At 61.8% G+C, this 108,369-nt stretch carries 125 protein-coding genes and 1 tRNA gene (1 of these 126 cut by a window edge); 77 read left to right on the forward strand and 49 right to left on the reverse strand.

All coding sequences use genetic code 11. From position 1 onward, the window contains the following. Window positions 1–170: 170 nt before the first annotated feature. From JOH52_RS09290 to JOH52_RS09360, 15 genes are all read right to left on the reverse strand, one after another. A complete protein-coding gene (locus tag JOH52_RS09290) occupies window positions 171–1,253 on the reverse strand; it encodes a coiled-coil domain-containing protein (protein ID WP_010970154.1) in 1,083 nt (360 codons plus the stop codon). Window positions 1,254–1,401: 148 nt separating this feature from the next. Further along, on the reverse strand, window positions 1,402–2,004 hold the full coding sequence (locus JOH52_RS09295) for a DUF1134 domain-containing protein (RefSeq protein WP_010970153.1): 603 nt from the start codon (window positions 2,002–2,004) through the stop codon (window positions 1,402–1,404). A 301-nt stretch (window positions 2,005–2,305) separates the two neighbouring features. Beyond that, complete coding sequence (locus tag JOH52_RS09300) at window positions 2,306–3,478, reverse strand: tyrosine-type recombinase/integrase (RefSeq protein ID WP_017265554.1); 1,173 nt, start codon at window positions 3,476–3,478, stop codon at window positions 2,306–2,308. Next, on the reverse strand, window positions 3,471–3,689 hold the full coding sequence (locus JOH52_RS09305) for a hypothetical protein (protein WP_017265553.1): 219 nt from the start codon (window positions 3,687–3,689) through the stop codon (window positions 3,471–3,473). Before JOH52_RS09305 ends, JOH52_RS09300 begins: the two co-directional genes overlap by 8 nt. 81 nt (window positions 3,690–3,770) lie before the next feature. Next, window positions 3,771–4,010, reverse strand: coding sequence for a helix-turn-helix transcriptional regulator (locus JOH52_RS09310; RefSeq protein WP_017265552.1), 240 nt, complete (start codon window positions 4,008–4,010; stop codon window positions 3,771–3,773). Further along, on the reverse strand, window positions 4,007–4,204 hold the full coding sequence (locus JOH52_RS09315) for a hypothetical protein (protein WP_017265551.1): 198 nt from the start codon (window positions 4,202–4,204) through the stop codon (window positions 4,007–4,009). The genes JOH52_RS09310 and JOH52_RS09315 overlap by 4 nt, the downstream gene beginning before the upstream one ends. Further along, on the reverse strand, window positions 4,201–4,473 hold the full coding sequence (locus tag JOH52_RS09320) for a hypothetical protein (RefSeq protein WP_017273599.1): 273 nt from the start codon (window positions 4,471–4,473) through the stop codon (window positions 4,201–4,203). Before JOH52_RS09320 ends, JOH52_RS09315 begins: the two co-directional genes overlap by 4 nt. Continuing rightward, window positions 4,415–5,239, reverse strand: a complete 825-nt coding sequence (locus tag JOH52_RS09325) for a hypothetical protein (protein ID WP_141333356.1) — start codon at window positions 5,237–5,239, stop codon at window positions 4,415–4,417. The genes JOH52_RS09320 and JOH52_RS09325 overlap by 59 nt, the downstream gene beginning before the upstream one ends. Beyond that, window positions 5,236–5,406, reverse strand: a complete 171-nt coding sequence (locus JOH52_RS09330) for a hypothetical protein (RefSeq protein WP_017266570.1) — start codon at window positions 5,404–5,406, stop codon at window positions 5,236–5,238. Before JOH52_RS09330 ends, JOH52_RS09325 begins: the two co-directional genes overlap by 4 nt. Then, a complete protein-coding gene (locus tag JOH52_RS09335; protein ID WP_017266849.1) occupies window positions 5,403–6,053 on the reverse strand; it encodes a hypothetical protein in 651 nt (216 codons plus the stop codon). The genes JOH52_RS09330 and JOH52_RS09335 overlap by 4 nt, the downstream gene beginning before the upstream one ends. Next, window positions 6,050–6,328: a hypothetical protein gene (locus tag JOH52_RS09340; RefSeq protein ID WP_017266848.1), complete on the reverse strand. Its 279-nt coding sequence runs from the start codon at window positions 6,326–6,328 to the stop codon at window positions 6,050–6,052. The genes JOH52_RS09335 and JOH52_RS09340 overlap by 4 nt, the downstream gene beginning before the upstream one ends. Further along, a complete protein-coding gene (locus JOH52_RS09345) occupies window positions 6,325–7,275 on the reverse strand; it encodes a RecT family recombinase (protein ID WP_017273020.1) in 951 nt (316 codons plus the stop codon). Before JOH52_RS09345 ends, JOH52_RS09340 begins: the two co-directional genes overlap by 4 nt. Further along, on the reverse strand, window positions 7,272–8,273 hold the full coding sequence (locus JOH52_RS09350) for a hypothetical protein (protein ID WP_127650826.1): 1,002 nt from the start codon (window positions 8,271–8,273) through the stop codon (window positions 7,272–7,274). The genes JOH52_RS09345 and JOH52_RS09350 overlap by 4 nt, the downstream gene beginning before the upstream one ends. Window positions 8,274–8,461: 188 nt before the next feature. Continuing rightward, complete coding sequence (locus JOH52_RS09355; protein WP_017275134.1) at window positions 8,462–8,776, reverse strand: hypothetical protein; 315 nt, start codon at window positions 8,774–8,776, stop codon at window positions 8,462–8,464. Window positions 8,777–8,921: 145 nt separating this feature from the next. Next, the gene (locus JOH52_RS09360; RefSeq protein WP_017275135.1) at window positions 8,922–9,419 is read right to left on the reverse strand and encodes a helix-turn-helix domain-containing protein; all 498 of its coding nucleotides are present in this window, start codon (window positions 9,417–9,419) and stop codon (window positions 8,922–8,924) included. Between the two features lie 112 nt (window positions 9,420–9,531). Between JOH52_RS09360 and JOH52_RS09365 the strand changes: the two genes are divergently transcribed. The 10 genes from JOH52_RS09365 (at window position 9,532) to JOH52_RS09410 (ending at window position 15,958) form a co-directional block, all read left to right on the forward strand. Then, window positions 9,532–9,780 carry a transcriptional regulator gene (locus JOH52_RS09365; RefSeq protein WP_127650824.1) on the forward strand — a complete coding sequence of 83 codons (249 nt, stop codon included), beginning with the start codon at window positions 9,532–9,534 and terminating at the stop codon, window positions 9,778–9,780. 139 nt (window positions 9,781–9,919) lie between these two features. Further along, the gene (locus JOH52_RS09370; RefSeq protein ID WP_127650822.1) at window positions 9,920–10,504 is read left to right on the forward strand and encodes a ribosome modulation factor; all 585 of its coding nucleotides are present in this window, start codon (window positions 9,920–9,922) and stop codon (window positions 10,502–10,504) included. 13 nt (window positions 10,505–10,517) lie between these two features. Continuing rightward, window positions 10,518–10,964, forward strand: coding sequence for a GcrA family cell cycle regulator (locus JOH52_RS09375; protein ID WP_024310777.1), 447 nt, complete (start codon window positions 10,518–10,520; stop codon window positions 10,962–10,964). A 94-nt stretch (window positions 10,965–11,058) separates the two neighbouring features. Continuing rightward, window positions 11,059–11,511 (forward strand): hypothetical protein, encoded by a 453-nt coding sequence (locus tag JOH52_RS09380; protein ID WP_231234198.1) that lies wholly within the window; start codon window positions 11,059–11,061, stop codon window positions 11,509–11,511. Next, on the forward strand, window positions 11,508–12,173 hold the full coding sequence (locus tag JOH52_RS09385; RefSeq protein ID WP_017266237.1) for a hypothetical protein: 666 nt from the start codon (window positions 11,508–11,510) through the stop codon (window positions 12,171–12,173). The genes JOH52_RS09380 and JOH52_RS09385 overlap by 4 nt, the downstream gene beginning before the upstream one ends. Further along, window positions 12,112–12,546, forward strand: a complete 435-nt coding sequence (locus JOH52_RS09390; protein WP_234834451.1) for a hypothetical protein — start codon at window positions 12,112–12,114, stop codon at window positions 12,544–12,546. The genes JOH52_RS09385 and JOH52_RS09390 overlap by 62 nt, the downstream gene beginning before the upstream one ends. Window positions 12,547–12,548: 2 nt before the next feature. Next, window positions 12,549–13,133, forward strand: coding sequence for a RuvC family protein (locus JOH52_RS09395; protein ID WP_014529274.1), 585 nt, complete (start codon window positions 12,549–12,551; stop codon window positions 13,131–13,133). Further along, the gene (locus tag JOH52_RS09400; protein ID WP_141333550.1) at window positions 13,130–13,690 is read left to right on the forward strand and encodes a hypothetical protein; all 561 of its coding nucleotides are present in this window, start codon (window positions 13,130–13,132) and stop codon (window positions 13,688–13,690) included. The genes JOH52_RS09395 and JOH52_RS09400 overlap by 4 nt, the downstream gene beginning before the upstream one ends. A gap of 1,291 nt (window positions 13,691–14,981) precedes the next feature. Continuing rightward, window positions 14,982–15,566 carry a hypothetical protein gene (locus JOH52_RS09405; protein WP_014529276.1) on the forward strand — a complete coding sequence of 195 codons (585 nt, stop codon included), beginning with the start codon at window positions 14,982–14,984 and terminating at the stop codon, window positions 15,564–15,566. A 161-nt stretch (window positions 15,567–15,727) separates the two neighbouring features. After that, window positions 15,728–15,958, forward strand: a complete 231-nt coding sequence (locus JOH52_RS09410; protein WP_017266954.1) for a hypothetical protein — start codon at window positions 15,728–15,730, stop codon at window positions 15,956–15,958. Between the two features lie 255 nt (window positions 15,959–16,213). On the opposite strand, the gene JOH52_RS09415 is transcribed toward JOH52_RS09410, so the two are convergent. Continuing rightward, window positions 16,214–16,381 (reverse strand): hypothetical protein, encoded by a 168-nt coding sequence (locus JOH52_RS09415; protein ID WP_017266952.1) that lies wholly within the window; start codon window positions 16,379–16,381, stop codon window positions 16,214–16,216. A gap of 129 nt (window positions 16,382–16,510) precedes the next feature. On the opposite strand from JOH52_RS09415, the gene JOH52_RS09420 reads away from it, so the two are divergent. Continuing rightward, on the forward strand, window positions 16,511–18,331 hold the full coding sequence (locus JOH52_RS09420; protein WP_014529278.1) for a COG3904 family protein: 1,821 nt from the start codon (window positions 16,511–16,513) through the stop codon (window positions 18,329–18,331). Window positions 18,332–18,715: 384 nt separating this feature from the next. On the opposite strand, the gene JOH52_RS09425 is transcribed toward JOH52_RS09420, so the two are convergent. From JOH52_RS09425 to istA, 4 genes are all read right to left on the reverse strand, one after another. Then, window positions 18,716–19,693: a hypothetical protein gene (locus JOH52_RS09425; protein ID WP_017274727.1), complete on the reverse strand. Its 978-nt coding sequence runs from the start codon at window positions 19,691–19,693 to the stop codon at window positions 18,716–18,718. Window positions 19,694–19,769: 76 nt separating this feature from the next. Next, window positions 19,770–20,669 (reverse strand): hypothetical protein, encoded by a 900-nt coding sequence (locus JOH52_RS09430; RefSeq protein ID WP_234836122.1) that lies wholly within the window; start codon window positions 20,667–20,669, stop codon window positions 19,770–19,772. Window positions 20,670–21,036: 367 nt separating this feature from the next. Continuing rightward, the gene (gene istB / locus JOH52_RS09435) at window positions 21,037–21,774 is read right to left on the reverse strand and encodes an IS21-like element helper ATPase IstB (protein ID WP_012477343.1); all 738 of its coding nucleotides are present in this window, start codon (window positions 21,772–21,774) and stop codon (window positions 21,037–21,039) included. 12 nt (window positions 21,775–21,786) lie between these two features. Next, window positions 21,787–23,316 (reverse strand): IS21 family transposase, encoded by a 1,530-nt coding sequence (istA, locus tag JOH52_RS09440; protein ID WP_014531024.1) that lies wholly within the window; start codon window positions 23,314–23,316, stop codon window positions 21,787–21,789. Window positions 23,317–25,094: 1,778 nt separating this feature from the next. Between istA and JOH52_RS09445 the strand changes: the two genes are divergently transcribed. The 7 genes from JOH52_RS09445 to JOH52_RS35890 all read left to right on the forward strand — a co-directional run bounded on the left by JOH52_RS09445 (window position 25,095) and on the right by JOH52_RS35890 (window position 30,350). Then, the gene (locus tag JOH52_RS09445) at window positions 25,095–25,280 is read left to right on the forward strand and encodes a helix-turn-helix domain-containing protein (protein ID WP_234836113.1); all 186 of its coding nucleotides are present in this window, start codon (window positions 25,095–25,097) and stop codon (window positions 25,278–25,280) included. 3 nt (window positions 25,281–25,283) lie between these two features. Further along, a complete protein-coding gene (locus tag JOH52_RS09450; protein WP_017274087.1) occupies window positions 25,284–25,499 on the forward strand; it encodes a hypothetical protein in 216 nt (71 codons plus the stop codon). A gap of 36 nt (window positions 25,500–25,535) precedes the next feature. Continuing rightward, the gene (locus JOH52_RS09455) at window positions 25,536–26,051 is read left to right on the forward strand and encodes a hypothetical protein (protein ID WP_127650820.1); all 516 of its coding nucleotides are present in this window, start codon (window positions 25,536–25,538) and stop codon (window positions 26,049–26,051) included. Window positions 26,052–26,304: 253 nt separating this feature from the next. Continuing rightward, a complete protein-coding gene (locus JOH52_RS09460; protein WP_017265732.1) occupies window positions 26,305–27,741 on the forward strand; it encodes an SMODS domain-containing nucleotidyltransferase in 1,437 nt (478 codons plus the stop codon). Window positions 27,742–27,791: 50 nt separating this feature from the next. Further along, window positions 27,792–28,655, forward strand: coding sequence for an SMODS domain-containing nucleotidyltransferase (locus JOH52_RS09465; RefSeq protein WP_017265733.1), 864 nt, complete (start codon window positions 27,792–27,794; stop codon window positions 28,653–28,655). Window positions 28,656–28,659: 4 nt separating this feature from the next. Next, on the forward strand, window positions 28,660–29,595 hold the full coding sequence (locus JOH52_RS09470; protein WP_017274405.1) for an S-4TM family putative pore-forming effector: 936 nt from the start codon (window positions 28,660–28,662) through the stop codon (window positions 29,593–29,595). 629 nt (window positions 29,596–30,224) lie between these two features. Then, complete coding sequence (locus tag JOH52_RS35890) at window positions 30,225–30,350, forward strand: hypothetical protein (protein WP_267899154.1); 126 nt, start codon at window positions 30,225–30,227, stop codon at window positions 30,348–30,350. Between the two features lie 751 nt (window positions 30,351–31,101). On the opposite strand, the gene JOH52_RS09475 is transcribed toward JOH52_RS35890, so the two are convergent. The 3 genes from JOH52_RS09475 to JOH52_RS09485 form a co-directional block, all read right to left on the reverse strand. Then, window positions 31,102–31,638 carry a hypothetical protein gene (locus JOH52_RS09475; RefSeq protein WP_017266177.1) on the reverse strand — a complete coding sequence of 179 codons (537 nt, stop codon included), beginning with the start codon at window positions 31,636–31,638 and terminating at the stop codon, window positions 31,102–31,104. 392 nt (window positions 31,639–32,030) lie between these two features. Then, window positions 32,031–32,414, reverse strand: coding sequence for a DUF3085 domain-containing protein (locus tag JOH52_RS09480; RefSeq protein WP_014529287.1), 384 nt, complete (start codon window positions 32,412–32,414; stop codon window positions 32,031–32,033). A 178-nt stretch (window positions 32,415–32,592) separates the two neighbouring features. After that, window positions 32,593–32,835 carry a hypothetical protein gene (locus JOH52_RS09485; protein WP_014529288.1) on the reverse strand — a complete coding sequence of 81 codons (243 nt, stop codon included), beginning with the start codon at window positions 32,833–32,835 and terminating at the stop codon, window positions 32,593–32,595. A 139-nt stretch (window positions 32,836–32,974) separates the two neighbouring features. Here JOH52_RS09485 and JOH52_RS09490 point away from each other — a divergent pair, with 139 nt between their 5' ends. The 27 genes from JOH52_RS09490 to JOH52_RS09620 all read left to right on the forward strand — a co-directional run bounded on the left by JOH52_RS09490 (window position 32,975) and on the right by JOH52_RS09620 (window position 54,298). Continuing rightward, a complete protein-coding gene (locus JOH52_RS09490; RefSeq protein ID WP_017266179.1) occupies window positions 32,975–33,316 on the forward strand; it encodes a hypothetical protein in 342 nt (113 codons plus the stop codon). Next, complete coding sequence (locus JOH52_RS09495; RefSeq protein WP_127661869.1) at window positions 33,313–35,001, forward strand: terminase large subunit; 1,689 nt, start codon at window positions 33,313–33,315, stop codon at window positions 34,999–35,001. The genes JOH52_RS09490 and JOH52_RS09495 overlap by 4 nt, the downstream gene beginning before the upstream one ends. Further along, entirely contained in the window at window positions 34,998–36,245 is a 1,248-nt protein-coding gene (locus JOH52_RS09500; RefSeq protein ID WP_127657909.1) for a phage portal protein, read from the forward strand. Before JOH52_RS09495 ends, JOH52_RS09500 begins: the two co-directional genes overlap by 4 nt. Next, window positions 36,242–36,937, forward strand: coding sequence for an HK97 family phage prohead protease (locus JOH52_RS09505; protein WP_014529292.1), 696 nt, complete (start codon window positions 36,242–36,244; stop codon window positions 36,935–36,937). Before JOH52_RS09500 ends, JOH52_RS09505 begins: the two co-directional genes overlap by 4 nt. 30 nt (window positions 36,938–36,967) lie before the next feature. Next, window positions 36,968–38,173: a phage major capsid protein gene (locus JOH52_RS09510; protein ID WP_014529293.1), complete on the forward strand. Its 1,206-nt coding sequence runs from the start codon at window positions 36,968–36,970 to the stop codon at window positions 38,171–38,173. A gap of 61 nt (window positions 38,174–38,234) precedes the next feature. After that, window positions 38,235–38,447 carry a hypothetical protein gene (locus JOH52_RS09515; protein ID WP_013844694.1) on the forward strand — a complete coding sequence of 71 codons (213 nt, stop codon included), beginning with the start codon at window positions 38,235–38,237 and terminating at the stop codon, window positions 38,445–38,447. 2 nt (window positions 38,448–38,449) lie between these two features. After that, window positions 38,450–39,031: a head-tail connector protein gene (locus JOH52_RS09520; protein ID WP_026030467.1), complete on the forward strand. Its 582-nt coding sequence runs from the start codon at window positions 38,450–38,452 to the stop codon at window positions 39,029–39,031. Next, window positions 39,031–39,366, forward strand: coding sequence for a head-tail adaptor protein (locus JOH52_RS09525; RefSeq protein ID WP_017267125.1), 336 nt, complete (start codon window positions 39,031–39,033; stop codon window positions 39,364–39,366). Before JOH52_RS09520 ends, JOH52_RS09525 begins: the two co-directional genes overlap by 1 nt. Beyond that, window positions 39,366–39,842, forward strand: coding sequence for an HK97-gp10 family putative phage morphogenesis protein (locus JOH52_RS09530; RefSeq protein ID WP_017267124.1), 477 nt, complete (start codon window positions 39,366–39,368; stop codon window positions 39,840–39,842). Before JOH52_RS09525 ends, JOH52_RS09530 begins: the two co-directional genes overlap by 1 nt. A 7-nt stretch (window positions 39,843–39,849) precedes the next feature. Further along, a complete protein-coding gene (gene gp17 / locus JOH52_RS09535; protein WP_017267123.1) occupies window positions 39,850–40,233 on the forward strand; it encodes a tail completion protein gp17 in 384 nt (127 codons plus the stop codon). A gap of 22 nt (window positions 40,234–40,255) precedes the next feature. Next, on the forward strand, window positions 40,256–40,687 hold the full coding sequence (locus JOH52_RS09540) for a phage tail tube protein (protein ID WP_013844689.1): 432 nt from the start codon (window positions 40,256–40,258) through the stop codon (window positions 40,685–40,687). 2 nt (window positions 40,688–40,689) lie between these two features. Beyond that, window positions 40,690–41,055, forward strand: a complete 366-nt coding sequence (locus JOH52_RS09545) for a GTA-gp10 family protein (protein WP_013844688.1) — start codon at window positions 40,690–40,692, stop codon at window positions 41,053–41,055. 14 nt (window positions 41,056–41,069) lie between these two features. Further along, complete coding sequence (locus JOH52_RS09550; RefSeq protein ID WP_017274271.1) at window positions 41,070–41,384, forward strand: hypothetical protein; 315 nt, start codon at window positions 41,070–41,072, stop codon at window positions 41,382–41,384. Continuing rightward, the gene (locus JOH52_RS09555) at window positions 41,350–43,284 is read left to right on the forward strand and encodes a phage tail tape measure protein (protein WP_153530112.1); all 1,935 of its coding nucleotides are present in this window, start codon (window positions 41,350–41,352) and stop codon (window positions 43,282–43,284) included. Before JOH52_RS09550 ends, JOH52_RS09555 begins: the two co-directional genes overlap by 35 nt. A 2-nt stretch (window positions 43,285–43,286) precedes the next feature. Further along, a complete protein-coding gene (locus JOH52_RS09560) occupies window positions 43,287–43,967 on the forward strand; it encodes a hypothetical protein (protein ID WP_014529300.1) in 681 nt (226 codons plus the stop codon). Then, window positions 43,967–44,560, forward strand: a complete 594-nt coding sequence (locus JOH52_RS09565; RefSeq protein WP_014529301.1) for a hypothetical protein — start codon at window positions 43,967–43,969, stop codon at window positions 44,558–44,560. Before JOH52_RS09560 ends, JOH52_RS09565 begins: the two co-directional genes overlap by 1 nt. Beyond that, window positions 44,560–44,958 (forward strand): DUF6950 family protein, encoded by a 399-nt coding sequence (locus JOH52_RS09570; protein ID WP_014529302.1) that lies wholly within the window; start codon window positions 44,560–44,562, stop codon window positions 44,956–44,958. Before JOH52_RS09565 ends, JOH52_RS09570 begins: the two co-directional genes overlap by 1 nt. Then, window positions 44,943–47,366, forward strand: coding sequence for a phage tail protein (locus tag JOH52_RS09575; protein WP_153530230.1), 2,424 nt, complete (start codon window positions 44,943–44,945; stop codon window positions 47,364–47,366). The genes JOH52_RS09570 and JOH52_RS09575 overlap by 16 nt, the downstream gene beginning before the upstream one ends. A 15-nt stretch (window positions 47,367–47,381) precedes the next feature. Continuing rightward, window positions 47,382–47,591: a phage upper tail fiber protein gene (locus tag JOH52_RS09580; RefSeq protein ID WP_013844682.1), complete on the forward strand. Its 210-nt coding sequence runs from the start codon at window positions 47,382–47,384 to the stop codon at window positions 47,589–47,591. 9 nt (window positions 47,592–47,600) lie between these two features. Then, a complete protein-coding gene (locus JOH52_RS09585; RefSeq protein ID WP_127632538.1) occupies window positions 47,601–48,407 on the forward strand; it encodes a hypothetical protein in 807 nt (268 codons plus the stop codon). Then, window positions 48,404–50,623 carry a right-handed parallel beta-helix repeat-containing protein gene (locus JOH52_RS09590; RefSeq protein WP_127650703.1) on the forward strand — a complete coding sequence of 740 codons (2,220 nt, stop codon included), beginning with the start codon at window positions 48,404–48,406 and terminating at the stop codon, window positions 50,621–50,623. Before JOH52_RS09585 ends, JOH52_RS09590 begins: the two co-directional genes overlap by 4 nt. Before the next feature lie 21 nt (window positions 50,624–50,644). Next, on the forward strand, window positions 50,645–51,496 hold the full coding sequence (locus tag JOH52_RS09595) for a glycoside hydrolase family 108 protein (RefSeq protein WP_127650701.1): 852 nt from the start codon (window positions 50,645–50,647) through the stop codon (window positions 51,494–51,496). Beyond that, on the forward strand, window positions 51,493–51,777 hold the full coding sequence (locus JOH52_RS09600) for a TrbC/VirB2 family protein (protein WP_088196873.1): 285 nt from the start codon (window positions 51,493–51,495) through the stop codon (window positions 51,775–51,777). The genes JOH52_RS09595 and JOH52_RS09600 overlap by 4 nt, the downstream gene beginning before the upstream one ends. Window positions 51,778–51,874: 97 nt before the next feature. Continuing rightward, the gene (locus tag JOH52_RS09605) at window positions 51,875–52,069 is read left to right on the forward strand and encodes a hypothetical protein (RefSeq protein ID WP_127650699.1); all 195 of its coding nucleotides are present in this window, start codon (window positions 51,875–51,877) and stop codon (window positions 52,067–52,069) included. After that, complete coding sequence (locus JOH52_RS09610) at window positions 52,069–52,509, forward strand: hypothetical protein (RefSeq protein WP_017265657.1); 441 nt, start codon at window positions 52,069–52,071, stop codon at window positions 52,507–52,509. The genes JOH52_RS09605 and JOH52_RS09610 overlap by 1 nt, the downstream gene beginning before the upstream one ends. A 515-nt stretch (window positions 52,510–53,024) precedes the next feature. Then, a complete protein-coding gene (gene chpT, locus JOH52_RS09615) occupies window positions 53,025–53,687 on the forward strand; it encodes a histidine phosphotransferase ChpT (protein ID WP_003527560.1) in 663 nt (220 codons plus the stop codon). Window positions 53,688–53,929: 242 nt separating this feature from the next. Further along, window positions 53,930–54,298 (forward strand): response regulator, encoded by a 369-nt coding sequence (locus JOH52_RS09620; protein ID WP_010970151.1) that lies wholly within the window; start codon window positions 53,930–53,932, stop codon window positions 54,296–54,298. Window positions 54,299–54,672: 374 nt separating this feature from the next. Here the strand turns inward: JOH52_RS09620 and ctrA are convergent, their stop codons facing one another. After that, complete coding sequence (gene ctrA, locus JOH52_RS09625) at window positions 54,673–55,374, reverse strand: response regulator transcription factor CtrA (protein ID WP_003527557.1); 702 nt, start codon at window positions 55,372–55,374, stop codon at window positions 54,673–54,675. A gap of 550 nt (window positions 55,375–55,924) precedes the next feature. Here ctrA and JOH52_RS09630 point away from each other — a divergent pair. Further along, window positions 55,925–56,275, forward strand: coding sequence for a hypothetical protein (locus JOH52_RS09630; RefSeq protein ID WP_003527555.1), 351 nt, complete (start codon window positions 55,925–55,927; stop codon window positions 56,273–56,275). 172 nt (window positions 56,276–56,447) lie between these two features. Here JOH52_RS09630 and JOH52_RS09635 read toward each other — a convergent pair whose 3' ends face one another. Both JOH52_RS09635 and sciP read right to left on the reverse strand, forming a co-directional pair. After that, window positions 56,448–56,729 (reverse strand): GNAT family N-acetyltransferase, encoded by a 282-nt coding sequence (locus JOH52_RS09635; RefSeq protein ID WP_003527553.1) that lies wholly within the window; start codon window positions 56,727–56,729, stop codon window positions 56,448–56,450. 150 nt (window positions 56,730–56,879) lie between these two features. After that, complete coding sequence (sciP, locus tag JOH52_RS09640; RefSeq protein ID WP_003527546.1) at window positions 56,880–57,155, reverse strand: CtrA inhibitor SciP; 276 nt, start codon at window positions 57,153–57,155, stop codon at window positions 56,880–56,882. 186 nt (window positions 57,156–57,341) lie between these two features. On the opposite strand from sciP, the gene JOH52_RS09645 reads away from it, so the two are divergent. The 7 genes from JOH52_RS09645 (at window position 57,342) to JOH52_RS09675 (ending at window position 62,346) form a co-directional block, all read left to right on the forward strand. Further along, window positions 57,342–58,307: a helix-turn-helix transcriptional regulator gene (locus JOH52_RS09645; protein ID WP_013844833.1), complete on the forward strand. Its 966-nt coding sequence runs from the start codon at window positions 57,342–57,344 to the stop codon at window positions 58,305–58,307. 263 nt (window positions 58,308–58,570) lie between these two features. Beyond that, window positions 58,571–59,767, forward strand: a complete 1,197-nt coding sequence (mnmA, locus tag JOH52_RS09650) for a tRNA 2-thiouridine(34) synthase MnmA (protein ID WP_013844832.1) — start codon at window positions 58,571–58,573, stop codon at window positions 59,765–59,767. Window positions 59,768–59,901: 134 nt separating this feature from the next. Further along, window positions 59,902–59,978 (forward strand) — tRNA-Met (locus tag JOH52_RS09655). Window positions 59,979–60,524: 546 nt separating this feature from the next. Beyond that, a complete protein-coding gene (locus JOH52_RS09660) occupies window positions 60,525–60,785 on the forward strand; it encodes a hypothetical protein (protein ID WP_003527539.1) in 261 nt (86 codons plus the stop codon). A gap of 214 nt (window positions 60,786–60,999) precedes the next feature. After that, on the forward strand, window positions 61,000–61,335 hold the full coding sequence (locus tag JOH52_RS09665; protein WP_010970149.1) for a hypothetical protein: 336 nt from the start codon (window positions 61,000–61,002) through the stop codon (window positions 61,333–61,335). 595 nt (window positions 61,336–61,930) lie between these two features. After that, complete coding sequence (locus tag JOH52_RS09670) at window positions 61,931–62,164, forward strand: hypothetical protein (protein WP_014526973.1); 234 nt, start codon at window positions 61,931–61,933, stop codon at window positions 62,162–62,164. Further along, entirely contained in the window at window positions 62,146–62,346 is a 201-nt protein-coding gene (locus JOH52_RS09675; RefSeq protein WP_003527531.1) for a hypothetical protein, read from the forward strand. Before JOH52_RS09670 ends, JOH52_RS09675 begins: the two co-directional genes overlap by 19 nt. Window positions 62,347–62,439: 93 nt before the next feature. Here JOH52_RS09675 and JOH52_RS09680 read toward each other — a convergent pair whose 3' ends face one another. Continuing rightward, on the reverse strand, window positions 62,440–62,640 hold the full coding sequence (locus JOH52_RS09680; protein WP_003527528.1) for a hypothetical protein: 201 nt from the start codon (window positions 62,638–62,640) through the stop codon (window positions 62,440–62,442). Between the two features lie 144 nt (window positions 62,641–62,784). On the opposite strand from JOH52_RS09680, the gene JOH52_RS09685 reads away from it, so the two are divergent. Both JOH52_RS09685 and JOH52_RS09690 read left to right on the forward strand, forming a co-directional pair. Beyond that, window positions 62,785–62,973, forward strand: coding sequence for a hypothetical protein (locus tag JOH52_RS09685; RefSeq protein WP_003527526.1), 189 nt, complete (start codon window positions 62,785–62,787; stop codon window positions 62,971–62,973). 53 nt (window positions 62,974–63,026) lie between these two features. After that, window positions 63,027–63,281 (forward strand): hypothetical protein, encoded by a 255-nt coding sequence (locus JOH52_RS09690; protein WP_003527524.1) that lies wholly within the window; start codon window positions 63,027–63,029, stop codon window positions 63,279–63,281. A 54-nt stretch (window positions 63,282–63,335) separates the two neighbouring features. Here JOH52_RS09690 and JOH52_RS09695 read toward each other — a convergent pair whose 3' ends face one another. The 7 genes from JOH52_RS09695 to hutF all read right to left on the reverse strand — a co-directional run bounded on the left by JOH52_RS09695 (window position 63,336) and on the right by hutF (window position 71,037). Beyond that, on the reverse strand, window positions 63,336–63,929 hold the full coding sequence (locus tag JOH52_RS09695) for a HutD/Ves family protein (protein WP_003527522.1): 594 nt from the start codon (window positions 63,927–63,929) through the stop codon (window positions 63,336–63,338). Further along, window positions 63,917–65,242 (reverse strand): YjiH family protein, encoded by a 1,326-nt coding sequence (locus tag JOH52_RS09700; RefSeq protein ID WP_010970145.1) that lies wholly within the window; start codon window positions 65,240–65,242, stop codon window positions 63,917–63,919. The genes JOH52_RS09695 and JOH52_RS09700 overlap by 13 nt, the downstream gene beginning before the upstream one ends. A gap of 31 nt (window positions 65,243–65,273) precedes the next feature. After that, window positions 65,274–66,773 (reverse strand): HAL/PAL/TAL family ammonia-lyase, encoded by a 1,500-nt coding sequence (locus JOH52_RS09705; protein WP_010970144.1) that lies wholly within the window; start codon window positions 66,771–66,773, stop codon window positions 65,274–65,276. Then, entirely contained in the window at window positions 66,766–67,593 is an 828-nt protein-coding gene (locus JOH52_RS09710) for a quaternary amine ABC transporter ATP-binding protein (RefSeq protein WP_014529883.1), read from the reverse strand. Before JOH52_RS09710 ends, JOH52_RS09705 begins: the two co-directional genes overlap by 8 nt. Further along, complete coding sequence (locus JOH52_RS09715; RefSeq protein WP_010970142.1) at window positions 67,586–68,443, reverse strand: ABC transporter permease; 858 nt, start codon at window positions 68,441–68,443, stop codon at window positions 67,586–67,588. Before JOH52_RS09715 ends, JOH52_RS09710 begins: the two co-directional genes overlap by 8 nt. Window positions 68,444–68,579: 136 nt before the next feature. Then, a complete protein-coding gene (locus tag JOH52_RS09720; RefSeq protein ID WP_010970141.1) occupies window positions 68,580–69,614 on the reverse strand; it encodes an ABC transporter substrate-binding protein in 1,035 nt (344 codons plus the stop codon). Between the two features lie 37 nt (window positions 69,615–69,651). Further along, window positions 69,652–71,037: a formimidoylglutamate deiminase gene (gene hutF, locus JOH52_RS09725; protein WP_010970140.1), complete on the reverse strand. Its 1,386-nt coding sequence runs from the start codon at window positions 71,035–71,037 to the stop codon at window positions 69,652–69,654. 128 nt (window positions 71,038–71,165) lie between these two features. On the opposite strand from hutF, the gene hutC reads away from it, so the two are divergent. Together hutC and JOH52_RS09735 are read left to right on the forward strand one after the other, a co-directional pair. After that, complete coding sequence (gene hutC, locus JOH52_RS09730; protein ID WP_003527510.1) at window positions 71,166–71,909, forward strand: histidine utilization repressor; 744 nt, start codon at window positions 71,166–71,168, stop codon at window positions 71,907–71,909. A 30-nt stretch (window positions 71,910–71,939) separates the two neighbouring features. Next, on the forward strand, window positions 71,940–74,870 hold the full coding sequence (locus tag JOH52_RS09735) for an aminotransferase (protein WP_014529882.1): 2,931 nt from the start codon (window positions 71,940–71,942) through the stop codon (window positions 74,868–74,870). 87 nt (window positions 74,871–74,957) lie between these two features. Here the strand turns inward: JOH52_RS09735 and JOH52_RS09740 are convergent, their stop codons facing one another. Beyond that, entirely contained in the window at window positions 74,958–75,968 is a 1,011-nt protein-coding gene (locus JOH52_RS09740; protein WP_013844830.1) for an amino acid ABC transporter substrate-binding protein, read from the reverse strand. Window positions 75,969–76,067: 99 nt separating this feature from the next. Further along, window positions 76,068–79,121 (reverse strand): aminotransferase class III-fold pyridoxal phosphate-dependent enzyme, encoded by a 3,054-nt coding sequence (locus tag JOH52_RS09745; protein ID WP_010970137.1) that lies wholly within the window; start codon window positions 79,119–79,121, stop codon window positions 76,068–76,070. Window positions 79,122–79,166: 45 nt separating this feature from the next. Between JOH52_RS09745 and JOH52_RS09750 the strand changes: the two genes are divergently transcribed. Then, window positions 79,167–79,709: an Lrp/AsnC family transcriptional regulator gene (locus JOH52_RS09750; RefSeq protein WP_003527502.1), complete on the forward strand. Its 543-nt coding sequence runs from the start codon at window positions 79,167–79,169 to the stop codon at window positions 79,707–79,709. Window positions 79,710–80,079: 370 nt separating this feature from the next. Here JOH52_RS09750 and JOH52_RS09755 read toward each other — a convergent pair whose 3' ends face one another. Next, window positions 80,080–81,021, reverse strand: coding sequence for an AraC family transcriptional regulator (locus tag JOH52_RS09755; RefSeq protein WP_010970135.1), 942 nt, complete (start codon window positions 81,019–81,021; stop codon window positions 80,080–80,082). A 221-nt stretch (window positions 81,022–81,242) separates the two neighbouring features. Here JOH52_RS09755 and JOH52_RS09760 point away from each other — a divergent pair, with 221 nt between their 5' ends. Beyond that, window positions 81,243–82,286: an NAD(P)-dependent alcohol dehydrogenase gene (locus JOH52_RS09760; RefSeq protein WP_013844829.1), complete on the forward strand. Its 1,044-nt coding sequence runs from the start codon at window positions 81,243–81,245 to the stop codon at window positions 82,284–82,286. Window positions 82,287–82,310: 24 nt separating this feature from the next. Here JOH52_RS09760 and JOH52_RS09765 read toward each other — a convergent pair whose 3' ends face one another. Together JOH52_RS09765 and JOH52_RS09770 are read right to left on the reverse strand one after the other, a co-directional pair. Continuing rightward, a complete protein-coding gene (locus tag JOH52_RS09765) occupies window positions 82,311–82,775 on the reverse strand; it encodes an Lrp/AsnC ligand binding domain-containing protein (RefSeq protein WP_010970133.1) in 465 nt (154 codons plus the stop codon). Window positions 82,776–82,797: 22 nt separating this feature from the next. After that, on the reverse strand, window positions 82,798–83,961 hold the full coding sequence (locus tag JOH52_RS09770) for a M20 aminoacylase family protein (protein ID WP_010970132.1): 1,164 nt from the start codon (window positions 83,959–83,961) through the stop codon (window positions 82,798–82,800). A gap of 251 nt (window positions 83,962–84,212) precedes the next feature. On the opposite strand from JOH52_RS09770, the gene JOH52_RS09775 reads away from it, so the two are divergent. From JOH52_RS09775 to vapC, 4 genes are all read left to right on the forward strand, one after another. Continuing rightward, complete coding sequence (locus JOH52_RS09775) at window positions 84,213–85,295, forward strand: D-alanyl-D-alanine carboxypeptidase family protein (RefSeq protein ID WP_017267062.1); 1,083 nt, start codon at window positions 84,213–84,215, stop codon at window positions 85,293–85,295. Window positions 85,296–85,308: 13 nt separating this feature from the next. Continuing rightward, window positions 85,309–86,454, forward strand: coding sequence for a CobW family GTP-binding protein (locus JOH52_RS09780; protein WP_010970130.1), 1,146 nt, complete (start codon window positions 85,309–85,311; stop codon window positions 86,452–86,454). Between the two features lie 108 nt (window positions 86,455–86,562). Beyond that, window positions 86,563–86,796 carry a type II toxin-antitoxin system antitoxin VapB gene (gene vapB, locus JOH52_RS09785; protein ID WP_010970129.1) on the forward strand — a complete coding sequence of 78 codons (234 nt, stop codon included), beginning with the start codon at window positions 86,563–86,565 and terminating at the stop codon, window positions 86,794–86,796. Beyond that, window positions 86,796–87,194 (forward strand): type II toxin-antitoxin system toxin VapC, encoded by a 399-nt coding sequence (vapC, locus tag JOH52_RS09790; RefSeq protein WP_013844828.1) that lies wholly within the window; start codon window positions 86,796–86,798, stop codon window positions 87,192–87,194. The genes vapB and vapC overlap by 1 nt, the downstream gene beginning before the upstream one ends. A 33-nt stretch (window positions 87,195–87,227) precedes the next feature. On the opposite strand, the gene JOH52_RS09795 is transcribed toward vapC, so the two are convergent. The 5 genes from JOH52_RS09795 to JOH52_RS09815 form a co-directional block, all read right to left on the reverse strand. Next, entirely contained in the window at window positions 87,228–87,467 is a 240-nt protein-coding gene (locus JOH52_RS09795; protein WP_010970127.1) for a sulfurtransferase TusA family protein, read from the reverse strand. Then, on the reverse strand, window positions 87,467–88,909 hold the full coding sequence (locus JOH52_RS09800) for a L,D-transpeptidase family protein (RefSeq protein ID WP_014529878.1): 1,443 nt from the start codon (window positions 88,907–88,909) through the stop codon (window positions 87,467–87,469). Before JOH52_RS09800 ends, JOH52_RS09795 begins: the two co-directional genes overlap by 1 nt. A gap of 244 nt (window positions 88,910–89,153) precedes the next feature. Beyond that, window positions 89,154–90,107, reverse strand: coding sequence for an acetyl-CoA carboxylase carboxyltransferase subunit alpha (locus tag JOH52_RS09805; RefSeq protein ID WP_003527479.1), 954 nt, complete (start codon window positions 90,105–90,107; stop codon window positions 89,154–89,156). A 63-nt stretch (window positions 90,108–90,170) separates the two neighbouring features. Further along, a complete protein-coding gene (xerD, locus tag JOH52_RS09810; RefSeq protein ID WP_010970125.1) occupies window positions 90,171–91,106 on the reverse strand; it encodes a site-specific tyrosine recombinase XerD in 936 nt (311 codons plus the stop codon). After that, on the reverse strand, window positions 91,103–91,252 hold the full coding sequence (locus JOH52_RS09815; protein ID WP_010970124.1) for a hypothetical protein: 150 nt from the start codon (window positions 91,250–91,252) through the stop codon (window positions 91,103–91,105). The genes xerD and JOH52_RS09815 overlap by 4 nt, the downstream gene beginning before the upstream one ends. A 285-nt stretch (window positions 91,253–91,537) precedes the next feature. Here JOH52_RS09815 and JOH52_RS09820 point away from each other — a divergent pair, with 285 nt between their 5' ends. The 5 genes from JOH52_RS09820 to JOH52_RS09840 all read left to right on the forward strand — a co-directional run bounded on the left by JOH52_RS09820 (window position 91,538) and on the right by JOH52_RS09840 (window position 95,214). Continuing rightward, window positions 91,538–91,813, forward strand: coding sequence for a type II toxin-antitoxin system ParD family antitoxin (locus JOH52_RS09820; protein WP_010970123.1), 276 nt, complete (start codon window positions 91,538–91,540; stop codon window positions 91,811–91,813). Further along, window positions 91,810–92,112 (forward strand): type II toxin-antitoxin system RelE/ParE family toxin, encoded by a 303-nt coding sequence (locus tag JOH52_RS09825; RefSeq protein ID WP_010970122.1) that lies wholly within the window; start codon window positions 91,810–91,812, stop codon window positions 92,110–92,112. Before JOH52_RS09820 ends, JOH52_RS09825 begins: the two co-directional genes overlap by 4 nt. 84 nt (window positions 92,113–92,196) lie before the next feature. Then, window positions 92,197–92,775, forward strand: a complete 579-nt coding sequence (locus JOH52_RS09830; protein WP_003527461.1) for a shikimate kinase — start codon at window positions 92,197–92,199, stop codon at window positions 92,773–92,775. 4 nt (window positions 92,776–92,779) lie between these two features. Next, window positions 92,780–93,913, forward strand: a complete 1,134-nt coding sequence (gene aroB, locus JOH52_RS09835; protein WP_010970120.1) for a 3-dehydroquinate synthase — start codon at window positions 92,780–92,782, stop codon at window positions 93,911–93,913. Next, window positions 93,910–95,214: an HlyC/CorC family transporter gene (locus tag JOH52_RS09840; protein WP_010970119.1), complete on the forward strand. Its 1,305-nt coding sequence runs from the start codon at window positions 93,910–93,912 to the stop codon at window positions 95,212–95,214. The genes aroB and JOH52_RS09840 overlap by 4 nt, the downstream gene beginning before the upstream one ends. 276 nt (window positions 95,215–95,490) lie before the next feature. Here JOH52_RS09840 and JOH52_RS09845 read toward each other — a convergent pair whose 3' ends face one another. After that, complete coding sequence (locus JOH52_RS09845) at window positions 95,491–95,772, reverse strand: BolA family protein (protein ID WP_010970118.1); 282 nt, start codon at window positions 95,770–95,772, stop codon at window positions 95,491–95,493. Between the two features lie 139 nt (window positions 95,773–95,911). Between JOH52_RS09845 and JOH52_RS09850 the strand changes: the two genes are divergently transcribed. The 4 genes from JOH52_RS09850 (at window position 95,912) to JOH52_RS09865 (ending at window position 100,866) form a co-directional block, all read left to right on the forward strand. Continuing rightward, window positions 95,912–96,547, forward strand: coding sequence for a J domain-containing protein (locus tag JOH52_RS09850; protein WP_013844827.1), 636 nt, complete (start codon window positions 95,912–95,914; stop codon window positions 96,545–96,547). Window positions 96,548–96,622: 75 nt separating this feature from the next. Then, window positions 96,623–97,618 carry a cobaltochelatase subunit CobS gene (gene cobS, locus JOH52_RS09855; RefSeq protein ID WP_003527456.1) on the forward strand — a complete coding sequence of 332 codons (996 nt, stop codon included), beginning with the start codon at window positions 96,623–96,625 and terminating at the stop codon, window positions 97,616–97,618. 49 nt (window positions 97,619–97,667) lie between these two features. Next, a complete protein-coding gene (cobT, locus tag JOH52_RS09860) occupies window positions 97,668–99,563 on the forward strand; it encodes a cobaltochelatase subunit CobT (RefSeq protein ID WP_003527455.1) in 1,896 nt (631 codons plus the stop codon). A 310-nt stretch (window positions 99,564–99,873) separates the two neighbouring features. Further along, window positions 99,874–100,866: an esterase-like activity of phytase family protein gene (locus JOH52_RS09865; RefSeq protein WP_010970115.1), complete on the forward strand. Its 993-nt coding sequence runs from the start codon at window positions 99,874–99,876 to the stop codon at window positions 100,864–100,866. A gap of 82 nt (window positions 100,867–100,948) precedes the next feature. Here the strand turns inward: JOH52_RS09865 and JOH52_RS09870 are convergent, their stop codons facing one another. Together JOH52_RS09870 and rpmB are read right to left on the reverse strand one after the other, a co-directional pair. Then, window positions 100,949–101,587 (reverse strand): VUT family protein, encoded by a 639-nt coding sequence (locus JOH52_RS09870; protein ID WP_003527453.1) that lies wholly within the window; start codon window positions 101,585–101,587, stop codon window positions 100,949–100,951. 135 nt (window positions 101,588–101,722) lie between these two features. Beyond that, on the reverse strand, window positions 101,723–102,013 hold the full coding sequence (rpmB, locus tag JOH52_RS09875) for a 50S ribosomal protein L28 (RefSeq protein WP_003527451.1): 291 nt from the start codon (window positions 102,011–102,013) through the stop codon (window positions 101,723–101,725). 416 nt (window positions 102,014–102,429) lie between these two features. Between rpmB and JOH52_RS09880 the strand changes: the two genes are divergently transcribed. Together JOH52_RS09880 and yddG are read left to right on the forward strand one after the other, a co-directional pair. Next, entirely contained in the window at window positions 102,430–103,221 is a 792-nt protein-coding gene (locus tag JOH52_RS09880; protein ID WP_013844825.1) for a DUF3108 domain-containing protein, read from the forward strand. A 136-nt stretch (window positions 103,222–103,357) separates the two neighbouring features. Beyond that, window positions 103,358–104,245: an aromatic amino acid exporter YddG gene (gene yddG / locus JOH52_RS09885; RefSeq protein WP_010970113.1), complete on the forward strand. Its 888-nt coding sequence runs from the start codon at window positions 103,358–103,360 to the stop codon at window positions 104,243–104,245. A 3-nt stretch (window positions 104,246–104,248) separates the two neighbouring features. Here the strand turns inward: yddG and JOH52_RS09890 are convergent, their stop codons facing one another. Both JOH52_RS09890 and gloB read right to left on the reverse strand, forming a co-directional pair. After that, window positions 104,249–104,689, reverse strand: a complete 441-nt coding sequence (locus JOH52_RS09890) for a cupin domain-containing protein (protein ID WP_010970112.1) — start codon at window positions 104,687–104,689, stop codon at window positions 104,249–104,251. A gap of 1 nt (window position 104,690) precedes the next feature. Then, on the reverse strand, window positions 104,691–105,461 hold the full coding sequence (gloB, locus tag JOH52_RS09895; protein WP_003527442.1) for a hydroxyacylglutathione hydrolase: 771 nt from the start codon (window positions 105,459–105,461) through the stop codon (window positions 104,691–104,693). A gap of 101 nt (window positions 105,462–105,562) precedes the next feature. Here gloB and JOH52_RS09900 point away from each other — a divergent pair, with 101 nt between their 5' ends. The 3 genes from JOH52_RS09900 to JOH52_RS09910 form a co-directional block, all read left to right on the forward strand. Further along, complete coding sequence (locus tag JOH52_RS09900) at window positions 105,563–106,327, forward strand: class I SAM-dependent methyltransferase (protein WP_010970111.1); 765 nt, start codon at window positions 105,563–105,565, stop codon at window positions 106,325–106,327. Window positions 106,328–106,451: 124 nt separating this feature from the next. Continuing rightward, on the forward strand, window positions 106,452–107,558 hold the full coding sequence (gene hisC, locus JOH52_RS09905; protein WP_010970110.1) for a histidinol-phosphate transaminase: 1,107 nt from the start codon (window positions 106,452–106,454) through the stop codon (window positions 107,556–107,558). Then, window positions 107,555–108,369 carry the 5' portion of a prephenate/arogenate dehydrogenase family protein gene (locus JOH52_RS09910; RefSeq protein WP_013844824.1) on the forward strand. The gene runs 112 nt beyond the window's last position, so only the first 815 of its 927 coding nucleotides appear in the window; it begins with the start codon at window positions 107,555–107,557; the stop codon falls past the right edge of the window. The genes hisC and JOH52_RS09910 overlap by 4 nt, the downstream gene beginning before the upstream one ends.

Genomic DNA, 108,369 nt, shown 5'->3' on the forward strand with positions numbered 1-108,369 from the left:
GACCTTCTCCCCGCCATGCGGGGAGAAGGGGCCAGCCGCAGGCTTGAAAGCTGATCTCCAGGGAGGACAATCCAGGCGAGACATCGCCGCTTGTGCCTTCGCCCCGCTTGCGGGGAGGAGGTGCCGGCAGGCGGATGAGGGGCATGCCGCCTTCGCCAGGCGCCCTGATCTCATTCGGGCTCCAGCATCTCCTTCACCCGCCGCGCCAGGCTCCTTCGGCCTGCCTGCCCTTCGGCATCCTCGCCGGCAAGAAGGCCGTGGATGGGCGAGGTGTCGCCCTCGCGCGTCGCCGTCAGGGTGACCATGCCAGCCGCGATCTCGGCCATCTCCTCGCGGAGCGCCTCGTCGTGAGCAGCCGATTTGGAGCCGACAAGGCGTTCGGAGAGCGCTGTCGCCCGGTTTCTGAGATCGTCGGAAAGCGCGGTCGTGTCGAGGCCTTCCGTCGCGGCGTCGTGCCCGTCCGCATGCTTCGAACGCTTCGCACCGCGCGTTTTGACCTGCGACCTCAAATGGGCGATCTCTGCCGCGCGCTGTTCGAGGGCACTTTCGCGGTCGGCATTGGCCGCCGTTTCGCGGGCGAGCCGGTTTTCGAGTTGATGCATGCGTGCCTCGTCTCCGGTGAGGCGCAGCTCCATTTCCCCGGCGCGGGCGGTTTCTGCCTTCAGGTTGGCGCGCAAAGTCTCGCGCTCGTCATGCATCGCTCTCATCCGGCTCTTCAAGTGCTCGATTTCGGTGTCGCGCGCCGCAAGGTCTATCTTGAGGCCGTCGAGGTCCGCGCTCTGCTTGTCGATCCGGCTCTGCAGCGAGCGCACGGTCTCGGAATTCGCACCGTTCTCTCGTGCCGAGCTCTTGGCAGCCGCCTCCATGCTTTCCAGGCGTTGCTCCAGTTGACGGATGGCAGAGCGCATGGTGGCCGCCTCGACGTTCATATCCGCCAGCTGCGCCTGAAGTTCGGTGTTTTCGCTCACCAGATGGCGCGTGTCCCTCAGGGTTCTTTCATGCTGAACCATCAGCGCGACAGCCTTGTCGCGCTCGCGGCGCAGCGCCTGAAGCGTCTTGGCGTTTTCGACGGCATAAGTCGCGCGCGCCGCATCCCTTTGCGCGCGCACTTCCTGCGGGCTCAGAGGCATCGTTGCCTTCAGCCTGTCCTCCGCAAAGCGCACGATGCGCCTTTGGATGGCGGGTGCGACGAGAAGGCCGATGACGACCGCCGTCAGGAAGCCCAGGGCAAAGAGGAGCGCATATTCAATCACGTGCGGGCCGTTTCAGTGTGGACCGGGTCTGCAGCAGGCAGTCATTCGCGTTCATGCAGTAAGCATGATGCAGGAAATGCTGCAACAATTACCGCAAGCTTGCACGTCTTTTCGAAGGGCAGTTCATCGGCGCCGTGCCGCGGGCGCCTCAGAAGGGGTTCCAGGTCGGCTGCTGCGTCAGCTTGAGATAGCCGACATTGATACCGAGCCTCGCGCCGATGCCGGTGCGGATCGGCACCACCACGACATGTTCGTCCGTCAGCACCGTCATGCCGACGCCGGCGACCACGTAAGCCGAACCGGAGACGCCGCCGAAGCGCTTGTAAAGAGCCGGGACGCTCGGCAGATTGTAGACGAGCATCATGGCGCGGCTGCCCTGGCCGCCCCAGTCGAGCCCGAGTGACGGGCCCTGCCAGAAGACGCTGTGCTGCCCCACATTCTTGGTATGGAGCTCGCCCTCGCCATAGGTGACGCCGGCGATGAAGGCACCGGATCCTTCCTGGCCGAGGATATAGCCGTTCGGCAGGCCGTAGCGCTCGAAGGCGCGCTCGACGACCTTGGCAAGGCCCCCGGACGTTTCGCCGAAGAAACCATGACCGGCGTCGACGATCTCCTGCATCGTGTACTGGCTTGAGTTTTGCGATTGCGCCTGTGCGCCAGAGGTGCCGGCGATCAGGGTGCCGGCCACCAGGGCCATCATGGTCACAATAGCGCGGACAGCCATCAGGGTGGTCTTCATCATCGGCTGCATCGTTTCCTCCGTCGGGGCGCGAAAGCGGCTCGCGCGCCGGCCGTCATGACCGGCTCTTCCATCGGCTGCGCCGTCGGTGCCGGCACGGGCCATTTTCACAAGCATGCGCGCGGGACGCACTAGCATTTGGAACGAGTGCACCTTATCGGCTTCCAGGAACCCACCTGAAATCGGGGTGCTCCGACAATTTGAACGGATCATCTTAACAATCGGTTTACCAAATGTTTTTCGAAGTCGTTTAGTTAACAAAGGGTTAAGGGCGGGTTATCCAAGGGTTATCCAAATGGGGTTATCCAAGCGCCTACTTTACAATCTTCAAGCCGGGCGCCTTTCTCCTTTTTGCCTCGCCAGCGGCGACCTTGTCCATGGCATTGATTGCTAGATGCACTTGCCGCGCCTTGCGCGAATATAGCTCTGCCTGCGATGGGCTGTTATGGCCGAGAACGTCCATCATTTCGCGCGTTGATGCTCCAGTTTCCGCCATTCTCATGCCGAGGGCTTTTCTCAGGCCATGGCACGAAAGGGCGAGGTCGCCAGCAAGCCGTCCGGCGGGCAAGCCAGCAGCGCGCACCCATTGAATCATCCGGCCCGATAGAGTGCGAGGGCTGTAACCCCGCTTCCAAGATGAAAGCAATACAAAGTCAGTGTCGCGCGAAAGCGGCGCAAGTTCGTGCGCTAGTTCGGGTGTGATTGGCAGGAAAACCGTCTGCCCTTTTTTCTTTTTCCGGCCCTTGAAAGGCAGGATTTCGAAGCCCTCGACGGTGCGCTCTTCCCCGTTGATTATCATGCGTTTTGTCGTCAGATGATCCCATCGCAGGCGAGCGATATCGGAGGCGCGCAGGCCAAGCCAGACCCCCAATGCGAAGGCAACGCGAGGCGTGCTGCCGAGGGGATAGAACTGTTCAAACTGATCACATTGCTCGGGCGTCCAAGTCGCGTGGCCGTCTGTATCGTGCCGATAGTCCTTCATCATCTTGTAGGTGGGGTCAGCTGTTATCCACTCGTTTTCGATGCCGATCATGATCAGTTTCGAAATGCAGATCAGCATGATTTTCTGCATGGTCGGCGTGTCTTTGTGGAACTGCAGCCATTGTTTAACGTGCGTGCGCTTGACCTCTGCAAGGGGGCCGTCGCCGATGATTTCACTGCCCGCCTTGCGCGTCAGCAGCGTCTCGATCAGGCGCCCGTAGCGGTCGCGCGTCGAGAAATCGAGTTTCAGCCATGCGCCCGACTCTTTCAGCAGTTTGTAAGCATGCTTGATACTTCGCGGGCGGACGCCGCCGGCCAGCAAAATCACGTTGGTCTTTGCGGGGCGCCCGCCGACAATCGCCTCATAGGCGGCGTCGAATTCGGCTGAGTGGGGCTCGCCGGGAATAACGGTGTCCTTGTGACCGGCCTTTCGGAACCGCCAGCGAGTTTTGCCGTGGCGATCTGTGAAGGATGAAACATGGGGATAATCGGGATGCTTAGGCATCGTCGCGTCCTCCAAGCGGCCACGGCCTCGATATCGCTTGCATGGCAAGCAAAAGCGTTTTCGGATAGCGGAAGCCGCGCCCCTGCTCGATCCCCTGTAGAGTGCGGGTGGGGAGCCCGAGCAGGCGGGCGGCGGTGTCGGCGGAAAGCCTCTTTCCGCGCCATTCCTTGACGGCGCTGGCTAGGGCTTCTGGAGTCATCTGGTCTTGCATCTTGCGGTTCCTTTCCCCTTGATTGGGGACCGCACTCTGCGCATAGTGCGCAAAACGTTGCAACGCAGGGTGCGCACTCTCCTATGAAAAAGCGCGATCAAAATAATTGCCGCGCTCTTGATGAGGCAATTCGCTGAAAGCGATGTCCAATTCCACGCGATCCCATACCCGCCGGCCATCGATCGCGCGGGCTTTCGGCATCCGGCGGTCCCTTACCATCTCGTCAAACTTTGTCAGGCCGACGCCGATATAGCGCGCGGCCTCTTCCCGGCTTAGGCCGCGCGGCGGGTAATAGATCGTGTCGGATTTCGGGGCGGTCATAGCGGCAACCTCGTCTGCAATTCCTCCTCATCGGCCCACCGCGAATAGTCGTCCGCGATTGCCTGCATAACCTCGATTTCATGCTCGGCGGATTGCTGCCGCATGCGGCCCTCGGCGACGAGCCGGGAATAGACCCACCGCCGCTGCTTGACCTCGCGGGCGGCGCAATTTGCTTTTTCGCGGTAGCTGATCATTGGCGTGTCATCTCCCTATCCGGGTGCCCCTCTGGGCCGAAAAGGATCATCTCGTTGACGTGGATCAGATCGCCGACGTTCTTGATAAGGGCGTCGAGCATCTTCTTGCGCATGCCCGGCGACCATCCGGCAATGAAGGTGGCGACCAGATCGGCAAGCACGACGCTCTGGACCTCCGGCGGGTGGCCGGCCAAGTGCGGCTTAATCGCGTCAACGATCAGATTGACCTGATCGCAGATTTCCTTTGCCTCTTCCTTCGTGACGACCATTGCCGTTCTCCTTTGGCTTGGCGGCCAGCGCATGGAGATAGCGGGTCGCCTCCGGGCCTTTGATATCGCCCCGAATTAGCTGTTCCGCCGTTCGGCAGCACGCCTCAACAAAGGGGATATCGTCGGGCAACTGTTGCACCCACGCCGCCTTGACGGTCGGGGCGAGGTTTTCGAGCTTCCACTGCGCCGAGGTTTCCTCATCGGTCGCGAATTGCAGAAACTTCGCGATGCATTCGTCCCGATGCGGGGTGGCAGTGGCGGCGGGGTTGCCTTCGGGATTGGGGGATTCGCCACCGCCGCTGCCTGCGTCGGCCTCGCTTGAGGATGAGGCCGGCGGTTCATCGTCGCCGGGATCGGGCGACTCATTGGAAAGCGTCTCGGGATCGATGCCAGTCACGCGCTGCAAATACAGCATGGCGTCTTCGTAGAATTCCTCAAATTCGGGCTCGGTCAGATCATTCAGGCTGCGCGGGTACATGATCCGCACGTTGCCGGCCTTGCCGCCGTCGTCCATCAGCCCGAACGTCCGCTTTATCGCGTTCGCGGCGTCTTTAACGGTGCGCCAGGGCGTGTTGCAATTCCTGATAACGAGTCCGAGGATCGCCCAAAATTTGCGGCGCTTCTTGCTTTGCGGATCGGTGATCGGCTGGACGAACATCGTCGTGCCATGCCGGTACGACTCGAGCCTTTCGGCGGAAAAGGCATCGGCCGGCGTAAGCTTGCCGGGGCCGACTGTCAGTCGGAGCGGGGGGATATCGTTCTTCATTGCTCTATTCCCATCAATCGCCGTGAGAACCGCGAATAGGTCGCGCCCATCCTCTGGTAGATCAGGCGGTCGGCATCGCGGTCGCTTTCCAGCGCCTTTTCGTAATTGAGGGCGGCGAGGCGCTGGTATTGCTCGGCACGCCACAATTGCTCCTCGTCCTTCGTCATGCTGGCACCCGATCGGCCAGCAGGGCGTCAAAGCGTTTCCGCATGCGCTTGAGTTCCGACATCGCCCCGCGCCCGTCGCGCTTGGCGACCTCCTCCAGATGGGGAATGCCCGAGGCGATGGACGCCTCGATTTCGGCGCGGGTCGCGGCGCGTCCGCCTGCATAGAATTCGAGCCCTTCCGGCTCGCCGACGAAGAACAGGACGCCGTTTGAAACCTGCATCAGGCTATAGAAGCGCGTGACCCAAATCGCGGTCACGCCGGGATTGCGCTCGATCATGATCCCGGCGACCTCGCGGGCCTCGGGCAGATCGCGCTCGCGGCGCTTGGCGTTGGGATTGGAAAGAAAGGGGCATGCCTTGGCGGCAAAGACCGCGCAGTCGTAATGCGATGGTGGCTCGGAAGATACCCGGTTTATGCAGCACATCGGGCCGAGGGCGAACGCCTTGCGGGTGCCCATGACATCGCCGCAAATCCAGCAAAGGTTCCGCCTGACGCTTGCGGCCATGTGGTCGTGGCTGACGAGGCGAAAATCCGGTTCGCCTTTCTTGTCCACGACGCCGACAAACTTCGGGATGGGGAAGCCTCGCTTGTCGCGAGGCAACCGGGCGATGCGGGAGGGCATATGCTTGAATTCGCGCCGGCTCATTTTTTCAGCACCTCCCTTGCGCGGACGAGGGCGGCGCCGAACGTCCATGGCTTGGGCTGCGCTACTCGGTTCCAGCCGGGCGGCAAATCGCGCGCGTCCAGCCCATAGCGGCGCAGATGCGCCCGTTCGGAGTCGACGAACGCATGGGGGAAGCCACGGCAGCGGAGATATTGCGCCAGCAAGCACTCGCGGCAGCTGATGTAATCATAATATTGCTCCGGGTCCTGCGCGGCCAACCAATCGATCAGGGCGGCATTGTCGAACGTCGGTCTCATTTCGGATCCTCCTTTTCCATCTCGCGCAGGCGGCGCGCTTTGATCTTCTGGCAAATCTCTTGATCAAGGTCGGAGCCTTCGAACCGCGCCATGGGGTCAAGCTCGGTCCAGACTTCCTCCACGCTCGCGGCGTCTTTCGCCTCGGCCAGCCGGTCGCGCAGTTCGTCAAAGAATTCCGCGTCGGGGATTGCGTCGGCATCGACGCCGCCCATTTCCTCGCGATCGGGGTCGGGCTCGTCATCAAGGGGGGAGGCCGAGTCTACCGGCGGCTGCCCGGTCCCTGACTCGACCTCCGTCGCGTCACCCTGCGCCGTCTGGATTTTTTCACCAGCAGGGCTCTGCTGACCTATGCGCGGCGCGCGCGGCGCTGGCGGCAATAGGGCAATGTTCTGGTCTTCGGCGATCCGCCGGCCCTCGTCCTCGTCGTAGATGCCGGCAAAGCCGAAGGCATAGCGGGCGCATTGCATCAGCGCCTTGTGGCGCAACATGCGGTTCTTCATTTTCCATGGATCGGTGTCGCGCCAGCACTCGGCGAGGTATTCGGTGACGGCGGTCGGGTGGCTTCGGTCCTTGCGATGCATGATGCACGTACAAGAAATCGGATCGCCGTTGGCATCGCGCTCCCACGTGAATTCAAAGCCATCGCAAGCCGGATGCGAATTGACGAGGTTGATCCACCCGTCAATCGAGACGATCGGCACGACGCCGCCGCCGCGCTTCGGATAGGCGAAAATCTCGCGCGTCAGCGGGTTAAGGTCGTATTTCTTGGCGACCAGTAGGAACGCGGCAAATTCCTCGCGGGTCAGCGGCCGGAATTGCTCGCCCTTTTTTGGCGTCGGCGAGCATTGCGCCCGCACCGTCATTTCGAAGGCATCGGCCTCCATGCCGAATTGCCCGGCCATATCGATCAGCACCGACCGGCGTGGCGCTTTTGCAAGCTGGTTCATACGACTGTCCTTTCCTCGACAATCTCCATTCCAGGCACCGCGACGTTGGCTTTCGCCAAGCGCGCGCAGGCCTTATCGGCGGCGTCCTTGATTTCTTGGCTGTCCTTGATCGAGGCGAGGAAGGTGTCGTTATCCACGATCCGGCCGACGCGGCGGGTGCGCAGCGATGTCTTCGCGCCAGTCCGCCCGGCTTGCGGGCGCCTGTATTCCGCCTCGCGTTCGGCCTCTTTCGCGGCGGCCAGCTTTTCGCCGGCCTCGCGCTCGGCCTCGGGCGTCTTTGCCTTGCTCAACGTTTCCTCGGCCTCGCGGCGCAAGCGCTCGGCTTCGGCGGCGGCGGCCCGCACGCGCTCCTTTTCAATCCGGTCCTGCTCTTGGAGCCACGCAAGCTGATGGCGTTTCAGGAGCTTCTGCAGCCCCTCGGGCTCCTCGCGCAATTCGCGCCATTTGGAGTCGATCTTCCGGGCCTTGACGAGAACCGGCGCCTTTTCATCGGCGTGCAGCTTGTCGGCCCGATTGGCGATATCTTTGAGCCGCCGCGCCCATATGGCCGCCTTGTCGGCTTCCTCCTTGCTGGCAATCGGTTTTTTCAGGAAGGCGAGGGCCTGTTCCCTTTCGCCGACCCATTCGATCCGCAGAGCCTCGTATTCATCAGCCCCGGCGCCGCTGTTGTGGCCAAAGCCGGCCGCTGGCCGCTCGGGCTCGTCGGCCCATCCGTTGCCGGCCTTGGCGCGGTCAAACGCTTCCTCGCTGATAGGCTGCTTGACCGCCCACAGAAACAAATCCTCGATCTGCTCGCGATCGACGGGGCGGCCGGATCGCGTCGCGTACCAATCGCCGTCAGCGCCCCGCCAAAACTGCACCGGCTCCCAATCGCCGTCCTTGCGGCGGACTCGGAAATAGCCGGTCCAAGGCTCGCCTGGATGAATGGTGAGTTTTCCGGTGCCAATCTTGCTCGGATCGGCGAGCGCGGCCTGCCATTTATCCCAATCGTTTTGCACGAAGTCCTCCCTTTGATGGAGATCTTTATGAAAACAATAATTGCACATACCCGCAAGAGGCGTGTAAATGATATTTGCAAAATGGGAGGAATCTCTTCGCTGGCTAAGGTCGAACGAGACCTGCGCGGAGAATCGCCCCCGAAGCGCTTCTGGCGGCATCGGGCGGCGTCAAGATATCCAAAGGTGTATTATCGATCGGCTCGCGCGATGGACCGGGCGGCCTGCTGCTTGGCGCGCATAATGTCGATATCGGCGTCGGTCAGCGTCATCGAGATCGGCGCGCGCCGTGGGAAATGAAGGTGGTAATTGAATTGCTCGGCGGCCGGGTTGAACCGGACATGGCTCCTCTGCACGTCCGGGCGCGCGGCGCGCCGGATCACCTCGGCGAATTGCCGGGCCGGGTAGGGGGCATTTCGAACGCTGGAGATCATCGCTGCGAGGGCTTGGCTGGCCTCATGCTGGAGCCAAGCGGCGTCGTCAAACGATCGGATCAAAACGGCCATTCGCCGGCCGTCCTCCGTTTGCAGGTGGGCGACGAAATGATCGCCCACAGCAACGACGTGAAAATTTGTCAGGGCCGGGGGAAGTCCATCCTCTGAATCAATTGCTGACGATACCAAGAGTCTACCCATAACCGCATGAATCCTCTCATAAAGTTGGTTTCCGCCGCTTTGAATATTCCCCCGCTTTAGTCACCTCGGGCAAGTCAAGACCCGAGTCCTTGTCGCCCCCTGGCTCCTTCCGTCCTAATGCTCGCAGCCGGTTGTCAATCATGGTCTGAAAGTGCTCATAGAGCGTTTCGTATTCCTCCGGCGGCAGCAGTTCCAGCTTCGCATCGATGCTCGGCTTTGCGATCGGGGTGCCTTTCCCCTCGGCAAGCCAGACCCACGAAATGTTGAATTCCTTGGCGATCATCATCAGGTGATCGCGCTTCATCCCGACGCCGATCTCCCAATTTCCTACGGCGCCTCGGGTCACCCCAAGGCGTTCAGCGAAATCAGATTGTCGGTGATATCCGAGAATTTCTTTCCTGAGAAATCTGATGCGTTTGCCAAGCTGGATAAGCTCTGCATGCTTCTCAGCCTCCCTTTTTTTTCCCGCCGCTAGTTCAGCGCGGCTCCCTACTTTCCTTTTCGCACTCGTCACAGGTGCATTTCCCCCACCTAGGTTCAACCATGCCACACGCCAGCTTAACTTGTCACCGTGAAATTCTCAAAATGTCTTGATCCCTCGTGAAAATGTTGTTTACATTTGTAGCATGAACGTGAGCAAAGAAAATTTATCCACTGATCCTCGCGCCATTGCATGTGAGGCCGCCAAAACGCGCGCAGGCGGGGCGAAGTTCCTTGCCCAACGGCTCGGCGTTTCGCGCCAGCTGGTCCATGCCTGGAAAATCATCCCGGCAAAGCACGTGCTGCGCGTCGAAAGGGAAACCGGCATTTCCTGCCACATTCTGCGCCCCGACGTATTCGGCCCGGCGCCAGCGAATAAGGAGGCGGCGGAATAGCCGCCTGATGTGTCCGCCGACCATGCCCCGGCCGGCGGGAAAGGCCACCGCGCCCCCACTCTCCCGCCGTGGGGCTTTCCTTCCCTCCACGGCGCCCTCGCGACGCGGTGGCCGCCCCTAACCCAAGAGGAGGCCCCCAATGCCCGCCACCATCGGCGATAATTCCAAGGACCTTACGCCAGCCGAGCAAAAGGCCCTCTACATGCACCACTTCGGCGCCATCCTGAAACAAACCGAGATATGCAAAGCCGAGAACGCCGAGCGCCTAAAGCTTCGCAAGCAGGCCAAGGCGGACGGCATCGTCCTCGCCGACATCGATTTCGGCCTCCGCTGCGCCCAGATCGAGGACCCTTCCGTCATCGTCAATGAGCAGAAGCGGCGCGCCGAGATCGGCGGCTACTTCGCACTTCCGATCGGCGCTCAATCAGAATTCGACTTCGACCGCGAGCGGGCCGTCGATCGCGCATGGCGGGAGGGCGAAAGGGCTGGATATGAAGCCGTCAACGCCGACACCAACCCCTATGACGAGAATTCGGCACAGGGCCGGGCATGGGCGAAGGGCTGGAAAGAGGCGCAGGCGGAAATGGCCGCTAACCTACAGTCCGCCATGGAAAAGAAGCAGGCCGATCGCGTGCAGAAGGCCGCCGATCTGGCCGCCGCTGATGATGGCGAGAACGATCCCGAGGACGACCACGAGGCCGATCCGGCCGAAGCCGCCGAATAGGGGGGCCGCCGCCATGCAACCCGAGAAAGTAATCTGGAAAGAGGCCGACCGGGACAAGGTGGCCGAGATGCTCAAAAAGGGCTGGTCGGCCGCAAAGATCGGCCAAGCGATGGGGATTTCCCGAGGCGCGGCCATCGGCCGGATTTTCCGCAATGACCGATTAAGGACGCTGATGAAGCGCCCGCCCAAAGCCGCAAGCCCGAGGAGGTGGCCGGTGAAGAAAGGCGCGCGCTCGACCGGGAAAGAGAACCCGGCGCCGGTCCTCCAGCTGCCGCCGCCACCCATGCGGCTTGTGCCGCTAGCCGAGTTGAAGCGCGGCGATTGCCATTGGCCGGCGAGCCCCCATGGGGCCGCCCCGGATCAGCATCTATTTTGCGGCGCCGGCACCCGCAAGGGCGAGAAATGGTGCCCCTATCATCAGCTGATCGGCTATCAGCCTCGGGCGCCGCGCCATGGGTAAGCGTTCCGACTTCCCCCGGCGCAAGGCGGACGATTACGCCACGCCCTTGAAGGGGGTCACGCCAGTGCTCCCGCATCTTCGCGCCGAGGGGATCGTGACCTTTGTCGAACCGTGCGCGGGCGCCGGCAATCTGGTTGCGCATCTATGCCGCTTTGGCTTCCTTTGCGCTTTTGCCCGCGATCTGCGCGACGGCTTCGACGCCCTGACCTGCGATCCAAACACTTTCCAAGGCGCCGACGCCGTCGTGACGAACCCGCCGTGGACGCGGGCGGCGCTCCATCCGATGATTGAGCGCTTTTCCGATATCCTGCCGACATGGCTCCTGTTTGATGCCGATTGGGCGCACACCAAGCAAGCGGCGCCCTACCTCGATTATTGCTCCCACATCGTCTCTGTCGGCCGGCTCAAGTGGATACCTGACACGAAGCACCAAGCCAAGGATTCCTGTGCGTGGCACCGCTTCGACCGCCGGCATTCTGGCGGCCCGCACTTCATCGGCCGCCCCTCAAATGAAATCGCAAAAAGTTACGTGGAGGCGGCGCAATGACTGCGGAACTCGCCCGATACGATGCCATGTGCCGGGCCATCGATGAGGCCTACCAAATCGATGAGGTCAAGGATATCCGGGACAAGGCGCTGGCGTTGGAGGTCTATTCCCGGCAAGCGAAAAACATCGAAGCGGAACGCCGCGCGTGTGAAATCCGGCTCCGGGCCGAGCGCAAGGCCGGCGAGCTGCGGCGCCAAGAGGAAAAAAGCAGGGGCGGGCGACCTGCAAAAAACCCTCCCGACCAAGCCGGGAAGGTTTCGACCAATGCGGAGCGCCGCGCCGAACTCGGGATTTCAAAAGATCAGGACGAGCGCTGGCAAAAGCTCGCTGCGGTTCCCAAAGAGGAATTCGAGGCGGCACTCGCCGAGCCGGGCGTGCCGACCGCGAACAGCATCATCGCGAAGATTGCTGAAAAGCGATCGAAGCCCATGGACAGCGCCGCCCTATGGCTTTGGGGCCGCATGAAGGACTTCGAACGGAACGGAATTCTGGCCGACGATCCCGACCGCGTTTGGGCGGAAATGGCGGATCACATGCGGGCAGATATGCGCCGGCTGGTACCGCGCGTCTGTGAATGGCTCAACCAATTGGAGGCGTCAAATGCCGAACAAGGGAACATCGGAGGCCGCGAGGCTGCGCGAAATTCTGTCCGCCGTGTATGAGCGGCGGAAAGATGAAGCCCGCGTGAGCCCGTCGTGGCTGGCGACCGAGGCAATGACCGAGCTTGACCCGGATCGGGAGGCGCCGCCTCTGGTCTATCTCGGTTGCCACTTGGAGCTACGCCAGATCGCGCGGGAATTCTGCCGAAAGCGCTTCGAGCCGGAAGATGATGGGGAGGCGCATGATCTTTTCCCCGATCTACAGGCCCGCTATCCAACGGCGCGCTCATCCAAGGATGACCCCGAATATGTGAAACTCGAATGTCTGAATCGCGACGACATTGCCTTTAACGTCAACCGGCTTCGGTCTGAGGCCGCGCGCAAGCTGGCACACGCCGACGCTTTGGAAGAATACGGCGAGTTGCGGGCGGCCTGATAATGCTGATCCTCGGCCTCGACCAGTCCATAACACGCACCGGGTTCGCGCTCTACGAATACCCCGGTGACGAGCGAGACATGCGCTGCGGCTCGTTTTCGTGCAAGGACGCGGGCGATCCCGAGGAAAAATGCGAACTGTTCGCGCGCCAGTTCAAGCGGTTGGTCGGGCCGAAAGATCGCCGCCCCGATTTCATCGTGTGGGAGCGCGCCCGGCGGCGCATCTCGGCCTATCCCAAGAAGCCTAACCCCGATCTGCTCGGGCTCGGCGGCGACGATCCCGCCATCTGGACCGTCAACGCCGATCAGCTGCTCTTGCCGGAAATCCAAGGCATCATCCGGGGCGAGGCAATCAGCTACCGCATTCCGCATGAGTCGGTCCCGCCGGCCACATGGCGCGCCGCGATCTATGGCAAGGGCGGCGGCAAGCTGTCGCGCGCCGACGCCAAGGCGCAAGCGAGGGCCTATTGCAAGGCGCTTCGGATCGCGGCCGGCAACGAGGACGAGGCCGAGGCCGCATGCATCGCCAGATGGGCCGCGACCTGCTCGCAAAAACTCCGCCTCCTATTTGCCGAGGCGGCAGCATGACGGCGGAACGGTGGATGCGCTTCTATCCGTCCGACTGGCTCGGAGACCCCGCCTTGCGCACATGCAGCTATGCCGCGCGCGGCCTCTGGGTGGACATGCTTTGCCTCATGGATGCCGCTAAGCCTCGCGGTCATCTCAAGCTAGGTCGCCAGAAGGTCGATGCACAGACGCTCGCCACGCTGACAAACGGCACGCCGAGGCGGGTCGAAAAGCTGCTGGCCGAACTGCAAAAAGCGGGCGTTTTTAGCGTCAATTCGAGGGGCACGATCTACTCCCGGAAAATGGTACGTGAAGAAAAGTGGAGCAAAAAGGGAAAAAAGATGTCGGCGGCTCGGTGGTCGAAAACTGCTGAAAATAAAGCGGAATTCGGCACAAGCAATGCTCGCAGCATGACTCCAGAATCCAGAGTCCATAATAAGCAAGAATCTTGTAGCTCTAGACTCGGAGCCGCGCGCGCGAAGCGCCACCATCAGCCCGACCACGATCCCCCCGATTTCAGCAACGATCCAGTGAACCCAAGCGAGGCGCTTTTGCGCACTCGCATCGTCAAGCATTGAACCGAACGGAGGAAGCTATGGAGCTAAGTGAGTCGCGGCAGCGTTCAGGTTGCTGTCAACGGGGATTGCTAGAAGGTTTGTTATCCGGACAGCAGACGGGAGCGATTGAAGTGGCAAACGTCATGAAATTCCAATGTGCCCGATCACGGCGTCGCGAGCGACGCAGACCATACGCAAACACCTCACGAAACAGGGAAACTCCAATGAAAAGATCATCAGACAAGACCCACGCAGGTCTCGCGGCATCGCCGCAATTTCGGTCTTGCTGGCTGCGCACAATACTTGCTGGGACCGCGCTGGTCCTGGCGACGACTGCTCAGGGTCCGACCGCAAGCGCCGGCGCCGTCTACGGTTTCACGCAAGTCGTGTGCGCGCCTGAGGACAAAGTCTGTGAGTTGGGCCGTGAGGCAGAACACCAGAACTTCGTGGAAGGGTGCAGAGAGGCCGGTGGTACTTCGGAGGGTAATACGTGCGTAATTTAGGAGTTAGGCGACGCGGGTGCGCGGCGTTAAGATTGACCGGGCCATGCGCTTCAATGCGCATGGCCCCGAAGGGCTGATCAATGGCAAGGCTCCCGGTCTGCCATCACGTTTGAACGATCACCAGCACGGAACTGGCTCTCAAACCGCATCGCAAAATCTACCAGGACATCGTCGCTCATTGCTGCGACGCCCGCCGCAAGCTCCAAAGTCAGCCTCGGCGCATCATGTCCATCGGGCAGAGAATGGGCAAATAGGTCTTGATCAATGAGAGGCCGTATTGACCACAGAAATACAGAAATTGAGGAAGAACCCATTTATCTGCCAAGCGACAAGATGAACTCTTGCTCGCAGCCAGCGCGCAGAACCTCAGAAGGTTGGCAAAGCTCAGGCCTGGGCGTGAATGCCCACGCGAGTGCAGCAATAAATTTGCGAACCCCTAAAACACCGCCCAGAGGCTCCGACCGCGCTCAAACTCGAAGTGTTTTCAAAGATATCCGCCCAGGAGCCGTGATTAAAAATCTAACGGCCGTGCGAGTGCCGCGCGAAACCCCAAAAAACTCATAGTTGTATAGGAGCGACGAAAGGTTGTAGTTTGCCCATGCTTATTCGACCAATGCTTACCTAATGCTCTGAGTGGTGGACCTAGGTCGAAAAGGTCGAACTTTTGACGATAGCAGAAGGCCCGAGCCGTCGCCTAACGGCAGCAGGCTTCCATACTCACTTCTCGGTTCAGGCAATTTGGGATTGGCTTATTAAATCTCTGATGGTGCGATCGCTTCGATCGTCACATCGCTAACTGGAGCGTAAAAATGGCAGATAGTTATCTAAGGTACGGCGATACGTTGAGGATAGCCAACTCATACGGAGGACAGTTGAAGGGCGGCTATCTCGGTACTGGCGGGCCGTCGAACGTACCTGGTGCTGTGAGCACTGTTGGCGCCTATACGGACCCCAACAAGTTCACGCTATGGAAAATATTGCCGGGCGGCGATCAGAAACTTAGACAAGTCGTTAACAGTGGTGATCGGATTCGCCTTAAAAATACCAGCGTTGAAGATACCAGCGATGAAAATACAAATTTGCTGGCATTATTCAGCTCCAAACCGGCGGCTACTAACGGTTATCCCGTGGGTACCACCAATATTCTTGATGATGAAAGGATTACCCCCGCCTGGTACATCCTTGTTAGTACCCGAAGTGAAACCAATGATCCAGGTTTGGTCGACCGGAATGACATATTTTTGGTCGCTAGTTTTGGTCCACGGGCAAGCGTTTTGGACACCAACGGCGTAGGCAGTGGCGGTTTCAGATACGACGTCACGGGTGCCCGTCTCGTCAATCGTGACGGCGGAAGCGGCTCTTGGGTAGTGCAGACGTCATTGACGCCGGATTGAACGCGGGTAGCTTGTCGGATACTGTATACGGGCCTCAGCTCAAGGTAGAGCGCGAGGCCCGTTTGCCTGCTGAGGGACATGCGCCACCAAGGCGTAATATAAGGCGAACCTTTCGCACTAAGCAGTCAGTGCGACTGATGCAAAAGGGAGGACATCATGAAGTGGACAAATGGCGACTGCCCCGTCTCAACGAGCCGGCGCAAGAGGCGTTGCCGAGATTGGGGGACTTCGCCGAGATCACCTGCCCTACCTGCGGTAGATTCAGGATCACCCGCACTGCTTTAGAGATGATCCGTGGTCGGGATCTTGATGGCAGGCAGTTCGCGCTTACTCAGGCGAAGCGCAAAGCGCTGGAAGGCAAAATACCGGTGATCGACAGTTACATGCTGTGATGCGAACGGTGCGGAAGCTATCGTTCATTTTGCTTGGAGCCGTGCTGGCAGGCTGCAACAGTTCATCATCAAGCGAGTGGCGCGAGGTCAAGACCAGCTCTTACGAGTCGCGTTTCGAACGTGCGAAGGCCATCTGCAACGGGCGAGCCGCTCAAACGCAGGTCATCGCCGGAAGGCTCTGGATTGCCGGTGCAATCGCAGCAAACAGCTCGTTTAACGCCTGTATGGCGGAACAAGGGTTCGCGCCCAAGTGAGCTAGCAGCCCGCCGAATTGCGCCTGAAGATCAACACCCACTGACACGGGCTGCGCTCGATTACCTGGTGGAGCGCATACCCCGCGGCCGCCTTTTCATTGATGAAGGCTCGCATGCTCTTGAGGTTGTCTGGGCCGGTATCGAAGTGCTCGGCTAGGTATTCGGGCATCCGCATCTCCTCAAGGCTACGGCCTCGCGATTGAGCTACTGCGCTCTCAGTGGGTCCCCTTTGCCCTCGCGTTCGACCGACGAGACTGCGGCGGCTGTATCGTCGTCCGACACTTCAGGTCGAAGCAGCATGCCGTTCGCATCGTTGCTCCGTTTGTTGATGATCGTTCAGATTGCACTTGCGCTGCGACTTGATAACATGTTCGTCTGGCGTATGGGGGCGAAAGTGACTGTGTTGCGTATCGTTTTGCTGGCATTGGTCGCATGCGTGTGGCTCACCTTGTCTGCGCGGGCGGAGATTATCCTTCAGCGCATCGATACCGATCGCGGTGTCGTCATTCTCCTCAAGGGGGCGTTCGCCCTCGCGGACGATCCACAGGCGCTAGCCCGAGAGGTTTCCGCCACAGGAGCAAAGGTTATCACCTTCGACAGCGATGGCGGAAATGTCGTCTCCGCTATCGCCTATGGTCGGGTTATTCGGTCGCTGGGTCTCTCCAGTTTTCAGCCGCGTGCCACGCAGTGCGTTTCCGCCTGTGCGTTAGCGTTCGTGGGCGCCGTTATCCGACATGCTGAACCCGGCTCCATCGGCGTGCACCAATCGTCATTCTCGGCGAACGCTGTTCTGGATGGCCATACAGCAGTCGCTGCGGTACAGCAGATGACCGCGCAGATAATGACGTATCTGCTTGAGATGGGCGTCGACCCGAAGCTCCTGCAACTCAGCCTGTCGGTGGCACCCAACGATATGCGGTACCTGACAGCAGCCGAAATGGACGAATACAATGTGACGGCGGGGCTACAAAACGCCGTTCCCGAAACACTACCTGACACCACAATGACACCCTCGGACGAAACCACCGCTCACGAGGAAGAAGAAAGGCCCCTCACAAATGAAGACAGGGCCCTAGCGTTTGTCTCTGCCTATTACCAGGCGTGGTCGCTGGGAAATGCGGAGGCGCTCGTGTTTATGGATCGGGCATATAACGAGACAGTGAGCTTCTACGGGAAACCAAGGTCGCGGATTTATGTTGTCGACGAGAAGGTGAAGTTCGTCATGCGCTGGCCGGTCCGGGCCTACAACGTCAAGCCGGGCACCGCTACGGTCTCATGCGCCGCCTACTGCGTTGTTGCAGGGATCGTCGACTGGTACGCGAGGCGTGATGTCGGGTACGGAGTATCATCCGGCTCGGCGCGTTTCCTGATCTCGTGGGACCCCTCAACACAGAAGATTGCTTCCGAGAGCGGTGAAGTGCTGGATGTGGACAAGGATGCTGTGGCTCCGGTCCGCGTCCTATCTCAGTGGTACGATCAGAATGCTGTTTGCCGCGGGACCGTCGACAACACCGAAAGGACACAGGCGGCCTGTACATATCGAGAAGTGATTGCAGCGAAGTTGAAGGCCGTCGGCTGGTGCTACGCGGGCGAAGGCCAGGCCGCATATCAGACGGACTGGCATAAATGCGATATCACGGGATCGAGCTTCGCGAATGGGAGCCTTGCATCGAAGGCAGATTTCCCACGCCCCGCGCGATATGCGGTGACGGAGCGTTTCACCGGCCGAACTAAGCTTCCAGATTTCCGCGGGAGAGACCGAAAGTTCAACTCGTTCCGCACCCGAATCCGCAACGGCATGCGCGAAGGCCCCAACTTTGCGGGGCATTTCTCTGTGATCCAGATTGGATGCGGAACTGGGTGTACCTTTGCAATTGTCGGGGACAATAACAGCGGAAGACCAGCCAATTTCCCGCGCGGCGGTGAGGAAAATATGTACATGCAGCTTCACTTCGAGATAGGAAGCCGCCTTCTAGCAGCGCAGTGGCTCGACTATAAAGCCAATAAGTGCTTCGTTGAGTTCTTTGACTACAACCGCAAGAAGTGGGAACTGATTAGTAAGCTCGATGTCGGATCGTCTGATGCATGCTACCGGACCGTGGCCGAAAACCTGCGCTGAGAAGAGCTCGTCCGCCAATGCTGACTACCAATGTCGTTGCACGTTTGATACGCGCCGCGAACGACGTTGGTCGTCCGACCAGAGCTAACCGGATAAAGGCTCAGCCCGAACCGGTAATAAAGCCAGACGGCATGAGCAACGATTTCGATCGGGAAGCGATGGTTCCTGTAGGTGGCGCATGCTTCGACCCTGCGCCACCTACTATCGTCAAACCGTTAAGCCAAAATCAAATGACAGCACCGGTCGGCGACATGTCCGGCACTGCGGCGACAAAGAAGCGCAGTGCCAAGGCCGGCCCCATCCGGCGGGGCCGGCCGAAAGGCAGCCTTGAAAAAGACGGCTGCCAAGACAGGAGGGCAGGCTTAACGGCCTGCCCTCCGAGATTCAGCGGGCCGGAAGTTGTCCGATTTCCTCGCGCTCCGGTGCGGCGATCACTTTGTCAGGCTTCTCCTGGGCTTGCGCCGAAGGCTGGTTGCAGCAGCTGTCGAAAACAGTCTTTGCGCGCTCGGTGGCTGCGGCTCTTTCTGCACCGCTCAGTTCGTTGTATGGCTCCGTCTCGAAAGAGAATTTGCCGGAATCGAATGCCTCCCCATTGGATTGTTGGGCGACCATGGACCACATGGCCGATGTAGTCATGTCTTTTTGCCCGTAGGCGCTGAGGCCGGTCAGCAAGGCGGCAAGCTGGGCGCCTCTCAGATTTCCCTGTTCAGTCAGATGCACCGCTTCGCTCAGCCAATCCTTGTAAACGGCGGGATCGACGTCGAAGGCCTTGTTGGCAAGCTTGGCTTCGGCCCGGGCGGCATCTAGGGCGCGGAAATCCTCGAACAGGACAATGCCCTTGGCATTGACATCCCCCGCAGCCGCGGCTTCGCGCAGCAAATCGCCGGAATTGCGGATGTCTTCCGCGGTGACACCGCTGCACTGCACCTCCATCGTGCGAATCTTGAAAGCGGTGGCGGCGACAAGATCTTCGAAGTTCCTGTCGCCGCTTTTTTCCAGTTTTGCGGCATCGGCCAGATCCTGGTCGTGATGGCTCCGAGATTCGAAATAGTCGGCGCATCCCCGCGCCAGAATCGCTGCGCCGTAGGCGGGATGCCCCCCGTAATCCTTGGCCTGCAATGCATATTGCGCCGGATCCAACAGATCAAATCGAACGGGAGCTTGAGGGTCGGCAGCCAACTCCTCATTGTTGGATATGAGGATTTGATTCGGGATCGCAGGAGATTGCTGCTGGGAAATCTGTGGCAACACCTCGGCCATTGCTGCAATTCCATCCGACTGGACCGCCAAAGCTGTAAGCGATACGAGAAGGACGCGCAGCAATTTCTTTTTGCCTGTTGCCTTTGAGTCGTAGATCGGCATTTTTTTATCCTTGGATTTTGACGCCAGCCCACTGCTTTCAATGGGCCGGCCGAAGATTCGAACGGGCAAATGCAATTCAAGATTTCACGTCGGCAGCCAGTTCCTTGGCGTAGGCGGACATATCCCTGCCGTCATCGTTGAAGGTAACCAGCTTCTTCTCAGCGGCCGCTTGCGCACGGGCCCTGCTATCCCAGAGTTCGTCGCAGAGTGTGGACTGCGTGCGGGTCGAGCAGCCGTTTCTGCGCCATTCGCTCAACCAATACGCCGCATCGTTCAAGGCGCGCGCGATATCGCGGTAATTCTTCTCCATGGCCAGAAATGCGTTATTTACTTTTGTCTTGTCGTCGACGATTTCGTCGTAGTTCGGCTTATCGGTCCTTTTCGCCTTGTCGATGGCATTGTGCGCAGCAGACATTTCGGAATCGGTCTTTTTGAGAGTCGCCTGCGTCGCCCATCCGCAGGCGCTGGCGGCGGCGGCCACGCTCCCGGACTTGACGATTGCCTTGATGTGCGACGCAGCTCCAGGCCCGTCGGCCGGCTTCCACGCGGCTACAAAGCCGGCGGCGAAAGCGCCGCAAAGATTGGTGACCACAACCTTGGTAAAGTCGCCGTCGCTCTCTCCGGTTCCCGCCGTAATGAGCATATTGGTCGCGCCAACCGAGCCCCAGCCAGCCCAGCCGCGCCAATCGAAATATTCCTTGATCAGATTCGCGGGGGTCCAAAAAGCGCTCAGGATCGAGTGATCGTCCGGCGTGACAGCATGCGCCGGCCCTGCCAGCAAGCTGCCCGACAACAGGCAGGCACAGGCGATTTCTGAAAGCTTCCTCGGTGATTTTTGCTTATTCATGTTTTTATGTCGCGCTTCATTTTTTAATCGGTGAATCAACCCGAAAAATTCATGGTGGGTTTGCGGATGTGGTGCCCTTGCCGGGCATACTCGTAGGGCTAAATCGTATTCCACGACGCGGTAGCACATGGTGACCTGTTTCTGTGGGAGTAGCACCGTTCGGTTCGCTTTTTCGAGGGGTGCCGGGACTAGTTACATGGGAGGCGGCTGGCTGAATGCTGCCTTCCAATCGCCTTGTACAATACGCCACTCGCGGCTGGCCACCTTGATTGAAGGCTTTTGTCCAACATTACTGTTATTTCATGTGAGGCAGCAGGCCCGCGAATTGAACCCGGTCTTTCGTGGTTATGGAGCCACGCGGCTTACCAGTTGCCGATTCCGATGAAGCCGCCCCTTTGTTCCGAGATGATTGCGCCCCCGGTTTCCGGGATGATCTCGCCCCCTGTTTAGTGGGGTCTGCAGGCGATGATTGTTGTCAGTTCATTCAGGCGAGGTGTCAAGCTTTGCGCGGTAGATTTCGGCGCAGACTATCGCCGCTCAATTCGATGCGGTGGGCATTGTGGACCAACCTGTCGAGTATGGCATCGGCGTAGGTTGGGTCGCCAATGACGCCGTGCCATGCGGACACGGGAAGTTGGCTGGTAATGATCGTTGATTTGCGTCCATAGCGATCTTCGAGGATTTCCAGCAGGTCGTGGCGGGCCTGTTCGTTGAGCGGCTCGAGCCCCCAATCATCCAGTATCAGGAGCTGAACATGGCCCAAGGTTCGTTGCAGGCGGGCGTAGCGGCCATCACCACGCGCGAGCGCAAGCTGGGCAAACAGCCTTGGGACACGCTGATAGAGAACTGAGCGATCGTCTCGGCAAGCCTTGTGGCCGAGAGCGCAAGCCAACCAACTCTTTCCGACACCCGAGGGTCCGCAAATGGCCAGATTGTCATGGGCGTTGATCCAGTCGCCACCGAGCAGCTTCATGAAGAGAGCACGGTCGAGGCCGCGGTCGGCGCGATAGTCGACATCTTCTGGGGTGGCCTGGTGGCGAAGCTTGGCAAACCTGAGGCGTGCCGCAAGCTTCCGATCGTAACGGGAGCTCCACTCCCGTTCGAGCAGCAGTCCGAGCCATTCGGCGTGCGAGAGATGTTCGGCTTCGCCGTTGGCAACAAGTTCGCCAAAGGCCTTTGCCATGCCGGCCAGGCCCATGGCATTCAATTTATCCAGTGTTGGATGGGCAAGCATCTTTCGTTCTCCTTAGTGGTAATAGCGAGGTCCGCGGATGTTGGCGTGATGGATCGGTTCATGCGGCGCCGCTCCATTTGAGGCAGCCGTCCGGTCAAGGTGATTGTCGAGGATGGATCGCACCGAGCCATAGGTTCGTGCGCCAATCTCCAACGCACGGCCGCAAGCGGCATTGACCCTGTCGCGGCCGAAGCTCTTGTTGAGGCGGATGATGCCGAGGCAAGCTCGAAAGCCCTGCTCGGGATGAGGCCTGTCGGCAAGAATGCGCTCGCACAACAGCGCAACATCCGGCCCCATCGCAGAGGCTTCGCGTTGAATCCGTTCAATCGTCCAGTCGGCAAAGCGGCGATGCGCAGAGGGCATATGATCGGGGATCGTCGTGTGCTTGCCGTTGCCGCTGGAGCGCCGGTGAGCGGCAATTCGCTCGCCCTTGTGGAAGATCTCGATCGTATTGGCGGTGATACGAGCCTCGACCTGCTCGCGGGCAAAGCGATAGGGAACGGAATAATAGTGCCGCTCGATCTCGACGTGATAATCCAGCCCGGCGCGCCGGATACGCCATTCGGCAAAGACATAACGTTCGACAGGCAGCGGTCGCAAAGCCGGACGATCAAGCTCCTCGAACAATTGGCGGCGCGTGGCGCCGACACGGCGCAGAACGCGCTTATCATTGAGATCATGGAGCAATTGGCCAATCGCCGCATTGACCTCGGCCAAACTATAGAAGATGCGATGGCGCAGCCGGCCCAACAGCCAACGTTCGACGATACGAACCGCAGCTTCCACTTTCGCCTTGTCCCGCGGGCGTCGCGGCCGCGTCGGCAAGACGGCGCTGCCATAATGGGCCGCCATCCCGCAATACGTCCGGTTGACCTGGGGATCGAAGTGGCAGGCCTTGATGATCGCTACCTTGGCATTGTCGGGAACCAGCAAGGCTGGCGCACCGCCAAAGAACTCCAGCGCCAGGATATGGCATTCAATCCAGTCGGGAAGCGTCTCGCTCCAACGTGCCTGCGCATATGAAAGGCTGGATGCTCCCAGAACCGCCACGAACAGGTGCGCCTGCCGTGTCTTGCCGGACAGCCGATCAACGACAACCGTGACCGTGTCGCCGGCGTAGTCGACGAACAGCTTGTCGCCGGCCGCGTGATCCTGCCGCATCGTCACAGGCAACTTCATCGCCCAGCCGCGGTAGAGGTCACAGAAGCGACTGTAACGATAGCCCTCCGGATAACGGCTGATGTATTCGTCCCAAAGGATCTGCAGCGTCATATGCTTGCGCTTCAGCTCGCGGTGGACCTGCGTCCAGTCCGGCTCAGGGCTCCGACGATGACCCGTCTTCGTCCCGGCTGCCTTGTAAAGCGCCGCTTCCAGGACTGCATCGCTGATGTCGTCACCCAACGGCCACGATAGCTCCGCAATGGCCGCACGCCGAAGCGTCTCGCGCACCGTCGATGGCGCAGCTCCAACCCGAACCGCGATCGACTTGTGGCCAAGTCCTTGTTCGAAGCGATATCTCAATATCTCGCGGACACGCCGCATCTCCAGTCTCTCCGCAGGCATCCCGTTCCTTCCTCGTCACGTCGAAGGAAGAAACTTCACACCAGCAGAACACCCACGCCAGATGCTTTCCGATGGGGGCGGCATCATCTCGGAATCAGGGGGCGACTATTTCTCGGAATTGGGGGGCGAGATCATTTCGGAATCAGGGGGCGGATTGCCTCGGAATTTGCATACCAGTTGCCTGCCTGCTGAAAGTGGAAACTTCACTGCAAGATTAAGAGCTAATGCTGACGGAACGGCACGAGAACACGTTCAGTACGGATGTGGATTCGGGAACAAAGCGGCCGAAGAAATCGGGCCGGCGGCACCACAACGGCGAATTTGACGCCTCGAAAGCGGAAAGCAGCGCCGCGTGGATCATCGACGCGCCATGGGCGCACCTGGTCTGGAGCCGATATCTGCTCGTGCTCTACCGATCTGACCACGCCGGCCCCGAGGCGGGAGGGTGGTTTTCTACATGCCCGGCGCCAGGGATGAATTCGTCCTATAAGCGCTTGACCCTGAGCGGCTCATCCCCAAGGACGCGCCGATCCATGGAAGCGGCTACCGGCTGCTAATCCCGCCAAACACCGCTATCAGTTCAAGCCGACGCGCATGATGCCCGCTGGCGAGACTTCAGGTAATCGTGACGCGATCGTGGCCGAGGAAAGAAGCCACTATGCCCCGGCGCAAATTTCCGCTCGCTCTGGAATAAGCTGCTTGCCGATGCCTATCCGCTTGCCTACTGAGAATTGCGGCCGAGCCCGCCTATGTGGCATGGGGCGGGCTCGGCCATTCCGGGTGAACCATAGTCGGCCCTGGTCAAGGGGGGATGCAGGGCGGCGGGCTAGGTGGGGTTTTCCCCGCCATTTCTCCGACTAGCGCAGCGTTCTGTCGCAGTTTTGGCTACGCTCTGCTGCGATCAGCCACCCGGAATTAGAATTATTTTACGGCAGGTGCCCCGGGTCATCGCCGGAGTAGAGGGCGTTAACCGCTCCACCGCGAAAGTGACCAGCTTCAAGGGACGGGCATTTCCGGCAAGGGACGGTCGCGCCGACGGCCGAACATAGCATTGGTGCAGATTTCCAGCGCCTGGGCTTCCTTGTAGCGGCCAAAGTCGGCGAGTCGCTTTGCATATCCGTGACGACCCGGCCCCCACCAGCGGCGATGCTCGTTGGCCAAATCAGGCAAATATTATTTTCTATCATGCGTATTTTTCCCCTCAGTTTTTATGGCTAATGCCTCAAGCGCGAGCCCGATGATCCGGGGTGAGCCCTGGAACGCGTGGCGCTGAGACGTGTGAGGCCCTATTCGCAAGGATTCTGCGGCCATTTGAAACCCGTTCCGAGAGCGGCGAGCGCGGCTTTGTATTCGCTTGTTGTCACAACTGCCGGATGATAGTTGCCAATCTGATCGAAAACAATATTGACATGGAGAACTGCTATCTCAACTAGCGAGCGTAAGGAAGGGCAAATTGAAAGAAATACGGGTAAGGGCAAGCGCAGATGCGCGTTGAACGGAGAAGAATGAGGGAGATGATGTGGTGCTGCCTCGGAGGCTTCGATCTGACCCGCTTCCTCGTCACTTCCGCCGCCCGGTCGGCCCAATATTCTCGGTCCGCGCGTGGAAGAGGATCCCAGCCTCGGGCCGATGGAAGGCAGGATGCGGAATTTCCTGCAATGAAAGGGCGGAGCATGAGACAGAGTTTGAAAGTCCAGACCACGGACATTGATCAGAAGATAGGCGCCCGCATTCGGGAATTCCGGCTGCTGCGGAGCATGTCGCAGGGAGCGCTTGCCGAAAAGCTCGGGATCACGTTCCAGCAATTGCAAAAATACGAGAAGGGCGCCAACCGGATCTCGGCCTCGGCGCTGATCCTGATCTGCAAGGAGCTTGGCATCACGCCCAACCATATTCTTGGCGCGTTTTTCGATAATGACGAGGACTCCGGGCTTGTCCATTAACTTATGCATCAGATCGCCGTGCGCGACCGCAAGCTCAAGGCTATTCAGGCGGCTTTCTCAGATGAGCCCAAAAAGGCCGTCGCGAAGCAGCGTTTGCGTCAGATTGAAGAGGGCCGCCCAATGATCACGCAGTATCGCGTCTTCGCGTTGGCCGTGGCGGTCGCCATCGGCCTACTCATGCTTCTGATCGTCCGAGCCGGGACTGCGGGTTTGTTATAATCGGGCGACCCCGTTTGATTCACGCCCGAGGAGTTCATGGTGAATAGGAAACCGCACGATCCGCACCGTTCCCTGCGCGCCGTCGTTGTCGACAATCCATTCTACAGCCGCGCCCATTCAGGGACCGCCGGCAACCCCAAGCAGATCAGCGCGGTAATCAATACCCGCCAGAGCGCGGTCATCATGCTTTACTCGCGTGGCCGCCTCGATCCGGCGCAGCTGGCCGCCGCCAATAAGTTCGGCGCCCTGTGGGAGACCGTGGGCGGCAAGGGTGCCGGTGCTATCGACTATGGCAAGGAGCCAGTAGACGGCGGCCGGCGATCCGATCCGATCACCGAGCGCCAGCAGTTGGCCGCTGATGAATTGCGCCGCGCCCGGCGCCGCTTGCGTGATCCTGATCGCTACCAGCTGGTATGTCGGATATGCGGCGAGGGATTTGCCTTGCATGAACTCGGGCGATCGAGGCGCGGCAAGCTGGCCGCCGCCAATGAACTCCGGTCCTGCCTGGACGATCTTGCCGATTTGTGGGGCCTTGCCACCCGCCGGCACTAAGCCCCATATCATGCCGCAACGGATGAATGACCGATCTGGGGCCGCCGGCGGGCCGTCCGGTTTTAGTGCAGATTCCGCCGATGCAGACACGAGCACGCGAGGCGTCTCGGACGGAAATGCGCTTGTCCTTCAGGGCACAGCCCCCATTCAGATGGCAATAAGGACAGTTTGAACCACAATCCCCAAGAACGTTATGCACCTTAGGTTGAAAGGCCCTCAACGCTCAAGTAATTCTTTGCAAGGGGGCCTGCTTATGAAACTTGTCAGCGACTTCAATGATTTTGTGATCGATACAGTCAACCTCAATCAAACTCGCTTAGACCGGCTTGAAGAGCGGATCGAAACCATCAAGGATTTCATCAGAGGTTCTGAGTGGGAGCCGCGGATATCCACCTTCATCGAGCAGGGATCCTGGGCCCACGACACCATCATTCGCCCTGTAGATGGGGGAGAATTCGACGCCGACCTTCTGGTGAAGGTGTACCCCGTAGAAGGGTGGAGCGCTGCCCAGTACGTCAAGGAGCTCGGGCGGCTCTTCTTAGACAGCGGGAGGTACGGCGACAAAACGGTAGTCTATGACTACTGCGTCACGATCACATACGCGGACGACTGCAAGATCGACATTGCTCCCTTGGTCATGGACCGCGAGTACCAGGGCACTCTTGAGGTCTGCAACAAGCGCAAGGACGCGTTCGAAGGTTCACAGCCGGTTGAGTACACGCGGTGGATGCGTGAAAAGAATGGTTATTCGGGCAACAACTCATTCCGCAAAGCCACCAGGCTGATCAAGTATATTAGGGACATCAAGAAGCGTTTTAGCTGTCAGTCCGTTCTTCTGACGACGCTTATCGGTCACCGCATCGAGTGGTTCGATAAAGACTCCGGTGCGTTTTCCGATACGCCAAGCGCCCTGCAGACGATCATAGGCCGCTTGGACGACTGGTTGCAGGCACACCCAAACAAGCCGGAGGTGCCCAATCCGGCGCTCCCATCCCAGGATTTCGCCGACCTCTGGAATGACACCCAGTATGCTAATTTCCGGAACTTCGTGCACAAGTACCGAAAATGGATCGACGAAGCTTTCAACGCGGCGACCCGATCCGAGAGCATCGAGAAATGGCGCAAAGTCTTCGGCGACGAGTTCGCCAAGGGTGAGAACGTGAAAAAGGCCGAGGCGACCGCCATACAGCGCACGAGCGCCTTGCTGATGGAAGGAGCTGCCCACCTCGACAGCCTCGTCGATAACGTGATCGACTTCGGCATCACCATCCTGCCCTCTTGGTTCAAAACACCCGCACATATGCAGCCCCCACGCTGGCGACCTGCACAACATGTTTCCCGCAACGTTCAAGTATCTGCCGAATACGCTTTTCAAAGAACGGGTAGAGCCTATTCGATCAACTCTGGAGAGGCGGTGCCGCCGCGCGGCGGCTTGTGGTTCGACGTGAGAGTCAACAAGTTCCAGATGGTGCCAAGTGACTGCTACGTCCGATGGCGCATCACCAATACTGGCGCAGTTGCTATGGCGCTCAAGAAAGGACGGGGCGGTTTCGAGCGGCCCATTGAAGGCAATCGTCGTTGGGAAGAGCTGGAATATCGCGGCGTTCACATGGCCGAGGCATTTATCATCCGAATAATCGACGATCGTCTGGTTGGTTACAGCGAACCATTCTACGTGGTCATCGGATAGATCGTGGGGACGCTGGTGGCAACAATCGAAATGATAGGCTACTGCAAGTCATGGTAAGAACCATTGCAGATGCGTTTCGTGTTCTGCGCAGCAATCTTGAAATAACGGACCTGCAGGAGCAGACGGTTGCGAGCCGTCAGAAAGCAATCCGCGAGGTTCTGGCGCGCGATTTCATAATCAAGGACACGTTTCTCACGGGATCATACCGCCGCAGCACCATGATCAGGCCACTGAAAGAGGCTGACGTCGATATCTTCATTGTCCTAGATCTGAAATATTACCGCGATGATGGAAAGCGGACCCTTCTCGAGAGCATCAAGAAGTCGCTTCGCAAGACATATACCAAGACGCCCGACATCCGGCCGGACGGTTCGGCCGTGACTGTCACCTTCACCGATTTCAAGGTCTACGTAGTGCCAGCCTTCTACCGCCAGGGTGGCGGCTACCTCATTCCCAGCCTCGAGCTGAACAAATGGATATCCACGGATCCGAAAAAGCATGTGGAGATTTGGACGGCAGCCAATAAGGCGCACAACGACGACCTCGTGCCGTTGATTAAGATGATCAAGGGGTGGAATAAGAGCCGGAATCTCTTCAAGTCCTTCCATCTGGAGACGCTGATCCTGAAAGCGCTTGACGGCGTCACTATCACTGATTACCCGTCTGGCATGCGCTACGTCTTCGACAAAGGCATTACGCTAGTGCAGTACAAACTGGCTGATCCGGCCGGCTATAGTGGTGACGTCGGGGCGCACGTGGAAACGAAAGCCAAGATCCAGCTCCTCGTGGACCGCCTGATCTGGGCGCGAGATCGGGCGAAGGAAGCCGAAGCCATGGCGGCAGACGGCAACGTCGCGAACGCAATCGACAAATGGCGTCTAATCGTGCCCTCCTATTTTCCTAGATTTGGCTGACACTATGCAGAACCAGATTCCGGTCCGGCAGGACGAAGAGGTACAGCTGAAGCTACTGCGGGCGCGAACGCGCACTTATACGGTTGCGACCCGCTTGATGGTGCTACAGCTATGCCTGACAGTGTTAGTTCCGGTCGTGGGGGCATTCTGGGGCGCAGCTGATCCGCAAGTGAGACCCTACTTCACCCTATTGGCATTGATGGTGCTTCTACTCGATCCGCTTTGGATCGACCGGCAATACAAGGCAACTCTGAAACGTGCTGCGAAAATAGCGGAGCAGTTCGACTGTACCGTGCTGGAGATCGGATGGAACCCTTTCGTGGTGGGTGATCGGGTCGAGGCCGAAGACATTCACCGCGCGGCGACAAAATACAAGTCTGGTCACGACGACAGCCAACTGACAGGCTGGTATCCTAAGGCCGCCGGCGGCGTTCCGCTCCACTTGGCGCGGTTTATTTGCCAGAGGACCAACCTCCGATACGACAGCGAGTTACGCCGGCACTACGCATCAATCTTATCCGGGCTGGCGGCTGCCGTAGCTGCAATTGTCGTGGTGCTCGGGATCGTGCAGCAGCTCACCCTACAGGAATGGGTGCTGAATATTGCGCTGCTGAGCCCACTGCTCAGTTGGTCGATCAGGGAATTCTACCGACAGCGAGATACGGCGGATCAACAGCAAGATCTCATGAAATCTGCTAAAAAACTGTGGGAACGGTGCCTCGAGGTAGATGGCATTGAGGATGAAGCTACCGTCAAAGCACGGGAATTTCAGGACGCCATCTATGCACGCCGCGTGTCCAGCCCGCTGGTAATCCCTCTTGTCTACAAGTTCCTACGCCCCGGTCTGGAAGACGAAATGAACGAGGCTGCCAGTGACTTCTTGGCTCAATATACAGAGCGCAGCAGCCAGGACCTAACGGCAGCTCTTGCGAAACTATAATACAAACTGCGACGACCGAAATGGGGAGCGAAGCCGTCTTTCAGTAATCGAACCTTTCGTGTCTGCAATAGGAGGAGCCCCGCTTGAACATAGTTCTAGATGTGAGCTTTCAGGAGGTTGAGGGGGTGGCCCCCCTGTGATCGGAATCTCGGCAAAGCATGCATATTTCCAGGTCGCTGCGTTGATTGAAAATTTTCTTGTCATTTGACAGAGCGTGACCGAAAAGCTTATGAAGCAGCTATATCCCCGTCATAGCCACTAGATATAGGAAGCGCCAGCCCGATCGGCGCTCGATGCGATGCCTCGACTCCGCGCTTTGCAAGCAAACATTTCAACGGTGGCGCCGCTGGTCGGCTACGCCTCCGACGGTGCCGACAAGAAGCGGCGGACCTTCCAGCCATGGCGCGCTTGGTACAATACCGCCGCGTGGGAGGACCTGCGCCAAGCCGTGTTCCTCCGCGACAATTATATATGCCAGCGCACGGGCGAGCTTTGCACTGGAACGGCGCCGGCCCCGAATAGTCCCGTCGCCCACCATAAGACCCCGCATCGAGGCAATCCCAAACTCTTTTGGGATATCGACAATATCGAGACCGTATCCAAGCGGGTGCACGACTCCGAAATCCAACGTGAAGAACAGGCCATCCCCCGCGGCCAATGGGATTGACGACATGCCCTTACATCTTGCGTTCTCGGTGCTGATCATCGTCGGCGCTCTGATCATCTTCGTGCTCGTCACCGGCATCGCCCCATAGGTGGAAAGTTCAGAAGAAGGCCCCCTGCCGACCATCCGCGCACTGTCATCACGCCAGCCTTCTTCGACTTGCCGGTCGCTGCCACGCAGGCGAGGCCGCTGACAAGTTCCTCGTCGGCAACTTCCAGCAGGCGGCGCTCTTTTATCATGGGGCCGCGCGAACACGCCGACAGAAACCTCATCGCAGTCTCGGCTGAGTAGAGCATCGGCCTTGCGTCAAGCAGTCGCGAGCGTTCACCTTCGGCGATTTCGGAAACGTGGCCTGTAAGGTGTTTTGACGGTCAGCTTAGGAAAGCCCAAATGGCGCACATGAACCGAATACCGGCGAAAGTCACGAAGATAAGGGGCACCGTACTGAGGATGGCAACCTCCTTGGAACGAACGAGGTTTACGCTCGGCGCGCGCGTCGGTAGAGTGGCCAATGCATAAACGGCGCTTCCTAAGGCAGCCACGGAAAATGCGGCGGCGAGCCTGAGAAAAGCCAGAGTGTACGGGTCAAGGGCAGTAGGTGTGAGTGCAACGAATGCGCCAACACCGGCAACAATGATTGAAGCGCTTGTGATCGCCCCGTTAAGCTGAGCCAATATTACTGACGCCCCTAGATTGCGCTCATCCACGTCGTCCCTTGTGCCGGGTGGCTGACAACCTCTCCATGTGGCCCAAACGCTTCTGAACCAAAACGCCCCCACGATAGCGTCGACGACCGGCCACCTCGTAAGAAACAAGGTTAAGTCAGCAACGGAAGCTGACATCTATTTCTCCCCGGTCAGTTTGTCGGTGTCGAAGATGTACTTGGAATACTCCGCTTCGTTCGTTGGGAGATCGACACCCGAAGAAGCGTAGGCTGCGCTTCCCAGTTCTTCTATACGATCCGGAAGTTCTCTTGCAGCTGGCCCGACGGCCTCGCGAATAGCTTCCCTAACGGCGGCATTGTAGAAGGCGGGCGCTTGCAGGGGCCAAGATGCCTCGACCAATGGCGGTTTGTTGTTTGGCCAGATACATTGGATCGATAGAGCGGCTAAGAAATCTACCTCACCAGGCTCTTTCCGATTATTGCTGTTGGCAACAGTAATAGCGACTTCGTTGGTTGCCGCGAGAAATCCCAAATATTTTCCGACATCATCCGGTCCAGCATTATTCCAGTCGATACTTAGCCGTTTGGAAATCGGAAACTTCAAAGCCAGCTGTTGCAGCTGTTCCGGTATAATTGCCGGTCCGTTCTCTTGAGCAAACGCGGCGCCTCCAACGGAGGACGCGAGCAAAATAACTGTAACGACGTGTTTTCGCATTGGGGCCCCTCCGGCTCGACGTAGCATACCGATCCCACTTTCGCTGATCGGCTCCGCACACTGACACATCCTTGGCGCCTTATCGAGTGTCAACAACAACCTGGCGGTGCGTTGAGGCCAGAATTCCAGACTCGTGGATCCTTCGGGGGGGGTGGGTAAACGTCCGAGCGAGTGATTGAGGGGCCGGCCCCCGCGCAATTCGGAGATTTTTTTCGCGCGGCGGAAAAAACGAGAGCGGAAATGGAGGATTTTTAAAGTCCATCATGGAAAACGCCGAAGATTGGGCGCCATAAGGTCGAGAGGCGGGCTGTATCGGTCCTTCAGGCTTTTGACCAGCAGATCGGCGCGACCTCGCCGGGCCGCGTGACCTCCGGGGTCGACAGGACAGACGATCAGACGATCCGGATAAGCATTCGGCCGGGATATTGCCCGGCGGTGACATGGAGAAGCAGCGGGCTGTCGTTGGCGACCGCATTGCGGATGACTTCGGCGGCGATGAACTCGACTTCATTAATGCAGCCGTAGCTGGCTTTCTCGTCCAACCAGAGGCTGAAAGGCATGGTCTCGGGATTGTGTTCCAAGGCATGGACGACGGCGGGCTTTTCGCCCGCGTCCAGATTGGCATTGTGCATCAGGTAGACGCCATAATCGCAGCGCAGCCAAAAGCCCGGCTCGGGAGCATCCTGGTGCCAAAGGGCGCGCTGCCCCTTCGACCAGCTTGCCTCGGCGGATTTGAGCAGGTCGCGCAATTGCGCGACTGGGAAAGTCAGTAGCATTGTTGGGTGCTCCATTCATAGCATGCGGAAAGCACGCCTGCGCCGCTCGGGGCCTCGCATCCGATTTCTTGCCCGCCCTCGGCTGGTGTGCAAACCGCGCGAGCGCATGATTGCCGACGATAACCATACCGGCGGGTAAAATCATAGCGGTCATCCGGCCTCTCCGGTCGCGCCGGTTTTACTCGGCCCGTGCCGCGTTGCGCTGCGCCTCAAGGGCGGTGACCGCGAAGTTCCGGTATTTGTTCGTCGCCTTCGGCGAGAAGGAAACCGGATTGATCGGGAAGGCCTTTAAGGGTTGATATCGCCCTTTTCGCCCCCGGACGAGGAAAAGCGATGCGGTGAATTTGACCGCGTAGGCTTCCGGCGAGGTCAGGTCGGGGTGGTCTTTTAGGTCCTTCCTTGGTTTTTGCCGGCCCCTCATTGGCGCGTGCTCAACACCTATAGAGACCGGGGTCGGGAGTTATCACTAAGTGGTTGTTGTTGCAGTAAAACGGTAAGCCATGAGCAAGCGAAAACAAGCCGGCCGGCCGCCGCATGAGCCGAGCGAAAAAGATCGGAAAATGGTTGAGGTCCTATCGGGCTTCGCGGTGCCGACGAAGCATATAGCCGAGGTCGTGGGGATCACTCAGGCCACGCTATTCAAGCACTATCGGGACCAGCTGCGGCGCGGCGGCGCGCTCGTTCAGGCCAAGCTGGTCGCCAATCTCCTGCGGATCGCCAGCGGCAGCGATGGCACGGCGTTGAAGGCAATCACCTTCGCGCTGCAATGCCGCTTCGGCTGGTCGCAATATGTCCCGCGCCCGGATGGTGAGCGCGATCGGCCGCCGGGCAAGAAGGAAATTCAGCAGCGCGAGGCCGAAACCGCGCATACCGAATCCGATTGGGGCCGGCTGTTGAATTGACCGGCTGGAACTTCGCCTGCCCGGATTGGGAGCAACGGCTCCTTGCCGGTAAATCGCTGATCCCGGATTTGCCGCTGGACGAGGCCGAGGCGGCCCGCGCCGTCGATATCTTCAATAAGCTCCGCTTGCCCGATGTGCCCGGCCAGCCGCTCCTGCGCGAGGCGGCCGGCGAATGGCAGCGCGATATCGTCCGCGCCATCTTCGGTTCAATGGTCGGCGACACGCGCATGGTGCAGGAGCTTTTCTGCATGGTGCCGAAAAAGAACAACAAGACGACCGGCGGCGCCGGGGTCTCGTTGACCGCCTTGCTGATGAATTCCCGGCCGCATGCCGAATTCATCTATGTGGGGCCGACGCATGAGGTCTCCGACCAAGCCTTTCAGCAGGCGGTCGGGATGATCGAGGCCGACGATTATCTAAGCAAGCGGTTCCATATCGCGCACCATACGAAGACGATTCTGGACCGGCGCAACAAAGCCCGGCTCAAGGTCAAGACCTTCGACATGAAGGTCGTCACCGGCTCCAAGCCGATTTTCGTGTTGCTGGACGAACTGCACCTTATGTCGTCCATGGCCGCCGCCGCCCGGATCATCGTCCAGATTCGCAACGGCATGCCGGCGCCGGAATCGGTGCTGGTCATGATCACCACGCAATCGGACGAGCCGCCGGCCGGGGCATTCAAGACGGAACTCCGATATGCGCGCGGCGTCCGCGACGGCCGGATCAAAGAAAGCCGTATGCTGCCGATCCTCTATGAATTCCCGGAGGAGATGCAGCGCAGCGGCGCGTGGCGCGATCCGGCGGTCTGGCCGCTGGTCAATCCGAACCTCGGCCGCTCGATCACGCTCGAAAAGCTGAAATCGAGCTATCAGGCGGCAGTCGAAAAAGGCGACGAGGATCTGCGCCTATGGGCGTCGCAAAGGCTGAACGTCGAAATCGGCGTCGCCCTGCATGACGACCGCTGGCTCGGCGCCGATTATTGGGAAAGCGCGGCCGATCCGTCGATCACGCTCGACTCGCTGATCGCCGAGTCCGATGCCATCGTTTTCGGCATCGATGGCGGCGGGCTGGACGATCTATTCGGGCTGGCGGCGATCGGCCGTTGCAAGCGCAATCGCAGTGAATGGCGGCTCTGGTCGCATGCCTGGGCGCACAAGGATGTGCTCTCCCGGCGAAAGGAAATCGCCGACCGGCTGCATGACTTTCAGCGCGACGGCGATCTAACCATTTGCGAGACGCCGACGCAGGATTTCGAGGAAGTCGCCGACATCATCGCCCGCGTCCGGGATACCGGGCTGTTGCCCGAAAAGGCCGGCGTCGGCCTCGATCCGGTCGGCGTCGCCAACATGGTCGATGCGCTGGCGGTGCGCGGCATCACTGGCGATCAGGTCGTCGCGATCCCGCAGGGCTACCGCCTTTCGGGCGTCATCCAAGGCACAGAGCGCAAATTGAAGGACGGCACGCTTTGGCACGCTGGCGCGCCGCTCATGGCGTGGTGCGTCGGCAATGCAAAGGTCGAACAACGTGGGAATGCGGTGCTGATTACCAAGCAAGTCGCGGGCAAGGCGAAAATTGACCCGCTCGTCGCCGCCTTTGATGCGGCCATGCTGATGAGCAAGAACCCCGAGGCGGTCGGGGCGGGCATGGATAGCTATTTCCTAAGCCTCGCAGGGGCAGCGGCGTGAGCCTCCTCCGCAAAATGGCGACCTTCTTCCGGCGGCTGTCCTTGCGCACCCCGGACGGCTGGTATCCCGATGGCCAGCGCTCGGACGCGGGCGAGCCGATCACCGACCAGAACATCCTCGCGATTTCGGCTGTATGGGCCTGCGTCAATCTGCTGGCCGGCACCATCGCATCACTCCCGCTCATGGTCTATCGGACCAACAGCCGGGGCGAGCGCACGCTGGCGCGCGATCATCCGTTGTTTCGCATCCTGCATGACAGCCCGAATTACGACCAGACGGCCACCGACTTTTGGGAATACTCCTCGGCCTCTATCGAGCTTTGGGGCAATTCCTACGCGGCGATCGAAAGGAATGGCGGCGGCCGGGTCGCGGCGCTTACGCCCTTGCGCCCGGATAGCGTCAGCGTCCGCCGGCTCGAGAATGGAAATCTGGAATACCGCTGGACCATGGACGGCGAGAACCATGTCGGCAGCGACCGCGCCATTCTTCATATTCGCGGCTTTGGCGGCGATCCCCTCGGCGGCATGTCCACCTTGCATTTCGGCCGGCATGCTTTCGGCCTTGCCCGCGCGATCGATCGGGCGGCGGCCGGGACATTCAGCAACGGCATGATTTCGCAAACGGCGCTGACATTCGAGCGGTGGCTTACCGACGAGCAGCGCAATCTGGCCGAAACCAAGCTCTCGGAGAAATACATCGGCGCCAAGAATAGCGGCCGGCCGATCATCCTTGAGGGCGGGACGAAAATCGATGTGCTTTCGATCAAGCCCGAGGACGCGCAGATGCTCGAATCGCGGGGATTTTCGGTCGAGGAGGTCTGCCGGTTCTTCGGCGTCCCGCCCTTCATGGTCGGGCACACGCAAAAGGTGACCAGCTTCGGCTCCGGGCTTGAGCAACAGGTTTTGGGCTTCCAGAAATTCACGCTTCGCCGCCGCCTAAAGCGGATCGAGCAGGCTTTGGAAAAGCAGCTGCTTACGCCGGCCGAGCGGGCCGCCGGGCTCACCATTGAATTCAATCTGGAAGGATTGCTGCGCGGCGATAGCACGGCGCGGGCGGCCTTCTATCAGTCGGTGCTGGCCAACGGCTGGATGACGATCAACGAGGTCCGGGAAAAGGAAAACCTGCCTCGCGTCGAGGGCGGCGATGTGCCGCGCATGCAGATGCAGAACGTGCCGATCACCGAGGCGGGCAAGCAACAGGAGGCATTGCCGGCGCCGGCCGAAAATCAGGAGCCGGAACCATGAAAACCAAAGATTTCACCCTCCAAGTCAAGGAACTGACCGAGGACGGCACCTTCGAAGGCTACGGTTCGATTTTCGGCAATGTGGATGCCTACGGCGAAAAGGTCGTTCCAGGCGCCTTTGTGGAGAGCCTCGCCAAGCACCGCCGCGAGGGCACCAACGTCCTGATGCTCTGGCAGCACGACCCCGACAATCCTATCGGCGTTTGGGAGGATTTGGCCGAAGATGCCAAGGGCCTTTACGGCAGAGGCCGGCTGATCCTCGAAATCCAGAAGGCCCGCGAGGTCCGCGCGCTGATGCTGCAAAAGGCAATCGGCGGCCTCTCCATCGGCTATCGCGAAGTCGAGACAGAGCCGGATGGCAATGTCCGCCTCCTGAAAAAGCTGGAGCTTTACGAGATTTCCCCGGTCGCATTCCCGGCCAATCGCCGGGCGCGGATCGAGGCCGTCAAATTCGGAGAATTCGAGGCATTGGCGCGGCGCGGCGAGCGCCTCCAAGAGCTGGCGCGGTGCTTCCGCGACGGCGAGCCGATGCCGGCAAAGGAATTCGAGGAAATCCTGCGGGATGCAGGCTTCCCGAAAAGCGCAGCCGTACAGATCGCCTCTGTCGGCTACGCCAAGGCCATTCGGAGTGAGTCCGAGGGCAGCAAGGCGAACGAGCAGGCCGCGTTTCTTCAAGCCCTTTTGCGCGGCTGATTTTTCCCCTCACTGCGAAAGGACTCCGCTATGCCGGACCCTGTAGAAAAGACCGCCGAGCAGCTGGCTCTGGAGGTCAAAGCCGAATTCGACAAGACCATAAATCAGGTCAAGGAGATTGCCGAAAAGGCACTCGCCGAGGCCGCCAAGGGCGTCGGCTTGACCGACGATTTGAAGGAAAAGGCCGACGAGTCTCTCCTGAAAATGAACGCCCTGACAGAGCAGGTCGCCGACATCGAGCAAAAGCTCGCGCGCGGCGGCGGCAACAAAAACACCCCTGAAAAGACCATCGGCGAGCAGTTCGTCGAGGACCAGGGCGTTAAGGACTGGGCGCAGTCCAGTCCGAGCAAGGGCAAGGCGGACGTTCGCTTTAAGGCGACGATCACCTCCGCGACGACCGACACGGCGGGCGCCGCCGGGGCCGCCGTCGAGACCACCCGCCTGCCGGGCATTCTTGCCCTACCGCAGCGGCGTTTGACCGTTCGCGGCCTGATTTCGCCGGGTCGCATGGACGGCAATTCGCTGGAATACGTCCGTGAGACGGGATTCACCAATTCGGCGGCGCCCGTCGCGGAAACAGCGGCCAAGCCGGAGTCGGACCTGAAATTCGATCTGGTCACGACCTCGGCGAAGGTCATTGCCCACTGGATGAAGGCGAGCCGTCAGATTCTTGACGACTTCTCGCAGCTTCGTTCGATCATCGACCAGCGGCTCCTGTATGGCCTCGCCTATGTCGAGGAAGGCCAGCTGTTGAACGGTGACGGCACCGGCCAAAACCTGCATGGGATCATCCCGCAGGCCACCGCCTATGCCGCCGCGTTCACGCCCGATGCGCCGACCGCGATCGATACCCTGCGGCTTGCTCAGTTGCAGGCGGCGCTGGCCGAGTATCCGGCCACCGGCCATGTCATGAACCCGACCGATTGGGCGCGGATCGAGTTGGAAAAGGACACGACCGGCCGGTACATCATCGGCAATCCACAGGGCATGATCGGGCCGACTCTTTGGGGCCTGCCGGTCGTCGCCACGCAGGCAATCGCGGTTGACAAGTTCCTGACCGGCGCATTCCGGCTCGGGGCGCAGCTTTTCGACCGCTGGGACGCCCGCGTCGAGGCTGGGTTCGTCAATGACGACTTCATCAAGAACCTCGTCACGATCCTCGCCGAGGAACGCTTGGCGCTGGCCGTTTATCGGCCGGAAGCCTTCATCTATGGCGATCTTGGCTATGTAGCCTGATCGATCAGGGGGCAGCCTTTCGGGGCCGCCCTTTTCCTTGTCTTGAAAGGGAGCAACCACCATGGCCGAGTTCACCGTGAAGCGGCAGCATCTTGGCGACCGTATGTATTTGCCGGGCGATACCCGCCAAGCGGCAGAAAGCGAGGTCGCGCATCTGATCAGGAACGGCGTCCTGCAAAAAGAAAAAGCGCCGAAGCCGGAAAAGGGAAAAGCTGAACCCGGCGCCCCGGCAAACAAGGCCGAAGGCGCCGCCCCGAAGAATAAGGGTGCATGAGCATGCTCATTCCAAAGCATCGCCCGGTTCGCGTCACCCCGCCGGCCGGGCCGCCCGTCGGTCTCGCCGATGTCAAGAAAGCCCTCCATGTCGAGCACAACGAGGACGACGGCCGGCTTCAAGATGAAATTGCGGCAGCTGTTGCACATTATGAAGGGCCTGATGGCATCCTCGGCGGCGTTATCCTTTCCGAGCAAACATGGCGGCAGGATTTCGATCGGGTCGAGCAGAAATTGCTTCTGCCGCTGCGCCCGGTCGGCGATATCGTCACCGTGACTTGGAAGGATGAGGACGGCGCGGAGTCGACCATCGGCGACACCAATTATGCGCTCCTAACCGACGCCGCCGGCCGGTCTTATCTCCGCTTCCACGACTCCTATGAATTGCCGAACTATCTTTATGAGGTCGCGGGAGCGTCGATCGAATTCGCCACCGGCTATGAGACCGTCCCGGCTGACATCAAGACCGCCGTCATCGTCCGCGTGCAATTGCAATATGACGAGGCCGCATCGAACAACGGCCAGAACCTTGAACGGATAGAGGCAAACCTCATCCGCAAATATCGCCGGCCGGGGATCGCCTGATGACTATCGCGGCCGGCGATCTGCGCGAAAAGATCACCGTCGAGCGCGCCAGCTATATCAACAATGAATTCAACGAGCCGGTTGAGACGTGGGCGCCCTATATCAGCCGCCGCGCCCGGCGCGAGGATTCCGGGTCGGGCGAGAAAGAGGCGGCCGGGCAAGTCGGCGCCTTTCTGATGGCGCGTTTTGCGATCCGCCGCGACGCGCTTGTCGATGGCATCAAGCCCACCGATCGCATCTCCTATGACGGCGCGCATTGGAACATCAAAGAGATGAAGCAACTCCGCGACAATACGCGCTTCCTCGAAATCACCGCCGTAAAGGATTTGGGTTGATGGCTGGCTTTCGGGTCTCGATCGAAGGGTTGAAGCAGCTGGACCAAGCCCTGGCCGAATTGCCGAAAGCCACCGGCAAGGCGGTTCTGCGCCGAACGCTGATAAAGGCCGGCGAGCCGCTGGCCGATGATATGCGCGCCAAGGCGCCCGACGATCCGCAAACCGGCGGCAACGATCTGCGAAGCTCCATAGGCGTCGGAACAAAGCTGTCCAAGCGGCAGGCGAAACTGCACCGCAAGGAATTCAAGAACGATAAGGCGAGCGCCGAGGTTTTCGTCGGCGCCGGGCCGGTGCCGCACGCGCATCTGCAAGAATTCGGCACCTCGCGCCATGGGCCGCAGCCTTTTGCGCGCCCGGCTTGGGATGCCGGCAAAAATCAGGTCCTCGATACCATCAAGGACGAACTCGCCGTCCAGATCACCAAGGCGGCGCAGCGGCTTGCGCGCAAGGCGGCAAGGCTGGCGGCAAAGGGCTAAATCCGAAATGGAAGAAGCGATTACGGCGCTCCTGTCCGGCGTGGCAGGCGGGCGGCGGTTCTGGACGCGCGCGCCCCAAAAGCAGGCGGACGGCTCGGCCATGCCGCGCCCCTATGTCGTGCTTTTCCGCATCGATGGCGTGCCCTCCTACCACTATCAGGGCCGCGACCTGATCTCATCGCGCATTCAGGCGAATTGCTACAGCGACACTTTCACGTCCGCAAAGCAGACGGCCCGCGCCCTGATCGCCGCCGTAGAGGGCCATAGCGCCGGGATCATTCAGGGAATCTTCATCGAGGACGCCGGCCGCGATGTGACCGCCTCCGACCCCGGCGAGGTCACGCCGCTGTTCGCGATCGCCGTGGAATTCACGGTCATTCACTCCGCCTAACCCACCCCCAAGGAGCGCCGTCATGGTTACTGCCGCTGCAATCGGCTGGTCCACCACCTATGAGATTTGGGATGCCAGCCTAACCACTCCCGCCTTCGCGTTTGTCGCGGAGGTCAATTCCGTCACGCCCGGCGCCGCCGAGGTCGATCGCATCGACGCCACGCATATGCAAAGCCCGAACCGGCGCCGCGAATATATCGCCGGCCTGATCGACAACGGCGAGGCATCTTTCGAGATGAATTTCGTACCCGGCAGCGCAAGTGACGTGCTGATCAGGGGCCTCCTCGATAGCGGCGCCTCGGTCCAGCACCGCATCACTTTCCCGAATGGCCACCGCGTCACCTATAACGCGGTCATCACCGGCTACGAGAAAGAAATCCCGGTCGATGACAAGATGACCGCGACCGTGACCGTGGCGGTATCCGGGGCCGAAACTTGGGATGAGGCACCCTGATCATGGCAAATCCACACCGTGGCTCCGTCGCGTTCAACGTCGGCGACCGGGCCTATACCCTATCGTTCTCGATCAACGCGATTTGCGAGCTTGAGGAGCTTCTCGGCCAGCCGGTCCCGCAGATCGCCGCCACCCTCAACAAGCCCGAGGACATCCGCATGACGACCGTCCGCGCGCTGATCTGGGCGGCGCTGCGCGACTATCATGAGGAAGTCGATCTGAAAGAGGCGGGCGCCATCGCCAGCGAGGCCGGCATGCCGGCGGTTATGGAGGCGATTGGCCGCGCCTTTCAGCTTGCCTTCCCGGAGGCGGCGGACAACGCAAACCCTCGGAAAGCCCCGGCGCGGAAACCGGGGCGGGCGGCCTGAATCCGGTCGATCTGTTGCGGACATGGGTCGAAAGCGGTCAGGACCCCGCGCGGTTCTGGCGGCTTACCGTCCGGGAAATCACCGTCATCCTTGAGGGCTGCGCTAATCGCCTGAAACGCCAGCATAACGAGCGGGCGTGGCTGGCTTGGCATATCGAGGCGCTCGCCCGCCAGACCCGACTCCCGAAACTGAAAACGCTTCTCCACGGCGCGCCCGCCGGCAAGCGCCGCATGTCGCCCGAGGAAATCGAGGCGGTGGCGCGCACGTGGCTCGCCTCAAGGCAGAGGAAAAATCATGACATCAGCGGTCATCGGCGCCCTCCGGGTTAACCTCGGACTCGATAGCGCCGCCTTTCAGGATGGATTGAAAAAGGCGCAGTCCGGGCTGTCGCGCTTCGGCTCGATGGCAAAGACTGGGCTCATAGCTGGCGCCGCAGCAGCCGCCGCCGGCTTGGCCGCTTTCGGCGTCTCGGTAAAGGGCGCGATCGACGCCGCCGACGACATGTCGAAAATGGCTCAGAAGATCGGCATTCCGATTGAGGAGCTATCGCGGCTGAAATATGTCGCCGATCTGTCGGGCGTCTCAATGCAGACGCTTGCCACCGGGGTCCGCAAACTCTCCGTCAATATGACCGACGCGCTGGCCAAGCCCACCAGCGAGGTGGCGGCGGCCTTCCAGAAGCTCGGTATTGAATTGACCAACGCTGATGGCTCGATGCGGTCGTCGCAAGATGTCCTCGTCCAGCTGTCCGACAAATTCGCGGCCATGCCGGATGGCGCGGAAAAAACCGCGCTGGCGATGAAGCTCCTCGGTAAATCCGGCGCCGAAATGATTCCGCTGCTGAATGGCGGCTCGGCGGCCTTGAGCCAGATGATGGCCGAGGCCGATTCCTTCGGGCAGGTTTTCTCGAAGGAAATGGGCGCAAATGCCGAGGCCTTCAATGACAATATTTCGCGGCTGACCGGCGTCATCGGCAATCTCGCCGCGCGGGTGGCGACCCAACTCCTGCCGCATATGGTCGCCTTCTCCGAATGGCTCGTCCAGAACGCCCCGGCAATCGCCAACTTCGCCGTCAAGATGGTGGAATTCGGCGCGGGCGTCGCTGAACTCGGGATGGCAATCGGAAAGCTCGGGCAGGACATTACTGCGCTGGTGACGGGCGCGTGGGCGGAATTCGAGGCGGCTTGGAACCGCATCATCGAGAAGCGCAATCAGCTTGTCGCCGCGATGCAGTCGTTCGGGCAGGAGGTCATTGCGGCCTTCATGGCGCTGCCCGCGCGCATGGCGGAAGTCGGCGGGCAGATCATTGATGGGCTCTGGAATGCCATCAAAGCACGGTGGGAGGTGGTCAAGGCCGGCCTCGCCGCGTTCGGGCACGAAATCGTCGCCGCCTTCAAAGCGATCCCCGGCCAAATGGCCGCGATCGGCACAGATATTATTGATGGCCTCTATAGCGGCATTCAGCAAAGGTGGAACGCCGTCAAAGGCGGCCTTTCCTCGATCGGCCATGGCGTCATCAATTTCATCAAAAACCCGCTCCAGACGCACTCGCCGTCGCGCGTCATGCATGAAATCGGCGGCTACGTCATTCAGGGCCTCGCCAATGGCATCATGGCCAACCAGCCTTTGGCATTGAGCGCCGCGCAAGAATCCGCCGGGGCGATCACAGGCGCCTTCAATGGCGTGCAGCAGATCGGCGGCACGATTTCCGGGATGCTTACCAGCGCGTTCCAGGGCCTTATAGACGGCTCCAAAAAGGTCAAGGACGTTCTGAAAGACCTTCTCGGCCAGCTGGCGCAAATGCTGGTGAACCAAGCGTTCCAAACGCTGTTCGGCGGCGGCGGTGGTGGGAGCGATCCATGGGCCGGCCTCCGCTCCGTACGCGGCGGCGGTGGTGGTGGAATCTTTGGCTTGATCGGCAGTCTGTTCGGCTTTGCCAATGGCGGCTCGTTCAAAGTCGGCGGGGCCGGCGGCGCCGATAGCCAGATTGTCGCCTTCCGCGCCTCGCCGAATGAGCGCGTCAGCGTCACCAAGCCGGGGCAGGAGACGCGGCACGGTGCCCCGGTCGCGGTCCAGGTCGGCGTGACTGTCGATGATGACGGCAGAATTCGCGCCTATGTGACCGACATGGGCTCCAAGGCGGCGCAGACGGGCGCGGCAATGGCCGTGCGGCAAGTCAAGTCCAGCATGCCGCACCTGATCGCCAACGCGCAATCGCGGTCAATGTGATCATGACGCTACGTTGGCCGCTCGATATCTTGCCGCCGCGCGAGATTGTCGCCGATATCGCCCCGCGATCCATGGCCGCCCCGGCCGCCGTGTCCGGGGTCCAGCAAGTCGTCGCGTCCGACGCTGGCCTCTGGAAAGTCGCCTTCGGCGGCATCCCGGTTGTCAATGGCAATGCGGTGCTGACGTGGCGGGCGATCGCGGCCACGCTTGAGGGCCGTATCCAGCCGATCCTCGTCCCGCTTTCGCACTGGTATCAGCCGGAGCCGCCCAATGCCGAGGCGCTCGGTCTCTGGAACCCGGTGGCGCATTCCGACAATACCCGCTTTACCGATGGCACCGGCTATCAGGGCTCGGTCAATGACGTGCGCCTTCTCTCGGCCGTCGCATCGCGCGCGGTCTCGGCGACGTTCAATGTCGTTGCGGCCGGCGCCAAGATGCAGCCCGGCCAAATCTTCTCCCTCGGCGAGCGGCTTTATCGGCTGCGCACCGTCACTTGGACATCGGCCACAGTCGCGGCGGTGACATTCCGGCCGCCGGCCCGCGAGGCCGCCGCAGCCAGCCAGCGGGTGGAGCTTGATGATCCAGTGTGCCGGATGCGCCTTGCCTCCGATGCCGAAATGGACCTGCCGCTGGATTATGGCCGCTGGTCCTTCCCCACCGTCAATTTCATCGAGGATGTTTGATGTCGTCGTTTTTCAGTGCCGACCAGATCGAGGCAATGAGCGGCGCCGTTGTGCGCTGCGACTTGCTGGTCGAGATGGCGTTCCGATCGGAAACTATTCGCGTCTGGAATGGCAATACCGAGCTTATGGCCGGCGGCAGGAAATGGCTCCCGATGTATGGCTATGGCATCGTGGACGGCCTTTCCATGCCAACGTCGGCCGTCTCCGAATCCATCACGCTACAGCTGAACGGCCTGCCAAATCAGGCGGCCGATTTCCTGAAAGTCGCGATTGATGAAACGCCCGAGGTCGATCAGCAGACCGTCACCGTTTTCATCCAGCTATTCAACGAGGATTGGCAACCGTTCGGGGTCCCGGCGCCGATCTGGTGGGGCTACATGCAGCCGCCCCGCATTTCCCGGACCCAAGTCCGCGACCTTGAAGGCGCGGTTCAGACAATCACGCTGACGGCCGAGAATGCTTTCTTCGGTCGATCGCGCCCGCCCTTCGGCCGCTACACGGATCGCGACCAGCAGAACCGCTCGCCTGGCGACCGCTTTTTCCAGTTCACGGCCAGCCTCGTCTACAAATCATTCCGCTACCCGGATTACTGATGACGGTTGATGAATTCATCACGGCCGAGCTTTCCCGGCCGTTTTCATGGGGCAAGAGCGATTGCGCCGCCATGGCCGATCGCTGGGTGCAGGCCGTCGCCGGCTTTTCCCCTATGGACCTTTTCGGCCGCCGCCACCGCGACGAGGCCGAGGCTCTGGAATGGCTGCGCGAGCCCGGCAGCATTGCCGTGGCCGTCAATCGCGTGATGCGCGCCGCTGGCTTCAAGAAAACCGCCGAGCCAAGGATTGGCGACGTGGGGCTCGTCTTCCATGAGGGCCGGCTTTGCGTGGCGATCCTCGCGGGGTCGGTATGGATTTGCCGCGATGAGTCCGGCCTGATCGGCGTCGCACCGGCCGCGCTTTGGAAGGCGTGGAGGATCGAATGCCTGCGGCGGTAGTGGGCATCATTGGGGCGATCGGCGCCGCCGTATCCGGGATCGCCTCCACCGTCGCCGGATTGTTCGGGGCGATCGGCTCCACCGCGATCGGCACCGCCTTGCTGAAACTCGGCCTGTCCATCGGCCTGTCCTATCTGGTCAGCGCGTTCAACAGGCCGAAGCAACCCAAGCCCGAGGACGTGCAGCAATCGTTCCGGCAGGCGACGGCGCCGAGGGTCCGCCATTACGGCCGGGCGAAAGCCTCCGGGACATGGGTCTTTGCCGAGGCCAAGGGCGGGCATTTCTACAAGGTCCTCGCGATCGGGCAGGGGGAAATTGATGCGATTGAGGAATACTGGATTGATGATAAGCAGGTCACGCCCGATGCCGTGACCGGCAAGACCGGGACGAATGTTCGGCTCCGCGCGCGCCTCGGCAAAACCACCGAGACCTATTACGACGAGCTTGCCGCCGTCTTCCCGGATAGCTGGACGGCCGAGCATCGCGGCGACGGCGTGGCGTCGGTTTTCGTGACGCAATACGCGGTCGAGCAAAAAAACTACCTGCGCAATTTCCCGAACGGCATCAACACCACCGTCCGCCTCGTCTTCCGGGGCGCCAAGGTCAAAAATCCGATTACCGGCGCGACCGCATGGAGCGACAACGCCGCTGCGGTGATCCGGGATTACATGACGCATCAGGATGGCATGCGCCTCCCGGAGAAATTCGTCGCCACCGCCAAGGCCCACGCGGGCTGGCGCACGGCTTTTACGCGGGCGGCGGAAACGGTCCCGCTCAAGGGCGGATTGTCCGAGCCGCGCTATCGCCTTTGGGGCTCCTACCAGATGGACGAGCGGCCGGCCGACGTGCTGAGCCGCATGCTGGCCGCCTGCGATGGCCGGTTGGTGCCGACTGCTGACGGCGGGCTGACGCTGGATATCGGAACGTGGGCCGAGCCGGCGGTGGTCCTCGATAACGACTCAATCACCGGCTTTTCCGAGCTTGGCCGTGGCCGCGATATCCTGACGACCGCAAACACCGTCCGCGCCACGTTTCTTGATCCGTCGCAGGATTATCAGGCGGCCGACGCCGATCCGTGGGTCGATGCCGAGGACGTATCCCTTCGGGGCGAGATCGAGCAGGACATTCAGCTGAATATGGCGCCAAGCCACAGCCAAGCGCGGCGGCTGATGAAATTGGCGGCGTGGCGGGCGAATCCCGCATGGATTGCCACCTTCCAATGTAACCTGCGCGGCCTCGCCGCCTTCGGCGAACGCTTCGTCCGGATCGATTATCCGTTGCTCGGCATCAACTCCGTTTTCGAAGTGGACGATTTCCGCTTTGTCATCGATGAGGGCGGGCTTCTGGTCGGCGTGACCATTCAGGTGCACTCGATGCCGGCCACCGCCTATTCATGGGACCCGGATCAGGAACAGGGCGACGCGCCGGTATCTGAGAATTCCGAGACCGACGACGAAATCCCGGTGCCCGACCCGCCGACAGTGACCTTCGTCGGCATGGCCGCCGAGCTTTCCTTTGAGCCGTCGCCGTCGCCGATCCTCAATATTGAGGCGCGCTGGAAGCGGACAAACCAGAGCACGTGGACGGAGTCCGGCGTGCTGGCCAATGCCGCGTCCACCTTCACGACCCCGGCGCTAACAGAGAACGTCGAATATGAATTCCAGCTTCGCTATGTGACCGAGCGCGGCTTGGAGGGCAATTGGTCGGTGAGTGCGCTCGGCACGCCAAGCGGCGATCCGGCGGCGCTCGACTCCTTCACAGCGGTCGGCGGGTTGGGCCGCGCCACGCTCAATTTCGATACCGCGACCGTGGACGGCAATCTCAACACCATTGCCATCTACCGCGTGCCATTCGGCCAAGCGCTGAACAAGACGACGCATTTCCTTACCCGGATTTCGGCCGCTCCGAACGATACGATATCGCTGACCGATGGCGACGCGACACCCGTCAATCTGCTCACCAATCCGGGATTTTCGAGCGACGTGGGCTGGACGACGACCGCCGGGTGGGCAATCGCCAACGGCAAGGCATCGCACGCGCTCGGCGTCTATGGCGGCATTTCTCAGGCGGTCACGCTGGCGGCGGGCACTGTCTATCGCATCGCATATACCATCCTCGATTACGACGCCGGGGCGCTCCAAACGCGCCTGACCGGCGGCACCCCCGTTGATGGCGAGTGGATTTGGGGCAATGAGCGGAAATTGCTCAAGCTGACCGCCGCCAGCGGAAACACCACGTTCCAGGTGGACGCATCGACCGACTTCGGCGGCTCGATCGATGACGCCGTGATCTTCGCGGAAACCGGCACATGCGCGCCGCAGGGCGTGTGGAATTACTACGCGATCCCCGAAAACGCGGCGCTGGTCGAGGGGCCGGCATCCGGCCCGGTGACCGCAACAATCATCTGATAAGGGAGAAATCGAATGGCTACGGCAAACGAAATCTGGCGCGATTTCAATGTGGACGGCGTTCCGTCTTCCGGTCCCTATGATCCCGAAAAATCGCAAATCCGGCAGTGGGGCATGGAGCGGGTGGGGTCCACCGCCGTCTCCACGATCGTCAAGCTGACGCAGGCGCAATACAATGCGCTCGGCACCAAGGACGCCAACACGCTCTACATCATCGTCGGTTAGGCCCACTCCATGTATGTCGGAACCGGCAAGGTCGCCGCCCTCCACGTGGGCAGCGATCTGATCAGCCGCGCCTATCTTGGCGATGAGATTGTTTATCCGCCGGGCTCCTATCCGCTCGGGTCCCTCTCGACCTTGGCATGGTGGCGCGCCGATGATGCCTCGTCGCTGACGCTTGTCGGCGGCAAGGTTTCGCAATGGCGCGATGTGATCGCCGGCCATGCCATGGCGCAAGGCACTGATGCTCGCCGGCCGGTCTATTCGGCTACCAGTTTTGCCGCATCGCCAGGCGTCACGTTCTCATCCTCCGGGCAAACCTATCTATCGATGAGCACCTCGCCGTGGCCGGTCGAGGGCGATGAAGGCGCGGTGTTGATCGTCTGCGATCAGCTTTCGCCCGCCAGCGCGACCGTGCCGAAGACTCTCTTTTCCTATGGCAACACCGCTTTCACGCAACGCAAGGTCCAGCGCCTTGTCGTAGCGGGCGTCAATCGCGCGGCGGCGGATATCGGCAACACCTTTTCGACTTATCCGATCTATGAGGGCACACAGAACTTTTCCGGCATCCATGCCGTCACCGCCTTTTTCGGCGATGTGAATACGACCGTGGCGATCGAGGACGAGTTTGCCGGCGTCAACACGCTGGCTTTGCGCACCGAGGCCGGGCGGACCCGGATCGGCGCCGATGCCTTGGCGGCGCCCACCCAATATTGCGACTGCATTATTCGAGATGTGGTCATCGTCGATACCACCACCATGAAGCCCGGCGAGTTTGACCGCTTCATCAATTGGGCGAGCGGCAGGAGGAATCCGGTGTGATCAACCTTGGCAGCGCTGAGATCGCCGATCTCCGGGTCGGCGCCAGTCAGGTCGCCCGCGTCTATCTCGGCGAAGACATTATCTGGCAACCGAACTTCGACTCGCTGCCTGCCGCGATCTACTTCTCGGCCGCCGGCAATGATGATACCGGCGCCGGGACGCAGGCCAGCCCTTTTAAGACGCTCAAGATGGCAAACGCCGTCGCGAGGGCCGGCAAGACGCTCTATTTCCGGGGCCGCGACACCTTCACCGGAACGCTGCTTGCTCGGCCCGGCTGCGTCTACAATTCCTATGGCACCGGTAAAGCCACGATCAGCTCGGGCAATTCCGAGGCGGTCCTGCTGGACAATGCGGATTTCGCCGAGGTCCGCCGGCTGATCGCGCAAGGCTCAGGCACGACCGTCAACGGCACGCACGGCATCCGGGCAATCAATAGCCACGCCGAGGCCATTCAGGTCGATGACGTGGTGATCGATAGTTGCGAGGTGCGCGGCTATGGCCGCAACGGCATTTTCGCGACGGTCGCCAATTATCCGTCCGGGCTTACCGGACTCCAGATCACCACCAATATCGTTGAGGATTGCACCCAAAACGACGAGCGCGGTCATACCGGCGGCATCATCGTCGCGGCCGAGGAGGCGGACTTTTGGGGGCTGGCGACCTATCCCGCATCGCACCGGGATGTCGTCGTCAGCGGCAATACCGTCCGCCGCTGCAAGGGCAAGCGGGACGCGCCCAATCACGTCGGGTCCGGGATCATCGTCGCGCAGACTGAGGGCGGGCTGGTCGAGAACAATCTCGCCGAGGACTGCGGCGAAAACTCCACCAACCAAGCCGGCCCGGTCGGCATATGGGCGTGGGATGCGATCGGCGTCGTGATCCGCAAGAACACGGTGCTGCGGCAGCGCTCGGCGCGGTCGGATGGCGGCGGCTTTGATCTGGACGGCGGCTGCAAGGATTGCGTCCTCGAATACAATTTCTCGATGGGATGCACCGGCCCCGGCATCATCATTTTCTCGTTCGACGATACCGCCTATCCGGCAAACAAGCTCCTCGATTATTCCAACAACGTCGCCCGCTATAATCTGTCGGTACGCGATGGCCAGACCGTCCGCTCGGAATTCGGAATGTTCATCGGCACCATGCGGCCGGTCGCCTCGGACTTTCAGAACATCCGCGTCTACAACAACACCATCGTTGTCGATACGGTTGGTGCGTTCTCGCCGACATGCCTTTCAATCCAGACGTTCGGCGGCGTCGATTTCAGCCATGCGACCGGCGTCATCGCCAACAATATCTTTCTCCAGAAAGGCGCCGGGCTGCTGTGCGACGTGCGGACGACCGCAATGCAAATCCACGGCAATTGCTTCCACTCCGTCCAGGGCACCGCGATGCGGGCGTTCGGCTTCGATTGGGAGACCGTCGATCAATGGATTTCGGCCTCGGGCAATAAGGAATTTCTGCACGGCACCCACACCATCTTTGTCGATAACCCGCAGCTGGTGAATGATTCCGGGACCAATCCCGAGGATTTCCGGCCGGCCGATGACTCGCCGCTCTATGGCGTCGGAATGGATATCAACGCGGAGTTCGGCATTGCGCGCCCGACCGAGGATTTCCTCGGCAACGCGCTTCCGGCGACGCAGGTATTCTTTACGCCCGGCGCTATGGAGCCGGCCACGCCGCTGCCGAATTTGCTGACATCGCCGAATGTCCTAAACACCGGATGGGAGCTTAACGACATCGATTTGATTTCCGGCCTGCCCGGCATGTTCGGCGGCACATCGGCGCAGAACATAAGGGTGGATGCCGAGGGCGCGGCGGTCGGCCAGCTGCGCACCTTCACGGCCGGGACCGAGAAGATTTTCCGGCGTGGCGGTTTCGTCAAACCCGCCGCCGATGTGATCGCGGCCGTGATCGGCAATCGGCGGCCGGACGAGGCGGATTATTGGTGGACATGGTTCGATATCGTCGCGGGCGAACTGGACGATGCCGACGCATGGGGTGCCTATCTGGACTCCGTCCCGCGCTTCCGCATGCAAAAGCGGCCGAACGGCTTCTGGCTGATCATGCACGAAATGAAGGTCCCGAGCACATGGACGCAGGACAAGTTTTGGGCGCAGCCCTCGGCGCCGCATCCGGTGCGGGGCGGCATCAATGACGTTCTCGGCCGGGGGCTGATCCACGACGGGTTCTTTGAGTTCCGCGTCGGCTAAATCCAATCGATCGGAGAAATCATGGCGACCAGCAGCTTCAAAGCGGCGCTGGCGCGGGTGCTCGTCCATGAGGGCGGGTATGTAAATCATCCGCGCGACCCCGGCGGCGCCACCAATCAGGGCATTATCCAGCGGACATATGATGCCTATCGGCGCAGCAAGAAATTGCAGCCGCGCTCGGTCCAGAAGCTAACCGCGCCCGAGCGCGACGCGATCTATCGGCGCCAGTATTGGGACGCGATCAAGGGCGACAAGTTGCCGGCGGGCGTCGATTATGTCGTGTTCGACGGGGCGGTAAACTGCGGCCCGAAGCAATCCATCAAATGGCTACAGCGGGCGCTCGGCTCGGCCTATCGTGGCCAGATCGACGGCGTGATCGGGCTGGCCACCTTCGCCGCGCTTGGGGCCGTCGAGGATCACGACGCGCTGATAGATCGGATTTGCGACCGCCGGATGATCTACCTCCGCGCGCTCGATACATGGCCGGACTTTGCCGGCGGCTGGACCCGGCGCGTTCAGAACGTGCGGGCGATCGGCAAGGCCGAGGCAACCGGGGCCGAGGAAGTCGCCGCCGTCCATATCGCCGGGGCCGAAACAAAGGCGCCAATCGAGGACGCCCGCAAGGCGCCGTCGCCAGCACCCGCCGATGCGGCGACCGGCGGCGGGATCGGGGCGGGCGGCATCGCCGGCACGTTGCAAACCCTTCAGGATCAGCTGACGCCGTTCAGTTCGGCCGGCGATTGGATCACCACGACGGTCGCCGTGCTCGCCATCGGCGGCGCCATGCTCGCGGCGGGCGGGATCGCATATCGCTATTACGCGAAGCGGCGGGCGGCAAAGCTGGCCGACGCCCTTGATGCGGTGCCGGCATGATCGCGCTGCTTACCGGACCCTGGGGGAAATGGATCGGGGTCGCGGCGATCGCCGTCGCGCTGTTCGGCGTCGGCTATTGGAAAGGCCGCGCCGATATCCGCGCCGATCAGCTGAAAGATACCATCCGCGCAATCGAGAAAAGGGAGCGGATTGATGAACGGATTCAAGGCTTGGACGGCATCGCTCTTTGCAATGAGCTTCTTGGCGGCGGGGTGCACGACGAATGCCAGCAATTGCGCGGGGTGGAGGAAGATACCCGTCACCCCGGCCGGCGCCGTTAAGCTGGCCAGCGATCCCGATCTAGTTCCAACCGGCCAAGGCGTTGCCAGCACCAACGCTTTCGGGCGCGCGCAGAAGTGCTGGAAATAGGAGGCCGCAATGATTGAGGCACTGATTGCCTTGGCGATCACGATTCTCGTCGTCGGGCTGATCGCCGGGCTGGTAATCTTTCTGATCCGGCGGGCGCCATTCATCCCCGCGCCGTCCGGTCAATGGGCCGAATATGTCGTGATCGTCATCGCCGTCTTAATTATCCTGTTGCGGGCGCTGCCGCTGTTAGGAGTCAGCGTGTGATGACCTTCGAAGTCGATACCCGGACGATCAATATCAACACGGTGGTTTCGGTCGCCGGGTTCCTCGCGACGTTCGTGTTCATCGGCATCGCATGGGGCGCCTCGCAAGCGGCGCTGTCCGATCTGGAAGAATGGCGCATTCAGCATGAAGGCGTGCATCGCGATTTACAGGCCAGCGTGCGTTCGCATGATGCCGTGGTGGACTCTCAGATTTCGACCCTCCGCAGCAACCTCGCCAAGCTGGACCAGATCGAATACCGCATTACAGCGAACGAGAAAGGCATTGAGGCACTCGATACCCGGATAGGCCGGATTACCGAAAGCTACAGCAATCAGTTCTCCGATTTCCGCAATCAGCTGTCATCGATATCGACGCAGATCGCGTTGACCAATCAGACCCTCCAGCGGATCGAGGCGGCGACGCCGGCCGCCCCGCGCTGATCATTCCTCCCGGCGCGGGCTAGGCAAACCTAGCCCGGCGGCCCGCGCCCAATCGTCCCGCCCTTGGCTTCGCGCCGGGGCGGGCTTTTTTGTTTCGGCCATAGCGGGCCGCTGACGCGCGTTTCCGATCGCCGGGATAGATTGGGCATGCCAAGGGCGCAAAGCGCGCTGTGCGCCGCGACGGCCGGGAAAGCGGATCGGGAATTCTGGTATAAGGGCGGGCAGGCTGATTCGATGATGCGGAAAGCAAAGCCCCGGCGGGAAAATCCTCGCCGGGGCACTGCGGATAACCACGGGAACAAACGGGGAAAATGATATGGATAACCCTTCCTTAAGCCCTTGATTTCGCATTCATAGAAAATTTACCAAATGTGATGTCATTATGGCTTATCGACATATGGCACGACCGCCCGCCTCATGATCTTACTCACGACCGTGCGGGAGCTGCGTCGGGCTTATGCGCGCCCGGCGCCGCGACAGCCCGTGATCCGGTTTGAAGCGAGCAAGGAAGAATGATGGCAAAGAATCCGAATCTGACGTTGACGGGACACGATCTGGCCGCGCTGCTGTGCAGCCGCGTCTGCCACGACATCATCTCGCCGGTCGGCGCCATCAACAACGGTCTCGAACTCCTCGACGAGGGCGGCGCCGATGCGGACGCGATGGACCTGATTCGCACCAGCGCGCTCAATGCCTCGGTACGGCTGAAATTCGCGCGCCTTGCCTTCGGGGCATCGGGCTCGGTCGGTGCCTCGATCGACACCGGCGAGGCCGAGAAGGCCGCCAAGGATTTTGCCGCTTCGGAGAAGAAGACCGAGGTCAACTGGAACGGACCGCGCGCGATCATCGCCAAGAACCGCGTCAAGCTGCTCCTGAACCTGTTCCTGATCGCTTACGGCTCGATCCCGCGTGGCGGCGTCATCGACATCACTCTGGAAAATCCGGAGTTCGACGCGATATTCACCCTCAATGCCAAGGGTCGGATGATGCGCGTGCCGCCCAAGCTGGTGGAGCTCATCTCCGGCACGCCGGAGGAGGCGGTCGACGCACATTCGATCCAGCCCTATTACACGGTACTCCTGGCGGAAGAGGCCGGTATGGCGATCGACGTCGTATCGACCGGCGAAGCGATCGTCTTCACCGCTCGCGTCGTAGCGCCCGAAACGGTGAGCGCCTGAGGCGGGACCAAGCGCGGCTTTCGGCAAATCTGGCCGATTTCCATCGTCTCATTGCTCCGGTGACGGGAGGACTCATGCGCCCTCCCGTATGCTTCACGACCGCATCCCTCCGACCGACCGGAAGCGCCGGCGGTTTTCAGCGCGGCGGGTGATGCCGCGTCACCGCGGTAACTGTTTCTTTGCCAAATCCGTATAGGATTGCTTCATGGAGATGGTTTCGCGTGTGGCGGAGCGGGAAGGAGATGGACGTGCGGCGCTTGATGATTGCTGACGGATCGGATGTTGTGCGTAAGGTCGGGAAGCGCATCCTGTCGGGAATGGGATTCCTGGTTTCCGAGGCGCCGAGCAGCCTTGAAGCGCTGGTGCGATGCGAGGCCGAACTGCCGAACATCCTGATCGTCGACGCGGGCCTGGACGGTGCGCTCGACCTGATCGGCAATATCCGTCGCCTGCCTGAGGGCGCTTCGGTGCGGATCTATTACTGTGTCGTCCAGGCGGATCTCAAGAAGATGATGGCCGGCAAGCGGGCCGGTGCCGACGATTTCCTGCTGAAACCGTTCGACCGCAAAATCCTGACGAGTGTTTTCGCCGGTCAGTCCATGGCGGCCTGAAACAGAGCCGGTCCTATGGGGCCACGCGGGGCTTACCCAAGCGATCACCTGCCCCATCTTCCGATAGGGCAAGGCTTTCTCTCTTGATTCCTCATTCCTGTGCTCGTCACAGGAATCCAGCCAGGCCGAGTCCCTGGGCTGAAAAGACCCTCCCGCGCCGCAGACGCAGCGCTGCTGGATTCCTGTGACACGCACAGGAATGCAGCAGAGAGAAAAAATGTATCCGCCACCAATCGCTGCTATGCGGCGTCACGTACTTGCTGTGACGGGTCAATATGCGTCGGCAACAAAAAACCCGCCCTGATTAGGCGGGTTCGGCTGCGGTTCGGGCGAGGCGGCAGATGCGGGTATGTCGCCTACGGGAATGCCGGAAATCAGGCGGTTTCCAGGTAGTCGCTGCCTTCCGGCTCGCGCAGCACGTAGCCGCGGCCCCAGACGGTTTCGATGTAGTTGGCGCCGCCGGCGGCATTGGCGAGTTTCTTGCGCAGCTTACAGATGAAGACGTCGATGATCTTCAGCTCCGGCTCGTCCATGCCGCCATAAAGGTGGTTCAGGAACATTTCCTTGGTGAGCGTCGTGCCCTTGCGCAGCGAGAGCAGCTCCAGCATCTGGTATTCCTTGCCCGTCAGATGCACGCGCTGGCCGCCGACTTCCACGGTCTTGGCGTCCAGGTTGACGATCAGCTCGCCCGTCGAGATGACCGACTGGGCATGGCCCTTGGAGCGGCGCACGATCGCGTGGATCCGGGCCACCAGCTCGTCCTTGTGGAAAGGCTTGGTCATATAGTCGTCGGCGCCGAAGCCGAGGCCGCGCACCTTGTCCTCGATACCCGCCATGCCCGAAAGGATGAGAATCGGTGTTTTGACCTTCGACAGACGCAGCGTTCTGAGAACTTCGTAACCGGACATGTCCGGCAGGTTCAGGTCGAGGAGAATGATGTCGTAGTCGTAAAGCTTGCCGAGATCGACGCCTTCTTCCCCGAGATCTGTGGTGTAGACGTTGAAACTTTCGGACTTGAGCATGAGCTCGATGCTCTGAGCCGTCGCGCTGTCGTCTTCGATCAGTAGAACCCGCATAGTCTTCCCCTTTTCCGCCGCCCAAGGTTGTCGTGGCATCCTTACGCGATACGGATCCAGTCGTTGCCTGATTTGGAGGCTGCCACCAAATGGTTAACAAATTCTGATTCACTCTGGCAAGGTGTATCGAAAATGTTAAATATTTTTAGCAGTCTCCTGATTCAAAACGTAAATCTGAAATTGCGCTCCTCATGCGATACATGAGGGAATGCCGTTAACTGACTCTTCCGACTCGTAAATGCGCGAAAGTCCACATTTCATGCATCAGCATTTACGGAGCCTTAAATCATCGCACCTATGATTAACGATGCCCGTAAACGAAAGGTTACCAGCGGTAGGCATTTGTTAAGGCCGCGGTCGATTTTTGTTTCCGGCTCGGTTGGGCCGGCACAACGGGCCGCAGATCACGGGGATTCCGGGCGAACCGGCTTCTCTAGTGGTCGATTAGAAGGAGTTAGAGCGGGATGCGGGCGGAGATCTCCTTCACAGCTTTCCCTTATCCCGCTCGGGAACAGTAACCGGGGTCTCGGTATCCACGGGAGTATTGCGTATGAAAGCACGTGAGAGCCTAGTCCGACTGAAGGAATTTCAGGTTCGGGAAAAGCAGCGCCAGCTCAGCCAGCTTCAAATGATGATGGCCGAGTTCGAGCGCATGACCAAGGATCTGGAAAACCAGATCGTCTTCGAGGAGAAGAAGTCGGGTATTTCCGACCCTTCGCATTTCGCCTATCCCACCTTCGCCAAGGCTGCCCGCCAGAGGGCCGATAATCTCCAGGTTTCCATTCGCGAGCTGAAGATGCAGCAGGATGCGGCCGAGCTCGCGCTCGAGGAGGTGCAGGCGGAATATGCGAGGGCAGCAGCGCTCGAGGAGCGGGATACGGGTGCGCGGCTGCGCGCCTGAGAGAGCAACTACGGCACCGCGTATCTGATGAGACGCGCGGTGCCTTACAGCGCCGCGGGTCTTATCAGAAGCACAAAGGGCGCTCTAACTTGTTGAATCGGCGCATTGTGCTTTTCGAAGATTGATTCCGATTGTCGGGCCGATGCGGCAGGAGAAGGGGTCCCTTGCACTATCAACCCTGGATCACATCCCGCCACTCCGGATGGCGCATGACCTGAGCGCGCATGAAGGGGCAGAGCGGGATGATCTTCCAGCTGCCCTTTCGGGCCTCTTCGATCGCGTGAAGGGCCAACGCCTGGCCGACGCCCTTGCCGCGCAACGCGTCCGGAACGAACGTGTGGTCCACGATTATGAGATGCGGCGACGACCTGGAATAGGTCATCTCACCGGTGTGGCCGTCGAGCGTCGCCGTGTAGCGGCCTTTTGTATTCGTTTCTTCCTGGGCGATGTCCATCGGGCGTCCTTCGTTCCCATGCGTTGGTGGCGATACGGCAGCTGCAGCATGATCTGATGGATGGTTTTATCGTCAAATCGGCTGAAACGAAACCGGCGGCTCAGGAGCACCCAAGCCGCCGGTTCGAATTATGGCCCTGCAGGGGATTGATCAGTGGCGATATTGCTGGATGCGCGTCGTGCGCAGGCCGGCGAGACCATGGTCATTTATCGAGGATTGCCAGGAGAGGAATTCCTCTACGGTCAGCGTGTAACGCTCACATGCCTCTTCGAGGCTCAAAAGGCCACCACGCACGGCGGCGACGACTTCAGCCTTCCTGCGGATGACCCAGCGCCGGGTATTGGCCGGCGGCAGGTCCGCGATCGTCAAGGGGCTGCCATCGGGGCCGATGACATATTTCACGCGTGGACGCATCATTTCGGTCATGGGACTCTCTACACAAACTCAAGACCATATGGCTGTGACCTTAGCTTGCCACATTTAATAATTGCCTAAACCGTTGATAACCATTTGATCATCATTTGAGCGGCCTCGGCCGCGGATGGTTCGCAAGGGTGGCTGTTCGTGACGGAAGGAAACGGCAGGCCTTCCTAGAATTTCGGGACGCGGGCCATGCAATCACCACATTTCGCTTCGACTGGAATTCGCGACAGCGAGGCGCCGGATCAAACGGGCGTCCACGTGTATGCTCCCGGAATAAACGGGGGCGTCACGAAGTTTGCGGGCGGCGCGGCTCATGTCTGCGGCGCGGGGCAGGGGGGGCGCTTTCAGCCACCGGGCCAGGACCGCTTTAGTCTCCATAGCGGCGGCAACGCCGGCAGCACGGTGACCGGAATGAAGGATTCGAACGAACCGGCCTCGCGGCGCGAGGCCGAAGCAAACATGCCTTTCGAGATCGACCCCGCATCGGTGCGCACGGAGTACGAGCTCCTGCATCTGATGCGGCGGCTGATCTCCCGCTACGGCTTCGCGCATTTCATGATCGCGCGTCTGCCTCTCGCCGACGAGCAGCGCTTTTCCGAACGTCTCGTGCTGAGCAATTGGCCCGCGGAGCTGGTGCAGCAGTATGATGCCGGCGAGACGTTCCAGACGAGCGAGCTGGTAGAGCGCCTGCGCCAGACGAAGCTGCCCGTCACCGGCGGCCCTGAACTCATGGAGCCCGCGGGCAAGGGCGCCGGCAAGGCCGCGTTTATCCGCCTCCCGCCCCATGCCGGTATGGGTCACTTCGCGGTGCTGCTGCACACGACCTATGGTGAGCCTTTTGTGGCAGTGCTCTCCGGCACGCGGGACGAACCGGCCGGCGCGGAGCGAGCGACGCTCTATCTGGCGCTATTGCAGCTTTTCGAATGCCTCGAGCGTACCTTCGATGCCGGCAGCGGCGCCCGCGAGAAGCTCTCGAGCCGGGAGGTCGAATGTCTGCGCTGGGCGGCGGCCGGAAAGAGCAGCGACGAGATCGCCATCATTCTCGGCATATCCGCCTATACGGTGAGCAGCTATTTCAAGAGCGCGACCCGCAAGCTCGACGCCGTCAACCGCATGCAGGCGATCGCCCGGGCGATGCGGATGAAGCTGATCTGACGGGTCGAGTGCTCGGCCGGCGTTCTGCCGTCCACTCTTGCCGTGACGGGCGCAAGTTTCTATATGTCGCGGCACGGAAAAGTCTGATGCATGCCGCCCGACACCGAGCAGCGGTTTGGGGATGACGGCATGCACGAAGAAAATACCAGAAGGGCGTAGACCCTACAGAATATGCCGCGCCGCCCTCATGTGCCGCCGTGCGGCCTCAAGCGTGAAACAGGGTGCCGGTACAGGAGCCGCGCCCGGATGCCGGATTGGATCCCGTGAACAGTCTCGATTTTGACCGCAAGCCCGAAGATACGCGCGTCGTCGTCGCCATGTCCGGCGGCGTCGACTCTTCCGTCGTGGCGGGGCTTCTCAAACGCGAGGGCTACGACGTTCTCGGCATCACGCTGCAGCTTTACGATCATGGCGCGGCGGTGCACAGGGCCGGCTCCTGCTGCGCCGGTCAGGATATCGACGACGCCCGCCGCGTCTGCGAGACGATCGGCATTCCGCATTATGTCCTCGATTACGAGGCGCGTTTCCGCGAGACGGTGATCAACCCCTTCGCCGAAAGCTATATCGCCGGCGAGACGCCGATCCCGTGCGTGGCCTGCAACCAGACGGTCAAGTTCGCCGACCTGCTTGCGACCGCCAAGGAGCTCGGCGCCGATGCGCTCGCCACCGGCCATTACATCCGTTCGCGGCCGAGCCCGAAGCCGCGTTATGCCGGCCAGCGCGCGCTCTACCGGCCGGCCGACGCCGAGCGCGACCAGAGCTATTTCCTCTTTGCGACAACGCAGGAGCAGATCGACTATCTGCGCTTCCCGCTCGGCGGTCTTCCGAAGAGCGAGACCCGGGCGCTCGCCGAGGAGATGGGCCTTGTCGTCGCCAAGAAGGCCGACAGCCAGGACATCTGTTTCGTGCCCCAGGGCAAATACAGCGACATCGTCTCGAAGCTGAAGCCGAACGCGGCGCTTGCCGGCGAAATCGTCCATCTCGACGGTCGCGTACTGGGCGCGCACGAGGGCATCCTGCATTACACGATCGGTCAGCGCCGCGGCATCGGTGTCGCGACCGGCGAGCCGCTCTATGTCGTCTACCTCGACGCCCGCTCGCGCCGCGTGATCGTCGGCCCGAAGGAGGCGCTGGAGACGCGCCGCGTCTACCTGCGCGACGTCAACTGGCTGGGTGACGAGGAACTGGAAGCGGCAGCCGGGCAGGGCTTCGAATGCTTTGCCAAGGTGCGCTCCACCCGCCGCCCCGCGCCGGCGGTCCTCAAGAGCGATGCCGAAGGGCTATATGTCGAGCTCGTCGAAGGCGAGGCGGGTGTCGCGCCCGGCCAAGCCTGCGCGCTCTATTCCGGCACCGGCGAGGATGCGCGCGTCTATGGCGGCGGCTTCATCCGCAGGTCCGAGCGCGAGCCGGCCGCGGAAGCGGCGCTGAAGGCGCTCTTGCAGGCGCCGGCGGCAGCGTAAAGCGGGCGATTCCGGCGTGGCGGGAAAACATCGCTTTTTCCCGAAGACATTGCTTGACACTAGCCGGAACAGCGCCTTATAAGCCGCCCGACCAGCCAAGACGGGCTTCGTTCAGAAGCTTTCACGGCACCGGCGGCGGAGTAGCTCAGTAGGTTAGAGCAGAGGAATCATAATCCTTGTGTCGGGGGTTCGAATCCCTCCTCCGCTACCAATCCTTCCCGGTCCATTCTGGACACATTGGTTACGGTTTATTCCTGAGACATTGGCCGGTGCGATCCTGCATATTGTCGCTGGGCGCGAGCAAGGTTCACCAAAACGGCTTGCCGGATCTGCGAGGGAGTGCCGCCCTCCCGTCCACTCGATGAGCTTTCTTATTTTTCGAGCGCGCTCTATCACTCATAGGGCCTCGCTCTCGCTCTTGCGTGAAAGCTCTGAAGCCGCCACTCCTTTCCTTATTCGCCGTTTTGACCACGAGCCGCCACCAGAGGCCAGTGGAAGCGCCGAGTCTTGTGCACTGAATTCTAACGTCGTTAAATGAGTTACTGTCAAAGGTCATACTCGAAAGATCATTAGAGTAGATTTCTGCTGGTTACTTGATCAAGACGGTTTTGGCCGTCGGTCGCTCCTGCGCCGGATCCATTCTCCAAACTTTATGACGAGAACTGTCATCGGCGTTGTCTACCCTTATTTCTCGATCTGGAACTTAATTCTGCTGTAGTGGTTTTCCCTGGAGGAAAGAACCTAAAGGAGAACTCCAATGGCTGACAGAGGACCAACAGTAGTCAACACAGGGGGCAGCGGCGGTGGGTGGGCCGTTGCGGTAATCGTGATTCTGCTAGTTGTCGGAGCCTTGTTCCTGTTTGGCGGCGATCTCTTCGACGGCAGCGGCGGTGGTGGAAATACCGACGTCGACGTGAACGTGCCGAACGTTGAAGCGCCGCAGGCACCTTCAGGCGGACAGGAAACGCAGGCGCCTTCAGGCGGCGAGGGAACGTCGCCGGGCGGCGCTCAACAGTAGTCATCAACGTCGAGCCGTCCCTCGACGGCTTCCGGAACTGGCGAGCGCGCCTGGTGAGGCGTGGTTCATTTCTCCCGAAGCGCTCGCCCTGATGTCCTGCCGCTTGGTCCGTCCTCCCCGGCTCAAAGACGCGGAAGGGCGGAACTAATCCGCTCCCCTGCCGTTCAGATATGAGTTTAAGCAAACTCTCAAATGAGAGCATGGAGGAGAAGTCATGAACATCGGCAGGCTTTTCGCGGCCGGGTTGATTTTGGGCGGCGCGGCGGCTGCTGTACCTTCTGCTTCGTCAGCCCAGTCATTCGACCTGTATATCGGTCCGGACGGTCCGCAGCTGCGTGATCGCAGATATGACGATGACGATTACGATTATCGTCCGTCTCGCGGCTGCAGCGAGCGTCAGGCCATCCGTCGCGCCTATCGGCTTGGAATCCGCGACCCGGATATCCGGTCGGTCACGCGGCGCGAGGTCGCGGTCGACGGTGTCGGCCGGCGCGGCCGGCTTACGACCGTCTATTTTGCAAATCGGCCGGGATGTCCTCGCATAGGTTGAGCCTCGTCTGCTACAGCGCCGAGCGTCTTATCAGACGCGCAAAGGTCGCTGTGGCACTTTGATCTGCTGCATGTTTTTGTCCTTTAATCGGATACGATTAAAGGACACATGCAGTAGTATAGCCGAACGTTCGCCATCATAGGGCGCCGCGCGTTTCCGGACGCACGGCGCCATTTGGCATGCTGCTACAAACGGCAGCGCTCGGGCAAGACTATCTGTATGGACGAGGCGGGCGACGGAACTTCCCGGGGCCGGCCTTGTTAGAGCAATTCCAGGAAAAGTGCGCAGCGGTTTTCCGTCCGGAGTTGCGGCAGAAGGGTGAGCAATTCCAGGAAAAGTGCGCAGCGGTTTTCCGTCCGGAGTTGCGGCAGAAGGGTGAGCAATTCCAGGAAAGTGCGCAGCGGTTTTCCGTCCGGAATTGCGGCAACGAAAGGTTAGAGTATTGCCGGAGCGGAAATGCTCTGGATCACGATGTTTTAGGTCTGGTTGACCTAAAAACATGACCGTGATCGATTGCACGAAGTTGGAGCGGGATGCGGGCGGAAAACCGCACACACTTTTCCTCATCCCGCTCCGGGTCGGTCAGGAGGATCGCATGCCGGCGCCGAAAGAGATGGATTCCGCATTGACCAGTCTTCCCCTGAGAATCGGGGCCTATGTCCCCGACGATCTCCTGGAGGACTGGTTCGCCCCGGGAACGGGAATGAACCCGCCCTCGGAAAAGGCTTTGACCGAGGCAGCCGCATACGGCCGGCGGTTCGAGTGCGAATTCAAATATTATCCCGAGCGAAAGGAAGGGGTCTTCTGGAAATGGGTACCAGCCATCTGAACGAAGGCAATCTGGAGGCGAAGGCCATCAATGCCGTTATCGAAGAACTTCAGCGGCAGGCGGCAGAAAACCCTTCGAAGCTTCAGGTCCGCCAGGCGGGAGACAAGCTCGCGGTCCACGGAGAGATCGACGTCGATGCTGTGGTGATGGTGGTCGTAGGGTCGATGGCAGGCGGCCCTTGAGCCGCCTCCGCCTTCCTTCGGCCCTATGCCCTTGAGCCGGTCCGTTTCGGGTCTGCGCGAGCGCGTGCCATGCGCGCCCGCGAAGGGAGGGCCTCAGGAAGGATTGTCCTTGTCGCCCGTGGCGCTCGGCGGATTTTCGTCGATGGTATTGATGCCGTCGGCATTGACCTTGGTGTCCTCGATCCTGGTGGAATTGGTCGAGGAGAAGCGGTCGACATAGACGTAGAAAATCGCACTGGCGATTATGATGACGGCGGCGCCGATCAGCGCCAGTCGTTCCCAGGTTCTGCTCATGACATCACCTCCGGTCGCTCATGGTCGGAAACCGCAGCCGGCCGCAAAGGTTCCGGCCCGCGGGAGCCGCCGCCGGACTTGACGCGACGGCGGAACCATTTGTGCCCGTTCGACGTTAGAACCAACGCAGTTGGGAGGCGCAGGATGAGACACGCGGAAATCGGAAAGCTCGACAAATCCCAGGCCAGGCATGTCTGGGACGTGGCGGAGTATTGCAGGCGGACCGGCATCAACAAGGCCGAGGAACGCCGCCTGATCAGGGTTCTCGGGCGATTTGCATCCAGCCACGAGCTTCAGATGAACATCGTGCGTCCTCAGACGCGCATCCGCTGACATCTCCGCGTCTCCATCGCCATTGAATCATTCACTGTTTCGTCGAACAGTGAATGCAGCCGCAGGAGGCGCGCGTGTGGGCAACCCTGGCCGGTGCACTTCTTTTCATCAGCGGGCTTCTCTACATGGCATGGGAGGCGCTCGGACGGCGACGGCTGAGCGAGCCGCCGCAGCCCGCGGAACGCAATCCCAAGCAGACGCTTGAGCCGCGCGGGCAAGGCCTGCGCTTTCTGAGCCCGTTGCGCAACTGGCTGGGCGTCGCGCTCATGCTGGTCGGCGGAATTCTCCTGCTCTTCGGCATGCGCTGAAGCGGCGTGCCTTCATATTTCCGGCCGAACAAAAGACGGCTGACGGCGCGGCGCTCAGGCCGGGCCGATCTCTATCAGGAAAGCTTCCGAAGCGATGTCGGCCGAGAGCGTGAGCGTGCCCGGCTGGACGAGGACCGCCGCGTCGAGCCCGTGCAGGGTTGCGGAGACGCCTTCGGTCACGAGCGCAACGCTGCCGCGATGACAGAAGAGAACGAGATCGCGGGCGCTCGTCGTCACCGGTTGCGAGCCCTCGACATGAATCCTGCGCACGCGGTGTTTCAAAGCCTGGCGGCGCGTCATCACATTGAGATCGGTGACCGGGCCATCCACGAGCGTCGCGGACGTCGGCACGTCGGCGGGGAAGGTGAGGGGGGTATCCGAGGTGGTCAGCAGTTTCGGTTGCCGGCCCTCGATCGCAAGCGTCATCCCGCTGCCCTCCAGGATCGATAGGGTGCGGTCGATGCCGGGAAAGATCGAGAAGGCGCCATTGGTGGCGACGGTCGCCATGCTTATGCGCCAGTCGAAATCGGCAATGGTGGCACGGTCCGGAGAGACGGCGATTTCCACCGTCTCTCCGCCGCCGTTCTTCCACGGCATATGCCTGTACTCGCTCGAGCGCAGAATTCGCATCATCGTCAGCCGAGCCATCCCATCGACGTTCCGACCCAAATGATCGGCGCCGTCACCACTATGCTCAATACGACGCGAATATACCAGATCACCAGAAGATCGCGAAAGCTGAGCGGGATCGAGGTCGCCAGCATGCAAGGGACCGAGGCGGACAGGAACAGGACCTGACTGACCGATACCACCGCGGCCAGGAACTTCACCTCGGGCACGGCTTCCTTGAGCAGGATGGCGGGCAGGAACATCTCGGCGAGCCCTGAGGCGAGCGCCTTTGCCGCCTGCATCGGTTCGCCGAACTGCGCGAGCCAGGTGAAGGGGTAGAGCGTCAGGCCGAGAATGTCGAAGATCGGCGTGAACTTGGCGGCGAGAAGCCCGATGAGCCCGACGGCCATGATGCTCGGCAGGATCATCGCCGCCATGCGCAGTCCGTCGAGGAAGCTTTCGCGCAGCAGCGTCGGCAGGCCCTTGGCGATTGCTGCCTGTTCCAGGCCCGTCTCGACAGCGACGCTCAGGCGGCTGCGGCCCGGGGGCAGCGGCTGGTCCCGATCGCCCTCGTGCGCAAGCCGGGAAAGCGGCCAGATCCGGGCGGTGATCGCAGAAACGATGAATGTGACGACAAGCGTCGTCCAGAAGTAGAAATTCCAGATATCCATGAGCCCCAGCGTCTTCGCCACGATGATCATGAACGTAGCCGACACGGTGGAAAAGCCTGTCGCGATGATCGCCGCTTCGCGCACCGTGTACTTGCCTTCGCGGAACACGCGGTCGGTGATCAGGAGCGCAAGGGAGTAGCTGCCGACGAAGGAAGCGACGGCGTCGATGGCGGACCAGCCCGGCGTACGCCAGATCGGCCGCATCACGGGCTGGACGAGCACGCCGGTGAATTCGAGAAGGCCGTAGCCGATCAGGAAGGCGAGTGCCAAAGCGCCGATGGGTACGATCAGCCCGACCGACAGCACCAGCTTGTCGAAGAGGAAGGGCAGCATGTCGGGGGCGAAGAAGACCTCGGGCCCGATGCCGGCGAGATAAAGGCCGGCAAGGACCAGTCCGAGGACGCGCAGGACCGAAAACACGGCATCGGTCGTCGTCTTGCGCCAGGTGCCCTTCGCGATGGGGCCGAAGGCGCCGTAAGCCATCAGCAGCAATACGAAGCCGATCGCCACCGGCCGCGCATGGGTCGATATGGCGGTTGCCGCATGGTCGAGCAGGATCGTCGACTTGCCGTTGATTTCGACCGGCACGAAGAACAGGAATATGCCGATGAGGCTGAAAAGGATGAGCCGCAATGCGGCGCCGCCGCGCGAGCCCCCTGCCTCGGTGGTGATGTGCGTCATGTAGTCTCCTCCCTTCCTTGTTCAGAGCGGGTTACAGCTGCCCGTGTGCCGGCGCGGCTCGCATCAGCCGCCGCATCCGGTCAAAGTCTTCGTTCATCGGACGATCGTCGCGATAGGCGGGGATCGCCGAGCGTATGTGCCCGTAAAGGGCAGCGGTGCGTTGCGCCTTGCCCTGCGCTTGCGGCTGCAGCTCATAGGCCTGTGCGGCCGCAAGCAGTTCGATCGCCAGTATCCGCTCGAGATTGTCGACGATCGAGAGCGCTTTCCAGGCGGCTGGTGTCGCATGGGTGAGCATGTCTTCCTGAAGCGCGGAGGTGATGCCGCCGTCGAGACTTGCGGGTGCCGCGAGCCGCCGGTTTTCCGCTACGAGCGCGGCAGCCGTGTACTGCGCGATCATGAAACCCGAGGAAACGCCGCTATCTCCGGCGAGGAAGGCAGGGAGACCGCTCACCAGAGGGTTCACCAGCCGGTCGATGCGGCGCTCGGAAATTGCTGCGACTTCCGCCACTGCGACGGCGAGGCTGTCCATTGCAAGGCCAAGCGCGGCACCGACGGCATGGGCCTGCGAATGCACCTCGGGTGCCTCCGGCGAACCGGCAACGGCCGGGTTGTCGGTAACGCTTGCGAGTTCGCGGTCGACGATTTCGGCCACCTGGCCGAAAGCGTCGCGGGCGGCGCCATGCACCTGCGGTACGGCCCTGAGACTGAGCGGATCCTGGGTGCGGGTGCCGGCCGTACCTGCGAGCATCGGGCTATCCGCCAGCCAGTCGCGCAGACCCTCGCCGACCGCGCTCAGGCCAGGGGATTGCCGCAGTGCCAAGGGCAACTCGGCAAAGGCATTGGCTTGGCTGCCGAGGTTTTCGTAAGTCATCGCCGCGGCCGCATCCGCCCAGGCGAAGAGCCTTTCCGTGCGTGCGAGCGCCAGCGCCGCCAGACCGGTGGCGCATGGGGTCCCGTTGACGAGGCTCAGGCCTTCCTTCGCTTCGAGCCGCAAGGGCGCAAGCCCCAGACGGGCGAGGGCATCGGCGCCGCTCAGTCTTTCCGTCCCCTGCATGGCCGAGCCGTGACCGATCAGCACGAGGCCGATCGCGGCGGCATGGGTTAGATATCCGACCGAGCCCCGCGACGGAATGAGAGGGATGATGTCGGCATTGAGCAGCGCCAGGAGCATTTCGGCCGTCTCGACCCGCACGCCGGAATAGCCGTGGGTGAGGTTGGCTATCTGTGCTGCCATGACGGCCCGGGCTTCCACTCGACCGAGCGGATCTCCGACGCCGCAAGCGTGGCTCAGGATGATGTTGCGCGAGAGCGCCTGCTGGTTCTCACGGCTGATGATGACATCGCATAGCGCGCCAACGCCGGTGTTGATGCCATAACCGCGGATGCCGCGCTCCACCAATGCGTCGACGATCCGGCGGGCCTGGGCGATCCGCAGGCGCGCCGGTCCGGACAGGTCCAGAGAGGCGCCCTCGGCGATCGAAGCGATCTCGCGCCAGGTAAGCGGTCCATCGAGCGAAATCATCTCACCCATGGGTCTGCGGCCTTTCGTGCCGGCGCTGGACGAACCGGGCAACATAGTCGTTGGCAGGGTTATCGAGAATATCGTTCGGTGTGCCGACCTGAACGACCTGACCATCCCTCAGGATCGCGATCTCCGACCCGATGCGCAGGGCCTCGTCGAGATCATGGGTGATGAAGACGATGGTCTTTGCAAGATTCCGCTGGAGTTGCAGCAACTGGTCCTGCATGTCGCCGCGGATCAGTGGGTCAAGGGCACTGAACGCCTCGTCCATCAGGATCACATCCGTGTCGGCAGCGAGCGCTCGTGCAAGGCCGACGCGCTGCTTCATGCCGCCCGAGAGCTGATGAGGAAATTTCGCGTCGTAGCCGGAGAGGCCCACAGTATCGATCCATTTCATGCCGATTTCGCGGGCATCGTCCTTCGACACGCCGCGCACGCGCTGGCCGTAGACGACATTCTGGAGCACGGTCCGACGCGGCATCAGGGCAAAGCTCTGGAAGACCATGCTGACGCGCCGCATGCGGAAGGCGCGCAGCGCCTTCGCACCGAGGTCGAGGATATTGTCGCCGTCGAAGAGGACCTCGCCGCTCGTCGGTTCGATCAGCCGGTTGATGTGGCGCACCAGCGTCGACTTGCCCGACCCGGAAAGCCCCATGATCACGAAGATCTTTCCGGCGCCGATCTTCAGGCTGACATCGTTGAGGCCCACGGTGCAGCCGGACCTGGACAGGATGTCGGCTTTATCGAGCCCGTCCTCGACCATGGTTAGCGCCTTCTTCGCGTCATGCCCGAAGATCTTGTAGACGTTCCGGATCTCTATATCAGCCATTGCGGGCGTCCTCCGTCCGGGGCTTGCCGAAGCCTTGCGTGATGCGGTCGAGCACGACCGCGAGAATGACGATGCCGATGCCGGCCTCGAGGCCCTTGCCGACGTCGAGCGTCTGAATGCCGTTCAGCACCTGTTCGCCGAGGCCGCGTGCGCCGATCATCGAGGCGACGACGACCATCGACAGCGCCATCATGATCGTCTGGTTGAGGCCGGCCATGATCGTCGGCGTCGCAAGGGGCAGTTCGACGCCGAAGAGAATCTGTCCCGGGCTGCCGCCGAACGCCGTCGCAGCTTCGACGACTTCCGCATCGACCTGGCGGATGCCGAGATCGGTGAGCCGGATCAGCGGCGGGACGGCGTAGATAATGGTCGCGAGAATTGCCGGGACCTTGCCGAGCCCGAAGAGCATCAGCGCCGGGATGAGATAGACGAAGCTCGGCATGGTCTGCATGACATCGAGCACCGGCAGAGTGATGTTGCGGACGACGCGGCTCTTCGCGACGAGAATCCCCATGGGCACGCCGATCACCACCGAGACGATGGTCGCCATCAGCATCAGGGCGAGCGTCTGCATCGTCAGATCCCAGAGTCCGAGGACGCCGACGGTAACCAGCAACGCGCCTACGGCCAGCGTCAGCGACCAGCGCCGCGAACTCCGCCAGGCAAGCGCCATGAAGGCGAGAATGACGAGCCACCAGGGCAGGCCGCGCAGGATCCATTCGATGAACAGAACGGCCTTCAGGATGACGCCGCTGATCGCCTTGAAGACCCAGCCATAATTGGTGACGAGGGCCTGGATGAAGTCGTTCACCGGCGCGCGGATCGAGAGATTGAGAGAGTCCGGAAACATCGGATATCGTTCCTTGTTCAGGTGGGAGGCGGGAAGCCAAGACCCTCCTGGCCCGGGGAAGCAGCCTTTCGCCTACGATCGCAGCGCCCCGCCTGGTGGCGGGGCGCTGGCGATTGCCGGCCGGAAAGGGCCACCGTTACTTGAGACCGGCTTCGATCTTGCCGCGCGCCTCGTCCGAGACCCACTTGCTCCAGATGTCGCCTTTGGTTTTCAGGAATTCGGCGGCAGCCGCCGTGGCGTCGACCTTGTTGTCGGCCATATAGGCGAGGCTGGCGTTGACCTCATCGAGCGGGAATGTTGCCTTTTCCAGGATCTCGACGATTTCCGGAGCTTCGGAAGCGAAGGTGCTGTTCACGCCATAGGCCACGTCGACGGAGGGAAAGGCGCAGCCTTCGTCGCGTTTGCCGTTGGCGCTGCTCAGTTCTTTCCAGCAGGCTTCGTTATAGGCCGGCTCTTCGAGCTGGATCAGCTTGAATTTCCCCAGGATCGCGGTCGGCGACCAGTAATAGAAGAGGATCGGCTCGCCCTGGAGATAGGCAGAGGTAATCGCCGCGTCGAGCGCTGTCCCCGTTCCGGGGCGGAAGTTCACATAGGTCTCACCGAGCTTGTAGGCCTCGAGCTTGGCGGTGCTCACGCCCTCGCAGGTCCAGCCGGAGGGGCAGTTGAGGAAGCGGCCTTTGGATGGCTCTTCCGGATCGGCGAAAATCTCGGCGATCTTCGGATCGGTAAGCTGTGATACGCTTTTCAGATCCGGCGCCTTGGCTTCGATATTGCGAGCGGGATCGCCGTGGACGACGTAGTCCGGCACGAACCAGCCTTCGCTGGCGCCTACGAAGGTCTTGCCGACTGCAATCACCTTCTTTTCTTCCACCGCCTTGTTCCAGACGTCCGAACGGCCGAGCCATTCCTCGGCGAAAATCTGCACGTCGTTGTTGGCGGTTGCCTGTTCGAGAGTCACGGAATTGCCGGGGATCGAGTCGACCTGGCAGTCGTATCCCTTGGAAAGGATCGTTTTCATGACCTCGGTGATGAAGGCGCCGCTTTCCCAGTCGATGCCGGCGAAGGTCACGGTCTTGCCGTCGCCGCAATAGGAAGCATTGGCGCCGCTGGCGGAAGCCGCCAGCATCAGGCCGGCGGCAGCGAAGGTGAGTCTCATTGTGCTGATCGACATGCGCATTCCCCTTTTTTAAATTGCGATTCTTCGATTGCTATTTGAGCTTGTTCAGAACGCGCGCGAAGGCGCGGTCGATGTCTTCCTCCCGGTCATGCCGTCCATTGCGGATCTTCCATTCGCCCGCGATCATGACGTCGCGAACCGTATCCCCGCCGAGTGCGAAGAGCCAGCGGTCGAGGATCTGGTTGCCGCTTGCCGCGGCGATATAGGGATTGGAGCCGTCGAGAACGACGAGGTCGGCCATGGCGCCGACGCGGATGCCCGGCTCTTCCATTCCGGCCGCTTGTCCGGCCGCTTGGGCGCCGCCCGCAAGCGCCGCATCGAAGATTGACCTGCCGACGGAGGCGCCGGGCGCGGCGAGCCGGTTGCGCCTGCGGTCGCGCAGGCGCTGGCCGTATTCGAGGAGCCGAAGCTCTTCCGCGACGCTCGTCGCGACATGGCTGTCGGTCCCGACCCCGAAGCGGCCGCCTGCGGCAACAAAGTCGACCGCGGGAAAAATTCCGTCGCCGAGATTGGCCTCGGTCGCGGGGCAAAGGCCGGCGACCGCTCCCGAATGGGCGAGCCGTCTCGTCTCGTCGGGCGTCATGTGCGTCGCGTGGATCGCGCACCAGCGCTCGTCCACCGGCATGTTGTCGAGGAGCCATTCGACCGGGCGCCGGCCGCTCCAGGCCAGGCAATCTTCCACTTCGCGGGGTTGCTCGGCGACATGGATGTGGATGGGGCCGGTGAGGGGCGACGATTGCAGGATCTCGCGCATTTCCTCCGGCGTCGCCGCCCGCAGCGAATGGATGGCATAGCCAAGCCTCGCGCCTGTCGCATTGCAAGCGGGCGAGAGCCGCTCGAGCAGCGCGAGGAAGCGGTCCGGATCATGAAGGAAGGGGCGCTGCCCCGCGCTCGGCGCAGCTCCGCCGAAATTGGCATGGGCGTAGAAGACCGGCAGATGGGTGAGGCCGATGCCGGTCGTCTGCGCGGCCCTTAGTATCCGCAGCGACATTTCCGCCGGGTCCGCGTAAGGCGTGCCGTCGAGCTGATGATGAAGGTAGTGGAATTCGACGACACGCCCGAAGCCGCCCTTCAGCATTTCCACATAGAGCTTGGCGGCGATCGCCTCGAGATCGTCCGGGTCGACCAGACCGACGGTGCGATACATCTCCTCCCGCCAGGTCCAGAAGCTGTCGTCGCCTGTTCCGGCCACTTCCGCAAGGCCGGCCATCGCACGCTGGAAGGCGTGGGAATGCAGGTTGGCCATCGCCGGCACAATGGGTCCGGATAGATGCTCGTCGCCCGGCGCCTTCGATTGCCCTGCTTCCACCGCGAGAATGCGTCCCGCCGCGTCGACGGAGATCGCGACGTTCTCGGACCAACCGGTCGGCAGCAGCGCCTGTTCGGCAAACAGTCGATGGGCGGACGAAGCTGTCATGAGAGCCGTTCCTGTACGTGGTTGTATATGGAACTATAGATATTTTGTTGTGGCGCGCAAGTTGGAAATAAAGGAAAACAATCGCTGATTTGCCGGGCCGGCGGCGCCCGGCCGCAACGGAGCATCGCATGGCGGTATTGGGGCGCAAGAGCGACAGGGCGGTTTTCGACGACGGGCCGGTACCGCGCTATGAGGCGGTCAAGCAGTTCATCCGCAGCCGCATCGAAAGCGGCGAATGGCCGCCGCACCATCGCGTACCGTCCGAAAACGATATCGTCGCCGATCTCGGCGTCAGCCGGATGACCGCCAATCGCGCACTTCGCGAACTGGCGAGCGAGGGTGCGATCACGCGGGTCCAGGGAGTAGGGTCCTTCGTGGCTGCCCACAAGGGCAGTACGGCCCTTCTCGAGGTGCGCAATATCGCCGACGAGATTCGCGAGCGCGGACACAGGCATACCTCGCGGATCACGCTGCTTGAGGAGGAGCAGGCAAGCACCGAGGTCGCGGAGGCGCTCGGGCTTGCGGCGAAAGCGCGGGTCTTTCACTCGATCATCGTCCACGCGGAGGACGACGTTCCGATCCAGATCGAGGATCGTTTCGTCAATCCCGCAATCTGCCCCAATTACCTGGAACAGGATTTTACGAGCATGACCCCGAACGTCTATCTGACGTTGGTGGCGCCGATCACGCGGACGGAGCAGATCGTCGAAGCCGTTCTGCCGAAGCCGTGGGAATGCAAGCTCCTTTCGATCGGGCGCGGCGAACCGTGCCTGATGATCCGTCGACGGACCTGGTCGGAAGCTGCAAATGTAACGGTCGCGTGGCTCACCTATCCGGGCACGCGCTATCGTCTGGAAGGTGTTTCGCAGTAAGAACGACACCATCGCAGAGACGGGAAGGAAATGATGGAAGACGAATTGCTGAAGCGCCGCACGCAGCTTGCGAGGCCGGACGTGTCGATCGAAGAGGCGCAGGCAATCCTGGCCCAACATTACGGCCTTTCCGGCGATCTCACCGAACTCGGCAGCCAGCAGGACCGCAACTACCGCGTCGACACAAGCGAGGGGCCTTTTGTCCTGAAGATCGCGAGAGCCGAATATGCGCGGGTTGAGATCGAAGCCCAGAATGCCGCGTTGCGGCATGTCGCTACCAGGCCCGATGCTCCCAAAGTGCCCGAAGTGGTGTCCGCCCTGAGCGGCGAGGAAATCGTTACCGCAGCCGTTCGCGAGGAAACCTATCAGTTCCGCTTGCTCACCTATCTGGACGGCACGCCTCTGACGCGCCGCAGGCACCTGGCCGTGGAAACCGTGGCGGCACTCGGCGATGTTGCAGGCCGGTTGGCGGTCGCACTCAGGGATTTCGATCATCCGGGGCTCGAGCGGGAGTTGCAATGGGACCTCAGAAGGGCAGGGCCGGTGGCGCTTCACCTGCTTTCGGCCATGAGCGACGTCGATCTGCGCAAGCGCATTGCCGAGGCGATGGTCGGCGCCATGCGCAGGGTTCAGCCGCTGATGCCGGACCTGCGCCTGCAGGCGATCCATCAGGACGTCACCGACGACAATGTCGTGAGCCGCGCGGACAGGAGCGGGCGCCTCATCCCGGACGGCGTCATCGATTTCGGCGACGTGCTGAAAGGGTGGGTGGTCGCCGATCTTGCCGTTACCTGCGCATCGCTGCTGCATCATGCGGGCGGTGATCCCTTCCAGATCCTGCCGGCGGTGAAGGCGTTCCATGCCGTCTGCCCTTTGACGGATGCCGAATTGAAGGCGCTCTGGCCGCTGATCGTCGCGCGTGCCTGCGTTCTCGTGGCAAGCACGGCGCAGCAGCTCGAGGTCGATCCGGAAAATGCCTATGTCGAAGGCAATGCCGCGCATGAGCGGGAAATCTTCGACGTTGCGGTTTCCGTCCCTCTCGATCTCATGGAGCATGCGATCGGAGAGGCTGTGGAGCGGTCGCCGCAGCTTTCTCCGCCCGGGATGGGCCGCCGGCTGCTGCCCGAGCTCGACCCTTCGGAAATCGGCATCGTCGATCTCTCCTCGCTCGGCCCGCACCTTCCTGCCGACCGCTGGCATTACGAAGACACCGAAGCCCTGCTCCTGCAATCGGCGGCGCGTGCTGCCGGTGCCGCGGCCACGCGCTATGGCGAGTACCGGCTGACGGAAACCAGGCTCCTGCAGGCGAGCGCCCCCCGGACATTCGCCCTGCACGTCGATTTATGCCTGCATGGGCAGACTGCCGTGCACGCGCCTTTTGCCGGCCGGCTCCACCAGCGCGGCGGCAAGCTGATCTTCTCGGGCGAAGGTCTCCATCTCCATCTTTACGGCGTCGAGGCAGCCGACCTCGCCGAAGAGGCGTTCGAGGCGGGCGCACGGATCGGCGTGGTCCCCGGCGATCCGTCGGCCCTGGGGTTCATGCGCGTTCAGCTTTGCACTACGCCGGAGTTGCACCCGCCCGCCTTCGCGGCATCGCATCAGGCGGGGGCATGGTGCCGGCTTTGCCCGTCGCCCTCGCCCATCCTGGGCTTCGATTGCGATGCGGCCTTGCCGGACGCGGCCGGGCTCCTCGAGCGCCGCCGCCGGCACTATGCCCGGCCGCAGAAGAACTATTACCGCACGCCGCCGCAGATCGAGCGCGGCTGGAAGGAGCATCTCTTCGACGTCGAGGGGCGCGCTTACCTCGATATGGTCAACAACGTCACCCTCGTCGGCCACGGGCATCCGCGCCTGTCGGCTGCGGTCGGGCGGCAATGGTCGCTGCTCAACACCAATTCGCGGTTCCACTATGCTGCCGTGACGGAGTTTTCGGAGCGCCTTGCGGCGCTTGCGCCGGAAGGGCTCGACACTGTCTTTCTCGTCAACAGCGGATCCGAGGCGAACGATCTCGCCATCCGGCTCGCCTGGGCCCATTCCGGAGCGCGCAACATGATCTCGCTGCTCGAGGCCTATCATGGCTGGACGGTCGCGAGCGACGCCGTTTCCACCTCGATCGCCGACAATCCGCAGGCGCTGACGACGCGCCCCGACTGGGTCCATCCCGTCGTCTCGCCGAACACCTATCGCGGCCCGTTCCGCGGGGAGGATTCGACGGTCGGCTATGTCGACGCCGTGTCTCGAAAGCTCGCGGACCTGGACGAGAAGGGCGGGAAGCTCGCCGGCTTCATCTCGGAACCGGTCTACGGCAATGCCGGCGGCATTCCGTTGCCTTCCGGCTATCTGGAAGCGGTCTACGCCATGGTCCGGGAGAGGAGCGGCGTCTGCATCGCCGATGAGGTGCAGGTCGGCTACGGGCGGCTCGGCCATCATTTCTGGGGTTTCGAGCAACAGGGCGTCGTGCCCGATATCATCACCGTCGCCAAGGGCATGGGCAACGGCCATCCGCTGGGCGCGGTCATCACCCGGCGCGAGATTGCCGATGCGCTGGAGAAGGAAGGCTATTTCTTCTCTTCCGCCGGCGGCAGCCCCGTGAGTTCCGTCGTCGGCTTGACCGTCCTCGACATTCTTCACGACGACGCCCTGCAGGAAAATGCCCGCGCGGTCGGCACCCATCTCAAGAGCCGGCTCGAGGCGCTCGGGGACCGGTTTCCGCTCGTCGGCGCCGTTCACGGCATGGGGCTTTACCTGGGCGTCGAATTCGTCCGCGACCGCGAAACGCTCGAACCGGCCACCGAGGAAACCGCGGCGATCTGCGACCGCCTTCTCGATCTCGGCATCGTCATGCAGCCGACCGGAGACCATCTGAACGTCCTGAAGATCAAGCCGCCGCTTTGCCTCGCCCGGGAGAGCGCCGATTTCTTCGCCGATATGCTGGGCCGGGTGCTCGAAGAGGGATGGTAGGAAAAAGGCGCCGCCGGGATTCCCGGCGGCGCGTGCTGCATGTTTTTGTCCTTCGATCGGCTGCGATCGAAGGAAACATGCGGTAGGTCAGCGGACCGGCGGCGCGTAGATCAGGCCGCCGTTGTTCCAGAGCTTGTTGAGACCGCGATCGATCCTGAGCGCGCTCTCCTTGCCCAGGTGGCGCTCGAAGATCTCGCCGTAATTGCCGACCGCGGCCACCGTCTGGTAGGCCCATTTCGGATCGAGCCCGAGCGCCTTGCCGGCTTCGTTGTCGATGCCGAGGAAGCGCTTTTGTGCGGCGGTTCCGCTTTCGAGGAGCGAAGCGGCATTTTCCCGGGTGATGCCCAGCTCCTCTGCCTCTATCATCGCGAAGAGCGTCCAGCGAACGACCTTGAACCATTGATCGTCGCCCTGGCGGACGGCAGGGCCGAGCGGCTCCTTGGAAATGACCTCCGGCAGGACGACGAAGCGGTCAGGGTCGTTGAGCGTCAGCCGCTGCGAATAGAGCGCGGAGGCATCGGTGGAATAGACGTCGCAGCGCCCGGAATTGAAGGCCTGGATCGTCTGGTCCGCCTTTTCGAAGGCGATCACCTGATACTCGATCTTGTTGGCGCTGAAATAGTCCGCCATGTTCTGTTCGGTTGTGGTGCCGGTCTCCGTGCAGACGGAGGCGCCCGAGAGCTCCTTGACGCTCTTCACGCCGATATCGCCGCGCACCATGAAGGCCTGGCCGTCATAATAGTTCACGCCGACGAAGCTCATGCCCAGATCCGTGTCGCGCGAAAGCGTCCAGGTGGTCTGGCGCGAAAGCAGGTCGACCTCGCCGGACTGCAGCGCGGTGAAGCGCTCCTTGGTCGAAAGCGGCACGTATTTCACCTTGTCCGGGCTTCCGAGCGTGGCGGCCGCGACCGCACGGCAGAAATCGATGTCGAAGCCGGACCACTCGCCCTTGTCGTCCGGGGCAGAGAAGCCGAGCACGCCCTGGCTCACGCCGCAACGCAGCTCGCCGCGTTGCTTGACGACGTCGAGGGTTGCGGCCTGCGCCGTGGTGCCGGCAAGAAACGCCGTCGCAAATAATGCCAAAATTCCGGTTTTCATCGTCCCGTTCTCCTCCGTTTTTTGAGACGCAACTATCGGGTTCCGGAACGCGTGCGTCCCGGAGTTGTCTGGTTTTTCGGTGGTGCTTCTACCTCGTGCTTATCCCGCTTGCGCCAGCACGGCCCCGAATGTTTCCTCGAGCACGGCAATCAGATGATCCGCATCCCGCTTCGAAAAGATCATCGGCGGTCGCATCTTCAGCACGTTGTCATGTGGGCCCTCCGTGCCCATCAGCACGCCGCGCTGGCGGGCTCCGTTCGCGACGGCCCGGGCGATCTCCGTCGCCGGCGCCCTGGTCCTGCGGTCGCTGACGAGCTCGATGCCGAGGAAAAGGCCGAGGCCGCGGACGTCGCCGATGACCTCGTAGCGCTCCTGCATGGTCCGGAAGGCGGTGAGAAGATGATTGCCGATATCGAGCGCATTGCGGCGCAGGTCCTCGCCTTCGATGACGTCGAGCACGGCGAGACCGACGGCGCAGGATACCGGGTTGCCGCCGAAGGTGTTGAAATACTCCATGCCATTGTCGAACGACGCCGCGATCTCTCGCGTGGTGACGACCGCGGCAAGCGGATGACCGTCGCCGATCGGCTTGCCCATGGTGACGATATCAGGGACGACGCCTTGCGTCTCGAAGGCCCACCAATGGCTGCCGACCCGGCCGAAGCCGACCTGCACCTCGTCGGCGATGCAGACGCCGCCGGCCTCCCGAACCATGCGGTAGACTTCCTTGAGGTAGCCGTCCGGCAGAAACACCTGGCCTGCGACGCTCGGAATGGATTCGGCGAGGAAGAAACCCGGCGCTTCGCCTCGGGCGCGCATCGCCGCGATCAGCTCGGCCACGTTTTCGGCGAAGCGCTTGCCGTGTTCCTCCAGCGGCCAGGCGGCCGGCGCGTGGTAACTGTCCGGAACGGCCGCCACGTGAACATGCGGCTTCTGGCCCTTTCCGCCCTTGCGGCGGAATTTGTATGCGCTGAGATCGATCAGCTCCTGCGTCGTGCCGTGATAGGCCCAGTCCAAGACGACGGCGTTTTCGCAGCCCGTATGGGCGCGCATCAGGCGCAGGGCGAGACTGTTGGCTTCGGAGCCGCTGTTGGCGAAGGCGGCGACGGCGAGTTCCTTCGGCATCGTGGCCGTCAGCCGCTCGGCATAGGCGACGATGTTGTCGTGCAGGTAGCGCGTGTTGGTGTTGAGCGTCCCTGCTTGCCGGGCCAATGCCTCCACCACGGCGGGATGGGCGTGACCGATGTGGCAGACATTGTTGAAGCAGTCGAGATAGGCGCGGCCGCGATCGTCGATCAGCCAGACGCCTTCGCCGCGCACGAACTTGATCGGTTTCTCGTAGGAGATCGACAGGTTCGGCAGCAGCAGCTCTTTCCGCCGCCTGATGATCTCCTCGTGGGGGCGGCCGCTCTGGTCGTAGAATTCCCGCGCAATGCCGGCAAATGTGCTCGCGTCGGGGAAGAGCTCCGCCCAGACGTCTAGATAGCGCTCCTCGCCGACGCCGAGGATATCCGTCGCTGCGAGACTTGTGTCGGTGGAGATCTGCAGATGCAGATGCGGCGCCCAGCCGCCGTTTTCTTCCGGTGCGCCCATTTCACCGACAAGCGCGCCGGCCTCCAGCCTGTCGCCGGCCTTCAGCCGACCGACGGCCTCATGGGCAAGATGCCCCCAGAGCGTCAGGAAAGGCGGGCAACCGTCGGGTTCATGGCGCAGCGCGATAAGGCAACCGTATCCGAGCGGATCCTTCTCGATCTCGACGCTCGCGACGGTGGCTGCAAGCGGCGTATGGACCTTGGTGCCGGCGGCCATGAAGAGGTCGAGGCCGAGATGGCGCGTGCGGCGGGTCTCTTCGATCAGGCGGGAGACGAACATCTCACCCGAATAGACGGTGCGGGCTTCACCCCAGGGGCCGATGCCGAGCTCGACGCCGGTCGTGCGGCAATGCTCTTCCCATACCGAACGCGCGTCATGCGGCCGTCCGTCCGCCGAACTGACGGTCATCGGATGCGTCGGATCGCCATAGGGGACGAGAGCGGCGGGATAGGTCGCCGCTGGACGATCGAGAAGCGGCAGGAGGCTTTTGCGATTTTCGCCGATCCAGGAGGCGACGGCGTGCGCTCCGGCGACTGTCTCGAAACCGCAGGCCTTTCTCAGGATCGCGGTGGCGAAACGCGGGTTCATCGCATCGAGCTTGCGCAGTAGCGCCCAGGCAGGTCTTTCGCTGATCGCGAGATAGGGATTGTCGGCGGTATGCGCCCGGCGTGATGCGGAGATTGTCACCGAGGTGACCAGCCGCATGGCAATCAGGTCGAAGAGGAGATCGACTTCCTCTTCGAGAAGGGGGTATTCGGCATGGTACCCATTGGCGATCGCAGCCGCAGCGCCGATCGGATCGGGGTGGTCGAGGCCGGCATAGGCGGCGGCGATCGCGACTTCGGCAATGACGGGTGCGTAGAGGGCGTCGCCGAAGTCGATGATACCGGAAATGCGGTCTCGGTCGTCCTCGTCGATGAGGACGTTCCAGTCGTTTGCGTCATTATGGATGACGGCGGAGCGCAGCATCGGGAGCCGCGGGGCGACCCGCTCGTCGAAGCGGTCGAGAAAGCGCTGGAGAAGAGCACGATCCTGGAGATCGGCCACATGTGCGAGCCGACCGGCAGAACGTCCGGCATTGCGTATGTCCCAGTCGAGGTCGCGCAGTGCGCCCGGATGCATGAAGCCCTTGAGCGAGGCATCGAAGCGGCCGAGCATCCGGCCGAGGGAGTGAAGCGCTCCGTCGCTGCGATCGGACTGCGCGAGCGGAGTTCCCGGAACCCAGGTGACCAGCCGCAATCGATGGACCATCCCGCGCCTCGTGGTCGCCGCGAGGTTCGCACCGGACAGTGTCGGCTGCAAATGCGGGACCGGCAGGTCCCCTGCATTTTCGCCGGCGTGCTTCAGCAGCGCTGTCTGGAAGTCGCTTTCGATTTCCGGCTCGGCGCCGTTGACGATCTTCAGAATGTAGCAGCGGCCCTCGCCGGTATTGACCTTGAAGTTCTGGTCCCGCTCGCTGTCCAGCGGCTGAAGTGACCCATCCACGCCGAAGTGCTGCTTAAGGAGGGCCTGCGCTTCCTCGGTCGTGAAATCCGGCGTCGTTTTCAGCATGTCGTTCATGGAGACCCCCGCTCTTGGTCCACGAGAGTTGCACGCCCGCCCGGCATGTGCATCCGGCATTTCGCCGGTTGCACCGGCACTTTGTTTATAATAACCGTCATCTTGCCGGCGCCGCTCGACAGCCGCCCGGCAGTCCCTCTGGCCGGCCGCAGGAGGCAGGAAATCGACGCGACAGACCGAACGATACTCAGCATATTGAGCCGCGAGGCGCGTATTCCCATGAAGTCGCTTGCCGGGCGTATCGGGTTGTCTCGCAGTGCGACGGCCGAGCGCGTCGCGCGGTTGGAGAAGGCCGGCGTCATTCGCGGCTATCGCGCCGACATCGGCCAGTTGGAGGAGGGGCAGATAGAGGCTTTCCTGCTGGTGACGCTGAAGCGGACGCCCTCGCTCGGCGTGCTCGACCGGCTGGCCGGGTTTTCCTCCGTCAGGCGCGTTTTCTCAGTCAGCGGCCAGCTCGATCTCGTGGTGGAAGTGAAGGTCGCGTCGATCAATGCGCTGAACGAACTGCGCAACGAAGTGGCGCAGCTCGACAATGTCGAGGATCTGACGACGTCGATCGTCCTGCGCCGTGATATCGAACGAAGCTGAGCGTCTACGCTCTTCCAGGCGGAAAACCGCGCGCATTTTCCTCATCCCGCTTAGTACCGACTGCGCGACCTGCTGCATGTGTCCTTTGATCGTAGCCGATCAAAGGACAAAAACATGCAGCAGATCAAAGTGCTACAGCGACCTTTGCGCGTCTGATAAGACTCGCGGCGCTGTAGGACACCTATCGGAAGACTGCAATCTCTCCTCACCCTCATCTCTGTGCTCGTCACAGAGATGAGAGCAGCGCCGCGTCTGCGGCGCGGGAGGAGTTCTTTCAGCCCAAGGACTTGGTCTGGCTGGATCCCTGTGACGAGCACAGGGATGAGGAAATCAAACAGGCCGCGGCGTGTATCCCGAATCTCAACAGGCCTTAACCCTCGCTCAGCATTTCAACCTCGCCGCTCGAACGGCCGATGAGGCTGCGGCGGACGCGGCCGACGTCGCGCCTCGGCGGCTCGCCGAAATGGCGGGCATATTCGCGGCTGAACTGGGACTGGCTCTCATAGCCGACCTTGTGGCCGGCATCGCCGGCATCGAGGCGCTCCTCGAGCATCAGCCGCCGTGCCTCCTGCAGGCGCAGCTGCTTCTGGTACTGCAGCGGGCTCATCGCCGTGATCGCCTTGAAATGGTGATGAAGCGAGGAAACGCTCATGCTTACGCGGCTTGCGAGGTCGTCGATGCGCAAGGGGCGGGAATAATGCTCCTTCAGCCAGGACACCGCGCGGCCGATCTGGTGCGGCTGGCTCTCCGTGGTCGCCATCTGGCGGAGCCTGGCGCCGTGCGGTCCGAGCAGCAGCCGATAAAGCAGTTCCTGCTCGACCAGCGGCAGCAGCACCGCAATGTCGTCCGGGCGGTCGAGGAGCCGCAGCAGCCGAAGCGCCGTGTCCTCAAGATCGGGAGTGAGCTTGCTGACCGTCATGCCGCGCGGCGAAGCCGGAGCTTTCGCAGCCTCCGGGCCGATGGCGTCGAGGAGCGCCGGAAGCCTCGTCGTATCGATCTGGAAGACCATGCTGAGATAGGGCTCCTCGGGCGAGGCGAGCGATATCTGAGAGAGAACCGGCAGGTCGATGGAGGTCAAAAGGTAGTCCGAGGCGCCGTAGACGAGGGTTTCCTCACCGAGCACGACACGTTTGGCTCCCTGGACGATGATCGCCAGGCTCGGCTTGTAGGCGGCGCAATTCGGCTTCGCGGAAACGGAATGCCGATGAACGCTCAGCCCCGGCATAATCGTCGGATGATCGCCGTCCTCTCCGGCGATCCGGGCAATGATGTCGATCATTTCCTGACGCGGGATGCGCTGTGATTCTGTCATATTCGGTGGACTTTCCAATACCTTAGATCCGTGCGGAGACAGGGGGCAGATAGGTTGTCGGCGCTGTCCCGCCACCTGGCTTCCACGATTCTCGCAGAATCGTGCAAAAGTTTTGCAGGATCGCACTAACGCAATGGCCTTGTGAGACAGCATAGTCCGCCCTGCCGCCTGCGGTCCATAGACCAATGGGCGCGCCACTCCCAGACATGAAGGACAGACCCATGGCCATTGCAAGAGGATATGCGGCGACGGACGCGTCGAAGCCGCTCGCACCCTTCACCTTCGAGCGTCGCGAACCGCGCGACGACGACGTGGTGATCGACATCAAATATTGCGGCGTCTGCCATTCCGACATCCACCAGGCGCGCGACGAATGGGGCAATTCGACCTTCCCCATGGTACCGGGCCACGAGATCGTCGGCATCGTCAGGGCAGTCGGCTCCCAGGTCACCAGGTTCAAGATCGGCGACCGGGTGGGTGTCGGCTGCTTCGTCGACTCCTGCACGACCTGCGCCAAGCGTGATCTCGACCTGGAGCAGTATCTGCCGGGCCTCGTGGTGACCTACAACGGCGTCGAGGCCGACGGAACCCCGACCCAAGGCGGCTATTCCGACCATATCGTCGTCAAGGAAGGCTATGTGCTCTCCATTCCGGAGAACCTTCCGCTCGATGCTGCCGCACCGCTGCTTTGCGCCGGCATCACGCTCTACTCGCCGCTGCGTCACTGGAAGGCCGGCCCCGGCAAGAAGGTGGCGATCGTCGGCTTGGGCGGTCTCGGCCATATGGGCGTGAAGCTCGCCCATGCGATGGGCGCGGAGGTCACGGTGCTCAGCCAGACACTTTCGAAGAAGGAGGACGGGCTTAAGCTCGGGGCGGATCACTACTACGCGACGAAGGATCCGGAGACATTCACGAAGCTCGCCGGCAGCTTCGACCTGATCATCTGCACGGTCGCCGCCGAGATCGACTGGAACGCCTATCTCAACCTCCTGAAGGTCGATGGCGATCTGGTGCTCGTCGGCATTCCGGAGAATCCGGTGCCGGTCCATGCCTTCTCGCTGGTGCCGGCACGGCGCAGCATTTCCGGCTCCATGATCGGTTCGATCAAGGAGACGCAGGAAATGCTCGATTTCTGCGGCGAGCACGGAATCGTTTCGGAGATCGAGACGATCCGCATGGAGCAGATCAACGAGGCCTATGAGCGGGTGGTGAGAAGCGACGTGCGCTATCGCTTCGTGATCGACATGGAATCGATCAAGGCTTGAGCTTGGGCGGGCCGCTGCCGCTACTCAAAGCAGCGGCAGCGGCCCGTCGTTCTTGATCTCTTCCATGACCGCATAGGTCCGGGTCTCCTTGACGCCCGGGAGTGTCCAGAGGACCTGACCGAGGAAATTGCGGTAGGCGGCCATGTCCTCGAAGCGGGTCTTGACGAGATAGTCGAAGCCGCCGGCTACCATGTGGCATTCGAGCACTGCGGGCGCCTGCTTTATGGCGGCCGCGAACTGGTCGAAGACCTCCGGCGTCGTCTTGTCGAGCATCACTTCGATGAACACCAACAGCCCGAAGCCGAGTTTGTGGGGGTCGAGACGCGCACCGAAGCCGGAGACGTAACCTTCCTTCAGAAGCCGCCTCAGGCGTTCGCTGGTCGCCGTCGGGGAAAGCCCGATCCGGTCCGCCAGCTCCAGATTGGTAATCCGCCCGTCCGCCTGCAGGATATTGAGGATTCTCCGGTCCGTCTTGTCGATCTGGTGCATGGCCGCCTCCGCTTTCGGTGCCTCAGGCGGCAAGCCGTGTTTCGGCGAGCTTCACCCAATAGGAAATTCCGTGCGGAATGGCTTCGTCGTTGAAGTCGTAAGCCGGGTGATGCAGTCCCGCCGTATCGCCATTGCCGATGAAGACGAAGGCGCCCGGCCGGGCCAGCAGCATGTAGGAAAAATCCTCGCCGCCCATCATCGGGTCGAGCGCTGCGTTGACGTTGCCTTCGCCGGCGATCGTGGCGGCGACGGCAAGCGCGTGACCGGCCTCGGCGGCGTGGTTTACCGTCACGGGATAGTTGCGGCCGTACCAGACGTCGACGGTGGCCCCGTAGGCGCCTGCGATGTTCTCGGCGATCTGGCGGATACGGGCTTCGCCGGTGTCGCGCACTTCCGGCGTCAGCGCGCGCACGGTGCCGGCGAGTACGGCCTGTTCGGGGATGACGTTGTGCGCGAAGCCGGCATTGAACTTGGTGACGGAGACGACGATGGAGGCAAGCGGATCGACGGTGCGCGAGGCGATCGTCTGCAGCGCGTTGACGATCTGGGCGCCGATGGCGATCGGGTCGATCGTCTTGTGCGGCTGAGCGGCGTGGCCGCCGCGGCCCTTGACGGTGATGTTGAACTCATCGGTTGAGGCCATGATCGGGCCGGCGCGGCTGCCGAAGTGGCCGACCGGCATCCCCGGCATGTTGTGCATGCCGTAGACCTCTTCGATTGCGAAGCGCTCCATCATGCCGTCCTTCACCATCTCGTTGCCGCCGCCGCCGCCTTCCTCTGCCGGCTGGAAGATCACCGCGACATTGCCGGCGAAGTTCCGCGTTTCGGAGAGGTACTTCGCGGCGCCGAGCAGCATGGCCGTATGGCCGTCATGGCCGCAGGCATGCATCTTGCCGGGGGCCGTCGAGGACCAGGCCCTGCCGCTTGCTTCGGTGATCGGCAGGGCGTCCATGTCGGCCCTGAGGCCGACGGTGCGGCCCGGGCCGCGATTGCCGCGGATGAGGCCGACGACCCCGGTCCGGCCGAGGCCGGTCACGATTTCGTCAACGCCGAATTCCCTCAGTTTTCTTTCGACGAAGGCTGCCGTATTTTCCACCGCGAACAGGAGCTCCGGGTTCTGGTGCAGATGGCGCCGCCATTCGGTCACTTCGTTCTTGAGCTCGGCGGCACGGTTTAGAATCGGCATTGTTCGTTCCTGTCGATCTGTTCGTTCACTTTGGTTCGGCACGTGAGGCCCGACGCTTCCGCATCCGGCTGGAGTCTCGCCGGCGGAGTGTCCGGGCGGTGGATTGGCGCGGCAGCCAGATGAATGGGCTTTGCCATCTCCTTGCCATATAGGCTAAATAGCGGGACGATACGAGGCAACTCCGGAATTTCGAGGTTTGGATTGTGGCAATAGCACGATTCCCGTTGGGCGACAGGTTGGGCAGGATGGGCATGCTCGCGGGGGCTTGCGCCGTCTTCTTGGCTGCGGCGCTGCCTGCATCGGCCAATCCGCGGCTGGTGATCGACGTCGATACGCTCAAGGTCTACGAGCATCAGGACATCTTCCAGAGATGGTATCCGGCGTCGCTGACCAAGCTCATGACGGCCTATACCACGTTCCGGGCCATTCAGGCGGGACAGCTGACGCTGCAAAGCCCGGTGGTCATGACGAAGAACGCCGCTTCGGAGCCGCCGAGCAAGATGTTCTACAAGCCCGGCCAGAAGATGACGCTCGACAGCGCGTTGAAGATGATGCTGATCAAGTCGGCGAACGACGTCGCCGTCGCGATCGCCGAGACGGTCGGCGGATCCGAACAGGCCTTCATCGAGAAGATGAACGCCGAGGCGCGCCGCATCGGCATGACCTCGTCGCATTTCATCAATCCCAACGGCCTGCCCGGTCAGGGGCAATATACGACCGCCCGGGACCTTGCGGTGCTCGCGGTCACGCTGAAGCGCGAATTCCCGCAATATGCTTCCTATTTCGCGCTGGAAGGCTTCACCACCGGCAAGAAGGACTATCCCAATTACAACATGCTGATCGGCCGCTTCGATGGCGCGGACGGCATGAAGACGGGGTTCATTTGCGCCTCGGGCTTCAACCAGGTCTCCTCGGCGAGCCGCGGCGGCCGCAGGGTGGTATCGGTCGTGCTCGGTGAAGACAGCCTTGCAGCGCGTGCCGACGAGTCGGCCAGGCTCCTGCAGATGGCTTTCACCACGGTGAGCACGGGCAAGCCCTCGCTTGCGGAGATCGTCCCTTATGGCGAAACCCGCGGGGTGGTTGCCGACATCGGCAAGGAAATCTGCTCGAAGCAGGCGGCGAAGGTGCGCAGCGAGGGGCGTGACGAGGCCGGCCGGCAGAAGCTGCTTTCACCCTATATCCACGAGATCGACCGCCCGCTGAAACTTGCCTTCGCCGGCCTCATACCCGGCAGCGACGACAAGACGGCCAAAGCCGGCAGCGATGCCACGGCACAGGGTGACGCGGTCGAGATCGCCAATGTGCCGATTCCGGTCCCGCGCCCGAGCTTCTGAACGGAGTCTTTTCATGAACGGTCCAATGCGGGTGGTGCCGGTCTCGATCCTCACCGGCTTTCTCGGCGCGGGCAAGACGACCCTTCTGAACCGGGTGCTCAAGGATCCGGCGCTTGCCGACACGGCAGTCATCATCAACGAATTCGGCGATGTCTCCATCGACCACCTCCTGGTCGAGGCGTCGAGTGACGGCGTCATCGAGCTTTCCGACGGCTGCCTGTGCTGCACCGTGCGCGGCGAACTCGTCGATACGCTGGCCGATCTCATGGACCGGATGCAGACCGGCCGCATCAAGCCGCTGAAGCGCGTCGTCATCGAAACCACCGGTCTTGCCGATCCGGCACCGGTGCTGCAATCCGTCCTCGGCAATCCCGTGATTGCCCAGAATTTCCGGCTGGACGGAGTCGTCACCGTCGTCGATGCGGTCAATGGCGAGCAGACGATCGCCAATCATGTGGAAGCCATGAAGCAGGTCGCGGTGGCCGACCGGCTGGTGATCAGCAAGAGCGGGCTCGCCAAAGATGATGGTGTCGGCAGGCTCGAGGCGCGGCTCAGGGATCTCAACCCGCGCGCGCCGATCATCGACGGCGACACGGAAGAGGCGGGCCGGGCCGATCTCTTCGCCTGCGGTCTTTACGACGCCACGACCAAGGTCGCCGATGTCGGCCGCTGGCTCCAGGACGAGGCCCATGCGGACGGCCACGGCCACGTTCATGACCACCACCACGAAGATGGTCACGGCCATGGGCACCATCACCATCATCACGACGTCAATCGTCATGGTTCGGACATTCGCTCATTCAGCATCGTGCATGATCGGCCGATCGAACCGATGGCGCTGGAGATGTTCATCGACCTCCTGCGCTCGGCCCATGGGGAAAAGCTCCTGCGCATGAAGGCTATCGTTTCCGTCGCCGACAATCCGGAGCGGCCGGTGGTGCTGCACGGCGTGCAGACGGTCTTTCACGCGCCGGAGCGGCTTGCCGCCTGGCCGGATCCGGCCGATCGCCGGACGCGAATGGTGCTGATCACCAAAGGCCTGGACGAAGCATTCGTGCGCGACCTCTTCGACGCATTCACCGGCAAGCCGCGCGTCGATCGACCGGACGCGCAGGCGCTCGCGGACAACCCCCTGGCGGTGCCGGGGATGAAGTTCTGAGGCCTCCGGCCGGGCTTTCTTCATCACCCCCTGCTCGCCGGGGGCTTGATTTTCAGGTCCCTCAGCGCTACGTATATCCCACTCGTATATGGCAAAAAGGAATGGACCTTGGCCAGTTCGACCGTATTCATCAGTAACCGTAGCCAGGCGGTGCGGCTGCCAAAGGCCGTCGCCTTTCCCGAGGGCGTGCATCAGGTCGATATCCTCAAGATCGGCCGCAGCCGCGTGATCGTCCCCCAGGGCAAAAGATGGGACGATCTGTTCCTCAGCGGGCCGCGCGTCAGCGAGGATTTCATGAGCGAGCGTGATCAGCCGGTGGCGGAAACACGCGAATCCTTCTGATGCTCACCTATATGCTCGATACCAATATCTGCATCTATGTGATGAAGACCTATCCGCCGGCCGTGCGCGAAAAGTTCAACGGACTGGCGGAGCAGCTTTGCATATCGAGCATCACGCTGGGAGAATTACACTATGGCGCCGAAAAATCGGCCCGGCGCGTTGAGAACCTTACGGCTATCGAACATTTCGTGGCACGGCTGGAGGTGCTGCCGTTCGCAGACAAGGCAGCGGCCCACTACGGGCAGGTTCGGGCTGAACTGGAGCGGACGGGAACGCCATGCGGCCCTCATGACATGCAGATCGGCGCGCATGCGCGCAGCGAAGGGCTGATTGTCGTGACCAACAATATACGCGAGTTCGTCCGCATGCCGGGTGTAAGGGTCGAGAACTGGCTGTGACCGATCCGAAGGCGCGGGAGTGCTTTAATTTGGTTAGCTACACCGCTTGCGGATAAGGAAACGATGTCCGCCTGCGATCGGCTCGGCCTGCTCCAGCCGATGCCCGTCCTCGTTGCAGAAATGCGGAATGTCGATCACGGCCAGCGGGTCGGTCGTTTCGATCTCGATGAGAGCGCCGGGCGTCAGGTTTTCCATTCGCTTGCGCGTCTTCAAAACGGGAAGGGGGCATTTCAGCCCCCTCAGATCGTAGCGTAGCCTCGCTTCCTCGGGCATCAATTGCCCCAGAGTTTCCAGAACGGGCGCTTCTTCGGCTGCTCGGCGGGTTGCTGTTCGGGTGCCGGCGCTTGCGCATTCCCGGCGGGAGCGGCGGCAACCTGAGCATTGTCCTGCGCCGGCGGTGCTGCCTGTTGCCCGCCGGCGGCGGCTTGCGGCTGGCCCGGTGCGGGCTGTTGAGCGGCCGGCTGGCCTGCGCCCTGCTGCGCGGGAGCCTCGGCGGCGGGTGCGGCCGGCGCGGCCGCGGGCTCGCTGCGAGAGAACAGACCCCAGAGCGACTTCCTCGCGGGCTCGGCTTGCACCGCTGCCTGCTCCACGGGGCGCTCGAGCGGGTTGGCCTGCGGCACCGGCAGGCCCTTGCCTTCGCGGGCCGCCTTTTCCAGCGCTTCCTTCTGGATCAAGGTTGCCTGCTTGGCTTCCTCGGCCTCTTTCTGTTCGGCAAGCTTCTTCTCGAGATCGCTTACCTTGAGCAGCTTGCCCGCATCGAGCGAGGTGCCGGTCGGCGCATAGGCAAGCTCGCGGCCCTTGCGCTGGTCGGCGACGACCGCCTTGCGTTCGGCCTCGGTCGGCTCATACCAGACCATGCCGTCGAATTTCTTCAATGCCTTCTCGTAGTCGCGCCGGTAGTCCTTGTCGTAGCTGGCCATCGCCATCTGCAGCGCCGGCGGCGTCGTCATGGCAGGGCACTGGCCGGCCGCATTGAACTGCCCCGCGGCCTGCTGATTGAAGACGTATTTCCTCTCGCAGACATTCACTGCCGGCGGGCGCTTGGTCACTTCGAACTGGTCGTAGCCGGCCTTCAGCATTTTCCAGAATTCGATGTTCGGATTGTCGCGGTGGCGCGCCATGTTTTCCGCCGTCATGCGGAAGGGAAAGGCCTGAAGCTGCACGCTTTCCTGGCCGCCCTTGAACGCGTCGCGGGCGAGCGCGAAAATCTCGATGATCTGCTCGTTCGTCATCGAATAGCAGCCGGCCGAAGAGCAGGCACCGTGGATCATCAGATGCGTGCCGGTGCGGCCGTTGGCCTTGTCGTAGGTGTTCGGATAGCCCGTGTTGATCGCCAGGTAGTAGCTCGAATTCGGGTTCATCTGGTTCGGATAGAGCGGATAGAATCCCTCCGGCGCCTGCCGGTCTCCCTCCTTCATCTTGGGCCCGAGTTTTCCCGACCAGGCGCAGATCTTGTAGCTCTTCAGAAGCTGGAACCGGTTCGCCGTGTTCGCCTTCCAGACTTCGAGCGTCCCTTCTTCCTTGAAGATGCGCAACAGGATCGCGGACGTCTTCTGCATCCCCAGCTCGCGCATCTTGCTGACCATCTTGCTGGAAAGCTGGTACTCGGTCTTGTTCTTGACGGACGACAGGTTGACCGAATCGAGCGTCTCGTTGGTGCAGCCCGCAAGAGCGGCTGCGACAGCGGCGGTGAGGACAAGGTTCCTGAAACGCATCGGCAAAAGCCCGTTCTAGCCACATTCTATCCGTGCACGCCGGTTCCACGAAGGACAGGCGTCAACGAATCAGTACGTCATTATTCTTCACGAAATCTTAACCGTGCAGGCGCCCCCTGCGAATGGCCATCTCTCATGACCTCATGAATATGGCCAAGATTTGGCCACAGTCCGATTTCCGGTTGCTGACGTCAGGGAATAATCGCAATGGTTCGGATTGGAACGGCTCGGGCCGGAGCCGTAATCAGAGGTTACGGCCGATATTCAGATATTTCTGCCGCCGGTCGGCCCGCAATTCGTCGCCATTGCGTGCGGAAAGCTCCTTGAGAGCGTCGCCGATCACGGTTTCCGTGCGGCTGATGACCGCGTCCGGGTCACGGTGGGCTCCACCGACAGGCTCCGGGATTATCCCGTCGATGACGCCGAGCGACTTCAGGTCTTCGGCGGTGATCTTCATGTTGCTGGCGGCCTCCTTGGCGCGCGTCGAGTCGCGCCAGAGGATCGAGGCCGCACCTTCCGGGGAGATCACGCTGTAGATCGCGTGCTCCAGCATGTAGACGCGGTTGCCGGTCGCGATCGCGATCGCGCCGCCCGAACCGCCTTCGCCGATCACCACGGTGACGATCGGCACCTTGACGTTGAGGCACATTTCGGTCGAGCGGGCGATCGCCTCGGCCTGGCCCCGCTCCTCGGCGTTGACGCCCGGATAGGCGCCTGCCGTGTCGACCAGCGTTATCAGCGGCAGGCCGAAACGGTCGGCCATCTCCATTATGCGCGTCGCCTTGCGATAGCCCTCGGGTCGGGGGCTGCCGAAATTGTGCTTGATGCGCGACTTGGTGTCGTTGCCCTTCTCCTGGCCGATGACGGCGACGGGCGTGCCGTGAAAGCGGGCAAGCCCCGCCTGGATCGCGTCGTCATTGGCGAAATTCCGGTCGCCGGCAAGCGGCGTGAACTCGGTGAAGAGGCGCGAGGCATAGTCCAGGAAATGCGGACGCGAGGGGTGGCGAGCGACCTGGGTCTTCTGCCAGGGGGACAATTTGGAATAGATCTCGACCATCGCATCGCGGACGCGCCCTTCCAATCGGGCGATCTCGTCTGATGTGTTAACGCTCTCGTCTTCGCTGGCGAGCTTCTTCAGTTCGAGAATCTTGCCTTCGAGATCAGAGATGGGTTTTTCGAAGTCGAGATAATTGTGCATCAGACGCGTTTCCGATCGTTTTTCGACAAGGGCCGCCCTGCCAAGCCATACCGTCAGGCGGACCTAATCCTGTTTTTTCGCCTGTTTGGCAAGGGGGTGATGGTTTTGCACGAGGTCGTGAAGCCGTTCTTCCAGCACATGCGTATAGATTTGTGTCGTGGAAATGTCTGAATGGCCGAGCAGTTCCTGTACGGCACGAAGGTCGGCGCCGTTGGCGAGCAGATGACTGGCGAAGGCGTGGCGCAGCACGTGCGGCGAAATCGCTGCCACCCGGATGCCTGCCCGTGCCGCAAGGCTCTTGAGGTCGCGGGCAAAGACCTGCCGCGGCAGATGGCCGGACTTGCCATTGGAGGGGAACAGCCAGGGGCTGTCCGCACTCTCTTCCTGCAGTGCTTCCCCATAGGCCCGCATGGCGCGGATCGCCGCCTGCGACAGCGGTACGAGCCTTTCCTTGTTACCCTTGCCGCGAATGATGAGAAAACGCCCGTTCTGTGCAAGCACGCTCGCCGGCAGCGACACGAGCTCGCTGACGCGCATGCCTGTCGCATAAAGGAGCTCGATCAGCGCGTGCATGCGCAATTTCGCCATCACGTCGTCGCTGCCGGATTTCGCCTCCGCTTCCGCCTGGCCGATCAGCCGGGTGACGTCTTCGATGCTGAGGGTCTTCGGAAGGGTGCGGGCTTTCTTCGGCGCGTCGAGGATGCCCGTCGGGTCGTCCGTGCGCAGCCCCTCCGCATAGAGGAACTTGTAAAATTGCCGGAGGGCCGAGAGCCGCCGCGCCTGCGACGACGCTTTGAAGCCCTGGCCTGCGAGATGGGAGAGATAGCTTCTGAGATCGTCGGCCGAGGCGTCGGTGAGCCCGGTGCCGCGCGAGCGCAGGAAGGAACGCGCGTCCTCGAGGTCGCGCTCGTAGGATTGCAGCGTGTTCGCCGCCGCTCCACGCTCGGCGCTCATCATTTCCAGGAAGGCTTCGACGTAGGCTGCGGACATATCCGTCATTTCGGCTTGTTGACCCGTTCGGAGGGAATGCGCACCGTCACGTCCCGCTCAACCGGGTCGACGAAAGTGACGAGCGCCACCATCGTGCCATAGACCATGCCGGCCGCGACGGCGCAGATGAACAGGAAGCGGAAGAGGGTGGGCATTCAAGTCTCCTCTGCATGGCGCCGGAAAACCGGACCTTTTCGCGGGCGGACCATGCAGCCGTTCGAAACGCTGTAGCGCGTCCAATATGAACGCTGCAGCGGGTGCGTGAACTATATGAACGGCGCCGACCAAGAGTGCAAGAAGCCGGCCCCCGATCCTTGCAGCGCCGCGCGTCTAATCAGGCGCAAAGGCCGCCGGTCCGCACGTCCAAGCGAAGGCGCCGAAAATCATTGAATCGGACAGGTGGGAAGCGGTAGTATCAAGTAGTAGTAGAGGAATGTGCCATGCAAACGGAAAAGCTCAGTATCAGTCTGCCGGTCGACATGGCGCGCATGGTGCGCCGCCGGGTCGAGGACGGGGCTTACGCCTCAAACAGCGAAGTCATCCGTGAGGCATTGCGACTGTGGCAGCAGCGCGAACAGGAACGCGGGCATCGCCTTGATGCCATCCGCGCTAGCCTCGATGCCGCTGCCAACGATCCGGCACGCCATGGCAGCGCCGAGGTTTCGGCTCATTTTGACCGTCTTCTGACCGAGGCAGAGAAGACTGCCAAGTCGTGAGCCGCGAACTCGTCTTTACGCCGGCGGCGCTCGCCGATCTAGAGGAGACATTTTGGTTTGTCGCCGCCGATAATCCTCGTCGCGCCCGCAGCTACGTCGCAGAGATCGAACAAGCCTGCCGCAACCTCTGCGAGACGCCGTTGATGGGCCGTGGAAGACCGGATTTGCGGCCGAACCTGTTTATCTTCCCGCTTTGGCGACGTGTTCTGATCGCCTACGAACTGCCGGACAATCGCGTAGATATTCTGCGCGTGTTTTCAGGCGGGCAGGATTACGAAGCAATCATGTCTGGCGAGTAGGTAGGCCCTGATCTGCAGTGGCGACGGCTTGACGCTCCCCCCCGATTTGTCGATACCGGAGAGGAATGGGGAATTTGAAGCGCAATGAACGATGTGACCGAACCGGTTTCCGCGACGCTGGCCGAAAGGGCGAAGCGCACTCTCGGTAAGCGCAATCTCGTTTTCATCGGCCTGATGGGGGCAGGTAAATCGGCAATCGGTCGGCTGACCGCCCAGGCGCTCGGCGTTCCTTTCGTCGATTCCGACCACGAGATCGAGCGGGTCTCGCGCATGACGGTCAGCGATCTCTTCGCGACCTACGGCGAGGAAGAGTTCCGGGCGCTGGAGGCCCGCGTGCTGAAGCGCCTGCTCAGGTCCGGCCCGCGGGTGGTGTCGACCGGCGGCGGCGCCTATATCAACGAGCGCTCGCGGCGGCATATCAAGAAGGGCGGCCTGACGATCTGGCTCAACGCCGAGCTTGACGTGCTATGGGAGCGGGTAAACAAGCGCGACACCCGGCCGCTTCTGAAGACCGAGAATCCGAAGCAGACGCTCGAGAACCTGATGCGCGCGCGCTACCCAATCTATGCCGAGGCGGACCTGACCGTTCTCTCGCGCGATGTGAAAAAGGAAGCGATGGTCGAGGAGGTTCTCGCCGCCATCGCCGATCATCAGAAAGCCTGAAGCCATGACCAGCCATGTGATGCCAACCGCCGAGCGCAAGGTCCGCGTCGATCTCGCAGAGCGTTCCTACGATATCCTCATCGGCCCCGGTCTGATCGCCGCGGCAGGCAAGGAGATCGCTTCCCGGCTCAAGGGCCGGAAGATGGCGGTCATCACCGACGAGAACGTCGCGCCGCGTTATCTCGAACCACTGATGGCGAGCCTCGGGGAAAGCGGCATCGAGGCCGTCTCCCTCATCCTGCCGGCAGGCGAGAAGACCAAGAGCTTCGAGCACCTGATCCCGGTTTGCGAAGCCATCCTCGGCGCCAGAATCGAGCGCAACGACGCGGTGATCGCGCTCGGCGGCGGCGTCATCGGCGATCTTACCGGCTTTGCCGCCGGTATCGTCCGCCGCGGTTCGCGCTTCATCCAGATCCCGACATCGCTGCTGGCGCAGGTCGATTCCTCGGTCGGAGGCAAGACCGGGATCAATTCGGCGCATGGCAAGAACCTGATCGGCGTCTTCCATCAGCCCGACCTCGTCCTCGCCGATACTGCCGCGCTCGACACGCTGAGCCCGCGCGAATTCCGCGCAGGCTATGCCGAGGTCGCGAAATACGGCCTTATCGACAAGCCGGAGTTCTTCGAATGGCTCGAGAAAAACTGGCAGGCGGTGTTTGCAGGCGGACCCGCCCGGATCGAGGCGATTGCCGTCAGCTGCCAGGCAAAGGCTGACGTCGTTGCCGCGGACGAGCGCGAAAACGGACGTCGCGCCCTCCTCAACCTCGGCCATACCTTCGGTCATGCGCTGGAGGCCGCCACCGATTACGACAGCAAGCGGCTGGTGCATGGAGAGGGCGTTGCGATCGGCATGGTTCTGGCGCATGAGTTTTCAGCCCGGATGAATCTTGCGAGCCCCGACGATGCGCGGCGGGTGGAGGCCCATCTGAAAACCGTCGGCCTGCCGACGCGCCTCGCCGACATTCCCGGTGCATTGCCACCGGCCGATCGGCTGATGGAGGCGATCGCCCAGGACAAGAAGGTGAAGGGAGGCAAGCTCACCTTCATCCTTACGAGGGGCATAGGCCAGTCCTTCGTGGCGGACGACGTGCCCTCCTCGGAGGTGTTGAGCTTTCTTACGGAAAAGCATCCGCGATGACCGATGTGCTCCTGGGCTTTCTTACGGAATACTGGCTGTCGCTGCTTTCCGTTATCTGCCTTCTCGTTATTTCAGCCTTTTTCTCCGGCTCCGAGACGGCGCTGACCGCGGCCTCGCGCTCGCGGATGCATACGCTGGAGAACAACGGCGAGGAGCGGGCCGGCATGGTCACCCGGCTGATAGAGCGTCGCGACCGTCTGATCGGGACGCTGCTCATCGGCAACAACCTCGTCAACATTCTGGCCTCGTCGCTGACGACGAGCCTGCTGATCGGCCTCTTCGGCGATTCGGGCGTGGCGATCGCCACCGTCGCCATGACGGTACTGCTCGTCATCTTCTCCGAGGTCCTGCCGAAAAGCTGGGCGATCGCGTCGCCGGACCGGTTTGCGCTGGCGGTTGCGCCTTGGGTTCGCCCCTTCGTTGCCGTCGTGGGTCCGATATCCTCCCTCGTCAACGCAATTGTCAGGCGCATCCTGCACCTCTTCGGCATCAATCTTTCTTCCGACCTGCCGATGCTCACCGCGCATGAGGAACTGCGCGGCGCGGTCAATCTGCTCCACCGCGAAGGGTCGGTCATCAAGGCGGACCGCGACCGGCTCGGCGGGGTGCTCGATCTCGGCGAACTCGAAGTTTCCGACGTCATGATCCACCGGACCGGCATGCGGGCGATCAATGCGGATGATCCGCCCCAGACCTGCGTGCGCGAGATCCTCGAAAGTCCGTTTACACGCCTGCCGTTGTGGCGCGGCTCGGCCGACAACATCATCGGCGTCGTCCATTCCAAGGACCTGCTCCGGGCGCTCGCGGAGCCGAATGTGGAGCCCGAGACGCTCGATATCGTCAAGATTGCGCAGAAACCCTGGTTCGTTCCGGATTCGACCAATCTCAAAGACCAGCTCAACGCCTTCCTGCGCCGCAAGCTGCATCTTGCGATCGTGGTCGACGAATACGGCCAGGTGCAGGGGCTCGTCACGCTGGAGGATATTCTCGAAGAGATCGTCGGCGACATTGCCGACGAGCACGACATCGACATCCAGGGCGTACGTCAGGAGGCCGATGGTTCGATCGTCGTCGATGGTTCCGTGCCGATCCGTGACCTCAACCGGGCGCTGGACTGGTCGTTGCCGGACGAGGAGGCGACGACGGTTGCCGGCCTCGTGATCCATGAATCGAAGAGCATTCCGGAGGAACGGCAGGCCTTCACGTTCTACGGCAAGCGTTTTACCGTGATGAAGCGGGTGAAGAACCGGATCACCAAGCTGCGCATCCGCGCGGCCGAGGACGAGGGGCAGGTGGGTTAGGACCTGTGGACACTTATGGATAGGGGTTTGATTTCGCACAAATCGGTCAATGCCAAGGATTTTTCCGCAGCAAAGGGTTGTCCCCTTTGCAAGGGAAAAGCCGCCGGCAGTGGGCGATTTGTGCAAAACCCTTCGGGCGGCCCATATTGCGGTGCCTTGTCGCGAAAAATCCGGCTTGCAGGCGGACGGCCTGCGGCGCCGGATTTTCCACGAAAGTCCCTCGCAATTTGGGCCGTCAAATCCCTATCCATAAGTGTCCACAGGTCCTAGGGCAGTTCACCAGCGCGTCGCTTCCCCTGGCGCAGCCGGTTCCACCGCCAAGGCATGGAGGCCGGCATCGAGCTCCGGCTTCAGCAGATCGTTTATGGCGCGGTGGCGCGCCACACGGCTCATGCCGGTAAAGGCGCTCGAAACGATGCGAACGCGCATATGCGTTTCGCCGCCGCCGTCGAATTCCGGCTGGTGACCGGCATGCTGGTCGCTCTCATTGATCACCATCAGCCGCTCGGGGTGGAAGGCTTGCGTGAGCTTCTCTTCGATGCGGCGTTGCAGCGACATGTCTTCAGTCCCATTTCCCTGTTTTGCTGCAAGGGGCGGAGCCAGGCGGCAGCATCTCCCATGCAATGCAAAATGCCCGCACAAAGCCAGTAACATTCCGTTTTGTCAATTCTTGTTGTGGCCCTCTGCAAACCCCATAATGTGCGTCATGAAGCTCGATTCAAAATATTTCGACCGCATCCGAACGCGCCCCCGGGGTCAAGCGCGCGTGGAGCCGTCTGCGCCGGTGTGCCAATGGGATGGCTGCGACAAGACGGCAGTTCATCGGGCACCCGTCGGGCGCAATGCCGAGGGCGAGTATTTCATGTTCTGCTTCGAGCATGTGAAGGAGTACAACAAGGGCTACAACTATTTTTCCGGCCTCTCCGACACCGAGATCGCCCGCTACCAGAAGGAAGCGGTGACCGGCCATCGTCCGACCTGGACGGTCGGTGTCAACAAGAGCGCCCGCAACGGCCCGACACAGTCGCAGATGCGCTCCGGCACCGCGGGCGCACAGGCGCGCATGCGCGATCCTTTCGGATTTTTCAACGAGGCGCGCGCCCGCCAGGCGCGGCACGAGCCGCGCCTGCGCAAGCTGAAGACGCTCGAGGCGAAGGCCTTCGAGACGCTGGGGCTCGCGGCCTCGGCGACGACCGCCGACATCAAGGCGGCATACAAGGAGCTCGTCAAGAAGCACCACCCCGACGCAAATGGCGGAGACAGGGGGTCGGAAGACCGCTTTCGGGCGGTTATTCAAGCCTACCAATTGTTAAAACAGGCTGGTTTCTGCTAACAACCCGGATTATGACAGAAGCACACTTTGCAGGCGAATGCGCGGGTGCCGGCGGGCGTCCGCTCTGGAGTTATGATGAGCAAGATTGACCTCGATATTTCCAACCTCCCCGACACGACGGTCTCTGTCCGGGAGGCTTTCGGCATCGACACGGATTTGCGTGTTCCGGCCTATTCGAAGGGCGATGCCTATGTGCCCGAAATCGACCCGGACTACCTCTTCGATCGTGAGACGACGCTCGCCATTCTCGCCGGCTTCGCCCACAACCGGCGCGTGATGGTTTCCGGTTATCACGGCACCGGCAAGTCGACCCATATCGAGCAGGTCGCGGCGCGGCTCAACTGGCCATGCGTGCGCGTCAACCTCGACAGCCATGTCAGCCGCATCGATCTGGTCGGCAAGGACGCGATCGTCGTCAAGGACGGGCTTCAGGTGACCGAGTTCAAGGACGGCATCCTGCCCTGGGCCTATCAGCACAATGTCGCGCTCGTCTTCGACGAATACGATGCCGGCCGGCCCGACGTCATGTTCGTGATCCAGCGCGTGCTGGAGTCCTCCGGCCGCCTGACGCTGCTCGACCAGAGCCGCGTCATCCGCCCGCATCCGGCCTTCCGATTGTTTGCGACGGCAAACACCGTCGGTCTCGGCGACACGACCGGCCTCTATCACGGTACGCAGCAGATCAACCAGGCCCAGATGGACCGCTGGTCGATCGTGACGGCGCTCAATTACCTGCCGCACGACAAGGAAGTCGATATCGTTTCCGCCAAGGTCAAGGGCTTCGTTGCCGACAAGGGCCGCGAGACGGTCTCCAAGATGGTCCGCGTCGCCGACCTGACGCGTGCCGCCTTCATCAACGGCGACCTGTCGACCGTCATGAGCCCGCGCACGGTCATCACCTGGGCCGAGAACGCCTATATCTTCGGCGATATCGCCTTTGCGTTCCGCGTGACTTTCCTCAACAAGTGCGACGAGCTGGAGCGGGCGCTGGTCGCCGAGCATTATCAGCGCGCCTTCGGCGTCGAACTCAAGGAGAGCGCTGCCAACATCGTGCTGGAAGCGACCGCCTGAAAATCGATGTGCTCGCATAACGGCCGATCCGGTTGAAGAAGGAATTGTCGTGAGTTCGAATTCCAAGGCGAAACCGACTACGAGGGAAAACGCCGCCGAACCGTTCAAGCGGGCGCTTTCCGGCTGCATCCGGTCGATCGCCGGCGATGCGGAGCTGGAGGTCGCTTTCGCCAATGAGCGGCCGGGAATGACAGCCGAACGCATCCGGCTGCCGGAGCTCTCCAAGCGCCCGACCCGTCAGGAGCTGGCAGTGGCGCGCGGCCTCGGCGATTCCATGGCGCTGCGCAAGGCCTGCCACGATGCTCGGGTCCATGCGACGATGTCGCCGCAAGGGGCGGACGCCCGGGCGATCTTCGATGCGGTCGAGCAGGCGCGCGTCGAGGCGATCGGCGCACTCAGGATGCCGGGCGTGGCGGGCAACCTCTCCTCCATGCTCGAGGAGAAATACAGCAAGGCGAATTTCGCTGCGATCGACGCTCAATCGGACGCGCCGCTCGAAGAGGCGGTGGCACTGCTCGTGCGCGAGAAATTGACCGGGGAGAAGCCGCCGGAGTCGGCCGGTCAGGTCCTCGACCTCTGGCGCGACTTCATCGAGCAGAAGGCCGGTCCCGACATGCGCAATCTGGCCGGTACGATCAACGACCAGCAGGCTTTCGCCCGCGTCGTGCGTGACATGCTGTCTTCGATGGATGTTGCCGAGAAATACGGCGAGGACGATAACGAGCCGGACGAGCAGGAGAGCGAAACCGACGAGGACCAGCCGCGCAGCCAGGAGCAGGACGAAAACGCCAGCGACGAGGAAGAAGGCTCCGACGCCGCGCCCGCCGACGAAAACCAGTCTGCCGAGGAGCAGATGGAAGAAGGCGAGATGGATGGCGCGGAAATTTCCGACGACGATCTCCAGGACGAGAGCGACGAGGACAGCGAAACGCCCGGCGAGGTGAAGCGGCCGAACCATCCCTTCGCGGATTTCAACGAGAAGGTCGACTATTCGGTCTATACCCGGGAGTTCGATGAAACCATCGCCTCCGAGGAGCTCTGCGACGAGGCGGAGCTCGACCGGTTGCGCGCCTTTCTCGACAAGCAGCTCGCCCATCTCCAGGGCGCGGTCGGACGCCTTGCAAACCGCCTGCAGCGCCGCCTGATGGCGCAGCAGAACCGGTCCTGGGAGTTCGATCTCGAAGAGGGCTATCTCGACTCCGCCCGCCTGCAGCGCATCATCATCGATCCGATGCAGCCACTCTCCTTCAAACGCGAGAAGGACACGAATTTCCGCGACACGGTCGTCACGCTCCTGATCGACAATTCCGGTTCGATGCGCGGCCGCCCGATCACCGTCGCCGCGACCTGCGCCGACATTCTTGCGCGCACACTGGAGCGCTGCGGCGTGAAGGTCGAGATCCTGGGTTTCACGACCAAGGCGTGGAAGGGCGGACAATCGCGCGAGAAATGGCTTGCCGGCGGCAAGCCTCAGTCGCCGGGCCGCCTCAACGACCTGCGCCACATCATCTACAAGTCCGCCGACGCGCCCTGGCGTCGCGCGCGCCGCAATCTCGGCCTGATGATGCGCGAGGGACTGCTCAAGGAGAACATCGACGGCGAGGCGCTGATGTGGGCGCATGATCGTCTCCTGGCGCGGTCCGAGCAGCGACGCATCCTGATGATGATTTCGGACGGTGCGCCGGTCGACGATTCCACTCTGTCGGTGAACCCCGGAAATTACCTCGAACGGCATCTGCGCGCCGTTATCGAGCAGATCGAGACGCGTTCGCCGGTCGAACTGCTTGCGATCGGCATCGGGCATGACGTCACACGCTATTATCGCCGCGCCGTGACCATCGTCGATGCGGACGAACTGGCGGGGGCGATGACGGACCAGCTTGCGGCGCTCTTCGAGGACGAGAGTATGCGCCGCCGCCCGGGCGGAGCGCGTCGCGCCGGTTGACGGATTTCCGGCCGCGGCCACCCCCTAGGACCTGTGGACACTTATGGATAGGGATTTGACGGCCCAAATTGCGAGGGACTTTCGTGGAAAATCCGGCGCCGCAGGCCGTCCGCCTGCAAGCCGGATTTTTCGCGACAAGGCACCGCAATATGGGCCGCCCGAAGGGTTTTGCACAAATCGCCCACTGCCGGCGGCTTTTCCCTTGCAAAGGGGACAACCCTTTGCTGCGGAAAAATCCTTGGCATTGACCGATTTGTGCAAAATCAAACCCCTATCCATAAGGGTCCACAGGTCCTAGGTCATTCCTCAGATGTTCTGCCGAAACTTTGCCGTGCTTTTCCTGCTGATTTCGGCTGCTGTCGCGCGCGCGGAGCCGGCGCGCGAGATCGTGCCCGTCAAGAGCCGGCAGATATCCCAGTTCAAGGTCGGTTCCGACAAAACGGTCTTCGGCGCACTCGAATTCATCGGCGGCATAGAGATGACGTCGGCCAACCCTTTGTTCGGCGCGCTGTCGGCGATCCGGTTTCTGCCGGACGGCCAGTCCTTCGTCGCGGTGATGGACACGGGCCACTGGGTCGAGGGGGCCGTCATCCGCGACGATGCGGGCGGGCTCGAGGGGCTGAGCGATCTGACGGTCACGCCGATGACCGACGCAAACGGCGAAGCTCAGCTCGAGAAATGGCGGGTCGATTCCGAAGGGCTGGCCTTGCGCGAAGGTCAGGCGATCGTCAGCTTCGAGCAGTCGCCCCGCATCGAAATCTATCCCTATCCCGGGTTCGCCGAGGCGCGTCCCCAGGGGCAGATGGCCTTGCCGTTCCCCGTCGAAGAGCTCCGCAGCAATGGCGGAATCGAGACGATCGCGATCGCGCCGAAGAACGGCCCGCTTCGCGGCGCCGCCGTGGTCGTCTCCGAGCGCAGCGTCGACAAGGCGGACAATCTTTTTGCGGGGATATTGGAGGGGCCGATGAAAGGCGCCTTCACGGTCGTGCGCGCCGATCCCTATTCGGTCACTGACGGCGCTTTCCTGCCCGATGGCGACCTGCTTCTCCTCGAGCGGCGATTCAATTTCGCCTCCGGTCTCGGCATGCGTATTCGCCGTATCGCCGCGGGGGACATCCGGCCTGGCGCCGTGGTCGACGGCGACGTCATGCTCGAAGCGGACATGAGCTACCAGATCGACAATATGGAGGCGCTCGACGTTATCTCGCGGCCTGACGGTGAAATCCGGGTGATCTTGGTTTCGGACGACAACCACTCGATCCTCGAGCGAAACCTGATGCTCGAATTCCGGCTGATCAAGTGAAACGGGGCCGAATGCCCCGCCGCTCCAACGCGTTGAAACCACGCACTTCCGCATGCGGAAGTGCTCTACCCGATGAGGGTTTTCAGGTCGTTGCTTTTACCGCCGGCATGGGTTTGACGACGCTCATCAGCGCGCCATAGGGAAGCAGCAGGACGATACCGCAGAGTATCTTGACTGCGAGATCGCCGAGCGCCCAGGAAATCCAGCGCGGGGCATCGGCGCTGAGCAGGCCGAGAACGGGCGCCGTTTCCAGCGCAAAGCCGTCATTCGCACCTAGGAACACGAAGAACGGCGCAAAGGCGAAAGAGAAGAACATCGCCGTATCGAGGGCCGAACCGATCAGCGAGCCTGCGAGCGGCGCCTGCCACCAGGTCTGGCGCCTGAGCCGGTTGAAGACGGAGATATCCAGAAGCTGGCCGAGCAGGAAGGCTGAACCGGAGGCGATCGCGATGCGTGGCGTCGCGGCGAGAACGGAGAGCACGACGGCAACCGCGAAGCCGGCAACGACGACGCGGCGCGCGATTCGCGGCCCGAACTGGCGATTGGTCAAATCTGTGACGAGGAAGGCGAAGGGATAGCTGAAGGCGCCCCAGGTCAGGAGGTCGCCCAGTTGCATCCCGGCTATCGAACCCGGGAGCGGATACTGGACGAGGAAGTTCGACGCCACGACCACGAAGGTCATCAGCGCCACGTAGAGGTAGAACGTACGGTTGATCAGCATTTTTTTATCCTGGGTTATGCCACCAGTTGACGGATGCGCAGGCAGGTGCTTGCACGGCGATGGACGACACGAGAAAAAGGCTTGCCGGGCGAACCCGCAAGCCTCTTCAAGGTCTCGGCAGAAGTACCGGCGCTATCAGGCGGCTTCGGCAGCCTTCTTGACGATCTGACGGCGCAGCAGGCGGGCGCGCATGCTGAGCTCGTTTTCGTCGGCCTTCAGCAGGAAGGCGTCGAGACCGCCGCGGTGTTCGACCGAGCGGAGAGCCGCAGCGGAAACGCGCAGGCGGAAGCGCTGGCCGAGAGCATCGGAAATCAGCGTGACGTTGCACAGGTTCGGCAGGAACTTGCGCTTGGTCTTGTTGTTGGCATGGCTGACATTGTTGCCCGACTGGACGCCCTTGCCGGTCAATTCGCAACTACGGGACATTGTACACCTATTCTCTTATCGCCGCCGGACAATGCGGTAGCGGGCCCAGAGCCCAGGCCGCGTTCCTGTTGGCCATTATTGGAAAGTCGCGGTTCTATAGTCACAGGTGGCCCGCCAGTCAAGTCAAACCTTTGCATTCCCGAGCGAATGGGGCGATTTCGCCTGTTCTGCACTCATTAGCACGGTCGTTCCGGCGCGCAAGACGCATTCCAAGAGAGCGGCCGATGCGCTATCTTTTCCATGAGGACCGCGCCAGATTTCCAGCGGGCGCAGAAATGCCGCAAACCGCCTGCATTCCGGGGGATTGCGACATAAATACGTCGACTTTCCTCGGCGTCGGCAAGGTGTTGTAACACTATGAACGCTGCATGGTTCCGTTTTGAGCCGTTCCGGTATCGAGGGTCATGCAGGACAGAATGGGGCTTTCGGGCATGAAGTTGTGCATTGGTTTTCGCGCGCCGGCTCTCCTGGCCGCCATGATGTTTTCCACAGCCCCGCTTGCTGCGGAAGTCTCGCACCAGACGGACTACAGCATCGCGCTCGCCGGCCTGCCTTTGGCGCGCGCATCGTTCCACACCGAGGTCGAAAGGAATCGCTACACGATCTCGGGAACCCTGAACTCGGCGGGACTCGTGGATATCATCAGCCGCACCACGGGGCAGACGCGTGTCTCCGGAGTAATCGACCGCGACCATCTCCGGGCAAGCGAATATTCCATGTCCTACCGCAGCGGCCGGAAGGGCCGGGCCATCAATGTAAGCTTCCGAAACGGCAATGTCGTCCGGGCGAGCATGGTTCCGAAGCGTGATCCCTTGCCGAAGAACTGGGTGCCGGTCACGAGCCGGGACATGCGCAATGTGCTGGACCCGCTTTCCGGTCTGCTCATTCCGGCAAGGGCCCGAGTCTGCCCAAACACGCTGCCGATCTTCGACGGGGAATCGCGGCTCGACATAAGACTGTCTCCGAAGGGAACGCGAAACTTCAAAACCAGGGGATTCGAAGGGGAGGTGATCGTCTGCGGCATCCGCTTCGTACCGAAGGCGGGATACCGGAAGGGCCGCGAGGACGTCGAATATCTGCGCCGCCTGGGAACGATGGAGATCTGGTACGCGAAGGCGAACGGCGTGGACGTCTATGCTCCGGTCTATGCCCGCATACCGACGAAGATCGGAGCGGTCACGGTTTCGGCGACGCGCTTCGGCGATTGAAGCCCGCCGGCGGGCTCTTTCCTTACGCGCCCCCGAGGATCGCACCCCTCTTTCCGGAATCACGTAAGCGCGGTAGATCAGTGGGATTCGGGTGGGGTGACGGCCGCGCCGGAGTCTGGGCCGCGCGGAGGCGGGAATGAAGTTCAAGGCAACGCTGATCGGTTTCACCGCGATCCTCATGTGGTCGCTGCTGGCGCTCTTTACTGCCGCATCCGGCAAGATGCCGCCGTTTCAACTTTCGGCCGTCTGCTTTCTGATAGGCAGTCTGCCCGGCATCGCCGTCCTGGCGTCGAAGCCTGAGCGCCTCGCACTTCTGAAGCAGCCGGCAAAGGTGTGGGTCATCGGCATTGCCGGTCTTTTCGGCTACCACTTTCTTTATTTCACGGCGCTTCGCAATGCGCCGGCCGTGGAGGCGGGGCTCATCGCCTATCTCTGGCCGCTCTTCATCGTTGTCGGCTCGGCGCTGCTGCCGGGCGAGAGGCTCCGCTGGCACCATGTCGCAGGCGCCCTTGCAGGGCTCGTCGGAACGATCCTGATCGTTGCGCGCAACGGCATCGCCTTCGACGACGCCTATGCACTCGGCTACGGCGCGGCATTCCTCTGCGCCTTTACCTGGTCCGGCTATTCGCTGATCACGCGCCGCTTCGACGCGGTATCCACGGATGTCGTGACCGGTTTCTGCCTTGCGACATCGGCTCTGTCATTCCTCTGCCATCTCGGACTCGAAACGACGGTCTGGCCTGAAACCACCTTCGAGTGGCTCGCCGTGGCGGGGCTCGGCCTGCTGCCGGTCGGTGCGGCCTTCTATGCCTGGGACTACGGCGTGAAGAACGGCGACATCCAGTTCCTGGGCGTTGCGAGCTATGCGGCGCCGGTGCTTTCGACCCTGATCCTCATTCTGTTCGGCTTTGCCGAGCCGTCCTGGCGGATCGTGGCCGCCTGCCTGCTGGTGACGGGCGGCGCCGTGCTTGCGGCAAAGGACATGATCTTCCGCAAGGGCAGGGCCGCGCAACCGGCGGAGTAGAACTCACTCCTCAGCCGGCCGCCAATCGGGGTGCGCCATTTCGAAGGAGGCGAAGTCGAAGCCGGGTGCGACGGTGCAACCGACGAGCGTCCACTCACCAAGCGAAGTGGCGGATTGCCACCAGCCGGCGGGAACGACCTGTTGCGGCCTTTCTCCGCCGAGCAGGTCGGGACCGAGCCGGGTCTGCGAAGCGGCCCTGCCGGGCTCGGCAATGCTGAGCTCGAGCGGGGCGCCGGCGTAGTAGTGCCAGACCTCGGCGGCATCGTGGACCCGGTGCCAATGCGACCGGTCGCCGCGTTCGAGAAGGTAGTAGATGGCCGTCGAGTGGCCACGCGCGCCACCATTGGCATCGCGGAACGTCTCCCCGTACCAACCGCCTTCCGGATGCCGGGCAAGACCCAGCGTTTCAATGATAGCTGCCGCCGTCATTTCCCGAGTCGCCATTTCAGAAATTGTCCTTGCGCTTGCGTATTTCCGCGAAGACAGCGGCATCGCTCGCCTTTTCCATACCGAGCAGCGCGCGGATCTTCGGATCGCCGGCGCGCAGGAACGGGTTCGTCCGCTTTTCGAGGCCCATCGTCGTCGGCGCGGTGAAGCCGCCGTCCGAGCGGGTCTCCTCGATCTCTGCCGCACGCTCCTTCAGCGCCGAATTTTCCGGATCGACCGTGATGGCGAAATGGGCGTTGGCAAGGGTGTATTCATGGCCGAAATAGATGGCCGTGTCGTCGGGAAGCGCCATCAGCCGGCTCAGCGACTGCCACATCGTATCGGCCGTTCCCTCGAAGAGACGGCCGCATCCGAGCGCGAAAAGCGTGTCGGCGGCGAAAAGCAGCTTGTCCTCGGGCAAATGGTAGCAGACGTGGCCGGACGTGTGGCCCGGCGTTTCGATGACATCGACCGGATGGCCGGCGAAGTCGAAGCGGTCACCATGTCCGACGGTCCTGTCTATGCCGGGGATCTTCGACGCCTCGTTCTTCGGGCCGATGATGGTGAGGCCGAAGCGTTCCTTCAGACTGGCATTCGCAGCCACATGATCACCGTGGTGATGCGTGGTGAGGATATGCGTCAATTGCCATCCGCGCCGTTCGAGCGCGTCGAGGATCGGCCGCTCCTCCGGTGCGTCGATCGATGCCGTAGCGCCGCTAAGCCGGTCGTGGAGGAGCACACCGTAATTGTCGGTGCGGCAGAGGAAGAGGTCGAGTTCGAGCGCGGCCATGTTTCGGTCCTCCGATCGGTGCGGGGTTATCGGAAAGCGGCGATCCCGCTCGGTTCGAATGTAGCGAGGCTCGCCTTGAAGTCTACCGCTTGGAGTCTAACATGTTGCCCATGCACACCGATATCGTCGATCTCCGCCAATTCTATCACTCCGAGCTCGGCCGCATGGCGGAACAGTCGGTCAGCTCAGCGCTTGCTTCCATCTGGGCACGCCTGCCCGAGGAAAGGCTCCTGGGGCTCGGCTACGCGGTGCCCTATCTCGAGCGCTTCCGTGCCGATACGGAGCGGACCTTCGCCTTCATGCCGGCAGGGCAGGGTGCGGTGAACTGGCCGGTCGCCGACCTGTCCTCGACGGCACTGGTCTTCGATGAGGAATTGCCGCTGCCGGATGCCTCTATCGATCGCGTATTGATGGTTCATTCCCTGGAATTCGCCGAAAGCCCCCGCGAAACGATGAAAGAGATCTGGCGCGTGCTGGCGCCCGGCGGACGCCTGATCATCGTGGTACCGAACCGCCGCGGCGTCTGGGCGCAGATGGAGCACACGCCTTTCGGCTCGGGGCGGCCCTATTCCCGCGGGCAGCTGACGGCGCTCTTGCGCGAGACCAACTTCACGCCCGGCGCCACGACGGAGGCGCTCTTCTTTCCGCCCTCGAAGCGCAAGCTTGCCCTTCGGCTGCGCCACGGTCTGGAACGGTTCGGCCGGTCGCTGTGGCCGGTCTTTTCCGGGGTGATCATCGTCGAGGCGCAGAAGCGGCTTTATCAGGGCCTGCCGGTGGCCGCACGCGCCTCGCGCCGCGTCTTCGTCCCGGTGCTGGCTCCGCGGGGCGTGCCCAGCACGCGCAGTCGAGCAACGAAAGCGCCGTAGGCCGCAGTCTGCTGCCCGTCACCCCGTTGCTTGCTCCCGCACCGGCCGCCGTCACGTCGCACTCGACAAATATCACCGTCCCCGGTATTGGCTGGACCGCATTCTTCCCGTGAAAGCTGGTCCGATGAATCTTGCCCTGAAAAGCCCTGCGCCGCGTTCCGGCATCCTGGACATCGCCGCCTATGTGCCGGGCAAGGAACATGCGCCCGGCGTTGCCAAGGTTCACAAGCTGTCGTCGAACGAAACGCCGCTCGGCGCGAGCCCGCGCGCGATCGAGGCTTTCCAGAAGGCGGCTTTCAATCTCGAACGCTACCCGGACGGTCAGGCGAATGCGCTCAAGGAAGCGATCGCGGCGGTTCACGGGCTGAACCCCGCCAACATCCTTTGCGGCAACGGGTCGGACGAACTGCTCGGTCTTCTCTGCCATACCTATCTCGGCCCCGGCGACGAGGGGATCGTCACCGAACACGGATTTCTCGTCTACAAAATCCAGATCACCGCGTCCGGCGGGACACCCGTCACGGTCAAGGAGAGGCAAGAGCGCGTCGATGTCGATGCGATACTTGCGGCCGTGACCGAGCGGACGAAGATCGTCTTCATCGCCAATCCGGCAAATCCGACCGGTACCTATATCCCCGTCGAGGAGGTCCGGCGTCTGCATGCGGGCCTGCCCGCCGGCGTCCTGCTGGTGCTCGATGCGGCCTATGCGGAATATGTCCGGCGCAACGACTACGAGGCGGGACTGGAACTCGTTTCGTCCAACCGCAATGTGGTGATGACCCGAACCTTTTCGAAGATCTACGGCCTTGCGGGTCTGCGCATCGGCTGGATGTACGCGCCGCGCGACGTGGTGGAGGCATTGGACCGCGTCCGCGGTCCCTTCAATCTCAACGCGGCGGCAATCGCAGCCGGTGCCGCGGCGATCCGCGACCAGGCCTTCGTTGCCGCGGCGGTCGACCAAAATCACACCTGGCTGGCGAAGATCGGTCAGGCGTTGACGGATATCGGCCTGCGCGTCACCCCATCGGTCACCAATTTCGTGCTGATCCACTTCCCCGAGGAAGCGGGCATGTCGGCCAGCGACGCGGATGCCTACCTGACGAGCCGGGGCTTCATCCTGCGCGCCGTCGGCGCCTACGGTTTCCCCAATGCGCTGAGAATGACGATCGGCTCCGAAGAAGCGAACAAGGGCGTCGTCGCGGCACTGACTGAATTCATGGGACGGAAATGATGGCTCAGCAGTTCCAAACCATCGCCCTTATCGGCATCGGCCTGATCGGGTCGTCCATCGCCCGGGATATTCGCGAGAAGCAGCTCGCCGGTACGATCGTGGTTACGACGCGCAGCGAAGCGACGCTGAAGCGCGCCGGCGAGTTGGGCCTCGGCGACCGCTACACGCTTTCGGCGGCCGAGGCTGTAGAGGGCGCGGATCTCGTCGTCGTTTCGGTGCCAGTCGGTGCATCCGGCGCTGTCGCCGCTGAAATCGCAGCCCATCTGAAACCGGGTGCGATCGTCACCGATGTCGGTTCGACCAAAGGGTCGGTCATCGCCCAGATGGCGCCGCACCTGCCCAAGGACGTCCATTTCGTGCCCGGTCACCCGATCGCGGGTACCGAGCATTCCGGCCCGGATGCCGGCTTTGCGGGCCTCTTCCGCGGGCGCTGGTGCATTCTGACGCCGCCGGCCGGCACGGACGAAGAGGCGGTCGCCAGGCTCAGGCTGTTCTGGGAAACGCTTGGCTCGATGGTCGACGAGATGGATCCGAAGCATCATGACAAGGTGCTGGCGATCGTCTCGCATCTGCCGCATATCATCGCCTACAACATTGTCGGCACCGCCGACGACCTGGAGACGGTGACCGAGTCCGAAGTGATCAAATACTCGGCCTCGGGCTTCCGTGACTTCACCCGCCTTGCCGCTTCGGACCCGACCATGTGGCGCGACGTCTGCCTGCACAACAAGGACGCGATCCTGGAAATGCTCGCCCGCTTCTCCGAGGATCTCGCCTCACTGCAGCGCGCGATCCGTTGGGGCGACGGCGA

The organism is Sinorhizobium meliloti (assembly GCF_017876815.1).
Classification (GTDB): Bacteria; Pseudomonadota; Alphaproteobacteria; order Rhizobiales; family Rhizobiaceae; genus Sinorhizobium; species Sinorhizobium meliloti.

Bases quoted from the DNA above. Each gene is read 5' to 3' on its own strand.
- istA (WP_014531024.1), bottom strand. From the start codon at position 23,316: ATGCGGCGTGTCCGCGAGATATTGAGATATCGCTTCGAACAAGGACTT.
- JOH52_RS09840 (WP_010970119.1), top strand. From the start codon at position 93,910: ATGACCGATGTGCTCCTGGGCTTTCTTACGGAATACTGGCTGTCGCTG.
- JOH52_RS09325 (WP_141333356.1), bottom strand. From the start codon at position 5,239: ATGAAGAACGATATCCCCCCGCTCCGACTGACAGTCGGCCCCGGCAAG.
- JOH52_RS09635 (WP_003527553.1), bottom strand. From the start codon at position 56,729: ATGGACATCGCCCAGGAAGAAACGAATACAAAAGGCCGCTACACGGCG.
- JOH52_RS09475 (WP_017266177.1), bottom strand. From the start codon at position 31,638: ATGCGAAAACACGTCGTTACAGTTATTTTGCTCGCGTCCTCCGTTGGA.
- JOH52_RS09735 (WP_014529882.1), top strand. From the start codon at position 71,940: ATGATGGAAGACGAATTGCTGAAGCGCCGCACGCAGCTTGCGAGGCCG.
- JOH52_RS09415 (WP_017266952.1), bottom strand. From the start codon at position 16,381: ATGCCCGAATACCTAGCCGAGCACTTCGATACCGGCCCAGACAACCTC.
- vapC (WP_013844828.1), top strand. From the start codon at position 86,796: ATGCTCACCTATATGCTCGATACCAATATCTGCATCTATGTGATGAAG.
- istB (WP_012477343.1), bottom strand. From the start codon at position 21,774: ATGCTTGCCCATCCAACACTGGATAAATTGAATGCCATGGGCCTGGCC.
- JOH52_RS09850 (WP_013844827.1), top strand. From the start codon at position 95,912: ATGTGCGTCATGAAGCTCGATTCAAAATATTTCGACCGCATCCGAACG.
- JOH52_RS09755 (WP_010970135.1), bottom strand. From the start codon at position 81,021: ATGACAGAATCACAGCGCATCCCGCGTCAGGAAATGATCGACATCATT.
- JOH52_RS09320 (WP_017273599.1), bottom strand. From the start codon at position 4,473: ATGGTCGTCACGAAGGAAGAGGCAAAGGAAATCTGCGATCAGGTCAAT.
- JOH52_RS09780 (WP_010970130.1), top strand. From the start codon at position 85,309: ATGAACGGTCCAATGCGGGTGGTGCCGGTCTCGATCCTCACCGGCTTT.
- JOH52_RS09395 (WP_014529274.1), top strand. From the start codon at position 12,549: ATGCTGATCCTCGGCCTCGACCAGTCCATAACACGCACCGGGTTCGCG.
- hisC (WP_010970110.1), top strand. From the start codon at position 106,452: ATGAATCTTGCCCTGAAAAGCCCTGCGCCGCGTTCCGGCATCCTGGAC.
- JOH52_RS09685 (WP_003527526.1), top strand. From the start codon at position 62,785: ATGAGACACGCGGAAATCGGAAAGCTCGACAAATCCCAGGCCAGGCAT.
- JOH52_RS09715 (WP_010970142.1), bottom strand. From the start codon at position 68,443: ATGTTTCCGGACTCTCTCAATCTCTCGATCCGCGCGCCGGTGAACGAC.
- JOH52_RS09445 (WP_234836113.1), top strand. From the start codon at position 25,095: ATGTCGCAGGGAGCGCTTGCCGAAAAGCTCGGGATCACGTTCCAGCAA.
- xerD (WP_010970125.1), bottom strand. From the start codon at position 91,106: ATGACGGATATGTCCGCAGCCTACGTCGAAGCCTTCCTGGAAATGATG.
- JOH52_RS09430 (WP_234836122.1), bottom strand. From the start codon at position 20,669: ATGTGCTACCGCGTCGTGGAATACGATTTAGCCCTACGAGTATGCCCG.
- JOH52_RS09405 (WP_014529276.1), top strand. From the start codon at position 14,982: ATGGCAGATAGTTATCTAAGGTACGGCGATACGTTGAGGATAGCCAAC.
- JOH52_RS09870 (WP_003527453.1), bottom strand. From the start codon at position 101,587: ATGCTGATCAACCGTACGTTCTACCTCTACGTGGCGCTGATGACCTTC.
- rpmB (WP_003527451.1), bottom strand. From the start codon at position 102,013: ATGTCCCGTAGTTGCGAATTGACCGGCAAGGGCGTCCAGTCGGGCAAC.
- JOH52_RS09370 (WP_127650822.1), top strand. From the start codon at position 9,920: ATGCCCGCCACCATCGGCGATAATTCCAAGGACCTTACGCCAGCCGAG.
- aroB (WP_010970120.1), top strand. From the start codon at position 92,780: ATGACCAGCCATGTGATGCCAACCGCCGAGCGCAAGGTCCGCGTCGAT.
- JOH52_RS09400 (WP_141333550.1), top strand. From the start codon at position 13,130: ATGACGGCGGAACGGTGGATGCGCTTCTATCCGTCCGACTGGCTCGGA.
- JOH52_RS09775 (WP_017267062.1), top strand. From the start codon at position 84,213: ATGCTCGCGGGGGCTTGCGCCGTCTTCTTGGCTGCGGCGCTGCCTGCA.
- yddG (WP_010970113.1), top strand. From the start codon at position 103,358: ATGAAGTTCAAGGCAACGCTGATCGGTTTCACCGCGATCCTCATGTGG.
- JOH52_RS09660 (WP_003527539.1), top strand. From the start codon at position 60,525: ATGGCTGACAGAGGACCAACAGTAGTCAACACAGGGGGCAGCGGCGGT.
- JOH52_RS09340 (WP_017266848.1), bottom strand. From the start codon at position 6,328: ATGAGACCGACGTTCGACAATGCCGCCCTGATCGATTGGTTGGCCGCG.
- JOH52_RS09540 (WP_013844689.1), top strand. From the start codon at position 40,256: ATGGTTACTGCCGCTGCAATCGGCTGGTCCACCACCTATGAGATTTGG.
- JOH52_RS09485 (WP_014529288.1), bottom strand. From the start codon at position 32,835: ATGAGGGGCCGGCAAAAACCAAGGAAGGACCTAAAAGACCACCCCGAC.
- chpT (WP_003527560.1), top strand. From the start codon at position 53,025: ATGGCAAAGAATCCGAATCTGACGTTGACGGGACACGATCTGGCCGCG.
- JOH52_RS09770 (WP_010970132.1), bottom strand. From the start codon at position 83,961: ATGCCGATTCTAAACCGTGCCGCCGAGCTCAAGAACGAAGTGACCGAA.
- JOH52_RS09595 (WP_127650701.1), top strand. From the start codon at position 50,645: ATGGCGACCAGCAGCTTCAAAGCGGCGCTGGCGCGGGTGCTCGTCCAT.
- JOH52_RS09305 (WP_017265553.1), bottom strand. From the start codon at position 3,689: ATGCAAGACCAGATGACTCCAGAAGCCCTAGCCAGCGCCGTCAAGGAA.
- JOH52_RS09845 (WP_010970118.1), bottom strand. From the start codon at position 95,772: ATGTCGCTGCAACGCCGCATCGAAGAGAAGCTCACGCAAGCCTTCCAC.
- gloB (WP_003527442.1), bottom strand. From the start codon at position 105,461: ATGGCCGCGCTCGAACTCGACCTCTTCCTCTGCCGCACCGACAATTAC.
- sciP (WP_003527546.1), bottom strand. From the start codon at position 57,155: ATGACCGAAATGATGCGTCCACGCGTGAAATATGTCATCGGCCCCGAT.
- JOH52_RS09695 (WP_003527522.1), bottom strand. From the start codon at position 63,929: ATGGCTCGGCTGACGATGATGCGAATTCTGCGCTCGAGCGAGTACAGG.
- JOH52_RS09745 (WP_010970137.1), bottom strand. From the start codon at position 79,121: ATGAACGACATGCTGAAAACGACGCCGGATTTCACGACCGAGGAAGCG.
- JOH52_RS09690 (WP_003527524.1), top strand. From the start codon at position 63,027: ATGCAGCCGCAGGAGGCGCGCGTGTGGGCAACCCTGGCCGGTGCACTT.
- JOH52_RS09425 (WP_017274727.1), bottom strand. From the start codon at position 19,693: ATGCCGATCTACGACTCAAAGGCAACAGGCAAAAAGAAATTGCTGCGC.
- JOH52_RS09880 (WP_013844825.1), top strand. From the start codon at position 102,430: ATGGGGCTTTCGGGCATGAAGTTGTGCATTGGTTTTCGCGCGCCGGCT.
- JOH52_RS09490 (WP_017266179.1), top strand. From the start codon at position 32,975: ATGGTTGAGGTCCTATCGGGCTTCGCGGTGCCGACGAAGCATATAGCC.
- gp17 (WP_017267123.1), top strand. From the start codon at position 39,850: ATGGAAGAAGCGATTACGGCGCTCCTGTCCGGCGTGGCAGGCGGGCGG.
- JOH52_RS09345 (WP_017273020.1), bottom strand. From the start codon at position 7,275: ATGAACCAGCTTGCAAAAGCGCCACGCCGGTCGGTGCTGATCGATATG.
- JOH52_RS09645 (WP_013844833.1), top strand. From the start codon at position 57,342: ATGCAATCACCACATTTCGCTTCGACTGGAATTCGCGACAGCGAGGCG.
- JOH52_RS09750 (WP_003527502.1), top strand. From the start codon at position 79,167: ATGTGCATCCGGCATTTCGCCGGTTGCACCGGCACTTTGTTTATAATA.
- JOH52_RS09530 (WP_017267124.1), top strand. From the start codon at position 39,366: ATGGCTGGCTTTCGGGTCTCGATCGAAGGGTTGAAGCAGCTGGACCAA.
- JOH52_RS09765 (WP_010970133.1), bottom strand. From the start codon at position 82,775: ATGCACCAGATCGACAAGACGGACCGGAGAATCCTCAATATCCTGCAG.
- JOH52_RS09680 (WP_003527528.1), bottom strand. From the start codon at position 62,640: ATGAGCAGAACCTGGGAACGACTGGCGCTGATCGGCGCCGCCGTCATC.
- JOH52_RS09700 (WP_010970145.1), bottom strand. From the start codon at position 65,242: ATGACGCACATCACCACCGAGGCAGGGGGCTCGCGCGGCGGCGCCGCA.
- JOH52_RS09865 (WP_010970115.1), top strand. From the start codon at position 99,874: ATGTTCTGCCGAAACTTTGCCGTGCTTTTCCTGCTGATTTCGGCTGCT.
- JOH52_RS09560 (WP_014529300.1), top strand. From the start codon at position 43,287: ATGACGCTACGTTGGCCGCTCGATATCTTGCCGCCGCGCGAGATTGTC.
- JOH52_RS09460 (WP_017265732.1), top strand. From the start codon at position 26,305: ATGAAACTTGTCAGCGACTTCAATGATTTTGTGATCGATACAGTCAAC.
- JOH52_RS09575 (WP_153530230.1), top strand. From the start codon at position 44,943: ATGCCTGCGGCGGTAGTGGGCATCATTGGGGCGATCGGCGCCGCCGTA.
- JOH52_RS09330 (WP_017266570.1), bottom strand. From the start codon at position 5,406: ATGACGAAGGACGAGGAGCAATTGTGGCGTGCCGAGCAATACCAGCGC.
- JOH52_RS09815 (WP_010970124.1), bottom strand. From the start codon at position 91,252: ATGCCCACCCTCTTCCGCTTCCTGTTCATCTGCGCCGTCGCGGCCGGC.
- JOH52_RS09390 (WP_234834451.1), top strand. From the start codon at position 12,112: ATGCCGAACAAGGGAACATCGGAGGCCGCGAGGCTGCGCGAAATTCTG.
- JOH52_RS09705 (WP_010970144.1), bottom strand. From the start codon at position 66,773: ATGGGTGAGATGATTTCGCTCGATGGACCGCTTACCTGGCGCGAGATC.
- JOH52_RS09760 (WP_013844829.1), top strand. From the start codon at position 81,243: ATGGCCATTGCAAGAGGATATGCGGCGACGGACGCGTCGAAGCCGCTC.
- JOH52_RS09580 (WP_013844682.1), top strand. From the start codon at position 47,382: ATGGCTACGGCAAACGAAATCTGGCGCGATTTCAATGTGGACGGCGTT.
- hutC (WP_003527510.1), top strand. From the start codon at position 71,166: ATGGCGGTATTGGGGCGCAAGAGCGACAGGGCGGTTTTCGACGACGGG.
- JOH52_RS09525 (WP_017267125.1), top strand. From the start codon at position 39,031: ATGACTATCGCGGCCGGCGATCTGCGCGAAAAGATCACCGTCGAGCGC.
- JOH52_RS09710 (WP_014529883.1), bottom strand. From the start codon at position 67,593: ATGGCTGATATAGAGATCCGGAACGTCTACAAGATCTTCGGGCATGAC.
- JOH52_RS09295 (WP_010970153.1), bottom strand. From the start codon at position 2,004: ATGCAGCCGATGATGAAGACCACCCTGATGGCTGTCCGCGCTATTGTG.
- JOH52_RS09355 (WP_017275134.1), bottom strand. From the start codon at position 8,776: ATGGCCGTTTTGATCCGATCGTTTGACGACGCCGCTTGGCTCCAGCAT.
- JOH52_RS09465 (WP_017265733.1), top strand. From the start codon at position 27,792: ATGGTAAGAACCATTGCAGATGCGTTTCGTGTTCTGCGCAGCAATCTT.
- JOH52_RS09620 (WP_010970151.1), top strand. From the start codon at position 53,930: ATGGACGTGCGGCGCTTGATGATTGCTGACGGATCGGATGTTGTGCGT.
- JOH52_RS09805 (WP_003527479.1), bottom strand. From the start codon at position 90,107: ATGCACAATTATCTCGACTTCGAAAAACCCATCTCTGATCTCGAAGGC.
- JOH52_RS09820 (WP_010970123.1), top strand. From the start codon at position 91,538: ATGCAAACGGAAAAGCTCAGTATCAGTCTGCCGGTCGACATGGCGCGC.
- JOH52_RS09585 (WP_127632538.1), top strand. From the start codon at position 47,601: ATGTATGTCGGAACCGGCAAGGTCGCCGCCCTCCACGTGGGCAGCGAT.
- JOH52_RS09900 (WP_010970111.1), top strand. From the start codon at position 105,563: ATGTTGCCCATGCACACCGATATCGTCGATCTCCGCCAATTCTATCAC.
- JOH52_RS09515 (WP_013844694.1), top strand. From the start codon at position 38,235: ATGGCCGAGTTCACCGTGAAGCGGCAGCATCTTGGCGACCGTATGTAT.
- JOH52_RS09480 (WP_014529287.1), bottom strand. From the start codon at position 32,414: ATGCTACTGACTTTCCCAGTCGCGCAATTGCGCGACCTGCTCAAATCC.
- JOH52_RS09630 (WP_003527555.1), top strand. From the start codon at position 55,925: ATGAAAGCACGTGAGAGCCTAGTCCGACTGAAGGAATTTCAGGTTCGG.
- JOH52_RS09315 (WP_017265551.1), bottom strand. From the start codon at position 4,204: ATGATCAGCTACCGCGAAAAAGCAAATTGCGCCGCCCGCGAGGTCAAG.
- JOH52_RS09510 (WP_014529293.1), top strand. From the start codon at position 36,968: ATGCCGGACCCTGTAGAAAAGACCGCCGAGCAGCTGGCTCTGGAGGTC.
- JOH52_RS09570 (WP_014529302.1), top strand. From the start codon at position 44,560: ATGACGGTTGATGAATTCATCACGGCCGAGCTTTCCCGGCCGTTTTCA.
- JOH52_RS09455 (WP_127650820.1), top strand. From the start codon at position 25,536: ATGGTGAATAGGAAACCGCACGATCCGCACCGTTCCCTGCGCGCCGTC.
- JOH52_RS09890 (WP_010970112.1), bottom strand. From the start codon at position 104,689: ATGGCGACTCGGGAAATGACGGCGGCAGCTATCATTGAAACGCTGGGT.
- JOH52_RS09450 (WP_017274087.1), top strand. From the start codon at position 25,284: ATGCATCAGATCGCCGTGCGCGACCGCAAGCTCAAGGCTATTCAGGCG.
- JOH52_RS09600 (WP_088196873.1), top strand. From the start codon at position 51,493: ATGATCGCGCTGCTTACCGGACCCTGGGGGAAATGGATCGGGGTCGCG.
- JOH52_RS09740 (WP_013844830.1), bottom strand. From the start codon at position 75,968: ATGAAAACCGGAATTTTGGCATTATTTGCGACGGCGTTTCTTGCCGGC.
- JOH52_RS09555 (WP_153530112.1), top strand. From the start codon at position 41,350: ATGACATCAGCGGTCATCGGCGCCCTCCGGGTTAACCTCGGACTCGAT.
- JOH52_RS09605 (WP_127650699.1), top strand. From the start codon at position 51,875: ATGATTGAGGCACTGATTGCCTTGGCGATCACGATTCTCGTCGTCGGG.
- JOH52_RS09420 (WP_014529278.1), top strand. From the start codon at position 16,511: ATGCCGTTCGCATCGTTGCTCCGTTTGTTGATGATCGTTCAGATTGCA.
- JOH52_RS09795 (WP_010970127.1), bottom strand. From the start codon at position 87,467: ATGCCCGAGGAAGCGAGGCTACGCTACGATCTGAGGGGGCTGAAATGC.
- cobS (WP_003527456.1), top strand. From the start codon at position 96,623: ATGAGCAAGATTGACCTCGATATTTCCAACCTCCCCGACACGACGGTC.
- JOH52_RS09365 (WP_127650824.1), top strand. From the start codon at position 9,532: ATGAACGTGAGCAAAGAAAATTTATCCACTGATCCTCGCGCCATTGCA.
- JOH52_RS09470 (WP_017274405.1), top strand. From the start codon at position 28,660: ATGCAGAACCAGATTCCGGTCCGGCAGGACGAAGAGGTACAGCTGAAG.
- JOH52_RS09375 (WP_024310777.1), top strand. From the start codon at position 10,518: ATGCAACCCGAGAAAGTAATCTGGAAAGAGGCCGACCGGGACAAGGTG.
- JOH52_RS09335 (WP_017266849.1), bottom strand. From the start codon at position 6,053: ATGAGCCGGCGCGAATTCAAGCATATGCCCTCCCGCATCGCCCGGTTG.
- JOH52_RS09670 (WP_014526973.1), top strand. From the start codon at position 61,931: ATGCCGGCGCCGAAAGAGATGGATTCCGCATTGACCAGTCTTCCCCTG.
- JOH52_RS09830 (WP_003527461.1), top strand. From the start codon at position 92,197: ATGAACGATGTGACCGAACCGGTTTCCGCGACGCTGGCCGAAAGGGCG.
- JOH52_RS09385 (WP_017266237.1), top strand. From the start codon at position 11,508: ATGACTGCGGAACTCGCCCGATACGATGCCATGTGCCGGGCCATCGAT.
- JOH52_RS09610 (WP_017265657.1), top strand. From the start codon at position 52,069: ATGACCTTCGAAGTCGATACCCGGACGATCAATATCAACACGGTGGTT.
- JOH52_RS09520 (WP_026030467.1), top strand. From the start codon at position 38,450: ATGCTCATTCCAAAGCATCGCCCGGTTCGCGTCACCCCGCCGGCCGGG.
- JOH52_RS09665 (WP_010970149.1), top strand. From the start codon at position 61,000: ATGAACATCGGCAGGCTTTTCGCGGCCGGGTTGATTTTGGGCGGCGCG.
- JOH52_RS09800 (WP_014529878.1), bottom strand. From the start codon at position 88,909: ATGCGTTTCAGGAACCTTGTCCTCACCGCCGCTGTCGCAGCCGCTCTT.
- JOH52_RS09565 (WP_014529301.1), top strand. From the start codon at position 43,967: ATGTCGTCGTTTTTCAGTGCCGACCAGATCGAGGCAATGAGCGGCGCC.
- ctrA (WP_003527557.1), bottom strand. From the start codon at position 55,374: ATGCGGGTTCTACTGATCGAAGACGACAGCGCGACGGCTCAGAGCATC.
- hutF (WP_010970140.1), bottom strand. From the start codon at position 71,037: ATGACAGCTTCGTCCGCCCATCGACTGTTTGCCGAACAGGCGCTGCTG.
- JOH52_RS09720 (WP_010970141.1), bottom strand. From the start codon at position 69,614: ATGTCGATCAGCACAATGAGACTCACCTTCGCTGCCGCCGGCCTGATG.
- JOH52_RS09310 (WP_017265552.1), bottom strand. From the start codon at position 4,010: ATGACCGCCCCGAAATCCGACACGATCTATTACCCGCCGCGCGGCCTA.
- JOH52_RS09300 (WP_017265554.1), bottom strand. From the start codon at position 3,478: ATGCCTAAGCATCCCGATTATCCCCATGTTTCATCCTTCACAGATCGC.
- JOH52_RS09675 (WP_003527531.1), top strand. From the start codon at position 62,146: ATGGGTACCAGCCATCTGAACGAAGGCAATCTGGAGGCGAAGGCCATC.
- JOH52_RS09505 (WP_014529292.1), top strand. From the start codon at position 36,242: ATGAAAACCAAAGATTTCACCCTCCAAGTCAAGGAACTGACCGAGGAC.
- JOH52_RS09545 (WP_013844688.1), top strand. From the start codon at position 40,690: ATGGCAAATCCACACCGTGGCTCCGTCGCGTTCAACGTCGGCGACCGG.